The organism is Fodinicola feengrottensis (assembly GCF_039530045.1).
GTDB lineage: Bacteria > Actinomycetota > Actinomycetes > Mycobacteriales > HKI-0501 > Fodinicola > Fodinicola feengrottensis.
On sequence record NZ_BAAANY010000015.1, the window covers coordinates 57,275 to 144,904 of the forward strand.

Annotated in this window: 77 protein-coding genes, 1 tRNA gene and 1 pseudogene (1 of these 79 running past the window's edge); 40 read left to right on the forward strand and 39 right to left on the reverse strand. The window is 66.8% G+C overall.

The window, feature by feature from the left end; all coding sequences use genetic code 11:
* A protein-coding gene (locus tag ABD301_RS20790; protein ID WP_344311939.1) for a DUF5753 domain-containing protein crosses the window boundary here: on the reverse strand, positions 1-69 show its 5' end (the start). It extends 768 nt beyond the left edge of the window; only the first 69 of its 837 coding nucleotides appear in the window; the start codon lies at positions 67-69; the stop codon falls past the left edge of the window.
* 193 nt (positions 70-262) lie between these two features.
* Between ABD301_RS20790 and ABD301_RS20795 the strand changes: the two genes are divergently transcribed.
* The 3 genes from ABD301_RS20795 to ABD301_RS20805 all read left to right on the forward strand — a co-directional run bounded on the left by ABD301_RS20795 (position 263) and on the right by ABD301_RS20805 (position 2,593).
* Complete coding sequence (locus ABD301_RS20795) at positions 263-481, forward strand: hypothetical protein (RefSeq protein WP_163569571.1); 219 nt, start codon at positions 263-265, stop codon at positions 479-481.
* 114 nt (positions 482-595) lie between these two features.
* Positions 596-997 (forward strand): hypothetical protein, encoded by a 402-nt coding sequence (locus tag ABD301_RS20800; protein ID WP_344311941.1) that lies wholly within the window; start codon positions 596-598, stop codon positions 995-997.
* 336 nt (positions 998-1,333) lie between these two features.
* The gene (locus ABD301_RS20805; protein WP_344311942.1) at positions 1,334-2,593 is read left to right on the forward strand and encodes a DUF222 domain-containing protein; all 1,260 of its coding nucleotides are present in this window, start codon (positions 1,334-1,336) and stop codon (positions 2,591-2,593) included.
* Positions 2,594-2,875: 282 nt separating this feature from the next.
* On the opposite strand, the gene ABD301_RS20810 is transcribed toward ABD301_RS20805, so the two are convergent.
* The gene (locus ABD301_RS20810; protein WP_344311943.1) at positions 2,876-3,223 is read right to left on the reverse strand and encodes a hypothetical protein; all 348 of its coding nucleotides are present in this window, start codon (positions 3,221-3,223) and stop codon (positions 2,876-2,878) included.
* Positions 3,224-3,255: 32 nt separating this feature from the next.
* Positions 3,256-3,963, reverse strand: a complete 708-nt coding sequence (locus tag ABD301_RS20815) for a DUF4386 family protein (protein WP_163569566.1) — start codon at positions 3,961-3,963, stop codon at positions 3,256-3,258.
* A gap of 78 nt (positions 3,964-4,041) precedes the next feature.
* On the opposite strand from ABD301_RS20815, the gene ABD301_RS20820 reads away from it, so the two are divergent.
* From ABD301_RS20820 to ABD301_RS20835, 4 genes are all read left to right on the forward strand, one after another.
* Complete coding sequence (locus ABD301_RS20820) at positions 4,042-4,548, forward strand: MarR family winged helix-turn-helix transcriptional regulator (RefSeq protein ID WP_344311945.1); 507 nt, start codon at positions 4,042-4,044, stop codon at positions 4,546-4,548.
* Position 4,549: 1 nt separating this feature from the next.
* On the forward strand, positions 4,550-5,812 hold the full coding sequence (cysC, locus tag ABD301_RS20825) for an adenylyl-sulfate kinase (protein ID WP_344311947.1): 1,263 nt from the start codon (positions 4,550-4,552) through the stop codon (positions 5,810-5,812).
* Positions 5,813-6,060: 248 nt separating this feature from the next.
* Positions 6,061-8,307, forward strand: a complete 2,247-nt coding sequence (locus ABD301_RS20830) for a SulP family inorganic anion transporter (RefSeq protein WP_344311949.1) — start codon at positions 6,061-6,063, stop codon at positions 8,305-8,307.
* Between the two features lie 22 nt (positions 8,308-8,329).
* A complete protein-coding gene (locus ABD301_RS20835; protein ID WP_344311950.1) occupies positions 8,330-9,364 on the forward strand; it encodes a protein kinase family protein in 1,035 nt (344 codons plus the stop codon).
* Here the strand turns inward: ABD301_RS20835 and ABD301_RS20840 are convergent.
* Positions 9,339-10,214 carry a LysR substrate-binding domain-containing protein gene (locus ABD301_RS20840; protein WP_344311951.1) on the reverse strand — a complete coding sequence of 292 codons (876 nt, stop codon included), beginning with the start codon at positions 10,212-10,214 and terminating at the stop codon, positions 9,339-9,341. The genes ABD301_RS20835 and ABD301_RS20840 overlap by 26 nt on opposite strands.
* Before the next feature lie 70 nt (positions 10,215-10,284).
* On the opposite strand from ABD301_RS20840, the gene ABD301_RS20845 reads away from it, so the two are divergent.
* Positions 10,285-11,199 carry a serine/threonine dehydratase gene (locus tag ABD301_RS20845; protein WP_163569563.1) on the forward strand — a complete coding sequence of 305 codons (915 nt, stop codon included), beginning with the start codon at positions 10,285-10,287 and terminating at the stop codon, positions 11,197-11,199.
* Positions 11,200-11,341: 142 nt separating this feature from the next.
* Here the strand turns inward: ABD301_RS20845 and ABD301_RS20850 are convergent, their stop codons facing one another.
* The 4 genes from ABD301_RS20850 to ABD301_RS20865 all read right to left on the reverse strand — a co-directional run bounded on the left by ABD301_RS20850 (position 11,342) and on the right by ABD301_RS20865 (position 16,080).
* Positions 11,342-12,721 (reverse strand): sugar porter family MFS transporter, encoded by a 1,380-nt coding sequence (locus ABD301_RS20850; protein ID WP_344311953.1) that lies wholly within the window; start codon positions 12,719-12,721, stop codon positions 11,342-11,344.
* 282 nt (positions 12,722-13,003) lie between these two features.
* The gene (locus ABD301_RS20855) at positions 13,004-13,201 is read right to left on the reverse strand and encodes a GNAT family protein (protein WP_344311955.1); all 198 of its coding nucleotides are present in this window, start codon (positions 13,199-13,201) and stop codon (positions 13,004-13,006) included.
* 69 nt (positions 13,202-13,270) lie between these two features.
* Entirely contained in the window at positions 13,271-14,122 is an 852-nt protein-coding gene (locus ABD301_RS20860; protein WP_344311956.1) for a WecB/TagA/CpsF family glycosyltransferase, read from the reverse strand.
* Positions 14,123-14,133: 11 nt separating this feature from the next.
* Positions 14,134-16,080 carry a hypothetical protein gene (locus ABD301_RS20865; RefSeq protein ID WP_344311959.1) on the reverse strand — a complete coding sequence of 649 codons (1,947 nt, stop codon included), beginning with the start codon at positions 16,078-16,080 and terminating at the stop codon, positions 14,134-14,136.
* Between the two features lie 171 nt (positions 16,081-16,251).
* On the opposite strand from ABD301_RS20865, the gene ABD301_RS20870 reads away from it, so the two are divergent.
* The 9 genes from ABD301_RS20870 to ABD301_RS20910 all read left to right on the forward strand — a co-directional run bounded on the left by ABD301_RS20870 (position 16,252) and on the right by ABD301_RS20910 (position 26,707).
* Positions 16,252-17,718, forward strand: coding sequence for an O-antigen ligase family protein (locus ABD301_RS20870; RefSeq protein ID WP_344311961.1), 1,467 nt, complete (start codon positions 16,252-16,254; stop codon positions 17,716-17,718).
* Positions 17,715-19,019, forward strand: a complete 1,305-nt coding sequence (locus ABD301_RS20875) for a phosphotransferase (RefSeq protein WP_344311962.1) — start codon at positions 17,715-17,717, stop codon at positions 19,017-19,019. Before ABD301_RS20870 ends, ABD301_RS20875 begins: the two co-directional genes overlap by 4 nt.
* Positions 19,016-19,897 (forward strand): sulfotransferase family protein, encoded by an 882-nt coding sequence (locus tag ABD301_RS20880; RefSeq protein ID WP_344311964.1) that lies wholly within the window; start codon positions 19,016-19,018, stop codon positions 19,895-19,897. Before ABD301_RS20875 ends, ABD301_RS20880 begins: the two co-directional genes overlap by 4 nt.
* The gene (locus ABD301_RS20885) at positions 19,894-20,688 is read left to right on the forward strand and encodes a GumC domain-containing protein (RefSeq protein WP_344311965.1); all 795 of its coding nucleotides are present in this window, start codon (positions 19,894-19,896) and stop codon (positions 20,686-20,688) included. The genes ABD301_RS20880 and ABD301_RS20885 overlap by 4 nt, the downstream gene beginning before the upstream one ends.
* Positions 20,689-21,621: a glycosyltransferase family 2 protein gene (locus ABD301_RS20890; RefSeq protein WP_344311967.1), complete on the forward strand. Its 933-nt coding sequence runs from the start codon at positions 20,689-20,691 to the stop codon at positions 21,619-21,621. It abuts the gene before it with no gap.
* A gap of 72 nt (positions 21,622-21,693) precedes the next feature.
* Entirely contained in the window at positions 21,694-23,304 is a 1,611-nt protein-coding gene (locus ABD301_RS20895; RefSeq protein ID WP_344311968.1) for a hypothetical protein, read from the forward strand.
* Positions 23,301-24,890: a lipopolysaccharide biosynthesis protein gene (locus ABD301_RS20900; protein WP_344311969.1), complete on the forward strand. Its 1,590-nt coding sequence runs from the start codon at positions 23,301-23,303 to the stop codon at positions 24,888-24,890. The genes ABD301_RS20895 and ABD301_RS20900 overlap by 4 nt, the downstream gene beginning before the upstream one ends.
* On the forward strand, positions 24,887-26,188 hold the full coding sequence (locus ABD301_RS20905; RefSeq protein ID WP_344311971.1) for a ParB N-terminal domain-containing protein: 1,302 nt from the start codon (positions 24,887-24,889) through the stop codon (positions 26,186-26,188). The genes ABD301_RS20900 and ABD301_RS20905 overlap by 4 nt, the downstream gene beginning before the upstream one ends.
* Positions 26,189-26,335: 147 nt before the next feature.
* Positions 26,336-26,707 (forward strand): VOC family protein, encoded by a 372-nt coding sequence (locus ABD301_RS20910; protein WP_163569546.1) that lies wholly within the window; start codon positions 26,336-26,338, stop codon positions 26,705-26,707.
* 77 nt (positions 26,708-26,784) lie between these two features.
* Here the strand turns inward: ABD301_RS20910 and ABD301_RS20915 are convergent, their stop codons facing one another.
* Positions 26,785-29,076, reverse strand: a complete 2,292-nt coding sequence (locus ABD301_RS20915; RefSeq protein ID WP_344311974.1) for a HelD family protein — start codon at positions 29,074-29,076, stop codon at positions 26,785-26,787.
* A 225-nt stretch (positions 29,077-29,301) separates the two neighbouring features.
* Here ABD301_RS20915 and ABD301_RS20920 point away from each other — a divergent pair, with 225 nt between their 5' ends.
* A complete protein-coding gene (locus ABD301_RS20920) occupies positions 29,302-29,763 on the forward strand; it encodes an SRPBCC family protein (protein ID WP_344311976.1) in 462 nt (153 codons plus the stop codon).
* Here the strand turns inward: ABD301_RS20920 and ABD301_RS20925 are convergent.
* On the reverse strand, positions 29,731-30,738 hold the full coding sequence (locus ABD301_RS20925; RefSeq protein WP_344311977.1) for a glycoside hydrolase family 26 protein: 1,008 nt from the start codon (positions 30,736-30,738) through the stop codon (positions 29,731-29,733). The genes ABD301_RS20920 and ABD301_RS20925 overlap by 33 nt on opposite strands.
* A 100-nt stretch (positions 30,739-30,838) precedes the next feature.
* Between ABD301_RS20925 and ABD301_RS20930 the strand changes: the two genes are divergently transcribed.
* On the forward strand, positions 30,839-31,552 hold the full coding sequence (locus tag ABD301_RS20930; protein WP_279581175.1) for a GntR family transcriptional regulator: 714 nt from the start codon (positions 30,839-30,841) through the stop codon (positions 31,550-31,552).
* Positions 31,553-31,605: 53 nt separating this feature from the next.
* Here the strand turns inward: ABD301_RS20930 and ABD301_RS20935 are convergent, their stop codons facing one another.
* Complete coding sequence (locus ABD301_RS20935) at positions 31,606-32,559, reverse strand: peptidoglycan-binding domain-containing protein (protein WP_344311978.1); 954 nt, start codon at positions 32,557-32,559, stop codon at positions 31,606-31,608.
* Between the two features lie 23 nt (positions 32,560-32,582).
* A complete protein-coding gene (locus ABD301_RS20940) occupies positions 32,583-33,221 on the reverse strand; it encodes a hypothetical protein (protein ID WP_344311979.1) in 639 nt (212 codons plus the stop codon).
* A 501-nt stretch (positions 33,222-33,722) separates the two neighbouring features.
* On the opposite strand from ABD301_RS20940, the gene ABD301_RS20945 reads away from it, so the two are divergent.
* From ABD301_RS20945 to ABD301_RS20970, 6 genes are read left to right on the forward strand one after another with little or no spacing between them, the layout of a single operon-like run.
* Positions 33,723-34,829, forward strand: coding sequence for a TIGR03364 family FAD-dependent oxidoreductase (locus ABD301_RS20945; RefSeq protein WP_344311980.1), 1,107 nt, complete (start codon positions 33,723-33,725; stop codon positions 34,827-34,829).
* Positions 34,826-35,503 carry a phosphonatase-like hydrolase gene (locus ABD301_RS20950; protein WP_344311981.1) on the forward strand — a complete coding sequence of 226 codons (678 nt, stop codon included), beginning with the start codon at positions 34,826-34,828 and terminating at the stop codon, positions 35,501-35,503. Before ABD301_RS20945 ends, ABD301_RS20950 begins: the two co-directional genes overlap by 4 nt.
* Before the next feature lie 22 nt (positions 35,504-35,525).
* Complete coding sequence (locus ABD301_RS20955; protein ID WP_344311982.1) at positions 35,526-36,578, forward strand: 2-aminoethylphosphonate ABC transporter substrate-binding protein; 1,053 nt, start codon at positions 35,526-35,528, stop codon at positions 36,576-36,578.
* A 1-nt stretch (position 36,579) separates the two neighbouring features.
* Positions 36,580-37,665, forward strand: a complete 1,086-nt coding sequence (locus tag ABD301_RS20960) for an ABC transporter ATP-binding protein (RefSeq protein WP_344311983.1) — start codon at positions 36,580-36,582, stop codon at positions 37,663-37,665.
* On the forward strand, positions 37,662-38,558 hold the full coding sequence (locus tag ABD301_RS20965; protein WP_344311984.1) for a 2-aminoethylphosphonate ABC transporter permease subunit: 897 nt from the start codon (positions 37,662-37,664) through the stop codon (positions 38,556-38,558). The genes ABD301_RS20960 and ABD301_RS20965 overlap by 4 nt, the downstream gene beginning before the upstream one ends.
* Positions 38,542-39,330 carry an ABC transporter permease gene (locus ABD301_RS20970; protein WP_344311985.1) on the forward strand — a complete coding sequence of 263 codons (789 nt, stop codon included), beginning with the start codon at positions 38,542-38,544 and terminating at the stop codon, positions 39,328-39,330. The genes ABD301_RS20965 and ABD301_RS20970 overlap by 17 nt, the downstream gene beginning before the upstream one ends.
* A 983-nt stretch (positions 39,331-40,313) precedes the next feature.
* Here ABD301_RS20970 and ABD301_RS20975 read toward each other — a convergent pair.
* A complete protein-coding gene (locus ABD301_RS20975; RefSeq protein WP_163569542.1) occupies positions 40,314-40,826 on the reverse strand; it encodes a DUF3291 domain-containing protein in 513 nt (170 codons plus the stop codon).
* A 106-nt stretch (positions 40,827-40,932) separates the two neighbouring features.
* Between ABD301_RS20975 and ABD301_RS20980 the strand changes: the two genes are divergently transcribed.
* Positions 40,933-42,996 (forward strand): glycoside hydrolase family 183 protein, encoded by a 2,064-nt coding sequence (locus ABD301_RS20980; protein WP_344311987.1) that lies wholly within the window; start codon positions 40,933-40,935, stop codon positions 42,994-42,996.
* A gap of 2 nt (positions 42,997-42,998) precedes the next feature.
* Here ABD301_RS20980 and ABD301_RS20985 read toward each other — a convergent pair whose 3' ends face one another.
* From ABD301_RS20985 to ABD301_RS21015, 7 genes and pseudogenes are all read right to left on the reverse strand, one after another.
* A complete protein-coding gene (locus ABD301_RS20985) occupies positions 42,999-44,702 on the reverse strand; it encodes a CBM96 family carbohydrate-binding protein (RefSeq protein ID WP_344311988.1) in 1,704 nt (567 codons plus the stop codon).
* A 323-nt stretch (positions 44,703-45,025) separates the two neighbouring features.
* Positions 45,026-46,315, reverse strand: a pseudogene (locus ABD301_RS20990) (sulfate adenylyltransferase subunit 1); the annotation flags it as partial.
* 3 nt (positions 46,316-46,318) lie between these two features.
* Positions 46,319-47,224, reverse strand: a complete 906-nt coding sequence (gene cysD / locus ABD301_RS20995) for a sulfate adenylyltransferase subunit CysD (protein WP_163569537.1) — start codon at positions 47,222-47,224, stop codon at positions 46,319-46,321.
* Positions 47,225-47,237: 13 nt separating this feature from the next.
* Positions 47,238-47,981, reverse strand: a complete 744-nt coding sequence (locus ABD301_RS21000) for a 3'(2'),5'-bisphosphate nucleotidase CysQ (RefSeq protein ID WP_344312101.1) — start codon at positions 47,979-47,981, stop codon at positions 47,238-47,240.
* Positions 47,982-48,181: 200 nt separating this feature from the next.
* Positions 48,182-49,864: an ABC transporter substrate-binding protein gene (locus ABD301_RS21005; RefSeq protein ID WP_344311989.1), complete on the reverse strand. Its 1,683-nt coding sequence runs from the start codon at positions 49,862-49,864 to the stop codon at positions 48,182-48,184.
* An 89-nt stretch (positions 49,865-49,953) separates the two neighbouring features.
* Positions 49,954-50,340, reverse strand: coding sequence for a YybH family protein (locus tag ABD301_RS21010; protein ID WP_163569535.1), 387 nt, complete (start codon positions 50,338-50,340; stop codon positions 49,954-49,956).
* Between the two features lie 66 nt (positions 50,341-50,406).
* Positions 50,407-51,954: a sugar transferase gene (locus tag ABD301_RS21015; protein ID WP_344311990.1), complete on the reverse strand. Its 1,548-nt coding sequence runs from the start codon at positions 51,952-51,954 to the stop codon at positions 50,407-50,409.
* 210 nt (positions 51,955-52,164) lie between these two features.
* Between ABD301_RS21015 and ABD301_RS21020 the strand changes: the two genes are divergently transcribed.
* Entirely contained in the window at positions 52,165-52,560 is a 396-nt protein-coding gene (locus tag ABD301_RS21020; RefSeq protein WP_163569534.1) for a YunG family protein, read from the forward strand.
* A 482-nt stretch (positions 52,561-53,042) separates the two neighbouring features.
* Here the strand turns inward: ABD301_RS21020 and pth are convergent, their stop codons facing one another.
* Both pth and ABD301_RS21030 read right to left on the reverse strand, forming a co-directional pair.
* Positions 53,043-53,645: an aminoacyl-tRNA hydrolase gene (pth, locus tag ABD301_RS21025; protein ID WP_344312104.1), complete on the reverse strand. Its 603-nt coding sequence runs from the start codon at positions 53,643-53,645 to the stop codon at positions 53,043-53,045.
* Entirely contained in the window at positions 53,642-54,241 is a 600-nt protein-coding gene (locus ABD301_RS21030) for a 50S ribosomal protein L25/general stress protein Ctc (protein WP_344311991.1), read from the reverse strand. Before ABD301_RS21030 ends, pth begins: the two co-directional genes overlap by 4 nt.
* Positions 54,242-54,565: 324 nt before the next feature.
* On the opposite strand from ABD301_RS21030, the gene ABD301_RS21035 reads away from it, so the two are divergent.
* Complete coding sequence (locus tag ABD301_RS21035) at positions 54,566-55,036, forward strand: hypothetical protein (RefSeq protein ID WP_344311993.1); 471 nt, start codon at positions 54,566-54,568, stop codon at positions 55,034-55,036.
* 29 nt (positions 55,037-55,065) lie between these two features.
* Here ABD301_RS21035 and rfbD read toward each other — a convergent pair whose 3' ends face one another.
* Complete coding sequence (rfbD, locus tag ABD301_RS21040; protein ID WP_344311995.1) at positions 55,066-55,935, reverse strand: dTDP-4-dehydrorhamnose reductase; 870 nt, start codon at positions 55,933-55,935, stop codon at positions 55,066-55,068.
* A gap of 83 nt (positions 55,936-56,018) precedes the next feature.
* Positions 56,019-57,008, reverse strand: coding sequence for a dTDP-glucose 4,6-dehydratase (rfbB, locus tag ABD301_RS21045; RefSeq protein ID WP_344311996.1), 990 nt, complete (start codon positions 57,006-57,008; stop codon positions 56,019-56,021).
* Between the two features lie 124 nt (positions 57,009-57,132).
* Here rfbB and rfbA point away from each other — a divergent pair, with 124 nt between their 5' ends.
* The 4 genes from rfbA to ABD301_RS21065 all read left to right on the forward strand — a co-directional run bounded on the left by rfbA (position 57,133) and on the right by ABD301_RS21065 (position 59,633).
* Positions 57,133-58,038, forward strand: coding sequence for a glucose-1-phosphate thymidylyltransferase RfbA (rfbA, locus tag ABD301_RS21050; protein ID WP_163569531.1), 906 nt, complete (start codon positions 57,133-57,135; stop codon positions 58,036-58,038).
* Positions 58,035-58,622, forward strand: coding sequence for a dTDP-4-dehydrorhamnose 3,5-epimerase family protein (locus ABD301_RS21055; protein ID WP_344312000.1), 588 nt, complete (start codon positions 58,035-58,037; stop codon positions 58,620-58,622). The genes rfbA and ABD301_RS21055 overlap by 4 nt, the downstream gene beginning before the upstream one ends.
* A gap of 217 nt (positions 58,623-58,839) precedes the next feature.
* On the forward strand, positions 58,840-59,232 hold the full coding sequence (locus tag ABD301_RS21060) for a hypothetical protein (protein ID WP_279581130.1): 393 nt from the start codon (positions 58,840-58,842) through the stop codon (positions 59,230-59,232).
* Positions 59,229-59,633, forward strand: coding sequence for a hypothetical protein (locus ABD301_RS21065; RefSeq protein ID WP_344312001.1), 405 nt, complete (start codon positions 59,229-59,231; stop codon positions 59,631-59,633). The genes ABD301_RS21060 and ABD301_RS21065 overlap by 4 nt, the downstream gene beginning before the upstream one ends.
* A 33-nt stretch (positions 59,634-59,666) precedes the next feature.
* On the opposite strand, the gene ABD301_RS21070 is transcribed toward ABD301_RS21065, so the two are convergent.
* Both ABD301_RS21070 and ABD301_RS21075 read right to left on the reverse strand, forming a co-directional pair.
* On the reverse strand, positions 59,667-60,953 hold the full coding sequence (locus ABD301_RS21070) for a lipopolysaccharide biosynthesis protein (protein WP_344312002.1): 1,287 nt from the start codon (positions 60,951-60,953) through the stop codon (positions 59,667-59,669).
* The gene (locus ABD301_RS21075) at positions 60,950-62,467 is read right to left on the reverse strand and encodes a CpsD/CapB family tyrosine-protein kinase (protein WP_344312004.1); all 1,518 of its coding nucleotides are present in this window, start codon (positions 62,465-62,467) and stop codon (positions 60,950-60,952) included. The genes ABD301_RS21070 and ABD301_RS21075 overlap by 4 nt, the downstream gene beginning before the upstream one ends.
* Before the next feature lie 256 nt (positions 62,468-62,723).
* On the opposite strand from ABD301_RS21075, the gene ABD301_RS21080 reads away from it, so the two are divergent.
* Complete coding sequence (locus ABD301_RS21080; protein ID WP_344312006.1) at positions 62,724-64,592, forward strand: right-handed parallel beta-helix repeat-containing protein; 1,869 nt, start codon at positions 62,724-62,726, stop codon at positions 64,590-64,592.
* Here the strand turns inward: ABD301_RS21080 and ABD301_RS21085 are convergent.
* The 4 genes from ABD301_RS21085 to ABD301_RS21100 form a co-directional block, all read right to left on the reverse strand.
* Positions 64,589-65,548 carry an FkbM family methyltransferase gene (locus ABD301_RS21085; protein ID WP_163569522.1) on the reverse strand — a complete coding sequence of 320 codons (960 nt, stop codon included), beginning with the start codon at positions 65,546-65,548 and terminating at the stop codon, positions 64,589-64,591. The genes ABD301_RS21080 and ABD301_RS21085 overlap by 4 nt on opposite strands.
* 14 nt (positions 65,549-65,562) lie before the next feature.
* Positions 65,563-67,221, reverse strand: coding sequence for a PQQ-binding-like beta-propeller repeat protein (locus tag ABD301_RS21090; protein ID WP_344312008.1), 1,659 nt, complete (start codon positions 67,219-67,221; stop codon positions 65,563-65,565).
* 42 nt (positions 67,222-67,263) lie between these two features.
* The gene (locus ABD301_RS21095; protein ID WP_344312009.1) at positions 67,264-68,979 is read right to left on the reverse strand and encodes a PQQ-binding-like beta-propeller repeat protein; all 1,716 of its coding nucleotides are present in this window, start codon (positions 68,977-68,979) and stop codon (positions 67,264-67,266) included.
* 291 nt (positions 68,980-69,270) lie between these two features.
* Positions 69,271-70,929, reverse strand: a complete 1,659-nt coding sequence (locus ABD301_RS21100) for a hypothetical protein (protein ID WP_344312011.1) — start codon at positions 70,927-70,929, stop codon at positions 69,271-69,273.
* Between the two features lie 508 nt (positions 70,930-71,437).
* Here ABD301_RS21100 and dhaL point away from each other — a divergent pair.
* Positions 71,438-72,064, forward strand: a complete 627-nt coding sequence (dhaL, locus tag ABD301_RS21105; protein WP_163569515.1) for a dihydroxyacetone kinase subunit DhaL — start codon at positions 71,438-71,440, stop codon at positions 72,062-72,064.
* A 44-nt stretch (positions 72,065-72,108) separates the two neighbouring features.
* Here the strand turns inward: dhaL and ABD301_RS21110 are convergent, their stop codons facing one another.
* Genes ABD301_RS21110 through ABD301_RS21120 form a run of 3 tightly spaced genes read right to left on the reverse strand, consistent with a single transcriptional unit; the run spans position 72,109 to position 76,999 of the window.
* Positions 72,109-74,439: a LamG-like jellyroll fold domain-containing protein gene (locus ABD301_RS21110; protein WP_344312013.1), complete on the reverse strand. Its 2,331-nt coding sequence runs from the start codon at positions 74,437-74,439 to the stop codon at positions 72,109-72,111.
* 32 nt (positions 74,440-74,471) lie between these two features.
* The gene (locus ABD301_RS21115; RefSeq protein ID WP_344312015.1) at positions 74,472-75,614 is read right to left on the reverse strand and encodes a glycosyltransferase family 4 protein; all 1,143 of its coding nucleotides are present in this window, start codon (positions 75,612-75,614) and stop codon (positions 74,472-74,474) included.
* Positions 75,614-76,999: an O-antigen ligase family protein gene (locus ABD301_RS21120; protein ID WP_344312016.1), complete on the reverse strand. Its 1,386-nt coding sequence runs from the start codon at positions 76,997-76,999 to the stop codon at positions 75,614-75,616. Before ABD301_RS21120 ends, ABD301_RS21115 begins: the two co-directional genes overlap by 1 nt.
* Positions 77,000-77,176: 177 nt before the next feature.
* Between ABD301_RS21120 and ABD301_RS21125 the strand changes: the two genes are divergently transcribed.
* From ABD301_RS21125 to ABD301_RS21140, 4 genes are read left to right on the forward strand one after another with little or no spacing between them, the layout of a single operon-like run.
* A complete protein-coding gene (locus ABD301_RS21125) occupies positions 77,177-78,367 on the forward strand; it encodes a DUF1972 domain-containing protein (protein WP_344312017.1) in 1,191 nt (396 codons plus the stop codon).
* A 2-nt stretch (positions 78,368-78,369) separates the two neighbouring features.
* Positions 78,370-78,789: an adenylyltransferase/cytidyltransferase family protein gene (locus ABD301_RS21130; protein WP_163569508.1), complete on the forward strand. Its 420-nt coding sequence runs from the start codon at positions 78,370-78,372 to the stop codon at positions 78,787-78,789.
* Positions 78,786-79,652 (forward strand): CDP-alcohol phosphatidyltransferase family protein, encoded by an 867-nt coding sequence (locus ABD301_RS21135; RefSeq protein ID WP_344312019.1) that lies wholly within the window; start codon positions 78,786-78,788, stop codon positions 79,650-79,652. The genes ABD301_RS21130 and ABD301_RS21135 overlap by 4 nt, the downstream gene beginning before the upstream one ends.
* Positions 79,649-80,059, forward strand: a complete 411-nt coding sequence (locus ABD301_RS21140; RefSeq protein ID WP_344312020.1) for an FAD synthase family protein — start codon at positions 79,649-79,651, stop codon at positions 80,057-80,059. Before ABD301_RS21135 ends, ABD301_RS21140 begins: the two co-directional genes overlap by 4 nt.
* Positions 80,060-80,064: 5 nt before the next feature.
* On the opposite strand, the gene ABD301_RS21145 is transcribed toward ABD301_RS21140, so the two are convergent.
* From ABD301_RS21145 to ABD301_RS21170, 6 genes are all read right to left on the reverse strand, one after another.
* Positions 80,065-80,883 (reverse strand): polysaccharide deacetylase family protein, encoded by an 819-nt coding sequence (locus ABD301_RS21145; protein WP_163569507.1) that lies wholly within the window; start codon positions 80,881-80,883, stop codon positions 80,065-80,067.
* Between the two features lie 53 nt (positions 80,884-80,936).
* Positions 80,937-82,544: a sugar transferase gene (locus tag ABD301_RS21150; RefSeq protein ID WP_344312021.1), complete on the reverse strand. Its 1,608-nt coding sequence runs from the start codon at positions 82,542-82,544 to the stop codon at positions 80,937-80,939.
* Positions 82,545-82,877: 333 nt separating this feature from the next.
* Positions 82,878-83,858, reverse strand: coding sequence for a ribose-phosphate diphosphokinase (locus tag ABD301_RS21155; protein ID WP_344312023.1), 981 nt, complete (start codon positions 83,856-83,858; stop codon positions 82,878-82,880).
* A 5-nt stretch (positions 83,859-83,863) separates the two neighbouring features.
* Positions 83,864-85,303 (reverse strand): bifunctional UDP-N-acetylglucosamine diphosphorylase/glucosamine-1-phosphate N-acetyltransferase GlmU, encoded by a 1,440-nt coding sequence (glmU, locus tag ABD301_RS21160; protein WP_344312025.1) that lies wholly within the window; start codon positions 85,301-85,303, stop codon positions 83,864-83,866.
* Positions 85,304-85,460: 157 nt separating this feature from the next.
* The gene (locus ABD301_RS21165; RefSeq protein ID WP_344312027.1) at positions 85,461-85,880 is read right to left on the reverse strand and encodes a hypothetical protein; all 420 of its coding nucleotides are present in this window, start codon (positions 85,878-85,880) and stop codon (positions 85,461-85,463) included.
* An 8-nt stretch (positions 85,881-85,888) separates the two neighbouring features.
* Positions 85,889-85,967 (reverse strand) — tRNA-Gln (locus ABD301_RS21170).
* Positions 85,968-86,096: 129 nt separating this feature from the next.
* Here ABD301_RS21170 and ABD301_RS21175 point away from each other — a divergent pair.
* Together ABD301_RS21175 and ABD301_RS21180 are read left to right on the forward strand one after the other, a co-directional pair.
* On the forward strand, positions 86,097-86,693 hold the full coding sequence (locus ABD301_RS21175) for a TetR family transcriptional regulator (protein WP_344312106.1): 597 nt from the start codon (positions 86,097-86,099) through the stop codon (positions 86,691-86,693).
* A gap of 94 nt (positions 86,694-86,787) precedes the next feature.
* The gene (locus ABD301_RS21180) at positions 86,788-87,591 is read left to right on the forward strand and encodes a mechanosensitive ion channel family protein (protein WP_163569585.1); all 804 of its coding nucleotides are present in this window, start codon (positions 86,788-86,790) and stop codon (positions 87,589-87,591) included.
* Positions 87,592-87,630: the final 39 nt, after the last annotated feature.

Below are 87,630 nucleotides of genomic sequence, written 5' to 3' on the forward strand. Positions count from 1 at the left end.
CAGCGCGGAGCCGACATCGCCGGTGGTGAGCCCTCGCGCCCGGCGCAACCGGCGCAACTCCGACGACACTTGCCTGGATCGTACGGTCGGCTTGGCCTGTCCCGCCACTGCCCCTGTTCCTCCCCTCGTGATTGTCCGAAGAAAATTCCGGGGTGGCATAAACGTGCGCTCCCGGCCTTTCGCATGCCAAAGTAGCGGTCATCGCCGGAAATGCAAAGCGCAGCAGCGGCAACGATAAACGCTAGGAAACTGGAGGAAAGAAATGGATCCCGTATCAGTGGAACAACAGGCAGCGTTGCGAAAATGGACCGTCGAAGGTGAGGTCCCACTGGTCATCACCATTCACCGGCCGGCGGTGACCCTGCGGTGTGGCGACGGGCCCGAGGTGCGGCTCACGCCAAAGCAGGTGAACGCGCTTTGTTGCCAACTCGACGACGCCGAGGCGTACTTTCTCGAAGAGGCGCCACTGACGATCAGCTGACACCCGGTTGGGCCATTCGGGCAGAGCCGCACAACGGCATGCAACCAGTTCGCATGGGGTTCCCGTCTTGGAGGTGTCCACCCAACGCGGTGTGGACGCGATCAGGAGGATCACATGCGAAAGACCATTGCTCGTACGCTCACGATCAGCGCGTTGCTGGCACTTCCGTTCGCCGGCGCGACCGCGGCAAGTGCCGCGCCGGCGCACGCGCAGCCCAGCGCCGCGGGCATTAATGCGATCAGCGGAAACTGGGCCCGCGACCTGCAGGCGGACGACGGCCCGAACTTCGATCAGCTGACCGTGAAGAAGAATGGCTCGATTCGGCTCGGCGGCCAACCCGACAACCTCTACGACTGCACCGGCTCGGTCCGCGCGACTGGCAACAACCACTATCTCTTCAGTCTCCGTTGCCTGTCCGCGGGCGAGGTCTACTACCAGAAGGCCAAGGCGGAATACAGCCCCAAACACCGTGCCCTGACCATCCACATGGGACGGACCGAGACATTCCACCGCTGAATCGGCGCGGCGGACGTATATACCTGACCAGAACGACGATGCCGCAGTCCCGGACGGAAATGCGGCATCGTCGTAGTTGGCGCTTGGCTGCTCTCTCCCACTCACCAGAGTTCAATCCTGACAAATGGGACCGAAAAACGTCAAGCACGACCAACTCGGCAAGCCGGCGTACTCAACGTCGACTAGTTGTTCACCGTAGCCACCAACGCCTCACTCGGCTTTGGTTAGCAGAGCGCGCGCTTCGCAATAAGTAGCCCTTTTCCACAGGCGGCTTTCTTATCCACAGAAACGAAATCAGCGTCCCCGACTGTCGGTGGCAGCCAGTAAAATCGGGTTATGAGCAGAAAACGACGGCGACCGGAATTCACCGACCCCAACAAACAACCATGGCGCACCATGCCACCCAGCGGAGTTCCCTTGTCCATGTTGGAAGAACTCGACAGGTACGGCCGAGCCGACGCTGACACCGCGCTGGCCGCGGTCGAGACACTGGACAAGGTGATTTCGTATACCCAGGCGATGCAGATGCGGTTCATGGACCGCTTCACCAACGCCCGCCCAGCCGTCGGCGCACCATTCTCCAAATACGCGGCCGGTGAAATCGCCGCAATGCTGACCTGGAGCGTGCCCGCGGCCCAGAAGCGGCTGAATTTGGCGTACCAACTCGTCCACGAACTCCCCGGCACCATGACGGGGATGTCTCACGGTCACCTTGACCTGCGCAAGGCATTCACGTTCGCGGACCAAGTCGGCCACCTCACACCCGAAGACGCACAGAAAGTCGAAGAAAAGGTCCTGCCCGGTGCCGACTCCAAGACGCCTCGATCGATCCGAGACCGGGCACGGCGAGAGGTCATCAAAATCGACCCAGCCGCTGCCGAAGCCCGCCGCAAGAAACTGGTCGCCGAGAGGCGAGTAGAAAAACAACCCTGCGAAGACGGCATGGCTCTGCTGGGCGCTTTCCTGCCCGCCGAATCAGCGGAGGCGATCTACCGTCTTATCGACGCGATCGCTCGCAAGCTTAAAGCCAAAGACGAGTCCCGCACCATGGACGCGCTCCGCGCCGACGCTCTTACCGACCTTTGTCTGGGTGTGCCGAGCAACGTACGCACCAAAATCGAACTCCGCGTCGACGCCACCACCTTGATGGGCCTGGACGACAACCCCGCGATCCTCAGTGGATACGGGCCGATGACCGCGCAACGCGCCCGCGAACTCGCCGGCGACCAGAACAGCGAATGGTACCGAATCCTCACCGACCCCGTCAGCGGAGTGGTCATCGACCACGGCCGTACACGCTACCGCCCCACCAAAGCGCTACGCGACCTGGTCAACGCCCGAGACCAACGATGCTGCGGACCCGCCTGCAACCGGCCGGCGGCGACCTGCGAATTCGACCACACCACCCCCTTCCGCGACCCGGAAGGCAAAACCGCGTACGACAGCACCGGACCAGCATGCAAATTCCACAACGACATCAAAGAACACGGCTGGACCGTCACCCAGCCAACGCCGGGCCATTTCCTTTGGACCAGCCCCACCGGACGCACGTACGACGTCACACCCAACGACGAATACCCACCACCACCGTTCTAACCCAAGTCCGGTGAGTGAAGGAGCTGAAGTCGCGCAGGCAGGAATGCTTGAGGAATTGGACCGACTTGTGGATGCCAGTCGGCGGAGCGACCCGGAATCAGCGTGGATGTGGACGACCAAGTCAACGCGAAACTTGTTCGTGGAGTTGACCTCGCCGGGATTCAAAGTTCAGGGAATGGCACCGGACTGGAGAGCTCGACAAAGTCAACACCTACGACTTCCCCTCACTTGCCGACAGGAAAGCCATCCCCCATGGGTGTATGACACTACAAGGCCTTGGTGTTAAAGCGAGTTCAGATAAGTCAGGGTGACCACGGCCGATGTCACCGCGGCGGCGAAAACCGCCAGGCTGACGAACAACCAGGTGCGGCCGCCGCCGGCCCGCCGCACCCGCTGCCCCCACACACCGAGCGCGAGAGCCGCGAACCACCCCAGCACCGGGCCGAAAACAGCGGTGTTCAGCATCGAGCCGGACCGGCAGAGGAACGGACCCGGATTGTCGGCACAAACGTCAGTGAAGGTCAAGGACATCAGGGTCAGCAGCGGGATCAGGAACAATCCACCGACCAGCACGACCAGCAGTTCTCCCCGCATCGCAGTCCGCGCGAAAGTCACCGAAGTTCCGGCCATTTCCACCACCCCCGTGTCGACGAAATGTCAGTCTAGCGTCCGCGCCGGACGGTGAACTGGCGCGGCAGCAGCGCCCCGACCGCGATCAGCCAGACGAAACCGGGGAAACGGGCCAGCGGCAGCAGGATGGCCAGTGCTGGTACGACCAGGCTGAGCGTGGAGAACTCGGCGATGACGGCCAGCACCACTCCGAGAATGGCCACCCAGCGCGGCAGCATCCGAGTGAACAGCGCGACCACCGAAACTCCGGCCATGAAGAGGCCGAAGAAGACCACGTGCGCGGGACCGCCGGTGAGGAACGACAGGTCCTGCACCGCTCGTACGACAGCGGGGTCACCGAGCACCTCCGGCCGGGCCAGCGGCCAGGTCAGGATGCCGGACAGCATCAGAAAGACCGAGGCGGCCAAGCCGCCGGTCAGCGCGATCACCGATCCCGCGACGGCGACCCCGAAATGCCTTAGCCGCGCGTAGACCGTCGCGGTGAACAACATCAGCGGCACCGCGGCGGCGAACTGGAAGAAGCCGACGAGCAGGGTCGCGCTCTGGTGCTGCGTGAAATATCCCAGGATGCGGCTCGGGGCGTCGAACGGCGACGGGAACGTCGTACCGGCAACCACGGTCGACCCGATCAGACCAGCCAGGAAGAGCACCACGAACACGATGCCGACGGTCAGAAGCGGCGGGCCAGGCAGCGCTCGGGGTTGGTCGGTGGCCTGTTGAGGGGACGTTTCGGTGGACATTTGATCACCTCTCGAAAAAACGATTTTCTTGATGAACCATTCATAGCACGAACGATTGCGGGTTGCTACTGTTAGAGCATGGCGACTTCGGACTCCCCCGGCGGCCCCCCTGCGATGGGCGCCGCATTCTTGCTCACGCAGCTGGGAACGCACTGCGCGTCCAAGTTCGCCGAGCGGGTGCAGGCCATCGGCCTCACTCCGCCGCAGGTCGGCATCCTCGGTTTGATCGCGCGGGCCCCTGGACAGAGCCAGCAGTCCGTGGCCACCACGCTGGGCCTGCTGCCCAGCCGACTGGTCGCGTTCGTCGACGATCTCGAAGACCAGGGACTGGTGGAGCGGGTGCGCAGCAGTAAGGACCGACGGAACTACGCGCTGGAGCTGACGACCGCGGGCAAGCGCAAGCTGGCCGAGATCGGGAGGGTTGGCGCCGAACACGAAAAGGATATTTGTGGCGTTCTTAGCGAATCCGAACGTGCCGAGCTGATCGCTACCCTGCGGCGGCTCGCCAACGATCAGGGGCTCATCGCCGGTGTCCATCCCGGTTTTCGCAGCCTGAACCGCGCCCGCGGCGCCGAGGCGAGCTGACGTGCGGCTCGCTCTGCAAGGGGCCGCGCTCGGCCATGCCGAGTCGCTGATGTCCGGTGCGTACGCGCCGCTGACCGGCTTCATGTCGCGAGCCGACGCTTTCGCCGTGGCCGCCAACGGCACGCTCGCCGACGGCACGCCGTGGCCGGCGCCGGTCACTCTCGCCGGTGACACCGGTGACACCGCCGACGCTGGGGATCAGGTCGAGCTCAGCGACCCGGAGGGCGCGCCGGTCGCACTGCTGACGGTCACCGAGCACTGGGACGGCTTCCTCGCCGGCCCGCTGACGCCGTTGCGGCCTGTCTCTTATGGCGCCTTTCTATCGCTGCGCCGTACGCCCGCCGAGGTCGCGCTTCCAGCCGGCTCGATCGCCGTACTCGCCGACCGCCCCCTCCTCACCGATGACCTTCTCTCTCTCGACACCTCCGAGGCTTCTCGGTTGTTAGTGATGGTGCCGGCGATAGACGGGCAGGAAGCGCTGGTCAGGGCCGTAAGAGCCGGAGTCGCCGAGCTGACGGGGCCGGCCGAGTTGGTGGTCATACCGCTGCCCGACCCGACGCTGGCCGAGGTGGTGGCGCGGAACTACGGCGCTGCGCGGCTGATCCGGCTGCGGCGTACGGAAACGGTTGTCACCGCGGAAAAACTCCTGGCCGCGGGTGCGCGAATCCCGGCCGAGATCGCATCGGCGGCGGTCGCCGAGCAGCTCCGGCAGGTCCACCCACCGAAGGACCGGCGCGGGCTGGTCATCTTCTTCACCGGCCTGTCCGGCTCCGGCAAGTCGACAGTCGCCCGCGGCGTGGTCGACCGGTTACACGAGCGCGGCGGACGTACGGTCACGATGCTCGACGGCGACGTCGTACGCCGGATGTTGTCGCAGGGCCTGACCTTCAGCCGCGCCGACCGCGACCTGAACATCCGCCGGATCGGCTTCGTCGCCGCCGAGGTGGCCCGCCATGGCGGGATCGCGGTCTGCGCGCCGATCGCGCCCTATGCGGCTACCCGCGCCGAGGTCCGCGCGATGGTGACCGGGGCCGGCGGCGAGCTGCTGCTCATCCACGTCTCGACGCCGCTGGAAGTCTGCGAAGCGCGTGACCGCAAGGGTCTGTACGCCAAGGCGCGAGCCGGCCTGATCCCGGAATTCACCGGCATCAGCGACCCGTACGAGGCCCCCACCGACGCCAACCTCACCCTTGACACGTCCACCATGTCCGAACAGGCCGCCATCACCGCCGTCCTGACCCTCCTGGACTCCCACTCCCAGTAGCCGCTTTTGTCCGCATCGACGAAGTGGCGGAGCGACAGGCGTTTGGATACCGGATACAGTAATGGATAATTACGTGAGACTGTTCGTCCCATATATCCCACCTTCTCACTATGTGGACCGTTTCACGTGTTGCGTACGTCAATTTTGAGTAAAGGGAACTTTTGGATCGACTGTCCCGTATGACCTGTCGTGCGGCGTGATCATCACGTCTGTCTTCGGCCGGAAACGACGGGAAGGCGACCTACCCCATGACTTCGAGCGCGACCGTGGCGGGATGGCAGGACCAGGTCAGGAGCGCTCTGCGCTACGACGTACCGGCCTCACTGGTCGTCTTCCTGATTGCCCTGCCACTGTCGTTGGGCATCGCGGTCGCCTCCGGCGCACCGGTGGTGGCCGGGTTGATCGCGGCCGCGGTCGGCGGCATCGTGGCCGGTGCGATGGGCGGCTCGGTGGTTCAGGTCAGCGGGCCGGCGGCCGGGCTGACGGTGATCGTGGCGGAGATCAACCTGCAGTACGGCTGGGCCGTGACCTGCCTGATCACGCTCGCGGCCGGGCTCATCCAGATCGGGTTGGGCGCTGTCCGGGTGGCCCGTACGGCGTTGGCCGTCTCCCCCGCCATCGTGCACGGCATGCTCGCCGGCGTCGGCCTGACCATCGCGCTCGCGCAGCTGCACGTCCTGCTCGGCGCCCGGCCGCAGAGCTCGGCAATCGAGAATATCCTTGAAATGCCCGCTGAAATCCTGCGCCCGAATCCGCTGACCGCGGCGATCGGGCTGGCCGCGATCGCGCTGATGCTGCTATGGCCGCGACTTCCCTCGATGGTCCAGAAAATCCCGGCGGCGCTGATCGCGGTGGCGGTGCCGACCGCGACCGCGGCCGTCCTTGGTTGGGACGTGCCCCGGATCAGCCTGCCGGATCATCCGTTGCAGTCGTTCGCGCTCCCACAGCTGCCAGCCGCCGGACAGATCCAGGGTGTCATCCTCGCGGTGTTCACGGTGGCCCTGGTCGCCAGCGTCGAATCGTTGCTTTCGGCGGTGGCGGTGGACAAACTGCACGACGGGCCGCGGGTGAAACTTGACCGCGAGCTGATCGGGCAGGGCACCGCGAACGTGGTTTCCGGTGCACTGGGCGGATATCCGGTGACCGGAGTCATCGTACGCAGCTCCACCAACGTAAAAGCGGGCGCACGCTCGCGGGTGTCAGCTGTCCTGCACGGCGTCTGGATCGTCGCGGCCGTCGCCCTCCTGGCCGCCCACATCGAGCGCATTCCGGTCGCCGCACTCGCCGGGCTGCTGGTGGTGATCGGCCTGCAGTTGGTCAACATCAAACACATCCGGCACCTGCGGCATCATCGCGAACTGCCGGTCTACGTGGTGACGGTGGTCGGTGTCCTCGCGCTCAACCTGATCGAAGGCGTGCTGCTCGGTGTCGGCCTCACCGTGCTGATCGCGCTGCGCCGGCTCGGGCGTACGAGCATCCACACCGAGCGGTCCGGCGAACGCTGGCACGTCCGAGTGGCCGGCTCACTGACCTTCCTGTCGGTGCCGAGACTTTCCCGCGAACTGGCCGAAATCCCGGAGGGCGCGGCCGTCGACATCGATCTTTACGTGGATTTCATGGACCACGCGGCCTTCGACGCGTTGCATTCGTGGCGGCTCGACCACCAGCGGCGCGGCGGAATCGTGGACATCGACGAGATTCACGAGCGTTGGTATCACCCGTCCGCGGGCGGCACGCCTCCCCATCCCGCTGCCGAAAAAGCGCCGTCGCCCCGCTGGTTCGCGCCCTGGTCGACCTGGCAGAGCCAGCGGCCGGACGCCCGTACGAACGGTCAGCCCGCCGAGCTGGAGCCGCTGATGGTCGGCGCCCGCGACTACCATCGGCGGGCCCGCCGACTGGTGCACCCGTATTTGCGCAAACTCGCCCGCGAAGGCCAGCGACCCGCGCAGCTTTTCCTGACCTGCGCCGATTCGCGGATCGTGCCGAACCTGATCACCGCGAGCGGTCCCGGCGATCTTTTCACGTTGCGGAACATCGGAAACCTGGTGCCGGCTTGCGGGTCAGCGGACCGGTCGGTGGGCGCCGCCATCGAGTACGCGGTGGAAGTGCTGGGCATACGGCTGATCACCGTCTGCGGGCATTCCGGTTGTGGCGCTATGAAAGCGCTCGCGAGCCCATCCGATCCGGCCGACCTCGGGCCGGCCAGCGCACTGTCGGACTGGCTCGGCTACGCGGCGAGCAGCCGGGAGCGCTGGCTCGCCGGTGATCCCGACTCGGATTCGGTGGAGCGGCTCTGTCACGTGAACATCCGTGAGCAGCTGGACAACTTGCTGACTTATCCCACCGTACGGACGAAAGTCGCGGCCGGTCAGCTGCGGCTAGCCGGTCTCTATTTCGATATCGACGGCGCCGAGGTGTTTTTGCTCGACCAGACCGGCGACAGCTTCCACTCGATCAACCGTCCCATCGAGACGTCGATGACTGCCCTTCGGTGACCGCGGAAGCTATCGTGAGGCGATGCGACTTTCCTCGTACAGAGCCGTTTCCAACCATCTGGCACTGCTCAGTGATCGGCAGGTCGCCGAGCTGGTGGCTGGGGCCACGCCGGCCGGCAGTGGCATCGGAGGCGCCCGGGCGACGCTGGAAGTCGAAGGAGTCCAGGTTTTCGTCAAGAAGGTGCCACTGACGGATCTGGACAGGCAGCCGGAGAATCTTCGTTCCACCGCTAACTTCTACCGGCTGCCGACCTTCTACCAATACGGCATCGGGTCGACGGGTTTCGGCGTCTGGCGCGAGCTGGCCGTCCATGTGATGACCACCAACTGGGTGCTTTCCGGCGCGTACGAGGGATTCCCACTGATGTACCACTGGCGAGTGCTGCCCGACGATCCGCAGCCGCTACGCGATGATCTGGCCGACACCGAGAAGGCGGTTGGCTATTGGGGCGGATCGGCGGCCATTGGCGAACGACTGGAAGGGCTTCGCGGCGCATCTGCGTGTGTCGCGATTTTCCTGGAATATCTGCCACAGCAGCTGGACGAATGGCTTGCCATCCAAGTGGCCAGCGGCCAGGTGGACGCGGCTTGCGAGATGGTGGAACGCGAACTGGCCGCGGGCATCTCCTTCATGGAGTCGCGGGGTCTGTTGCATTTCGACGCGCATTTCAGCAATATTCTCACCGACGGTGAGCGGATCTTTTTCACTGACTTCGGGTTGGCGATCAGCACTGGATTCGACCTTTCCGCGGCTGAACGGGAGTTCTTCGACGACCACCGGACATATGACTGGTGTTACGCGATGACCCATCTCGTACGCTGGCTGATCGCCACCTTCCACGGCGTGGAGTGGGGCGCCCACCAAGCCTTTCTACGCGACTGCGTCGAGGGCCGAAACCTGGACGACGTACCGAAATCGGTGGCTGTGCTGATCCAGCGGTACGCGCCCATCGCCGACGTGATGATGACGTTTTTCAAGAAGTTGCAGTCAGGAAGCAGGGCAACGCCCTACCCGGTGCAGGAGATCGCGTTCACTTTGGCTGCAGGAGGTCGATAAAGTCGGCCACCAGCGGAGTCGGGCGCTTACGGTGCACCAGGTGGACCTCTCGCGCGGCCCGAGTGCCGACCAGGTCGCCGACCGCGATCCGGTTGTCCCGGCGGCTGGCCAGAATGCTGGCCGGCACCAGCGCGATGCCCAACCCGGCCGCCACCAGCTCCAGAATCACCTCGTAGTCGGTTGTCTCGTACGCCACGTGCAAGGCCAGATCGCCGGCGAGCGTCTGCAGGCAGGTCCGGTTCGCCACTCCGCGGGCACTGGAGATCCACTGGTCGCCGGCCAGGTCGGCGAGGCGGTTCCGACTGCCCGCGCGCGGATGGCCGGCCGGCATCGTCAGCCGCAGCCGGTCCAGCAGCAACCGCTGCCGGTGCAAGCCGGCCGCGTCCGGCAGCGCCACGCCCGGATAGCGATGGGTGATGAGAACATCCAGGTCACGGGAGGTCACCAGGCCATAGCCGGCCGGCGGTTCGAGGTCGAGCAGGGACAGGTCCGCGGCCGGATGGCGACGGCGTAGGGCCGCGAGCGCGCGCGGCACGAGCGTCTTGCCGGCGGTCGCGAACGTACCGATGGCGAGCCGTTGCGGCGCCCTGCCGGCCGCCGCCGCGACCGCCACCTCCGCATCGCGCAGCTCGCCGATCACCCGCTCGCCGTGCTGGACCAGCACCTCACCGGCAGATGTCAGCCTGACGCCGGTAGGCCCACGGTCGAGCAGCGCCGAGCCCACCTCACGCTCCAGCTTCGCCAGCTGCTGCGACAACGCCGACGGTGTGAAGGACATCCGCTGCGCGGCCGCCGCGATCGACCCCGCGTGCGCCACCTCTACCAACACCCGCAGGCGGGCCACGTCCATTAAGCGCTCCTAATGTCTGACCAGGAAACGTCACTAGCGATTATGGCTGGTTTTCCTCCATGGTGGGTCCATGACAACTTGCGTGAATGTCCCCACCGCGGCCGACGTGGCAGCGGCGGCCGAGCGGATCCGGCCGTACGCGCGACGGACTCCAGCAATGCGCGTGGAAATCGACGGGCGGCCAGTGATCCTGAAGCTGGAACACCTGCAGCGCAGCGGATCCTTCAAACTGCGGGGCGCCTTGAACGCGTTGCTGACTGCGCGTCCTGCCCGAGTTATCACTGCTTCCGGCGGAAACCATGGCCTCGCGGTAGCCACCGCGTCGGCGCTGCTCGCACTGCCTGTGACCGTCTACGTACCGGAAACAGTGCCGACCGCGAAGGCCCGGCGCATCGAAGCCGCCGGCGCCCGGCTCGTACGACACGGCTCGACCTATGCCGAAGCAGCGGCGGCCGCCGTTATTGAGGCGCGTACGCAGGGAAGTCATTATGTGCACGCCTACGACGATCCTTCGGTCATCGCCGGCCAAGGCACCGCGGCCGCCGAGGTCATCGAGGACTTCCCGGGCGTCGACGCCTTTTATGTGGCGGTTGGCGGCGGCGGACTCGCCGCCGGAACCGCGGTGGCGATTGGCGATCGTACGACCGTAGCCGTGGAACCGGAAGGCTGTTGCGCGCTGCACCGCGCATTGAAGGCCGGCGAACCCATCGATTCTCCAGTCGACTCGGTGGCTTCCTCCGCGCTGGGCGCCACTCGTACGGGCGCATTGCCATTCGCGGTGCTTAATAACAAGAAGACGACGTCTCTTCTGGTAAGCGATAAGGAGCTGATCGAAGCCCGCGATTATCTGTGGGAGGAATATCGGCTCGCGGTCGAACCAGCCGCCGCGGCACCTCTCGCAGCATGGTTGAACGCGCGCTTATACAACGCGTTGCCATGCATCATCCTTTGTGGCGCGAACACCGACTGGCTACCGCAAGATTGACATTCGCACAGGTTCCCTTTTCTCGCTTGAAAAATGTCGGTGGTGTGCTCTAACGTCTGCCGCGATCACAAGAACGTACGCATAAAGAAAGTGGTGAGCACCGGAGGGGGATCACGGTGCCCACCACTTGTCTTTGGGATGGTTAACGACCGCCAGTACGAGCACGGAGGTCGAGTTCGATTTCCTCCAGGCTGCGGCCCTTGGTTTCCGGGACGATGCGCTGGACGAGGAAGAACAGGACCACGCTGATCGCGGCGAAGATGAACACCGAGTTGGACAGGCCGAGGCCCTTGTTCATCGCTGGGAAAATGAACGTGATGGCGAAGGTGGCCGCCCACAGTGCGACGCTGCTCGTGCCCATGCCGATGCCACGAACCTTGAGCGGGAAGACCTCGGCCATCATGACCCAGACCACCGCGCCCCAGCCGAGTTCGTAGCCGGCCAGGTAGATGATCAGCAGAATGAGTGTGGTCAGGCCGACGGCGGTGTGGTTGTGGATGACCAGAATGGCCACTCCGAGCAGCCCGAGGGTCAGTGCCATGCACGCACTTCCCAGCAACAGCAACGGTTTGCGGCCCCAGCGGTCGACCATGAAGATGACCCACGCGGTGAACGCGACCTTGACCGCGCCGAGCACGATCGCGGCGAGCAGGGAGGTGCCGTTGGTGAAGCCGAGGTTGGTGAACATCTGCGGTGCGTAGATGTTGATCGCGTTGACACCGGACAGTTGCTGACCGACGGCCAGCAGCAAGGCGACGATCAGTGCCGGCTTGGCCCATTTCGTGACCAGGTCACGCAACCGGCCCTGCCGCTCGGAGTCGAGCTGGATCACCTCGCGGATGTTGGCCAGCTCGGCCTCCACGTCGCCGGCCCTGTTCGTACTCGCGAGCACCGAACGGGCCTCATCGTCGCGGCCGGCCTTGAGCAACCAGCGGGGCGTCTCGGGCATACCCAGCATGCCAAGGAAAAGAACAACCGCGGGAATCAGCGCGGCGGCGAACATCGCGCGCCAGTTGGCCGACGGGGTCAGAGCCCAGTCGACGATGTAAGCCAGCAGGATGCCGGAGACGATCATCAGCTGGTTCAGGGTCGAGAGAGCGCCACGGATCCGGGCCGGGGCGAGCTCGGACAGGTACGTCGGCACGGTGGCCGACGAGCAGCCGACGGCGATGCCGACGATGAACCGGGAGATCACCAGGACCGTCACGTTCGGCGCGAACGTACAGCCCAGAGTGCCCAGCGCGAAGATCACCGCGGCCAGCATGATCGTCTGGCGGCGGCCGAGGCGGTCGGTCAGACGGCCGGCGAAAATCGCGCCGACCACCGCGCCGGCGGCCAGGCAGCCGCCGACCACGCCCTGTTCGAACGTACCCAACTTCCAGATCTTGTTGACGAACAACAAGACACCAGAGATAACGCCAAGGTCATAGCCGAAAAGGATGCCGCCCAGGGCTCCGAAGAAATAGAACAGCCAGGTGCTGGTGAATAAGCGCCTCGCTGGCGCAGCCGTCGCTTGTTGCACGTCGAATCCGCCCTCGTCTCGTTCCGCTGCCCGGTGGACGTACGGCCGCCCCGGGTGCCAGATAGTGCCGATGCCATCACGAACGGTGAGTCGTACACGCCGTCCACGCTTGGGCTGTGCCAACGGTCACATGACACAGACCTGAAGACAAGATGCCAGGGCGAAGTAATTCTTGAATATGAACACAATTCAGATACATGAATACACATTCCGTGCCCGATGCGGGTCAATAACGCATCCCATGTTTACCAACGAGACCCACGACCCGTGGCACCCATCACACTAGCGCCAGCCGCCTCGCCACTCGTATTCCAGCACGCTGTAGAGGTCCGAGTCCCGCCAGCCCTCGCGAGCGAGGACGTTCTCCCGCAGTTGGCCCTCGTACGACATGCCGAGTTTGGCCAGCGGTGCGGCTGGGTTTTCGTCGAGTGCGGGATTTTGTGCCGCACTCGACGTCGAGTGCGGGATAAAGTCCCGCACTCGGCGTCGGGCCGGTGGGATCGGGGCGCATCAGCGTTGCGGACAAAACGGCGGGAGGGTGACTGTGAGTTAGGAGGAGGAAAACCGGGAGCGGAGGCAGGCGGCAGCGAGGGCGGCGGTGGAGAGGGCGCCGCGGGCGTACCGGGGGGCGAGGCGGGCGGGGGCCTGGGCGATCCGGGCCACCCATTCCATCCCGGCGGCGCGCATGAAGGCGGGTGCGCGGCGCTCGTTGCCGGCGAGGAAGCCGAACCAGCCGCCGCAGGTGAGCACGAGCGTGGGCGGCAGGCGGTCGAGCCACTGCATCACCCAGCGCATCTCGGCGGGCGCGCCGAGGCCGACGATGAGCGCGTCCGGGCGGGCGGCGCGGAGCCGGTTGACCACCGGGGCCCAGTCCGGCTGGTAGCCGTGTTCGGCAACCACGATCTGTGCCCGCAGTTTCTCGGCGAGCACCGCCCCGGCCTCGCCGGCGAGGCCGATCGGGCCGCCGATCAGAGCCAGCCGCAGCGGCCGGCCCTGCCGGGTTTCCAAGCGGCGCAACACGTCCCAGCCGAGGTCGGTGGTCACCGACCGGCCGATGACGCGGGCGCCGGCCAGTCGGGCCAGTCCGACCACCGAAGCGCCGTCGGCGTAGATCACGTCGGCCTTTCGCATGGACGCCACGAAATCGGCGTCAGTGCGGTGGTTAAGGCCGCCAACATGCAAGGCGAAGGCCAAATACGGCCGGGATGGCACCGCGGCGACCGCGGACCGGGCGATGTAGTCGGCCAGCGGCAGTCGGGGCAGGTCGACCACCGAGAACGGGCCGACCGGTACGCGGGCCGGCTCGGCCTCGTCCGGCAGTCGCGGCACCGGGGAAATCTGGCCGGTCCGGGCCGAAGGCACAGCCGACGGTCCGATCGGAGGCAGCGTCGAAGAAGCCATCACAACACCTGTTACGTCTGGAAGGCGAACATCGCGGACGACTGCCAGTTGCGGCCGTCCACGCCGGGCCCGGACACCACGGCCGGTCCGGAGGTGACCGTGCCGTACGACACGGACATGCAGCGCAGGTTGGCGTCCGAACTCACCGAATAGCAGTAACGTCCGCCCGCGTAGAAACCGGATTTCACCTGCCCGAAAGCCGAACTCGTGCCGGCGGTGAACCGGAGCGCGCCGACCACGTCACTCTGGGCGGTGAAATACCGGTAATAGAGCTGATTCTGGCCAGCCAGCGTGTAATAAAGCCGGCCCTGATGGAAATACATCGAGGTGATCGACTGTACGTCCTGGTGCCAGTCCTGGTCGGCGACCACCCGGTCCGCGCCGGTCACGCCCACCTGGCCACCGAATGCGCCACCGCCAAACGCCCGGCGGACCAGCTGCCCATTCGACTGTCCGATGTAGACTTGGCCGTTCAGCATGAACGAGCCGCGTACGTCGGACCAGTTGATCCCGCCACCGGCGCCACCCATCGTCTGGGTGATTTTGCTGCCGTTAAACGTGAAGCTGCCGCTCGCGTACGGATTCGAGCCACCCTGCTTGTAAACCTTGGCAGGCAGGCCCGGAGCAGCCGTTCCCCGTACCGAAAAGCCACCACTGAGCGGCATGAAAGCGATCCGGGCGTGATATTGGTTGGCGATGTGGTCGGTGTCGCTGGCCACCCACAGCCCAGCAGAAGTCGCGAGCAGGTCCAACACGCCGACACCGAGCGGATTCCTGGTCGGATTCCACGTGAAGGGCAGGCCGTTGGACGGGTCGAGTGCGGAGATGCCCGGCCGGGACACCGCGCCGGCGGCCTCCGCGTTGTTGCCGTTCGGGTTGTTCTCCCAGCGAAAATGCCCACCAAGATAGATCGCGGTGCCGGTCACCACCACCGAATAGGCCGTGTCGCCGCCGGTGAAGTCCACCCAGCTGGGCCGCAGGCCACCGCCGGTCGAGGACGTTTCCCAGCGAGCCGACTCGTCACAAGGTGAGTCGGGGCCACGCGGGCCGCCGGTGGTGACGACCACGAAATAGCCGCCGTCCGGCGAAAAGCTGACGTTGCGCATGATCGACGGGAACTCGTCGTCACAGGCCTGGTCGTAGAAATCGGTGGCCCACCAGGCCAATCCGGCCTGCGAGCCGGTGGTCGTCAACTGCGCGATCTGGGCCCGGGCGTAGCCGTTGATCGTGTTGAAACTGCCCACCGCGACCAGCCGGGTGCCGGCCGGATTGACGTCCATTTTGGTCACCTGCAGCGGCGCGCCGTCCTGCGGCTCGGCGAATTTCAGGCTCATGTACGGCAAATAAGCGCCGGTGGTCGGGTTGACGGTGGCCAGCGCCGGCTGCGCCACCCCACCGACCTTGGTGAATCGGCCGGCTACCCAGAGCCGACCGCCGACCAGTTTCAAGTCGGTGACGCCGCCATCGAGGCTGGGCGTGAAACCGCCCATCACCGCGCCGTCGCTCAGCCGTACGCGGGCCAGGCCCGGCCGGGCGACGCCACGGACGGTCTTGAAATAGCCGCCGACGTAAACCGTCTGGCCGTCGCCGGCCGACTGCACCTTGGTGACCTCGCCGTCGGTGCCGGGGTTGAACGCGCTGAGCGCGCCGGTGGTGGCATTGAAGGCGAGCAGGTGCTGGCGGGTCACTTTGGCGCCACCGCCGGCGTTCTGCGCCTGGGTGAACGTGCCGCCGAGGATGACCGTGCCGCCCACCTGCGCGATCGAGTCGACCTGACCGTCCAACACGTTCGGGGTGTACGACGCCGGGCCGGCGCTGACGACCTTGCCCTGCGCCGCCTGCGAGGCGTGTGCGGCGGTCGCGAGGCCGCCGACCGAGGCCGCGCAGGTGAGCGCCACCAGGGCGGTGAACACCCGGCGAGCCCAGCTGCCGAACACGCTGCGCGATCGATCGTCCACAGTGACTCCTCCGCACGTTGCCCAACTCGCCCGGCTTGACGGCAAATATTATCCACTCACCGTCGCGGCCAGAGTACGTAGTGTCGTGCACACTACTCGGAGCGACCCGGCGGGTCGCGTAGGCTCTCCCGCCGGCGGACCTATGGCCAACGGCGACCTGTGGGGGCGGATGTGCGTACGACACGACGGCGGTCACTGCCGGCGGGCTGGCCACTGTCGGTGGCCTTCCTCGGCTACCCGCTCTGGTGGGCGCTCGGGGTCGGCGAGTTCGTGTTCCTGCTGGCGGCGGTGCCGCTGGCGGTGAGCCTGCTCAAACGCACCGGCTGGCGGCGGCTGCTGGCGCCGCGCGGTTTCGGTTGGTGGCTGCTGTTCCTCGCCGTGGTGGTGGCCAGCGCCGCCGTCCTGACGACGTACGCGCCCGGGGCCGTGCCCGAGCCGGGTTCGCCGCTGACCTTCGGCTACCGGGTGCTCTGGTACGCGGCGGTGACCGTCGCACTGCTGTACATCGGGAACACCGAAGAGAAAACCGTCAGCGACCTGCGGATTTCTCGGCTGCTGGGCTACATGTTCGTGGTCACCACCATCGGCGGACTGCTCGGTGTGGTGGCACCACACCTGGAATTCCGTTCCCCGCTGGAAATGTTGCTGCCACATTCGGTGTCCAGCAAGGAATTCATGCACGTGATCGTGCACCCGGCCAGCGCTGAGGTGCAGAACGTGCTCGGATATGTCGAGCCTCGACCAAAAGCGCCGTTCACGTACGTCAACTCCTGGGGCGCCAACCTGTCGTTTTTCCTGCCATTCTTCCTTTATTCGTGGTGCCGCAAAAACTCCGGTTGGCGCCGGTACGTGGCACCGCTCGTCCTCGCGACAGCGGCCGTTCCCGTCGTCTACTCGCTGAACCGCGGGCTCTGGATCGCGCTGGCGGTCGGCGTCGCGTACGCGATCTTCCAGCTCGCCCGGGCCGGCCGGACCTGGGTGGTGGGAGCGGCCGTCAGCGCCGTGTTGGTGGTGGCCCTGCTCGTCGTCGTCTCGCCGCTCGGCGAGCTGATCAACGAACGGCTGCAGCACCCGCACAGCAACAACCGGCGATCCGCGCTCGCGGTCGCCACCGTCGATTCGATGATGCGGGGCTCGCCGCTGCTGGGCTTCGGCAACACCCGGGACGTGCAGGGCAACTTCTTCTCGATCGCCGGCTCCGGCACGCCCGACTGCCCCGCCTGCGCGGTGCCGCCGCTGGGCACCCAGGGCCACCTGTGGCTGCTGCTGTTCTCGCAGGGCCTGATCGGCACCCTGCTCTTCCTGGCGTTCCTGCTGATCCGCGGCCGGTACGCGTACCGGAGCCGAGATCCGATGGCGGTCATCGCGCTCGCGCTGCTGATTTTCTTCGGGATCGAGATGTTCGTGTACGACGTTCTCGGCCCGCCGGTCTTCACCCTGATGCTCGCTCTGGGGCTGGCCTGGCGGGCCGAGCGAAGAGCTGGAATCGGACAGGGCAAAATACTCGAAAACACTGCAATACCGCTTCAAGTACATCGAGGCACCACAGTTCCGGCGAATGGGGATGCCGCAATGCCCTCGAACACTGGGACCTCCACCCGTACGAAGCCTCGCCGGCTGACCGGAGTGAGGGGGTGAGCGACATCGACGCGGACATCGGGCTCGCCGCACTGCCGGACAGTCCAGCGATCGCGATCCTCGACGAGCGGCTGTCGAACCGAGCCGCCGTGGACCTGGCCCGGGTGGCTCGCCGGCTGTGGCCGGAGCCGTCGCGGGTCGAGGTGGCATCGCGTCGTACGCCACTGCCGTCGGACCGGCGGCCGGTTCGCGAGCTGGCCTTCGTGCCCAATGTCCGGGAACCGCGGATGCTGGTGCCGGCCGACCTGCCGCGAGCCGCGTCCGGCGCGGTCCGCCGGTTCAGCGCGGGCCTGAGCCGTACCGAACACCTGACCCGGCTGGCCGCTGGCCTCGCGCTCCGGCTACCCGGCGCCGGCCGGCTGCTCGCGGACCGGCTGCGGATCAGCTCGGCCGGGCACTGCGCGGAGAACATCGAGACCCACCTGTCCGAGCTGCTGGGCATGCCGGTGCTGGTCAGCATCGGGGTCGGCGCGCTGCGGGCGAACCAGAAGCCGGTTCTGCAGGTCTTCGACCGGACCGGCCGGACAGTGGCCTTCGTGAAGGTCGGCGACGGCCCGATCTCACGGCAGTTGGTAGAGCGCGAAGCGCGCGCGCTGCGCGAGGTGACCAGCCGTTGCTGGCAGCGGCTACGGACGCCGACGGTCGTGCACGACGGCGGCTGGCGCGACCTGCGATTGCTGGTGGTCTCCCCGGTGCCGGCGGCCAGCCGGCCCCGGCTCGGCCGGCCCAGCGGACCACCGGTCGCGGCGATGGCGGAGCTGGCCGCCGGCTTCGACAGCGGCGTGTGCCCGGTCGCCGACAGCCCACTTTTCGTACGACTGCGGGAAACCGTCGACACGCTGACCGACGGGCACCACGCCGAGGAGCTGCGGCTCGCGCTGGAGAAGATCGCCAATCGCTGCGCGGACGTGCGGCTGCCATTGGGCGGCTGGCACGGCGACTGGACGCCGTGGAACATGTCGGTACGCGGCCAGCAGGTCGGGCTGTGGGACTGGGAACGGTTCGACACCGGCGTACCGGTCGGCTTCGACCTGATGCATTTCCTGGTGCAGGCGGCCGCCCAGCGGCACGGCATCAGCGCGCCGGTGATCGAGCGCGCGGTGACGCTCGCCGGGCAGCGGCTCGGGCCGGACGGCGACCTGATTGGCACGCTCTACACGGCCACTATCGCGGCCCGCTATCTCTATGCGGCGCAGGCCGCCACCGGGGCGCCGCTGCGCGAGCAGGCCCGGCTGATGCTGCGGATCGCCGGCCGGCGCGCCGGCTCGGTGGAACCAGATGTCCAAGGACGGTGCCGATGACCGCTCTGCTCCCCCGCCTGCGGCGCTCCGCGCCAGCTCCGATGCGGGCCGCCGGCCAGAAAATGGTCCGCTCGGTCGGCCGGCTCACTCCGGCCGTACGGCTGCTGCCGACTTTCCTGGTGGTGGGCGCGCAACGTGCTGGCACCACCACCCTGCACCGGCTGCTGAGCGGACATCCGGCGATCAGCCCGCCACTTTTCCACAAGGGCACCAACTTCTTCGACCTCTGGTACGACCGCGGCTGGTCCTGGTATCGGGGTCACTTCCCGGTCCGGTCGCTGGCCCGGGCGCGGACGCACTCCGCCGAGCCGGTCACCTTCGAGTCCTCCGGCTACTACATGTTCCACCCGCTCGCAGCCGGCCGGATTGCCCGTGACCTGCCCGAAACCCGGCTGGTCGCGCTGGTACGCGACCCGGTCGAGCGGGCCTATTCGGCGTACCGGCACGAATTCGCCCGTGGCTTTGAGACCGAGGCGGACTTCGGTCGCGCGCTTGAGCTCGAGGACGAGCGGCTTTTGGGGGAAGAGCACCGCATCCGGGAGGATCCGGCTTACCAGAGCTTCGGCCACCGGCACCACGCCTACGCCCGGCGCAGCCTTTACACCCCGCAGCTGCGCCGGCTGCGGGACGCGGTGAGCCCCGACCGGCTGTTCACGCTGGACGCGGACGCTTTCTTCGCGGAACCGGAGAAACAGTTCGTACGCCTGCAGGAATGGCTCGGCCTGCCGGTGTGGATCCCCGAGGTTTTCCCGAAACTCAACGCCCGGCCGGGCCGGCCGCTGCCGACCGATCTTCGGCAGCGTCTGATGAACGGATTCGAGGCGGCCGATCAGGAGCTGGTCGAGTTTCTCGGCGATGTTCCGAGCTGGCGACGATGAATCCGAGCGTCCCGGTCGCCGACTACCTGCGGATCTCGCGTCGCGGCGGGGCCGTCGTCCTGGGCGGCGCACTGGCCGGGCTCCTCGTCGGCGCCGCTGTCCTGCTGGCCCAGCCGGCCACCTTTCGGGCCACCGTCACGGTTTTCGTCGCCGACGCGCCGGTCACGGTGGCGCCGCCCGGCGACGGCACGCCGAAGTGGATCACCGTCGACACCGAGGCTCGCCGGGTGACGCAGACCGGCGTACTGGCCGGCATCATCCGGGCCACCGGCGATCCCGATCCGGCCGACCGGCTGGAGGTGGGCGCGGTGCCGGGCACGAAGGTTCTCACCATCGGCTACCGGTCCGGTTCGGCCAGCGGGGCCAGCGCTGGCGTACGAGCCGCGGCCACCGGATATTTGGCCGCTCGGCAGGCATTTCTCAGTCAACGGCAAACCACCGCGATCGCCGGACTGGGTGGCAATGTCGACCGGCTCACCGTCGAACTCGCCGCGACTCCCAAGACGCCGGCCGGAAAAGCGGCCCGGCAGCAGCTTTACAACCGTATTGGCCAACTGCAGACCGCGATGGTCAACAGCGCGAACCTCAGCGCCTATCCGGGCGAGGAACTGCGCGGGCCGCAGGTGAGCGCGGACGGCGACGCCAACCGGCCGACCGCGCCAGCTTCGGGGGCCGTGCTCGGCGCACTGGTCGGCCTTGGGCTGGCCCGCCGGCGTACCGACTCTGGCGCCCGTCGCCCCAGAAAATCCCTTTGGGGAAACAAAACCCGCACCACGAAAGGCAAGAAATAGATGACCGCACTGACAACGAGCGTCGTCGTGGCCACGCACCGGCGGCCCGAGCTCCTACGCGCGGCCGTACGATCGATCCTCTCGCAGGACTGCTGTGGCCCGGTCGAATGCGTCGTCGTTTATGACCGCTGCGAACCGGAAATCGGGCTGGCGCAGGAGTTCGCGCCGCTGGGGCCGGACCGGTCGCTGGTGGTCATCGCGAACGACCGTACGCCCGGCCTCGCCGGCGCCCGCAACGCTGGCGTGGCGGCGAGTTCGGGGCAGCTGCTGGCTTTCTGCGACGACGACGACAGCTGGCGGCCGGACAAGCTCAGCCGGCAGATCGCGCTGCTGCAGCAGGGCAACCACGACCTTGTCGTGTGTGGCATCGAGATCCGTTACGGGACGGGAAAACAGGAGCGTACGCACGTTCGGATCCCGCGCCAGGAGGACCTCACGCTGGCCGAGCTGGCCCGTCGCCGGGTGATGGAGGCGCACCCCTCGACAGTGCTGGTGACCCGCGAGGCCTTCGCCCGTATTGGTGAGGTGGACGAAAAACTGCCCGGCAGTTATGCCGAGGACTACGACTGGATGCTGCGGGCGGTGGCGCATTCTTCGGTGGGTACGGTCCCGGAGCCGCTGGTCCACGTGCTGTGGCATCGCGGTTCGTACTTCGCCGATCGATGGCAGACGATCATCGACGCGTTGGACTACTGCGTCGACAAGCATCCGGCGCTACGGAACAGCTCGCGCGGACTTTCCCGGATCTACGGCCAAAAAGCGTTCGCCTACGCGGCACTCGGGCAGCGCGCGGACGCCCGCCGGTGGGCGATCCGATCGCTGCGGCTGCACCCGACCGAGCAGCGCTCGTACCTGGCGATTCTGGTCAGCGCGCGAGTCGTGTCGGCGGCCACCGTGCTGCACCTCGCGCACACCGCGGGTCGGGGGATTTGAACGGGTTGGGGCCGATAGGGGGTCGGTCGAATTGTCCTTATCCATACCGGAACAATGCGGTAGGTGACTGCGGTGAGTGAGCCTGGATACGTGTCCCCCCACCGACGCGGCCTCGGCTGGATCTGGCCCCGGCTGCGCGGCCGGTGGCCGGTGCTTCTGGTCGTCCTGGTCGCGGTGGCCGGTTGCGCGGTAGCCGCTGGGCTGGTCCGTCCCGGCAGCACGGTGGCGACCGCGGCCGTACTGATCAACCCGCTGGACGGCAACCCGTACTCGACCGGCGCGCGCGGGCAGAACCTCACCAACCTGCAGACCGAGGCCGCGCTGATCAGCGGCGACGCGGTCGTCAACGCGGCGAAGAAGGACCTCGGGTCCACCGACGACAACGCGACGCTGGCGAGCCGGGTGACGGTCGACAACCCGAGCAACACGCAGGTGCTTGAGATCAGTTATGCGGCGCGTACGAACGACAGCGCACTTCACGGGGCGAACGCCTTCGCTACCGCGTATTTGGCCGTACGGGCCCAGCGGGCGGCCGTGAACGATGCCGCCGAGCTGCGCCTTTACACCACCGAAGCGGCCAAAGTGCAGGCGTCCATGTCGTCGACCGCCGGCGAGCTCGCGAAGACTCCGGCCACCTCGCCGCGCGGGCAGGTGCTGACGCAGCAGCTGACCGTCTACTCGGCGCAGCTGGCGAAGCTGCAGGCCACCCTCAGCGACCTGCGAACCAACCCGCCGGACCCGGGCGAGGTCATCACGCCGGCGGCGACCGCGTCGACCGGCCTGGGCCTCGCGGTCTACGCGCTGGCTGGGCTGGTGCTCGGGCTGCTCGCGGCGGCCGCGCTGGCCGGTTGGCTGGCGCTCGCCGACGACCGCGTGCACGCGCCCGCCGACCTGGAACGGGCCGGTTTCGCAGGCCTTGGTCCGATCGTACGCACCGGCGCTGACCTGCCCAAACTGTTCTCCGACCCGGCCGCGCCCATCACCGAGGACGATCGGTCCCGGCGGATCACGGTCGCCGTCGGCGTCCCGTCCGTACCGGCGACGCTGCTGGTCGCTGGCGTGTGCGACGACTCGGCGTTGCCGGCCGCGGTCCGGTTGGCGGTCTCACTCGTACGCGCCGACAGCTCGGTGATCCTGGTCGACTCGGCCCGCGGCGGGCTGACCGACCTGGTCGAGGAAATGCCGTCGCCAGGCCTGTCCGAGGTGCTGCTGCGCCGCCGGGAGGCGTTGAAGGTGCTGCGCCGGCCGCAGCCGCGGCTGTCTTTCCTGGCCAGCGGCACCGAACCGGAAGAGGCCGCCGATCGGCTGCTCTCCGAGCGGTGGGGCGGGCAGCTGGGGGTCCTTACGCAGCACGCCGACTATGTCGTGTTGTGCGCACGAGAAGCGGCCGGTGCCGACGGTTTGGCGCTGGCGAACTCAGCGACCGCCGTCATCCTGTCCGCGACTTCCGGCCGTACCCGGCTGCGCGACCTGCGGGCCGCGAGCGACGAGCTGACCCGTTGCGGCGGCGAGGTGCTCGGGGTGTTCCTGACCGCTCCGGACGCTGGCCCGTCGGTGTCCGATGGTGGGCCAGTCGCGCGTACGCACGCGCCAGACGCCGCGGCAGCCGTCGCGCCGAAACGGCCGTCACCACGGTCCAAGGCGCCGGCCGAACCCGAGCCGGCGGGGGCCGACCGGTCGTGACGACGGCCCGGATCACCCCGGTCACCGGCTCCCCGGCCGGCAGCCTCGGGGCGATCGCCCGCGGCGGCACCGCGAACCTGATCGGTGCCGGCATCTCCGCGGTCGCCACCTTCGCGGTGGTCGCGATCGTCACCAACCGGGTGCCGGCCGAGGTGGCCGGCAGTTTTTTCGCCTCCACCTCGGTTTTCCTGGTCGCCATCGCGATCGCCGAACTCGGGTCGGACGTGTCGCTGGCCCGCTGGCTGCCGCACTACCTGGTGGAGCGACGTACGTCCGCGGCCCGCGTCTGCCTGCGGGTGTGCCTGCGGTCCGTGCTCATCGCCGGCCTGGTGTGTGGGGCCGCGATGCTGGTCGCCGGCCCGCCGCTGGCACCGCTGGTGGGCGGCGCGACCGACCAGCACGAAGTCGTCGTGGGACTGCTCGCGTTGGCGGTTTTCGTTCCTGTCGCCGGGGTTTACGACACGGTCATCGCGGCAACCCGCGGCTACGGGTCGATGCGACCGTCCGCGCTGGTGGAACGGGTCGGGCGGAGCCTGCTGCAGGTCGCCGCGGTGGCGCTGGCCGCGCTTGCCGGGGCCTCGCTCGCCTGGCTGTCGATCGCCTGGGCCATCCCGTACGGCGTCGGGCTGGTGGTCGGCTGGTGGTGGCTGCTCCGGCTGGTACGGGAGGCCGAGACCCAACGCCGGCCAAGCCCGATCGGGGCAGCCGCGGTGACCCGCGAATACTGGGCGTACACGATGCCGCGGGCGATCGCCCGGATCTGCCAGATCCTGTTGCAGCGCGCCGATATCATCCTGGTGGCGGTGCTGCGCTCGCCCACCGAAGCCGCCGTTTACACCGCGGCCACCCGATTTCTGGTGCTCGGCCAGTTGGTCGCGTTGGCAGTACAGAACGTTTTGGCTCCACAGCTCTCAAAACTACTGGCCCGCGGCGACCGAGTGGCCGCCGAGCGGGTCTTCCAGGTGACCACCGCCTGGACCATGGCGGTGACCTGGCCGCTCTATCTGATCAGCATTGGCCTCGCGCCGCTGCTGCTGTCGATTTTCGGCGGCACGTACGCGACCGGTGACCTCGTCGTCGTACTTTTGGCTGTCTCAACGGTGGTTTCCGCGGTCTGCGGGCCGGTGGACACCGTATTGTTGATGGCCGGCGGCAGCGGGCGCAGCCTGATCAACAACGCTCTCGCGCTGCTGGTCGACCTGGCGCTGGACATCCTGTTGATCCCGTCCATGGGCATGCTCGGCGCGGCCATCGGATGGGCGGCCGCGATCGTTGTTCGCAACGTCCTGCCGCTGCTTCAGGTCCGCGGCCAACTACAGATGACCCCCTTCACCAACGCGGTGTGGTGGGTTGCCGGCCTGACTGTGGTCTGCTTCGGCTTGCCGCCACTGGCCCTGCGGTTTTTCTTCGGCCTGCACTGGTGGTCCGCCGCCCTCGTCGTCGGCGTGAGCTGCGTCGTCTACGCGGTGGCCCTGCTGAGCCGGCCGGACCTGCTCGCCCTCGACTCTTTCGCCAGCATGGTGCCGCGCAGGCTGCGGCCACTGATCACCCATCGACCCGCTTCGCTAAAGGAAAACTACTCATGAAGTCTCTCCCCCGCCGAGCCCTGAACGCGGCCCGGTTCCGTGGCCGCCGGGCCGCCGCCCGCGGCCGGGTAACCGCTGTCGCACTGGCCGACCGGGCGACTGGGGCCGCTCGCCGATCGGTGCCCGCGCCGGTACGCCTGCGGCTGTCGCGGACTTTCCTGCGACCGTCGCAATCTTCGATGGTCGCTATCGATCAGCTGTTGCTGGGCGCGCAGGGCGGGCTCAGTCCCAAGGAATTTTCCCAGGCCACCGGCGATTTGCTGTGGCCGTCGACGCCCCTCGCCGCCGGTCCACACGTACAGTTGCTCGCCGCGGATGGCGCCCTCACCGACGAGCAGATCCTGGCCAGCCCGTACGGACAGCTCGGGTTGCGTTGCCTGAAAACCAGCGGCAGCTATTTCTGGGCCGACGCGCCGGCCGGGGTTGTCGAGGTCGCCCGCGATTTCCTTGCTCGCAAGGAAAGTTCATCGTACGAGCCAAGAGCGAACCAAAGCGGCCCGGCCGACCCGATCCTGGTGGAACGCATCCGAGGCTCGGAGTATTTCGGCGTACTCGACGGCCACCACCGGATCGCTTTGGCTTATGCCGCTGGGGAAACCACTGTCCCGGTGACGGTGAAGCGGACCACCGCGAGCACTCCACTGCAGGATCTGTTGCTGCGGATGAGCTGGCTGGACGGAACGAAGGAGCTTTATCAGCCTCTGCCAGCGCCGGAGCTGGAGCGCGGCTGGACGTTGGTCCGCCAGTGCACGGACCGGCTGGAAAAGATGCAGGCTTTCCTTTCCGCGCGCGGAATTTCGCCTGGATCCTATCTGGACGTGGCGAGTTGCTACGGATGGTTCGTCGCCCAGATGAGCGCCGCCGGATTCCTCGCCGAAGGCGTCGAACGTGACCCGCTCGCCCAACCGCTCGGCTCGGCCGTCTACGGCCTGCCAGCCAGCGTCGTCCACATTAGACAGTGCGAGGACTTCCTGGCCGCCGCCGGCCGCCGCTGGGACGTGGTCTCCTGCTTCAGCCTCCTGCACCACTTCGCCCTCGGCCGCGGCACCATCGGTCCAGCCGAACTCGTCCGGCTGCTGGACGAGGTGACCGGCAAGGTGCTCTTTTTGGACACCGGCCAGGACCACGAAGCCTGGTTCGGCACCAGCCTCGCCGGCTGGGACACCCCCCGCATCGCCGGCTTCCTCGCCGAACACGGCACCTTCGACGAAATCATCAACCTCGGCCCGGACAGCGACGGCGTCGGCCCGTACGCCGGCAACTACGGCCGCCACCTCTTCGCCTGCATCCGCCACTAACCCCTATCCCTTCCACGAGGGTGACGTTTGGGGCCGAAATGCCCCGTTTTTCCACCACCCTCACTAAGGTCAGCACTGTCGAAATCTTGGATCCGGTTCCGACTATCTGGTGAAGCGCCCAACCGATGGCGTCACAAGAGGAGAGTCATGGCAGACGCAGTGGTGCATTTCGAGATCATCGGCCAGGACCCGGCCATGCTTCGCGGTTACTACGGCGAGCTGTTCGGCTGGACGTACGACGTCGGGGACGCCTCCACCGAAGCGGTGTCGGCGCCGGGGCAGTACGGGTTCGTCACCGGCGGCGCGGACGGGATCAACGGTGGGGTTGCCGGTGGGCAGGGATACGAGAGCCGGGTCCTGTTCTACGTGGGCGTCCCGGATGTGGAGGCGGCGCTGCGTAAGGCCGAGAGCCTCGGCGGGAAACGCCGGATGGGACCGGAGGGGGCGCCCGGCAAGCTGGTCGTCGGCCAGTTCACCGACCCCGAGGGCCACCTGATCGGGGTCGCAGGACCAGCCTGACGCAACACAACCAGATCAGTCTGACGCAGACCAGCAGGGCAGCGGGGCCGCCGGTCAGGCGGCCCCAGCGGGAAAACCTAGGCCGGCTCCAGCGACCGATCGGACAGACCGGCCAGTGCCGCTGGCAACGGCGTGCTGTGCAGGACACCGAGCCGCTGGGTGGGTCGCGTCATGCCGACGTAGAGGTCGTTCCAGCCATATTCCGACTCGTCCACAATGGACTGTGGTTCGACCAGCACGACGGCATCGAATTCCAGGCCCTTGGACTGGGTCGCGGACATCACCGCGGCTCGGGCGAGAGATCCCTTGGGTGCCAGGAAAGCCGCCGGCAGAGCCTGCGCGAGCGCCAGGGCCAGCGCGCCCACCTGGGCCTCCGGGACGATGACGGCGAGGGTGCCCTCGCCGATCGCGGCCAGCTCGGTCTGCACCGCGCGGGCCACCTCGTCGGCCAGCGTGGCGGCTGACACGGCCAGACGCCACGGCGGCACGCCGGTGCTGCGTACCGACCGGGGCGCGGTCGCATCAGTGCTGACCTCGGCCAACACGTCGGCGGCCACGGACATGATCTCGTCCGGCGTCCGGTAGTTCACCGTCAGCTCGGCCATCCGCCAGCGATCCCTGACGTACGGCCGCAAAACCTCGGCCCACGAGCCGGCGCCGGCCGCCACCGACCGCTGCGAGATGTCACCGACAATGGTCATCGACCGGCTCGGGCAGCGCCGCATCAGCGACCGCCACGCCATCGAGGACAGCTCCTGCGCCTCATCGACGATGACGTGTCCGAAGGTCCACTGCCGATCCGCGGCGGCCTTTTCCGCGGTCGTCTCATATTCCTTGCTGCTATAGCGATTTGCCAGCTGCTGCGCGGAAATCGCGTCCATCGCCTGCAGGACTTCCTCGTCGGCGTGGTCCGCCGGGGTCATCACTTCCAGCACACCCTGCGCGTATTCGACCTCGCGGGCGGCGGCCAGCGCGGCCTGCCGCTCGGCCTCCCGGTTGTCCTGCCCGAGCAGCTCGGCGGCCTCGTCCAGCAGCGGTACGTCCGCCGGCGTCCACGGCGATCCGGGCCGGCGCCGCAGCAATGCCCTGTCCTGGGCGGAAAAACGGCCGGCGGCGATCTGCAACCGGCGGTCGCTGGCGAAAAGATCGGTGAGCAGCCGCTCCGGCGTGAGCAGCGGCCACAGGTTGTTGATCGCGGCTTGGACGGCCGGGTCCTCCCGAAGCTCGGAACGCACGTCCTCCATGTCCCCACGCTGCAGGAACTTGTCACCGAGCTTGCGTGCGTACTGGTCGCTCAACGCCCGGACGATGGCACGGGCGAAATTCGCCCTGGCGAGGTTGTGGGGCTGCCGGGACGACCGGGCGCGGTCGCGCGCTTTCACGCAGGTCTGCCTGTTCAGCCGCAACGGGTAGCTGTCGACGGTCACCTCCAGCATCGACTCGGGCAGCTCCTGCCGGTCTCGTACGGCCGCGGCCAGCACCCCGACCATCGCCGCGCGGCCCTTCACCGCGGCCACCTTGGGCGACTCGGTGCCGGTCGCGGTCAGCCCGGGCAGCAGGTCGCCGAGGTCGGAGAGCAAGACGTCGGTTTCGCCCAGCGATGGCAGCACATCGGCGATGTAGCGAACGAAGGTGGCATTGGGCCCGAGCACCAGAACGCCCTGCTTGCGCAGCCGTTTGCGGTGGGTGTAAAGCAAAAACGCGGCGCGGTGCAGAGCGACCGCGGTCTTTCCGGTGCCAGGACCACCTTGTACGACCAGAACACCGTCGGAATGGGCGCGGATCACCGCGTCCTGCTCGGCCTGAATGGTCGCCACGATGTCACCCATCGTGCCCGTACGGTTGGCGTTGAGGGCAGCGAGCAGCGCGCCTTCGCCGTTCAGTGTGCTGATATCGGCGTCATTCAAAGACGCCAAATCGAAGATCTCGTCGTCGATGCCGGTGACCTGCCGGCCGCGCATCTTCACGTGCCGGCGCCGCCGTACTCCGCTGGAAGTCGCGGCGGTCGCCGTGTAGAACGGTTGCGCGGCCGGCGCCCGCCAGTCCACCAGCAGCGGCTCATAGTCGTTGGCAGGGTCGAAAAGACCGAGCCGGCCGACGTAGAACCGGTCGTCGTTGGTCAGGTCGAGCCGGCCGAAACACAGCCCGTAGTCGACCGACCGGAGCTGCGCCAGCCGATCGGCATACATCGAGTACGAGGCATCCCGCTCGACCTGCGCACCGGGCGTCCCGCCAATGCCCTGGCCCAGCACCTCACGGAGCCGCTGCTCGGTGGTTTCCCGCTGCCCGTCGAGATGGCGGTACAGAACGGCCAGATACTTACGCTCGCTTTCCAGCTCACTCTCGCGAAATTCGGTACCGTTACTCAAAGGATCCGGCTTAGTGCCGGACACTGGGCTTGACAACGAAGCAGCTCCTTGGTATCTTTGATGCCAATGGATTTATGTGTCGTTTTTGTAGTTTTCTCAGCAACATAATTTACCACAACGAGCCTCCCTTGTCGGATGCTCGTTCTTTTTTTTGCCCTCTCACGGTTTGACCATCTCTCGTCCTCACTATATTCTCAGTAGGTCATATACCTGAGGAGGCATTTTATGACTCGCTGCGTACCGGATTTGTCCGACCGGCCATACGCCCTGACCGTCCAGCGGCGAATGCCGCTCACTCCCGACGCGCTTTTCACCGCCTGGACCGAACAGTTCGGTGTCTGGTTCGCGGTCCCGGAGTCGGTGCTGATGAAGCCGGCGATCGACGTGCCGTTCTTCTTCGCCACCGCGTTCCAAGGCACCCTGCACCCGCATTACGGCCGGTTTCTGCGTTTGGAGCCCGGCCGGCTGGTCGAGCTCACCTGGGTGACCGGAGCCGGCGGCACCGAGGGTGCCGAGACGGTCGTCACGGTCGAGTTCTCCCCGGCCGCCGAGGGCACGTTGGTACGCCTCACCCACGCCGGTTTCCCGCGGGCGGAGCTGCGCGACCGTGCCGAAGCCGCTTGGCCGCTCGTACTGGAGCAGATGGAGCAGCAACTAGTGTCGTACGTTCACGACGGTGTTTCCTGACAGCGAACGAAAAGCGGTCAACGACCGGCCGGACGAGTCGATCCGGGTGGCGCCGACCGGGTTGGTTGCGGCCGCGTTCCAGTAGACAAGCGCTTTGACAGCAGGAAAATGTCGCAACCCGGCCGGCACCGCGGCGAAATAGCCGGACTTGGCGGCCGGCTGGCCGGGCTGCTCGTCCACTCCCCACTCGGCCAGAATGATCGGCTTGCCGGGATGTTTTCGCATTGCCCAGTCATAGAAGCCCGGCCAGGACGGGTCCGCGAAGTCTCGCCGATTCACGGTGCCGGCGAAGCCCGTACGCCACAGCGGGTTGGAGCCGAAGACGTACGGATCCTCAGCGACCCAGTCCACCACATCATCGCCGGGATAGAGCTGGTCGAACCATGGCTGGCCGCCCCATTTCGGGGTGCCGAGGTAGTTCATCACCGTCACGGCGTTGCGTACGCCGTCGGATCGCAGGCGCACCACGACATGCCGGAACATCGCCGCGTAGTCCTTCGCGGTGAAGCCAGAACTCGCCTGGTCGACCTCGTTCTCCGGCTCGTGGTGGACGACGAGAAAGAACGGCTTGGTGAAGTTTGCCTTCAGGTACGCCGCTTCCCGATCGATCTCGCCGTCGACCGCACCAGCGGCCACCTGCGCCCAGCTGTGACCGGCTTCGGGTTTCCAGTTCTCCAGAAGAAAACGCTGGTCGGCGCGGCGGATTTCGTCAGCGGTCGGGAACAGTTCGCGGTCGCGGTGGTAGAAATGCGCGATGTCCACCCGCCGGCCCATCCGCGACTCGTACGCCAGCAGCGCCTGATCCCACGACTCTCCCGCCAGCGGATTCGCTGCCACGCCCCACCAAACGCCGCACGACGGCACCAACGTCTGGGAAACTCGGCAGGCCGGCTCTGGACGCGGCGCAGCGGCGCAACCCGCGAGCACCAGCACCATCGCCAGGCAACAACAACTTATCCGGACAAACCGCCGCACCGGCCGAGCCTACGGCCTCGCTTGTGGTGCGTAGGCTGCGGTCGTGCCTTCTGATATTCCGTGGCGTGGCCGGACCGGGCTGCCGCCGGTCAACAACGGCGTGCCGGAGCATGGCCGGGTGCCCAAGTACTTCGCGGTGGCCCGGCAGGTGTCGGCCATGCTGGCGGACCTGCGGCCGGGCGATCCAGTGCCGACCGAACGCGAGCTGGTCGAGCAGCTGGGATGTGCCCGCGAGACGCTCAGACGCGCACTGGACGAGCTGGTGCTGGCCGGCCGGCTGCACCGTACGCGCGGTCGCGGAACCACCGTCGCGGAGCCGAAACTGATCCTGCCGTTGGTGTTGCGCAGCTACACCGAGTCGCTCGCCGACGCCGGGATGAGCCCGCAGCGGCGGCCGGTGCGCGGTGAGGTGATCGCCGCCGGCCCGGTGCTGGCCGGCAAGCTCGGCATCGCCAACGGTGACAAGGTCGTGCACCTGGAGCGGTTACTGATCGCTGAGAACGAGCCGATCGGGCTGGAGAGCACCTACGTCTCGCTGGCCAGGTTTCCCACCATCCTTGAAGATTTCGACCCGACCACCTCGCTTTACCGTACGTACGTGACGGCGTACGGGATTCGGCTCACGACCGGCCAGGAAATCATCGAGACCGTGCTCGCGTCGCCCCGGGAGGCGCAACTGCTCGGCACCAACCCGGCGTTGCCGATGTTGCTGATGCACCGCGACACCTGGGACGAGGCTGGTGAGCCGGTCGAGCACGTACGCGCGTTGTGGCGCGGCGACCGGTACGCCGTCACCACGGCCCTGCGGGGATAGGAAAAGCCGGCTCCCGGTGGCGCCGGGAGCCGGCTTTGTTATTTGTTACCCCGTCACGTACCCGTGGCGGCGAGGGTGCGCCAGGTGGCGGCGTCCACGACGCCGGTCACCGCAAGGTCGAAGTGGGTCTGGAATCGCTTCACGACCGCCTCGGTGCCCGCGTCGTAAACCCCGGTGCCGGCGTCAATGCCTGGCGATTCGAACACCTCGTATCCGTTGTTGAGCAACTCTTCCTGCACGGCCTTGACGGCGTCGCCGGTGTCATTGCTGCGGACCGTGACCAGCAGCGCGTCCCAGGTGTGCGCATTCAGCGTGCCGTCGGCCGGCAATCCGTGCGCGGCCTGGAAAGTTTTGAGCGCGGCAGTGGTTTCCGGGCCGAATTTGCCGTCGCCCGCGGCGGGAATCGACGCACCGGCAGCGGTGAGCAGAAACTGCGCGGCCGAAACACTCGCGTCGGAGGCTCCTTCCTTGCGAATGGGCCAGGAACATACCGAATCGGTGCCGCGCTCGACGAGTTCGCGCCACGTCCGGCCCTCAACGACACCGTCGGCGGGCAGGTCGATCGCTGGATCCGCTTGGAAAGTCTTGATCGCCTGCTCGGTGGCACTGTCGTACGTGCCGGTGACCGCCAGCCCCAGCTCCACCTGCACGGCCTTCACCGCGGGTCCATCGCTGGTCTTGCCAACAGTCACCGCGAGGGCGTCCCAGGTGGACGGTCCGAGCACGCCGTCGATTTTGATTTGGTGGTGGAACTGGAGAAACTTCACGGCTCGTACGGTCGCCGCGTCGTACGAACCGGTCGGCTGGGCGGTCGCCGGCAGCTCACCGGCGGCGGCCAGCAGGAACTGCGCCGAGGTCACATTGCGGCCAGTGGCCCCCGCGGTCAGTGGCAGCCAACCGCACAGGGTGTTGCTGAGCGTGGGCGCGGCGGCCGCTGGCGTACTCGCCGCTGGTACGAGCGCCGCCGCGAGCAGTCCCGCGGCGATGAGTCTTTTCCTGAAACGCATCGTGTTCTCCTCGTTCTCGCGGCTCAGATGAGGCCGGCGAGGTGCTGTTTCATCGCCGTGATCGAGGTGGTGAAAGGCATCAGCGGATGCGGCGCCTGGGTGACGGTGTCCTGCACCGCCAGGAAGTCGAGCACGTTGTCGTCCTGGACCAACGCGAACTGCCGGTAGCCGGTGACGGTCCTGCCGGGGAGTGTCTGCTCGTACGCCCAGACTGGAATGTTCTGGATCGTGGTGACCTTGTGAACATTGATCCGGGCCGGCGGCGCCGAACATCCGGCGAGGTCGGTGTTCCACTGGGCGGCCACGGCCGAAGCGGCGGCCGCGTTCGGGTAGCGCAGGACGATGTTCGACTCGACCAGGTAAGGCAGGTCGGGCAGCAGCGGATCCTCGATGATCCCGGAACCGTAGACACCGTCGAGGTCGCCCAGTGGCCTGCTGGGGTGCCAGCACGCTGGCACCGTCCCGGCCGGGGCCTGGTCGAAAGGCACCACCGGGTTCAACGTGTAGCTGGCGCTGTAGGGAAGCTCCGGGTTGACCAGCGCGACCTGCTGCAACGGCAGCGGGACGGTGGCCAGCGGCGGCGGGTCGGCGGCGGCCGGCGCAGTGGAGGCGAGGACGAGCGCGGACACGGCAGCGGTCGCGGCGACTGCGAACGTTGTCATCTTTCGCCGAACAGACAAGGGATCACCAATCTTTGTGAGGACAGGGATGCAAACGAGCCACGCCGATGGTCGTCAGCGCAATACACGAGTGGCCGGTCGGAACGGTTCAATGTTTCGCGAAGTTATTCTCGATTTTCTCGAGGGATGTCGCTGACCTCAACAAACACCGGTCCTTTCGTGCTGCGGACAGGAATGTTTCCGGCTTCGCTGAAAGAGTGAACGCGTGACATGGTGACGATTGTCAAGAGCGGCGTGGCTCGCCCGCCAAATGGGCCGCATATACGTATCAGCGAGAAATGTCCGTTGTCAAGGCAGGATTCGCCGTACCAGCGAATTTCGTTTCCCGGAAACTTTCCTGACCGCAGGGCAGATGCCAGGAATAGGTCAGTTGACTGACTATAACGAGATAATAACAGGTCTAGACAACTGTTCACCTCTAGGTCATCCCGATGGCGACCAGGTGTCCAGTTGGGGTCAGCCGCGCCGGGCACCCTCTTGGACATGCGAATACTCATCGTGGGCGGCGGAGTGCTCGGCACCATGCATGCGTGGCATGCGGTCCGCCGCGGCCACCAGGTCGTCCAACTCGAACGTGACGCGGGTCCGCGGGCGGCAACCGTCCGCAACTTCGGACTGGTATGGGTGTCCGGCCGCGCCCCTGGTGCCGAGACCACGGTGGCACTGCGGGCGCGAGAGCTCTGGGAGGAGATCGGGAAAGCCGCCCGAGGGCTGAAATTCCGCGCCGCCGGATCTCTGACAATTGTCAACACAGACGCCGAAGTAGCCGTGCTGGAACAGGTGATGGCGTTGCCGGACGCCGCCGATCGAGAGCTGAAGCTGCTCGACGCGGGCGAGGCGCGAGCCCTGGAGCCGGCGTTGGGCGCGGACCTTCGGGCCGCGCTCTGGTGCGGACGGGACGCCATCGTGGAACCACGACTGGTGCCTGGCGCCCTCCGCCAGGCGCTAGCGGCTTCCGGGCGCTATCAGTTCCTGCCGGGGCGTACGGTCGTGGATGCCGACACCGGGATCGTTCGTGATCACCTCGGCGACACCCACCACGGCGACGCGGTGGTGATCTGCCCGGGCGCCGAACATTCGATCCTGGGCGGAAAAGCACTGTCGGGGCTGCACCGCTGCCGGCTGCAGATGATGCAGACCGCGCCGTTGGACATCCCACTGCGAACAGCGCTCGCAGATGGCGACTCGCTCCGCTACTACCCCGTTTTCGACGTACCAGCACGGAAAAACCTGCCAGCTCCGAGTCCAGCCACGGACCGCTGGCGGATGCAGTTGCTGTGTGTCCAGCGGGCCGATGGCGGGCTGACGATCGGCGACACGCACGCGTACGACGAACCGTTCGACGTTGGTGTCGCCGAGGAGGCGTACGACGAGCTGCGCGGCCGGGCCGAACGGATTCTCGGCCGTACGATCCCGAAAACCGTGACCCGCTGGGCCGGTGTCTACTCCCAGCAACCCGAACCGGTGGCAGCGGTGGAATCCCGGCACGTCCTCACCGCCGGGGTCCACCTGATCACCGGGCTGGGCGGCCGCGGCATGACCGCGTCGCCAGCGGTCGCCGAAACAACCGCGAAGGAGCTGAACTGGTGACCGGATTTTCGTTGGTATGCCTGGACATGGCTGGCACCACCGTACGCGACGACGGGGTGGTGGAAACGGCGTTCGCGGGCGCCGCGCAAGCTCTCGGCCTAGCCCAGGGCACCTCGGCGTTCGATGAGGCTCTGTCGTACGTACGCGAGACGATGGGGCAAAGCAAGATCGACGTGTTCACCCATCTGTTCGGCGCCGACCGAGCCGAGAACGCCGTTCAGATCTTCGAAAAGGACATGACCGCGGCGATCGCGTCCGGTCAGGTGACTGCTCTGCCGGGCGCGGTCGAAACCTTTGCCGAACTGCGCGAAGGTGGGTTGAAGATCTGTCTCACCACCGGATTTTCGCCCGCCACGAGGGAAGCTATCCTCGAAGTCCTGCAGTGGACCTCGCTGGTCGACCTGGCACTGTCGCCGGCCGACGCCGGTCGCGGCCGGCCCTTTCCCGACATGATCCTCACGGCCGTCCTGCGGCTCGCCATTGACGACGTACGCACGGTCGCCGTCGCCGGCGACACGGTTTCCGACCTCTTGGCCGGCACCCGGGCCGGCGCCGCTCTGGTGGCCGGCGTGACCACCGGCGCGCACACCGCCGACCAGTTGACCCACGCACCGCACACCCACATTCTGCCCAGCGTTCACGACCTCGTTCCGTTGCTCACCGAGAATGCCTAAAAGAATCTGGAAGGGTTTCGCCATGAGTCGCTTCTCCCGTGCTCGTACGCTGGCCGTCGCGGCTGGCTGCGTGCTGCTCGGACTGACCGCCGGCTGCGGTGGCACCGCCGGTGCCACCACGAATGCCACCACTGTGACCGTTTACACAGCCGATGGTCTCGCCGACTGGTACACCCCGACTTTCGCTGCCTTCACCAAGAAGACCGGCATCAAGGTGCAGATCGTCGAAGACGGTTCCGGAGTGGTGGAATCCCGGGTGGAAAAGGAGGCCCACAACCCGCAGGCCGACCTGCTGATCACCCTCCCACCCTTCATTCAGAAGGCCGCGAAGGCCGGTGTGGTGACCGACCTGTCCACAGTGGACGGGGTGAGCGCGGTGCCGGCCGCCGACCGCGACCCGAAAGGTCTGTGGACTTCGGTGGTCAACAACTATCTGTGTTTCGTCTACAACCCCAAATACCTGGCCAAGCCGACCGGCTGGAACGACCTGCTGAGCCCGAAACTGGCCGGCAAGCTGCAGTATTCGACGCCCGGCCAGGCCGGGGACGGCACCGCGGTCCTGGTGTTGGCGAGCCATCAGCTGGGTGGCACCCCGGCCGCCCTGCAGTATCTGAAGAAGCTGCAGACCAACAACAAGGGGCCGTCCGCCTCCACCGGCAAGTTGCAGCCGCTGGTCACCAAGGGTGAGCTTTACGTGGCCAACGGGGACGTGCAGATGGATCTGGCCTTGATCGCCAACGAAAAAGCGGGCTTGGACCTCTGGTTCCCGCGGAACAGCACCGGAAAACCGGAGACCTTGGCACTGCCGTACGCGGCCGGGCTGGTCACCAAGGCACCGCACGGCGACGCTGGAAAACAGCTTCTGTCCTACCTGCTCTCAAAAGACGCACAGTCCACTGTGGCCAAGACCGCGTTCGGCGTACCGGTGCTGACCGGGCTGCCGGCCGATCCAGCGCTGGGCAAGCTGCAAACGACGATGGACGGTGTGCAGATCTACCACCCGGACTGGAACGCGGTGCTCGCGTCGCTGGACCAGGACGTCGCCGCGTACAACACCGCCACCGGCCAGGCCTGAGATGACTCCCGGCATCGAGCTCGATCAGGCAACCGTTACGTACCAACGAAACACCGTTCTGGATGGCTTCAGCCTGACCGTCGACGCGGGCGAGCTGGTGGCGGTCCTGGGGCCTAGCGGCTCGGGGAAGACGACCGCGCTGCGAGCGGTGGCCGGCTTCGTCCCGCTGGCGTCCGGCACCGTACGGTTGTCCGGCCGAGACGTCACCGGGATGCCACCGCACCGCCGCGACCTCGGCCTCGTGGTGCAGTCGTACGCACTGTTCCCGCACATGAGCGTCGCGGAAAACGTCGCGTTCGGGCCAAAATCCCGAGGCGTACGGAAAGTCGACATCGCCGAGAGAGTCCGCGAGTCGCTGGCCATGGTCGGCATGGCCAGCTTCGCTGACCGGGCTCCCCGGCAGCTGTCGGGCGGCCAGCAGCAGCGAGTGGCGATCGCCAGGGCACTAGCGGTGAAGCCAAAAGTCCTGCTGCTGGACGAACCACTGTCCGCATTGGACGCGGCCCTGCGGTCGGAAATGACCGCCGAGATCGACCGGCTGCACCGGGCCCTGCCGGCGGTGTCGATCCTTTACGTCACCCACGACCAGACCGAGGCGTTGACGCTGGCCGACCGCATCGCCGTGTTGGCCGCCGGAAAACTGGTCGACGTGGGCACCGCGCAGGATCTCTACCTCCGGCCGCCGTCCGCGTTCACCGCGAGTTTCCTGGGCGCCGCGAACGTGCTGCCGGTGCAGGTTTTGGGCGCTGAGCGTACGAATGTGCTGCGCATCCAGCTCGGTGAGCACATCCTGACCGCGGCCGGGCCAGCCGACCATCGGCCGGGCGCCGCACAGCTGGCGATCCGGCCGCACCGGCTGCGGATCGAGACGGACCACAGCGACGGCACCAATCGGCTGCCCGGCCGGATCAGCGCCGTACAGTGGCGCGGCTCGAGTTTCCGTACGACAGTGGCCCTGGACGGCGGCGGCGAGGTGGTCGTCGAGTCGCCGGCGACCGGATCCGCACCGACCGCCGGCGAGCGAGCCGTCCTTGTCTTCGACCCCACCGACGGTGTCGTCGTACCGGCCGAGCTGGTCGCGTCATGACCGCGGTTGCGACCTCGATGGCTCGGCCCGCGACGCGGCCGAGCCCGCGCAGGACCGCGGCTCCCGGGCCGCTGCTGTGGGTGCTCCCACCACTGCTGATCCTGCTCGGCGTCGTCGGATATCCGCTGGTCATGGTCGTACGGGAGTCGTTCCTGCACCGCGACGGGCCGCTCGCGGCCGGCACCGTGACGGCCGCCGGCTACACCGGTCTGCTGTCGTCCAGCACCTTCGTGGACGCGCTTTTCACCACTGTGAAAGTCGCGGTGACAGCCACCATCGGCTGCCTGGTGCTCGGCGCCGCGATCGCGATCGTGGTGTCGCTCGTACCTTTTCCCGGCGCCAGCGCGGTGGCCCGGATTATCGACACCGTGGTCGCTTTCCCGTCCTTCCTGATCACCCTCTCGCTGGCTTTTCTCTACGGTGGCGCGGGATTGCTGACCGGGCCGCTCGGACTGCCCGACCTGACCGGCAGTTGGTGGGCTTTGGTCGTCGCCGAAATCACTTTCTATACGCCTTTTGTCGTACGTCCACTGCTTGCCGCTTTCAGCCAGCTCGACCCGGCTTTGTTAGAAGTAGCAGCGAGTTTGGGCGCACGGCCGGGCCGGGTGTTGCGCCGGGTGGTGCTGCCGGAGGCGCTGCCAGCGCTGCTGGCCGGCGGGAGTCTTTGTCTGCTGCTCACGCTGAACGAATTTGGGATCGTGCTTTTCCTTGGCGTCAAAGGCGTACAGACACTGCCGGTGCTGGTCTACTCGTACGCTGTGCTCGGCTCGTCCGCGCAGGCCGGCACAGCAGCCGCGGTCGCGGTGATCAACACCCTCCTGTCGCTGGCGCTTTATCTGGTCTACCGAGCGGCTTTGGCGCGGATCGGAGGTCGTCGTGCTGGTGTGGTCTAGGCGGGGCCGCTGGTTGGTCTGGGGCAGCACCGTCCTCATCGCCGCGGTGGTTTTCGGGCTGCCGCTGGCCACCATCGCGGTGGCCGGATTTTCCCGTCAGTGGAGCGGCGCGTTGCCCACCGGGCTCACCCTCGGGCGCCTCGTGGACGCGTTATCGGGCAACGATCTCGCGTCGCTTTCGGTCAGCGTGCAGACCGCGGCGGCGGCGAGCGCGGTGTCGATCGTGGTGGGCAGCTGGGCGGCGATGTCCGTACGAGCGTTGCCGCGCGGTGCCCGCGGCGTCCTCGACGCGGCCTTCCTGCTGCCGATCGCGGTGCCGTCGGTGGTGATGGGACTCGGCGTGCTGGCGGCCTTCAACACCGTCCTGTCCGGCACCGCCGTCATCGTGATCGTCGCCCACGTCGCGCTGGTGCTGCCCTTCACGTACGCGTCGGTCAGCGCTGGCCTGGACCGCCTCGACCCGCTGCTGGCGCACGTCGCGGCCAGCCTCGGCGCCGGCCCGGCGACGATCCTGCGCCGCATCACGCTGCCGCTGCTCGCGCCGTCCCTGCTCGCCTCCGGTGGGCTGGCTTTCGCGCTCAGCATGGGCGAACTCGGCGCCACCTCGTTCGTCTACCCGCCGACCTGGCAGACCCTGCCAGTCACCATCGGGGCCCTGACCGGCCGCGGCAGCGTCCTGCAAGCAAGCGCCGTCGCCGTCGTCCTGCTGGTGACCACCCTGCTGGTATTGGTCGGATTGTCCGCTGTGCGCACCCGCGCCAGCTACCGCTGAGACTTTCGACCCTGCCCGGGCTGCCCAAATGACCAGTTGAACGAACCCGGCGCGACGTGTCAGGCTTGACCCAGTCCCCACCGACTCCCCCCGTGGTCGGTGGGGACTACCACGTCCAGGCCTCGGTCGTCACCACGCCCTTGCACCGCTTCGCGAACGCTCGACTTTGTCCCTTTTTGTTACGTTTACGATTGGTCGAGTGTGCAGGAATCACTTGAGCCGCAGAGGTAACCGACGGGTCCGGAGTGCAGGACACTAATCCCAAGATGTGGGCCAGAATCCGGTCAGGCACATTCCGCTGTTCTTATTGGGACTGATGGGATCAACTTTCACCGCCAGTAACCGGGTTCCGCGAATAGCGGCCCCAGAATCGGCAACAACGTCACAATCGGACATACCCCCACCCAGTACCCACTCGCTCACAGTCAAAACCGCACGGCCACCGGTCTTCCCACCCGCAAACGTAACGCTGGTTCGTTCTCCCCGCACCCAAACCCCATCCCACCCGTCGACCCCGTTCTTCCTTGAGGCTCCGTCCGAAGGGCACCCCACCCACTGCACAATCGGAATCCGATTGTGCAGCCCTCTCCACTGGGTGCGGCGCGAAACTGTCGTACCCACCCCGAAAAATCACCCCCACCCAAGAACGGGTGGGGGGCGGGTTCGAGGGCCAATGTTCAACTAAAAATTAAGGTCCACCTCTCAACCCACCCCCCGCCCGTTCAAAGGGAGGGGGAAAGAAAAACAGACACCTACGACAATTTCGCGCCGCTACGGCTTGTCGCGGCTAAACCAGCCCCACGGGTTTCCATCCCGACCCCGCCCGCGCGGCGACCGGAGGCCGCCCAGGTTCGCGCGGCGACCGGAGGTCGCCCAGGTTCGTGGCGGTGGGGTGCCCGGTTTTTGGGCGCCTCGGCGACGCGAACCGGATGCGCCGCCGCAGGAACTGCGGCCAACAACTCAGCACTGCGGCCATCAACTCGTCAGGCGGGGCAGAGCCACCCCGGGTCGCCTTCCCGTACGACCGCGGGCGCGGCTTCAGGGGTCGGGAAGTGCTGTTTGAGGGTGAAGGTGTACGCGGTGGGGCCGTGCAGGCGCAGGTGCCGGACGCGGTCCTCGGCATCGTCGGTGGTGGGGCGGTGGCCGGTGGGGACCCACCAGAGGGCGGTCGCGGGGACCGGAATCTTCGCGAACCATTCGCGGCGGCGACGCAGCGCGGCGAGGTGGTCGCCGGAGTAGACGAAGTCGGCCAGCGCCTCGACCGAGGTCCACACGGACATGTTGACGATGATGCCGGCGCTGTCGCCCACGTCCCATTGGAAGGCGCGGATCGCGGTCGCGTCGCCGTCCTCGGTCTGCATCCGCCAGAGGAAGCCGGGCGCCGCGTCCGCCAGCGCGTTGACCGGCTCCAGCCCTGCGACGAAGTCCGCGAGCTGCGGGCTTTCCAGTGGGGCGAGCAGCCGGGAGAAGTTCACCTGTGCGAGTTCGTACGCCATGAAGCCAGTCTGCCATCCGCGCCCGCCTCTTGACGCACAAATCCACCCCGGTTAGCGTGCGACGCACTGCGGGAAACCGATTTCCTGCCGCCGGAAAGAGGCCCGGATGCGGATCGGTACGTGCCTGGTCACGCTCGTGACAGTCGCCGGCGGCCTGGTCGCCGCCAGCCCGCCGGCCAGTGCGACCGCGCCGCCGGAGAGCACCTTCTTCGCGACCGCCGGCGTCGAGGAACACGGCACCGCCAACACGGCGAGCGACGGCGACCTCTGGCCGTCGTGTTGGTCCGACGACGACAACCTCTACGCGGCCAATGGCGACGGGAAGGGGTTCAGCGGCAGCACCGGCTATGACACCGCGGTCAGCCGGATCAGTGGCACGCCCGGCAACCTGACCGGCGCCACCATCGCCGGCGGTGACGCGGTCGGCTCGGTCTGGAATTCGGCTTACAACCGCAAACCGACCGGCATGGTCTGCGTCGACGGCACGATCTACCTCGCGGTGCAGGATCTCAAGAAGGACACGAACGCCTTCGACGAGGCCGACGCCGCTTCGATTTCCAAATCCACCGACCACGGACATACGTGGACCTGGGATCATTCGGCGCCCATGTTCGGCAACTTCGCGTTCACCACGATCATGTTCCTGGATTACGGGAAAAGCGGCGCCAACAACACCGACGGATATGTGTACGCGTACGGGCTGGACAACAACTGGCGCGACTCCTACAGCGGTGTTGTCGCCGACCCGCAGGACATGTATCTGGGTCGGGTTCCCAAGGACAGTGTGCAAAACCGCGCGGCCTGGCAGTTCTACGCGGGCACCTCCGCCAGCGCGCCGACCTGGTCCTCGGACATCAATGCCCGGGTGCCGGTGCTGACGGACACCAGCCGGCGCTATTCGGCGATGTACACCGGGACGCCCCCGCCCGGCGGCTACAGCGTGATCGGCCAGGGCGGAGTCGTCTACGACAAGCCGCTCAACCGTTACATCTACACTTCCTGGACCGAATTCACCTTCGAGTTCTACGATTCCCCGACGCCGTACGGGCCGTGGCAGCATTTCCTCACCAAGGACTTCGGCGGATATCCCTGGACCACGGCGAAACACGGCGGCTACGGCGTCACGATCCCGTCCAAGTTCATCAGCGCGGACGGCACGAACATGTGGCTGCAGTCCAATGTCTGCCCTTGCGCGAGCGCCGGAGTCACCAGCGTCTACAACTACTCGTTGCGTCGAATGACGGTCAGTCCGTACGCACCGACCACCCCGACCAACGCGCCGGACGACGGCCGCAACCTGGCTCAGGAACCCGGCACCGTACCCATCGAGAAATCCCTGCATTACGGCAATGTGGCCTATTACAACGACGGTGTTCTGGCGCAGACCGACGATGACTGGAACGACGAGAACAAGTCCACCAGTTGGTGGGGTTACACCTGGCCGCGGTCTTACACCGTCAACAAAGTCGCCTACACCACTGGAAACATGTTCAGCGACGGCGGCTGGTTCGGCACCGCGCCGACAGTCCAGGTCCGGGTGAACGGGGTGTGGACCACCGTCACCGGCCAACAGTCGACACCGGCCTACCCGACGAACAACACCGCCGGCCCCAACAAGACCTATGTGTTTTCCTTCGATCCGACGACCGCCGATGGCGTACGAATCATCGGCGGCGCCGGCGGTACGCGGACATTTACCTCAATCGCTGAATTGCAGGTCTATTACGGCGGCGCGGTCACCGATCCCGGCTTCGAGAAGCAGCCGACCAGCACGGTTTCCGCGCCCTGGACCGTCGAAGGGCCGGACCAGCACGGCATCGACCGCGGTGGCCAGCAGCACAGCGGGACGAACAACGCATGGATCCGTACGAGCAGCAAGAATTGGAATGCGGTGACCCAGGTGGTGCCGGTGAAACCGAACACCAGCTACCGGCTGACCGGTTGGATCCGCGACACCGCCAACGTCAGCGGCGGCTATTTCGGCGTACGGGCTGGCACGACCTCCAGTGTCCTCGCCGAAACTCACTACGGCAGCCAGCCCTCGTACGGGCAGCTGACCGTCCCGTTCACCTCCGGATCCAACACGACGATGACGATCTATGCCGGATATTGGTCGCCCGGCGCGGATTCCTGGATCCAGGTCGACGATGTGGCCCTCACGCCGACATAGAACTAGTCGACGGGCTGATTGACCAGCGGGACATCGGAAAGCTGGCGGTACGCTTGCAACGCGGCCTGCGACGAGTCGATGCGGGTAATCCCGACCGGGTGCATCGGCACCGAATTCCAGTAGACCAACGCCTTGACGTTCGGGTATTCCTGCATGCCGCTCATGTCCGCGAGGAAAAGGGCGGCTTTCCCGTTCGGCAGATTCGGCTCCTCGTCGACGCCCCACTCGCCCAGCATGATCGGCTTGTCCGGGTGGAACTGCTTGGCCCAGCTGTAAAATCCCGGCCAGTTCGGGTAATTACTGAGCTTGCGGTCCACGGTGGCACCGAAAGTGGTGGCCCACCAAGCGCCGGATCCGCTGATGACATACGGATCTTCGGCGACCCAGTCGACCACGTCATCGCCTGGGTAGAGATCGTTGAACCACGGCTGACTGCCCCACGGCGGAGTGCCCAGGTAGTTGACCACGAAAACCGCGTTCTGCACGCCGTCGGCCCGCAACCGCAGGACCACGTGCCGGAACATGGCGGCATAGTCCTTGGCAGTGAATCCGGAACCGGCGGCGGGTTTGACATTCAGCTCAGGCTCGTGGTGAATCGCCAAGTAGAACTTGTCAGTGAACTTCTGCTTGAGATAGGCCGCTTCTTTGTCGATATACGCGTCGACCTGGGGATCGCCGGCCGCTACCTGCGCCCAGCTGCGGCCCATTTCCGGTTTCCAGTTCAGGTAAAGGATCCGCTCGTGGTCCTTCTGGTGCGCCCGGGCGATTTCGCCCGCTGGCGGGAAAAGTTCCGGCGCCTTGTGATAATAGTGCGCGATGTCGACCGAGCGGCCGATCTGGTTCTCGAAGTTGGACAGCGCCTGGTCCCAGCTCTCGTCGTCGAGCGGGTTGGCGGCCACTCCCCACCAGGCACCGCAGGACGGCACCAGGGTGGCCGAGACCGGGCAGGGCGACTGGCTCGGTGGCGGTGACCCACCTGGCGCCGGAGACCCGCTGGGTGGTGCCGGAGATCCGCTCGGCGACGGAGAACCGCTGGGTGCCGGAGAACCGCTGGGAGTAGGGGAACCGCTCGGCGAGGGCGTACCAGAGGGCGACGGTGCGCCAGCAGGGCTGGCGGAGCCGGTGGGGCCGGGAGACACCGAAGTCCCGACGAACGGGCTGGCGGTGGTGTCAACGGTGCCGACCTGGCCGTTCGACCACAGTTGCAGCACCGGCGCGGAGCCACTTTCCCGGGAGTCGAACGCGCTGGCCGGGCCACTGCCCCAGACTGCGAGCGTGACCGCGCCGCCGCCGTGGATCGCGTGGCTTACGTCAATACTCACCGTGGACGAATGGGCCGCGCCAGATGCCCGCCCGACCGCGAAACCGGGAGTCGGTCCGTTGGCGGCGTCGACACCATTCTCGGACCACCAGGATCCGGCCAGCCCGGCGGAAAAGTCGCTGGCCGACGAACGGTCGGCGTATGTCAGCACCAGGTGGGCGGTCAAAGCGAGGCCGGCGGGTTCGGCCGGGAGCTGAAAACGAATGTACGACATCGACCAGGACCCGCCGCCGACCATCAGCTGACGCGACTGTCCAAAGTTGACAGTCGGGTGGTCATGGTCCACATAGGAATCGGCGACCGCGTTAATCACCGCGTCGGGCGCCGGATCGGTGGTGGCCACATTCGCGAGCACCACGCCGGAGGCACCGAGCGGCACCAACACCGCGGAACAGATCGCTACTAGGCGTAATGAACGCCTTCGCGGAACCCAAGACCACCGCGCGCGCATTCCATCGGCGCGTCGGTGCGTCTTTCCGATCCCGCTGGAATGCATTCCCACATCCATCGCCCGTTATCTGTTCCGGCCCTGGTCAGCACGGAAGAACAAATGCCATGGTGTGAGTAAAGGAGCAATACGTCAACTCGAAAGAGCTGACCGGAAGATGACATGCCAGCAGGTGAGACGGCGAATAGCGGCCATTACCCTGTGTTATAACATTCCGCAACCGGAAAATTACCGGCACGTCCATAGGGGCAATATTACGGACGCAGCAGAGTGCCGGCACCGACCGTGACGTTGCTGGCCTCGTCGATCAGAATGAAAGAACCCGTGGTGCGGTTCCGGCCGTAGTCGTCACACAGCAGCGGCAGGGTAGTACGCAGCCGCAGCCGGCCGATGTCGTTCAACCTCAATTCCGTCGCCGACTCGTCGCGATGGAGTGTATTCACGTCCAACCGATAGCGCATCTCGCGAACCACGGCTCGCACGGATCGGGTGGTGTGCGCGACGACGTACTTGCGGCCGACCTCCAGCGGATGCCGGTCATCCATCCAGCAGACCATCGCGTCCAGGTCCTGGGTGACGCTCGGCGCGTTGTTGGGCCGGCAAATCAGGTCGCCGCGGGACACGTCCAGGTCATCGGCCAGCCGGAGCACCACGGACATCGGCGCGAAAGCCTCGCTGACCGGCCCGTCGGCGGTGTCGATCCCGGCGACGGTGGTGGAGAATCCGCTGGGCAGTACGAGCACCTCGTCGCCGGGTTTGATGACGCCGCCGGCGACCGTACCGGCATAACCACGGTAGTCCGGATATGCGCTGGACTGCGGGCGGATCACATACTGGACGGGGAAACGTACGTCCACCAGGTTGCGGTCACTGGCGACGTGGACGTGCTCAAGGTGATGCAGCAGCGAACTTCCCTCGTACCACGGGGTGTTCTCCGACCGGCTGACGATATTGTCGCCGCGCAGCGCCGAAATCGGGATCGCGGTGAGGTCGGTGACCTCCAGTTTCGCCGCGAACGAGGTGAACTCGTCCTTGATCCGGTTGAAAATCTGCTCGTCGTAGTCGACGAGGTCCATTTTGTTGACCGCCAACACCAAATGTGGCACCCGAAGCAGGCTGGCCAGGAAAGCATGCCGACGGCTCTGCTCCAGCAGGCCTTTGCGGGCGTCGACCAGAATGATCGCGAGGTCCGCGGTGGAGGCGCCGGTGACCATGTTCCGGGTGTACTGGATGTGTCCGGGGGTGTCCGCGATAATGAAAGTCCGCCGCGGGGTGGCGAAATAGCGATAGGCCACGTCGATCGTGATGCCCTGCTCGCGCTCGGCTCGCAGGCCGTCGGTGAGCAGCGCCAGGTTGGTGTATTCGTCGCCGCGGTCGCGGCTGGTGCGCTCGACCGCTTCCAGCTGGTCGGAGAAGATCGCCTTCGAGTCGTACAACAGCCGGCCGATCAGGGTCGACTTGCCGTCGTCGACCGACCCGGCGGTGGCGAACCGGAGCAGCTCCTTGCCGGGCAGCTGCGTACGCGAAGATTCCTCGACTGTGGAAGTCATGGCTTAGAAATACCCCTCGCGCTTGCGGTCTTCCATGGCTGATTCGGAGAACTTGTCGTCGCCGCGGGTGGCGCCCCGCTCGGTGATCCGGGTGATCGCGATCTCGTCGATGATCGCCGTGACGGTGGTGGCGTCCGACCGTACGGCGGCGGTCAGAGTCGCGTCGCCGACCGTGCGGTAGCGGACGGTCTCGGTGCGTACGACCTCACCGTCGCGCGGCTGGCAGAACTCGTTCACCTGGAAAAGCATGCCGTCCCGGTCGAAAACCTGCCGCGGCGCCGCGTAGTAGATCTCCGGCAACGGAATGTTCTCGCGCGCGATGTACTGCCAGATGTCGAGCTCGGTCCAGTTGGAGAGCGGGAAAACCCGGATGCTCTCGCCCTGATGCACCCGGCCGTTGTAGAGACTCCAGACCTCCGGCCGCTGGTTTTTCGGGTCCCACTGACCGAAATCGTCGCGGAACGAGAAAACCCGTTCTTTCGCGCGGGCCTTTTCCTCGTCCCGGCGGGCGCCGCCGAAAAGTGCGTCGAACTTGTGTTTTTCCACCGCATCCAACAGAACTGGCGTCTGCGCCCGGTTACGCGAGCCGTTGGGCTCCTCGACCGCGAGGCCGCGGTCGATGCCGTCCTGCACGCTGGCCACGATCAGCTGGATGCCCAGTTCGGCGACCCGGCGGTCGCGGTAGTCGATGACCTCGCTGAAGTTGTGGCCGGTGTCGATGTGCATCACCGGGAACGGCACCGGCGCCGGCCAGAACGCCTTCTGCGCGAGCCGGAGCATGGTGATCGAGTCCTTGCCGCCGGAGAACAGCAGGCAGGGCCGCTGCATCACCGCCGCCACCTCGCGGATGATGTGGATCGACTCCGCTTCCAGGACGTCGAGCTGGCTCAGCCGGTAGTCCGCACGCACTCTCTCGTCTCCCTCACTCGCCCGCTTCGGCGATCGCCGCCAGCACCGCCGTGGCCAGGTCGGCACGGCACACCACCAGGTCCGGCAGCCACGGGTCAGCGTGGTTGTAGGTCAATGGTGAGCCATCGATCCGCGAGGTGAAGACGGATGCGGCATTCGCCACAACGACCGGCGCCGCGGAGTCCCACTCGTACTGACCGCCGGCGTGGACGTACGCATCAGCCTCACCGCGGATGACCGCGGCCGCCTTCGCGCCGGCCGAGCCCATCGGCACCAGCTCGGCGGCGAGGCGCTGGCCCACCGCCGTCACCATCGCGGTGGCCCGGCTGCGGCTGACCGCCAGCCGGATCGGGCCGTCGTGCGGCTTCGGCGGCGGCGGCGGGTCGTCGGTGGCCAACGTGACGCCCTGAGCCGGCAGCGCGACCGCGCCGGCGACCAGCTGTCCCCGCTGCCAGAGCGCGACATGCACGGCCCAGTCAGTGCGGCCGGCCTCGCCGTACTCCCGCGTGCCGTCCAGCGGGTCCACGATCCACACCCGGTCAGACGCCAGCCGGGTCTGGTCGTCGTGGCCCTCCTCCGACAGCACGGCGTCCGCTGGGCGAGTCTCCGCCAGCCGCTTCATCAGGAGGCGGTGCGACATCGCGTCCGCTTCGTCCCGCAACGCCTTCGGGTCCCCGAAGCCGCGCCGCTCCCGCAGCGCCACCAGCTCCGCACCCGCTTCGTCGGCCAACCGCCGCGCCAGCTCATCGTCGTTCATCGGTTGTCTATCTTCCCCTTCACCGGCCACCCCGGTCGCCGGGGTCACGTACGTCACAACGCGCCCACCCCGAATACCTTCCCCACCCGGCCCGGATGGGCCTTGGTACGGATACCTCTACGCCACCCGCGAAGGTAACGAAACGGGACAAAGCCTCGCCTTATCGTTACATTCGAGCGCAGTTGGTCCTCGTACGGGCGCTACTCGACACCCACGTTTTGCAGGCTCACGTCGAGATACTGGGAGCTGATTCGCGCGCCGGTGACCCTCGGGCCGACAATCAGGACCTGCTTGTTGTAGCGGATGGGGATCGCCGCGGCGTCTTCCTGGATCAGCTGGTCGACGGTTGCCCAGCTTGCCTGCGCGCTGTCGGTGTCGGGGACGGCTTCGGCGGCCTTGATCGCCTGGTTGATTTTCGGGTCGTTCAGTTGGGAGAAGTTGACGTTGCCGTCGGGCCGGATGCGGTCGCCGCTGAACTGCGGCGGGAAGATCGCCTCGCCGGACGGCCAGTCCGCGATCCAACTGGTCAGCAGGAGTTCGTTTTGCGCGGCGGGGCGCCCAACGATGGTGTGAAACGACTTGCGCGGCAACGGATTGGGATGCACGGCGAGGCCCACGCGAGCGAACGCGTCCGCGATGGCGGCGGCGATCCGGTCGCCGGTGGCAGACTGCGAATAGTCGAGCTTGATGTCCTGCGGGCAGTTGCGTGACTGCGCGAGGAGTTCTCGCGCTTTCGCCGGATCGCCTTCCGGTTTTCCAGCCAACCCGTACGGGTCGATTTTGCGGTACGCCTTGACTGTCGGCGCCGCGATTGTGGTGGCGTAGTCGCCAAAAGTCGGCCCGCCCTGGACCGTGAGGTAGGTTTTCTTGTTCATCGCATAGACGTACGCTCGCCGGCAGGCGAGGTCCGGGACTTTCTTCGTGTTGATAGCGATAAACGTCGTCGACCCGCCAAACCCGGTGATCGTACGCTGTTTGAGCGCGGGACTCGCGAGGATCTGTGCGGCTTGTTCGGGTGCGATCGCGCTGCTGCCGAACGAGACCGCCTGCTGGTCGGTGCCCTGGCCACGGACCAGCCGGTCGGTGATCACGGATCCTTCCACGCTGAGCTCGAAATCCAGCTCGTCAGGAAGGTTGAGACGAATGTGATCGGCGCTCTGGTCCCAGTGCGGGTTACGTACCATCCGGATACTCTTGTCTCGAACATGACTGGCGAATTCGTACGGCCCGTAAGAAAAAGGCATCGCGTCATAGCCGGTCCTGGCGTCGCGGTCCTGGCGTACGGCGGCGAAACTGCTCATCGTCACCGCGTACGGGAAATCGGCAAGCGGCTGGGCCAGCTCGTAGGTGATCGTGTCACCGACGCAGGTGACGGACGGGATTCCGTGCGGATCAAGGTAAATCCCGCGGTACGTCTGACCGCCTTTCAGGAGTGCCTTCTGATAGCTGGGTCCGTCGGTCAACAGGTCGGAGAACGATCTGTTGACGCCGTACCGGAAGTCCTCGCAGGTGACCGGTTTGCCGTCCTGCCACCGCAGGTTCGGCCGGACGGTGAAACTCCACTTGGTCCTGTCGGCGTTCGACCGGCCGGTGCCGGTCGCCGCATCCGGCCCGATCGCCGTGCCCGCGGTCCCGGCGGCGTTGACGTACGAAGTGAGCGTGGGGCTGTAAAGCGTCTGCAGCTGCAGCTGGGTTTCGGTGTTGGCTCGGGCCGGGTCGAGGTGTTCCAAGTCGCTCGCCATCAACAAATGCAGAATGCCGCCGCGGTGCCCCGTCGCGGCGGCAGATCCGCTGGCGGATCCGCCAGCGGTGGTGCAGCCACTCCCGAGCAGCACCAGCCCGACCACGGCGGCCAACCAACTGACGATGGCTTTTCTTGTCATGACTGGGAGATTGTCCGACCCTGCCCAGGATCTCTGCGTCCGAAGAGGCAGTCGAGCAGGCAAGCCGGTACGGCCCCATCGGCCGGCGGCTACCGGCCGACGCCGAAGGGGTTGTCGATCACATAGCGCCACATCCCGTCGGCGCCACGCCGGGCCACATCGGTCGCGGTGGCTTTCAGGTGGATCTCGATGCCCGCCGTGGTGGTGCCGTCGATGGACCAGTCCACCAGCAGCAACGCGAGATCGCCGACGACATAGACATGCTGCACGGCGACCTCCATGGGAAGGCCGAAGTCCAGCAGGTGCCGATTGGCGGCCGATCGGGCCGGGCCGGACATCGGCTGACCAGGTGCTGGCACGAGGACGGCCGCGTCCTCGTACAACTCGTCCACGGCCTCCGCTGAACCGCTGTTGAAAGCGGTCACGAACGCGGCGACGAGGTCTGTTGGCTCGGGCAACACCTGGTTGTCAGTCATACCTATCTAGTGAAACACATGATCAACAGGCATTTTCCGCTATTCGGACGTTCGCTCATGAGCCCGTCAGTACGCGCCGGCGTGCCGGATGACCGCGGTGACCGTACGCAGCAGGATCACCAGGTCGAGGCTGAGGGACCAGTTCTCCACGTACCGCAGGTCGAGCCGTACGGCGTCCTCCCACGACAGGTCGGACCGGCCGCCGACCTGCCACAAGCCGGTGATGCCGGGTTTAACGACCATCCGGCGGCGGAACTCCTCGTAGCGGTGGCCCATCTCGCGAGCCGGCAGCGGCCGCGGGCCGACCAGCGACATCTCGCCGCGCAGAACGTTCACCAGCTGCGGCAACTCGTCGATGGAGAACCGGCGAAGGAACCGGCCGACCGGGGTCACCCGGGGGTCCAGCCGCATCTTGAACATCGCGCCGTCGGTGTCCGTACGATCCCGCAGGTCCGCCAACTGCTGCTCCGCGTCGGCGACCATGGTCCGCAGCTTCAGCACCACGAACTCGGTGCCGTTGTGGCCGACCCGGACCTGCCGAAACAGCATCGGCCCCGGGCTGGTGAGCCGGATGGCGGCCCCGATCAGCAACAGCGCCGGCGCCAGCACGACCAGCCCGGCGGCCGCCAGTACCCGGTCGAAGATGCCCTTGACCAGCCTTCGCACCCCGGAGAGCTCGGCGTGCTCGAGGTGCATCATCGGCAGCCCGTCGACCGGCCGGATGGTCGTACGGGGGCCGGCCACGTCGAGCAGCGCGCCGGCCACCATCAGGTCGGTGCCGGTGCGTTCCAGTCGCCAGGACAGCCGCCGCATCGCCGGCGCGTCCATCTCCGGGCACGCCAGCACCGCGACGATGTCGGCACCGGTCCGGCGTACCGCGGTCTCGACATCGTCGAAGCTGCCCAGCACCGCGACCCGGCCCTGGTCGAGCAGCCGGGTGGTGTCGGCCGGCCCGGTGACCGGCGCGAACGGCACGCACGCGCCGACCACCGACAAGCCGTGGTGGAAGTTGCGGCGCAGTTCCCGACACAGGTCCAGCACCGCGCGCTCGTACCCGACGACCACGACCTTGCGCATGCTCTGGCCGCGGGCCCGGCTGCGGACCAGCCACAGCCGCATCGCGTAGCGGGCGGTGATGTCAGCGGCGGTGAGCAATGGCAGCGCTATCAAAACGTACCCGCGAGCCACCTCCGTCCCAGTGGCGTACGAGAACAACGCGAGCGTCGCGGTGAGGCCGGTGACGGCGTTGAGCACCCTGCGGTACTCGTCGTTGCCGTCGAAGAGGAACCGCTGTTCGTACGCCCGACCGAGGGCGAGCGCGGCCAGCCACAGCAGCGGCAGGGCGGCCGAGAAGATCAAATACGGCACCGTGAAGTCGCGGAATTTTCCGAACCGTACGGCGAAAGCGACCCCACCGGCCAGCAGCCCGACGCTGGCGTCGAGCACGACCAACCGGTGCACGTACCGGCGCGCCCAGTTCCCCGGCGCGGGCCAGGTGGCCTTCTTCTCCGGCTGGTCGGGAAAGATGATCCGCAGATCGTCCTTGGGTGGCGCGGCCATCGGCCGACCGTCGACGTCCTCCGACGCTGAGTCGGCGTAGTCAACGATCGACACCTGACCGCCCTCCAATGTCCGAAATATCAGCCAATACCGTGATAGAGCGGCATAGTACAGCTGTCGAACGCTGGTATCGCTTGTAGGCAGGTGTTTCGCGGCTCGAGTGTCCATGTAGGACAGACCTGGGACGTCCAGACCTGTGCGCACTGCACAATCCGCGGTTGGTGACCACGCAAATCGTCAGACCTCGCTGGCAGACTGCGGGCGATGACCCTCGCCCAGTTCGAAAGTCTGGTCCGGGCGAGTTGGGGCGCCGACACCTGCGATCCCGCCGATCTCGCCGACTGGCATCCGGAGAACCCGTCCAGGGGTCAATGCGGCGTGACGGCCCTGGTGCTGCACGATTTCTTCGGCGGCGACCTGATGCTCGGCGAGGTGCTGGTCGAGAGCGCGAAGGTCGGCTACCACTACTGGAACCGGTTCGGCGGCAGAATGGAAGTCGACCTCACCCGCGAGCAGTTCCGACCGGACGAACACGTGAGCGCCGGCCATGCCGTCGTACGCCCCGACGGACCGCCCCGACGCTGCCGAGAGCAGTACGAGACATTGCGCGACCGAGTGCTGACCAAGCTGACCGAGGCCGCCTTGACTGACCCCGCCTAGCCCCCGCGCTTGAGTGCGCAGGAATCACTTGAGTCGCAAGGGTAACCGGCGGTCCAGGGTACGGGACGCCAATCCCAAGATGTGGACCAGAATCCAGTCAGGCACATTCCGCTGTTCTTATTGGGACTGGTGGGATCAACTTTCACCGCCAGTAACCGGATTCCGCAAATAACGCCGCCACCTATGTCCCCCACCCAGTACCCGCTCACCCACAGCCAAAAGCCGCACCCACACGGGTCCTGAACCACCCCACTGCACAATCGGAATCCGATTGTGCAGCTCTACACAGGGTGCGGCCCAAAACTGTCGTACCCACCCCCAAAAATCACCCCCACCCAGTGACGGGTGGGGGGCGGGTTCGAGGACCAATATTCAACTAAAAATTAAGGTCCACCTCTCGACCCACCCCCCGCCCGTTCAAAGGGAGGGGGAAAGAAAAACAGACACCTACGACAGTTTCGAGCCGCACCGGGTGAAAAGTGTCAGGAGGCGTGGAAGGAATTCTGGGCGGCGAGCAGTCCCTCGGTGATGATCGCCTCGGTGGCGTCGGCGGCGAGGTCGGTGAGGAGGTCGAGTTCCTTGCGCTCGGTCGACGAGAAGTCGCGGAGTACGAAGTCGGCCGGGTCCTGGCGGCCGGGTGGGCGGCCGATGCCGACGCGGACGCGGACGTAGTCCTTCGTCCCGATCGACTGGCTGATGGAGCGCAGGCCGTTGTGGCCACCTTCGCCGCCGCCCTGTTTGAGGCGTACGACGCCAAAGGGCAGGTCGAGTTCGTCGTGGACGACCACGATCGCGGCCGGCTCCACGCGATAGAACTGGCGGAGCGCGGCGACCGGACCGCCGGAGACGTTCATGTACGACAGCGGCTTGGCCAACACCACTCGCCGGCCGGGCAACGGGCCCAGCCGGCCTTCTACTACGTGAGCACGACCCTTGCGGGCCACCTTGAACTTGCCGCCCACTCGGGCGGACAGCACGTCCAGCACCATGGCGCCGACGTTGTGCCGGTTGCCGGCGTACTCGGGCCCGGGGTTCCCGAGCCCGACGATCAGTGCGGCGCCGTCAGGCGAGCCGGCGCCGGTCAGGCGTCGTCCCCGGAACCGGCGTCAGCGGTCGCCTCCGCGGTGGGCTCGGTGGAGGTCTCCTGCGCGGCGACGATGCCGACGACGTACGCCTCCGGGTCGATCGACAGCGTGGTGCCGGTGGGCAGCGTGATCTGCCCGGCGGTGATGGTGCTGCCGACCTCGAAGCCCTCGACCGACACCTCGACGCCGTCGGGCAGGTGGGTCGCCTCGGCCTCCACGGTCAGCCGGTCGAGCTCCTGGTTGATCATGCCGCCGGGGAACGGGTCGCCGACGATGCTGATCGGGATGTCGACGGTGACCTTCTCGCCGCTGCGGACCAGCAGCAGGTCGACGTGCTCGAAGGTGCCCTTGATCGGGTCACGCTGGATGGCCTTGGGCAGCGCCAGCTCCTTCGTGCCGTCGATCTCGACGGTCAGCAGGGTGTTCACCCCGCCGCGCATGACCATGGTGAACTCGCGGGCCGGCAGCGCCACGTGCCGGGGAGCGGTGCCGTGGCCGTACAGCACGGCCGGGATCTTGCCCGCGCGGCGGGTGCGGCGGGCGCCGCCCTTCCCGAACTCGGTGCGCGGCTCGGCGGTGATGAGGACCTCGGACACGACTGATGCTCCTTACAAGCTGCGGTATGCGGCGCTCGGGCGCGCCTGCACTGCTGGTCTGGTAGTGGACTGGGAGGCACCGACGGGGTCAGCCACGTCCGTCACCCACCCGGTCAGCTGTCGTCCATCCTCGGTACGCCAACGCCGACCGCCGCATCAGTGACAACGCAGCAGCTCACCTGCGCGTCGATAACGGAGCCGTCATTGGGCGTCCCTCGCCGGGCAACCTCGCAAGTCTAGACGACCCTCTGGGAGATGTCCCCATCAGGTACGCGCGGGGCCGACTGACAGAAGATGTCAGGCGTACGCGGCTACCTTTCGGCCATGTCGTTCATCGAGAAGAACCTGACCAGCCCGGGCGTTGTCGTGGTCGCCGGGCGGTCCATCAAGCGGTACCACGTACGGGCCGAGGGTGTCGCCCTCGAGCCGGCCGTCGAAGAGGCCGCCTACGCTTGCCTACCCCAGCTGCTGGCCGACGTGGACGAGACCCCGCCGGCCGCGTTCACCGTGCTGCACCGCAGCTCGAACGCTGCCTACCTCAATGTCTACTCGTGGGTCTGGGACAACGTCATCGAATACCACAACGTGGCCGCCGGCATCCCGTTCCTGGGCTGCCCGGACGAGGACCCGACGAACTTCGTACCCGTCCGGAAGCCCTGGATCGGCTGCGTGTGGGAGCTGCCGCCGTTGGAGCACGAGCGCTCCTCGTGGGTCCGCCACCTGCTCAAACCCGAGATCCCGGACCTCGCCGGTTACCTCGCCGACCTCTTCCCCGCCGGCCCGATCGGCTCCTGATCTCCCTCCGCGCGAGGAAGCGGAGGAGGTCAGTCGAAGGTGCCGGTGCGGATGGCGGTGTCGAGCATGGTCCGCCACTGGGGCCAGCGCGGCAGACCGGCGCGGATCCAGCGGGTGTGGGCCAGCGCGGTGTACGACGGGCGGGCGGCGGGCCGCAGTGACGGGGTGACGGTGGGGGTCAGCAGCGAGGTGTCGAGTCCGGCGGCTTCGAAGGCGGCGAAGGCCTGCTCGTAGCGGCTGGCCGCCCCGGACGCTGAGCCGTGGTAAAGCCCGGGCATCGCGTCCGACTCGACCAGCGCCAGGATCTGCTCGGCCACCGGCCGGGTCCAGGTCGGCTGGCCGACCTGGGTCGTCGGCAGCGTCAGCTGCTTGCCGGCCCGGCCGGCGGCCAGCACGGTCGACACGAAGTTCGCCCCATAACGGCCGTAGAGCCAGCACGTACGCACCACATAACCGCCGTTGGGCAACGCCATAAGTACGGCCCGTTCGCCGGCCAGCTTGCTCGCCCCGTACGCGTTGACCGGCCCGGTGTTGGCGTCCTCTTCGTACGGCCGAGTGGCCTTGCCGTCGAAGACGTAGTCGGTGGAGATGTGTACGAGCCGGGCGCCCACCTGGCCGCACGCGCCGGCCAGCGCCGCCGGCCCCTCGGCGTTCACCGCGTACGCGGTGGCCTGGTCGGCCTCGGCGGCGTCGACGTTCGTGTACGCGGCGGAGTTGACCACCACGTCCCCGGGTCCGACGTTCTGCCGTACGGCCGCGCCGACCTCCGACGGGTCGGTGATGTCCAGGTCGGCGTGTGGTAGCGCGACCACGATGTCATCCAGCCGCGACTGGGCCAGCAACTGCTCCAACTCGCGGCCGAGCATCCCGCCGCCGCCGGCGATCAGCCATCGGGTCACGGTGCGACTCCTTCTTTCCCTGCTTCGCTCAACTCCGGAGGATGCCAGCAGGGCCGGTCCGGCCGCACCTGAGGTCCAAGTGATCAAGACGCGGTGGCGCGCAGCGGCTCCCACCAGGCGCGGTGGGTGCGATACCAGTCGACAGTCGCGGCCAGCCCGGCGTCGATATCGACGGACGGCTGGTAGCCCAGCTCAGCGCGGCTGGCCGCGATGTCCAGCGAGTAGCGCAGGTCGTGTCCCTTGCGGTCCTCGACGTGCCGGACGCTGTCCCAGCCGGCGCCGCACAGCTCCAGCAGCCGCCCGGTCAGCTCCCGGTTGCTGAGCTCGGTGCCGCCGCCGAGGTGATAGACGCCACCAGCCCGACCGTGTCGCAGCGCCGCGGCCACACCCTGACAGTGGTCGGTGACATGCAGCCAGTCACGGACATTCGCACCATCGCCATAAAGCGGCACTGTGCCACCGTCCATGAGATTCGTCACGAACAGCGGAATGATCTTCTCCGGGAACTGGAAAGGGCCGTAGGTGTTGGAGCCACGGGTCACCACGACATCCATGCCGTACGTCCGGAAATACGCCAAGGCCATCAGGTCGCCGGCCGCTTTCGAAGCGGCATAAGGGGAATTCGGCGCGAGCGGCTGGTCCGGTGTCCAGGATCCGGTGCCGATCGAGCCGTACACCTCGTCGGTGGAGACATGGACGAAACGGCCGACGCCGGCCCGGCGGGCCGATTCCAACAGGGTCTGGGTACCGACCGCGTTCGTACGCACGAATGCCGCCGGATCGGCGATGGAGCGGTCAACGTGCGATTCGGCGGCGAAATGCACGACCGCGTCCGCGCCGTACATGACTTGCGCAACCACCACTGGATCGCAGATGTCACCGGTCACGAAATGCAGCCGCGGATCGTCCGCGACATTCGCCAGATTGGCGCGGTTGCCGGAATATGTGAGCGCGTCCAGGACGACCAGGTCGAGGTCGCCGGCCGTCGACCCGAACTCCAACTGACCCGTCAGAGCTGCCCGGACGAACTCCGAACCAATGAATCCGGCGCCGCCGGTGACAACTAGTCGCACCTGTCGAGAGTAGCCACGCCGATGACCGCGCTCGCGCCGACACCGGGGGTGCTGGCCGTACGAGCGGGTAACCGTGCCCGTTCGGCGGATCACCGATCCCGATTCGACAACTAATGTCGCGAAGATGCGTGGAATAGTGCTGGCCGGCGGAACCGGGAGCCGACTGTGGCCGGTGACACGTGCGGTCTCCAAACAACTGCTGCCGGTGTTCGACAAGCCGATGATTTATTATCCGCTCTCGGTTCTGGTCGCCGCCGGAATTTCGGAGATCCTGATCATCACCACCCCCGACGACCGTCCGCTGTTCAGCCGGTTGCTGGGTGACGGCAGCCAGTTCGGGCTACGGCTGGAGTATGCGGAGCAGAGTCGTCCGGAGGGCATCGCGCAGGCGTTCGTGCTGGGCGCCAATTTCCTCGCCGGCGAGCCGGTCGCGCTGATTCTGGGCGACAACATTTTCCACGGCGTCGGTCTCGGATCCCAGTTAGCTGCCTATTCCGAGGTCGACGGCGGCCAGATTTTCGCGTATCCGGTGGCGAATCCGCAGGACTACGGCGTGGTCGAATTCGACCAGGACGGCCAGGTCGTCTCCATCGAGGAGAAGCCGGCCCGGCCACGGTCCCGCTATGTCGTGCCAGGCCTGTATTTCTACGACCGTGACGTGGTCGACATCGCCCGCGAGCTGCGGCCCAGTGCCCGCGGCGAGCTGGAAATCACCGCGGTGAACGAGATTTATCGGCGCGCGGGCCGGTTGCGGGTCTCGGTGTTGGACCGCGGCACGGCCTGGCTGGACACCGGTACGTTCGAGGCGATGGTGCAGGCTTCGGAATATGTCCGGGTGGTCTCCGAGCGGCAGGGCCTGAAGATCGGCTGCCTGGAAGAGGTCGCGTGGCGGGCCGGCCTGATCGACGACGACCAGTTGCGGGCACTGGCCGAGCCGCTGCGCAAGAGCGGTTATGGCGACTATCTTTATGAACTGCTGGCCGCGGACGACCGCGAGACCCGGCCGTCGGCGGAGGTGCTGTCCCGGTGAAGATCGTCGAGCTCGGCATTCCCGGGGCTTATCAGATCCTTCCCGACCAGCACACCGACAACCGCGGCAGTTTCGCCGAGTGGTATCGCTTCGACCAACTGTCCGATGTGGTCGGTCACCCGCTGGAACTGGCCCAGGCCAACCTTTCCACGTCCGCGCTCGGGGTGGTCCGCGGCATTCATTTCGCCGATGTTCCTCCAGGACAGGCAAAATACGTCTCCTGCGTGTCCGGCGCGGTGCTTGATGTCGTCGTCGACGTGCGGGTTGGCTCACCGACGTACGGGAAATGGGAAGCCGTAAGGCTGGACGACACCGAGCGCCGAGCGGTCTACCTTTCCGAGGGACTGGGCCATTCTTTCTGCTCCCTGACCGACAACGCGACCGTCGTCTACCTTTGCTCGCAGACGTACGCACCGCAGTTCGAGCACGCCGTCAACCCGCTCGACTCCGAACTCGCCATCGACTGGCCCACCGACCGGCCGATCCTGTCCCCCAAGGACGCGGACGCGCCGAGTCTGGCGGAGGCACTCGCCGCCGGCACCCTCCCCGACTACCTGGCGCCACCCACCATCGACCTGCGCTAACCCCGGTGGGGCTGGGTTTTCGTCGAGTGTGGGACTTTGTGCCTCTCTCGGCGTCGAGTGTGGGTTAAAGTCCCGCACTCGAGGTCGGGCCTGTCACTGGCGGGGAAGGTGGTAATGACATCTGATAACCACTACTTATGACATTTATCGATTGTTTTCCGGACATTTGAACAGCAAGATCGGGCGTACCCCAAATCACCTCAACAGGGAGTTACGCGTGATCAGCGAGTGGGTCCGAAGAGCTGGAATGGTCACCGCCGGCCTGGCGATGGTCGCGGCGGCGCCAGCAGCGGCGTCGGCCGCGACGTTGCAACCGGCAGCGAGTGTCTTCTGCGCGAGTGTGCGGGACTGTCAGGGGCTGCCGCAGCACGTCGATGCCGGGAACTACTACCTGGACTACGACATCACCAACGACACCAAGACGCCCGCGGAAGCGACCGCCAGACTTGCCGTCGGGTTCTCGATCTGCCTCACGGTGGCGCCGATCGAAATACCCGCGCGTGGACATGCGAGCGGCACGATTGGGTGCGAGCTGCCAGCCGGCGATGCGCAGCTCAGCGCCACTTCGAACCAGGCCAGCGACATCTCCCTCGATTGGCGGCACCAGTGAGGAAAATAGCAGCGGTCGCCGGCGCGCTGGTACTCCTGGCCGTGCCGTCCGCGGCCTCAGCCACCACAGCCCAACCCGCGTTCAGCGCGGTCTGCCACACCACCGCGCAGTCCGACCACTGCCAGTCCCTGTCCAGTCCGGTCTCGGCTGGGAACTACTACCTGGACTACGACGTCAGTGGCCCGGCCGGAGCCCTGGTCTACGCCGAGCTCTCGGTCAACGGCGCGACCATCTGCCACACCGCCACTTCCCCCAACGTTCTGCAGCTCGATGGCAACGGCCGGGCCAGCGGCACGGTCGGTTGCGCTTACACCAATGGCGGCACCGGAGTGCTTTACGGGCAGACCGAGACCGGGTCCGGCAACGTGCTGACCTTCAGCATGGACGCCCGCCGGGCCTGAGCGATTCCCGCCTGGCCCGGCGCGAACGCTGGGTCAGGCGGCGACGCCGGTACGCCGGCGGCTCATCCGGTGGCGGCCGCCGATGCGGGCGTCGGGTCGCGTACGCACCGCGATCTGACGCAGCCACACCGCCGCCACCAGGCCGCCGACCGACATCCCCCACGGCACCCACGGATATCCGAGCCCCGCGGCCAGCACAACGAGCGTGGCGACCACGCCCAGGACCGAGTCCACCAGCCTTACGACGAAAACATCGCGCGAACGCTGCCGGGCGACGATCTCCGTGACATACGGCAGGGTCGCCGCCCAGGTGGCCAGGTAGACGGCCCAGCCGACGACCGCGATCGCGGACAGCTCGTACTTCCCGCCGGTGACCAGCCACCCGAGTGGGCCGCGCAGCGCAGCCGCCACCACGCCGACCATGATCACCACCGCCACCAGCGCCCAGACCGCACGGTTCGCCAGCTTCTTCTGGGTACGGCCGCGCTCGCCGGACTTTTCGGCGGACACGAACGTGGACAGCAGGAAGCTGCCGGCGCCGCTGATGACCGTCTGCGCGGGCGCCAACAGCAGCCGCGCGGCTTCCATCGCGCCGACCGCGGCCAGCGAGCCGAAAATCTGCACCATCAGCCGCGCCACCAGCAACGTCGCCGGTCGCATGGTGGCCTGCCCGGATCGCCAGGCGGCGAAGGCGGCCACCGTACGCAGGCCGGCGAAACCCGGTCGGAGCGCGGACAGTTCCGCACGGGGCAACTGAATGACAGCCAACAAGATGGCGGCGACCGCGCCGACGGTCATCGCGCCGAGCAGCTCGGTCAGCGACCAGGGCACGCCGAGCAGCCAGCCGACGGCCAACGCCAGCAGCGTGACGGCGAAGTACGTGCCGTCGTTCGCGACCAGCTTGCCGAATTCCTGCCGCGCCATCAGCGTCCGCCGGCCGGTCTCCTCCAGCAGCCAACAAGTGATGAGGACACCCAGCAGGAAAGCGGCCGACAACGTGCCGCCGCCAAAGAACAGCAGATATGCCAGCCCGGCCAGGAATCCGCCGGCGGCGCCGATGATCACGCTGACCGAAATCGCCGCCCGGATCTGGGGTTCGAAGCGGTCCAACACGGTCACGCTGTCGCCGACCCAGCCGGTGTAGAGCGCGGTCGCGGTGATCAACACCGAGACGCACAGCGCGTACAAACCGAGGCCGGCGGCGCCGAGCGTACGTGCCGCGACCAGCTGCAACACCAGGCTCGCGAACGCGGTGATCCCCTGCGAGACCAGCGCCGAGCTGGCCCGCCGGGCCAGCAGCCCGCGGCCCGGTGGGCTCACGCCTGCGGCGCGGCGGCGCGGCGAGCCGGCCGGGACGTGCCGCTGAAGGTGAAGACGTGACCGACGACCGTCACCGAGTAGAGGTCAAGCTGCTGCACCAGCCGGCGGAGCGGGCCGAGCGTCGTACCCCGCCGGGTGACCACCAGGGCGGCCCCGCAGTGCCGGGCCATCGCGGCCGCGTCCGGGGAGCTGACCAGCGGCGACGAGTCGACGATGACCATGTCGTACTTGGTCCGCATCTCCACCAGCGCCTTGGCCATCGCGGCCGACCCGAAGACGCCCGGCACGTTGCCGACAGCGGCACCGGCCGGCATCAGCCACAGCGCGTTGTCGCCGCCGAGGTCCACCGAATACGTGCATTCGTCGACGGTCGCGTGCTGGGCGGCCAGTGCGGTCAGCCCGCGGGCCTCCCGGGCCAGCCCGAACAACTCGGACAGCCGCTGCACCCGGATGTCGCCGTCGACGATCAGTACGCGCGCGCCATCGCGAGCCGCCGCGGCCGCGAGGTGCAGGGCGGTGGTCGTACGCCCCTCGCCGCGGGTCGCGCCGGTGACCAGCAGAACCCCGCCGCCCATGGTGGCCTGCAGGCCGGACGCGACCAGCTGGTAGCTCTCGGACGGCATGTTCGCCACGTGGTCGAGGGTGACCGCCTCCGCGCGGGTGACCTCGGGAACCTCGCCGAGCAGCGGCGCGCCGATGATCTCGCCGGCGTCCTCGGCGGCCCGGGCCCGCCGGTCCCGGTCGGCCCGCAGCCAGGCGAGTGCGCCGGCCAGCAGCAGGCCAAGCAGCAAGCCGATGCCCGCCTCCTTGTACGGCAGGCCGCCGCCGGCCGCACTGTCCGCGCTCGCCGGGTTCACCAGCGAGACGCCGTTGTTGAACAGCGTGGACCAGAGCCGGATGTGGCTGGCCTGCACGTCGAGCGCGGACAGCGTCTGGGTGGCCGAGCTCTGGTCGGCCTTGTCGATGCTGCTGGTCGCCGTCTTGGGGGTGCCGGCGTCGCCGCCAGACAGCTGCGACACCACTTTGGACCGAGCGGCCGAGATCGCGGCCAGCGCGGACGTGGTCGCGTCCGTGACGTCTGCCTGGGTCTCGTCCTGATACGCCTTCACCACGGCGTTCGCGTTCCGCGCCGCGGTCGTCGCGCTCAGCGCGGTGGCGGTCACCGCGATGTCCTCGCCGGTGTCGCTGGCGGTCGCGGTCACGCTCGTACGAAGGTCCGCCACGCTGGTGTCGCCGAGCGACTTCGCGGCCTGCTGCAGCACCTTGTCCGAGGTCACGTAGATCGCGCGCTGCTTCACATACCGGACGAAAGCGGCCTCGCTGTTGATGTTCACGCCAATGACGTTGTCCGGGCCGGGGGTCGACAGCGTCATCACCGCCTTAGCGGTGGCCTGCCCTTTCAGCACGAAAGTCACGCCGACGCTCAGCGCCACCGCCAGCAGCACGATCGCGGCCGAGGTCGCCCGGTAGCGCCAGAACGCCTCCAGGATGCCCGGCGCGGAGCGCTCATCCATCGCGCTCACTCCGGCTCACAGCCACCGCCCATTCCCGACCCCAGGTACTTAGCCCTTTAAGGCTACGTCCACCACTGGCCGTCACGGCCGAAACGGACGAAACCGGTGCCCAGACCAGGGTATTCGATGCGGCCGTACGAGTGCGCCGCTCCGAACGGCGACAAACGTCGGCCGAACATCCACCGGGCGACGGGCGGATGGCGAGCCGGCGTCGGCCAAGCGGTGATACGGGTGGTTTGGGCGTAGCATCCCACCGATGCCCTCCAGACCGGTCCAAAGAGACGCGCCACCGGACGCCCACTGGCGTCGGCGGTTGGCGGTATGGGCCGTGGTGGTGCTGGTCGGCGCGGTCACCATTGTGGTCGGCGGCCGGCTCCTGCTGGTCGACCTGCCCCGGGCGATGAGTTCGGAGAGCTCGGAGCCGCCGGGAGTGGACACCTCCCGGGCGGACCGTGCGAACACTGTTCCGGTAGCGATTCCGACCACCGACTACCCGATCCCACCGGGCAGCCTCTACGTCTCCCCCGCCGGGAATGACAGCGCGGACGGCGGCAAGGACACCCCCCTGCGTACGGTCGGCGCCGCCCTGGACCGGGTGCCCTCCGGCGGCACCGTGGTGCTCCGCGCCGGCGTCTACCGGGAATCCGTGGACGGGCTGGGAAAACCGTTCATCCTGCAGCCGTATCCGGGCGAGCAGGCGTGGATATCCGGCGCCGACGTGGTCACCGGCTGGGTCGCCGACGGGTCGACCTGGCGGCACGACAACTGGGATGTCCAGCTGTGCCACAGCTGTTTCCTGCCGAACATCATCGATCCGGCCTACCCGCAGGCCGGTTTCCCTGACATGGTGCTGATAAACGGCCAGCCATTGCGCCAGGTCGGCAGCCGCGACAAGGTGCAGGCCGGCACGTTCTTCGTCGACCAAAGCCGCCATGTCCTGTACGTCGGCACCTCGCCAGCCGGCAAGACGGTGGAATCGGCCGTACGCACCCAGTTCGCGGTGCTGGACTCCGGCGCCGCCGGCGCGGTCATCCGGGGCGTCGGATTCCGTTCTTTCGCGTCCAACCAGGACTACAAAGACCATCCGGCGATGGTCTCGGTCAATGCTCGGAAGGTCACTTTCGAAAAGGATGTTTTCCTCGGCTCCGCCGCCACCGGGCTGCTGATCGCGCAGCCGGACGCGACCATCAGTAGCAGCCTCTTCGACCGCAACGGCCTCGCCGGCATCGTCGCCAACAAAGCCGACAACATCAGGATCGTCGGCAACACCATGGTCGGCAACAACGCCGAGCATTTCGCCATCTCCGGTGATTCGGTGGGGGCCGCCGGCACCAAGATCACCCGTACCAAACGGCCGTACATCGCCAGGAACATCTTTCGGGACAACCACTCCAACGGCTGGTGGTGCGACCTGGGCTGCAGCGACGCGGTGGTGATCGGGAACCTCGCGAGCGGCAACCAGGTCAACGGCCTGTTCTACGAGATTTCCGCACGGGCCTTGGTCGCGTCCAACGTGATGGCGGGCAATGCCAAGCTGGGCCTGAAAATCTCCAGCTCGGACAACGTTCGGGTGGTCAACAACACGATGGTCGGCAACCAGAGCAACCTCGGCGTCTACAACGATCCGCGCGGACCGGACAGCGACCCGTACTCCAACGGCATGGGCCAGGTCTGGGACAGCCGCAACACCCGGCTGCTGAACAACTTGATGGTCGGTGACGTGGATTCCGACCAGCCGTTCGTGATCACCGCGGACTACAAGAACCCACCGCGGACCAGTGCCGCCCAGATGATCGTGGCCAGTGACGGCGGTTGTTACGTACGCGCCAACGCCCACCTTCCCAGCGTGCTGGTTTCCTGGTGGAATTCACCGTCCGATGTGGACGCGTACGGATCGCTGGCGCAATGGCGACAGGCCACCGGCTTGGAGGCACACGGCCAGGAACTGACCGGTGGGCCGGGCGATGTCTTCGTCAATCCGGGCGCGCTGAATTTCCGCCCACAACCCAGTTCCCCGGCCGCGCACGGCGGTCAGCCACTGCCGTCCGAGGTGGCATCCGCGCTTGGCCTGACGACGACGGCCAGCCCAGCTCGCGGTGCTCTGGTCGGGCCGGGCGTCGACTAAAGTTCTTTCGCGCGTTCGGCTGGTACGAGCACCACATCGCGGCTGCCATAGCGCGGAAGGGGCGCCGGGTTGGCCAGCTCGTCGGCGGTCAGCAGGTGCAGCGAGTCGTCGCCAATAGCGAAAACCAGATATCCGGTGGCGTGCAGGTCGCTGATCACTGCTCGCAGCCGCGGCACCTTTTTCAGCACCTCCACCACGATCGTGGGGCGGGTCTCGGCGATCCTCGACCGTACCGACTCCAGCACCTGGGCCTCATAGCCCTCGATGTCCAGCTTCAGCAGGTCCACACCGTCCACAAGGGACGACATGCGGACGGTCGGGACCGTGACCGCACGAGTGGACGGCCGGTTGCCGACGCCCTCGTTTCCGGCCGACAGATAAGCCCCAGTAGGCGCCGAATACTGTTCCTGGTCCGGCAGCGAAAGCTCCATCGTTTCCGGAGCGTCGTCACCCACCACGGCGGCCTGCACGATGTCCACATTCCGTAGTGCATTCAGCCGTACGTTCGCCCGTACGATGTCCGCCGACTCCGGATTCGCCTCCACCGCCACATATTTCGCGTCCGGCGCGGCCGCCGCGCCCTGCACGGTGTAGTAACCGATATTGGCGCCGAGCTCCAGGATCCCGGTGGCCCGCTCACACAATCGCCGCCACCACAACGTTTCGCAGCCCTCATAGCCGGATTCCCCGTACCAGTAAAGCAATCGGGCCAGCCGCGACTCGACCGCGGTGAGCCGCAGCCCCGGGTTGTCGGGAAGCGCGAAGTCGCGCATCGGCGCCAACGGCCGGTGCCGCAGCAGCGAAACCGCCGGCGCCCACAACCGCTGCTGGACGCCGGAGGATCCAGCGAACCGCCGGTGCACCTGTGCGACCACTCCCGGTGGCACCGCACGAAGGCCCCGCGACAGGCCCTGTCGAGCCCGTACCCGGAGCCGCGTACTTAATGGCAGTGTCATGCCACCATGCTAATTCAACTGGCGACCACTGCTGTGGAGTTCGGTGAGGAGCGGGCGTTCCCGTACGGATCGGAGACCCTGATCCGGTAGTAATGCGAACTGCCGCTGGCGAGGCCGGTGTCGGTGAACGACAGCGATGGCAGCGTCCAGAAATTCGTCGACGCGGTGGTGGTGTAAACCGGCGTCGACCCGTTGTCGCGGATCACCTCGTACGTGAGTTTCGCGTTGTCGCGGTCCCACGTGGTCTTCCAGGTCACCTTCAGCGTCTTGCTGCCAGCGGTGGCCACCGTGGGGGCCGCGAACGGCACCTCCGGCGCGTTGATGTCCGGCTTCACCGCGGTCGTCGCGAAATGCGTCAGGCCCTGCTGCGCGACCCCGCCGACCTGAGTGAACTCGCCGCCCACCCAGAGATATTTGTCGTCGTTCGCCATCGACCACGGGCCCTGCTTGTAATACGAGCTGGTCGGGCCGTAGTTGATCTGCGGGAACCAGTGCAGCAGCTGGTTTTTCGAGGCGCCGCCGGAATCCGCGGTCTCGGCCAGCAACCGCTGGTACGTCGCCGGGTTGGTCTGTCCCCAACCGCCCATCGAACTGCAGTCATGCGCGTGCGATCCACTGTAGACAACGCCGTTCTGCACCGCGATCGTCGTCGTGGCGCCGAGGCAGGTGTCCTTCCATAACAGCTTTCCGGTGGCCGTGTCGACCGCCAGCCGACCGTCGAAAACTCCGCCGCCTTCACCATGCGCGCCGGCGAAAACCGTCGGACCGACCACGACCACATCGGTGACACCGGAATACTGGGTGCCGTTGCGCGGCGGGATCGGCCGCGGGGTGCTCCATGGGGTGAGCGCGCCGGTGCCAGTGGAGCTGACCGCGCCGATGCTGTTTTCGTTGCTGCCGTTGAGATGGTCGAAGTCGCCGCCGACGATGACCCGACTGCCGTCGGTGCTGAGCGCCATCGTACGAACGGTGTTGTCCGTCGACGGGTTCCACGGCAGCAAAGCGCCGGTGGCCCGGTCGAAGGCGGCCAGCCGAGTCCGCGGCTGGCCGTTGACGGTGGTGAAGTTGCCGCCGATGTAGACCGTCGTCGCCGAGACGGCGACTGCTCGTACGCGACTGTTGATGGTCGCCGAAATCGGCTCCAGCGCGCCGGTGCTCAGGTTGATGCCGGCGAACCGGCTGCGGGCATGCCCGTCCACCGCGGTGAAATCGCCACCGAAGTAGACGGCTTTGCCGTCCGGCGCCGCCGCGACGCCGAAAATCGCGTCGCAGAGCCACTTGTTCGTACCCACCGAGTCGCATTCCGGGCCGGGGTTGGTCGTCGACGTGTACGCCGTTCCGGTCACCGGGTGATTGAAGGTGGTCGGCGCGCCGGAAGCGATGTCAAACGCGGCCAGGTTCGACCGGGACTGCTGGCTGGACGCGCCGGCCGCCGCGCCCGGCGGCCGGATATCGTTGAAGTTCCCGCCGGCGAAAACGGTCGACCCGGACCGTGCCAGCGCCCAGACGATGCCGTCCGTCTGCCACGTCGACAGCGGATCGGCGGTCACGGTGGCCGGGGTGCCGGCCGGTGGCGCGGTGTCGGCATTGGCCGGCACCGCAGCCGGCACCGCCAGCGCGAGACCGGCCGACAGCGCGACCGCGGCTGTCAGGGCACGAAATTTCCAGGACACTGGGAATCACTTCCTATTGTTGACAAGCCGCGGCCTGTGCGCTTACAAGCAGATGAACCACGGGCATTTGACGGTTACCGCGTCGCCGTACGGCGAGGAACGCTTGTTGTTGAACGGATCCGCGACCTTCACCCGGTAGTAGTGCGAGCTGCCGGTGACCAGACCCGTGTCCGTGAAGGAAAGCGTGGGCAGCGTCCAGAAATTCGTGTTCACCGTCGTGGTGTAGATCGGCGTGGTTCCGTCGTCTCGGAAAAGCTGGTACGTGGTGGCCGTGTTGTCCCGGTCCCAGGTCGCGTCCCAGCTGACCTTCAGCGAGGTTTTGCTGGCATTGGTGGCGACCGGCGCGGCGAAGGGCGCTTCGGGCGGGTTGATGTCCGGTGCCACGCTCTTGGGCGCGAACCGGGTCAAGCCCTGCTGGTCGACGCCGCCGACCTTGGTGAATTCGCCGGCGACCCACAAATACGTGTCGTCGTTGGCCATCGCCCACGGGCCCTGTTTGTAGTACGAGTCCGCCGGGCCGGTGTTCACCGAGGGGAACCAGTGCAGCAGCTTGTTTTTCGAGGCACCGCCGGAATCCGCGGTCTCGGCCAGCAGCCGCTGGTAGGTCGCCGGGTTGGTCTGCGACCAGCCACCCATCGAGCTGCAGTCATGCGCATGGGAGCCGCTGTAGACAATGCCGCCTTGCACCGCGATCGTCGTGGTGGCGCCCAGGCAGGTGTCTTTCCATTGGGTCGTACCAGTGTTGGTGTCCACCGCGAACCGGCCGTCGAAAACACCGCCGCCTTCACCGTGTGCGCCACCGAAAACCGTCGGTCCGACGACGACCAGCTCGGTCACGCCAGAGAACTGGCTGCCGTTGGGCGACTGGATCGGCCGGCTGTTCCAGGTGGTCAGTGCGCCAGTGCTGGCGTCCACCGCGCCGATCGCGTTTTCGTTGCTGCCATTGAGATGCGGGAAGTCTCCACCGACGATGACCCGGCTGCCGTCCGAGCTGAGCGCGAGCGTACGCACGGTGTCATCCGCGGCCGGTGCCCACGGCAGCAACGCTCCGGTGGCCCGGTCCAACGCGGCCAGCCGAGTCCTGGTTTGTCCGTCCACCTGGGTGAAATCGCCGCCAATGTAGACGGTCGTCGCCGAGACGGCGATTCCTCGCACCCGCCCGTTGATGTCCGGGGTCATCGCCGGGTCCAGCTGCCCGGTGGAAAGACTGACACCGGCCAGCCGGCTGCGCGGCTCGCCGTCGACGTGGGTGAAATCGCCGCCGAAATACAGCGCGCTGCCGTCCGGCGCCGCCTTGACCCGGAAAATTGCCTGGCAGAGCCATTCGTTGGTGCCCACCGAGTCACATTCGGGGCCCGGGTTGGTGGTCGAGCTATACGCCGTGCCGGTCACCGCGTGGTCGAAACCGGTCGGTTGCCCAGTGGCCACATTGAAGGCCGCGAGGTTGGACCTGGTCAGCTGGCTGGGATCGCCGTCAGCCGTGCCGGGCGGGCGAATGTGGTCGAAATTCCCACCGGCGTAAACCGTTCCGCCGCTCTGGGTGAGGCTCCAGACAATGCCGTTGGTCTGCCAGGTCGGCAGGTTGTCGGCGGTGACCGTCTCGGGCGTACCGGCCGGCGGCGCGGTGTCCGCGTGCGCGAGCGGCGCCAGCGCGAGGCTGGCGATCAAGGTCAGGGCAGCGCCAGCCGCGACGATCAGACCTCGTCGGAACCTGGCCTTTGGTGACGGGGACGCGGGCGACGATAACGCAGCTGGCATCTGTGGTCCTTGCTGGAAAGGGCCCGCGACGGCAGCGAAAGAGCCGCTCACGGAAAGCGATCGGTCCGCGCCACGCTAACTCTTTCCCACCATGGCGCGAATAGTCTGTTCGTCCACTCCAGATAGCCGGACCGCTATTCTTTATGACTCTTTCGACGGCCAATTGTGCGCGTTAATGAAGTGCCGAAAATCCCCGCAACAGCCAGCAAAACGGGCACAAAAACGCTCCGGGAGCCGCCCCTAAGGGCAACTCCCGGAGCGTACGGAAGATTCTTTTTTACTTGCTGATGGCTATGCCGGCACCGTGACGGAATTGGGGTTTGATCGGGTGTTGTGATACGGATCGCTCACTTTTACCCGGTAGTAGTGAGAACTTCCGGCGGCCAGGCCCGAGTCGGTGAAAGTCAGCGTCGGCAGGGTCCAGAAGTTGGACGTTGCCGTCGTCGTGTAGATCGGGGTCGTGCCGTTGTCACGGAAGACCTGATAGGTCAGGTCCGCGTTATCCCGGTCCCAGGTAGCCTTCCAGGTGACCTTCAGCGCGGTGCTGCCGACCGCGCCGACGGTGGCGGCTGCGAACGGCGTTTCCGGCGGGTTGGTGTCCGGCGCCACGCTCTTGGTCGCGAACCGGGTGAGGCCCTGCTGATCGGCGTCGCCGGCCCTGGTGAATTCACCGCCGACCCACAGGTAGTTGCTGTCCGCGACCAGTGCCCACGGACCCTGCTTGTAATACGAGGTTTCCGGGCCGTAGTTGACATACGGGAACCAGTGCAGCAGCGTGCTCTTGCTGCCACTGCCGGCGGTTTCGGCTACCAGCCGCTGATAAGTCGACGGATTCGTCTGCGGCCAGCCACCCATCGAGCTGCAGTCGTGCCCATGCGATCCGCTGTAGACAACACTGCCCTGCACCGCAATCGCTGTGGTGGCGCCAAGACACGTGTCCGTCCACAGGGTGTTGCCGGTATTCGTGTCGACCGCGAACCGGCCGTCGAAAACGCCGCCACCCTCGCCGTGCGCTCCGCCGTAGACGGTCGAGCCGGCCACCACCAGGTCTGTCACCCCGGAGTATTTGCTGCCGGACGGCGCCGGCACCGGCCGACTGTTCCACTGCGTCAGCGCGCCGGTGCCGGTCGCACTCACCGCGCCAACGCTGTTTTCGTTGCTGCCATTGAGTTTTGCGAAATCGCCGCCGACGATGACCCGGCCGCCGTCGGCGGACAGGGCCAGCGCCCGTACGGTGTCGGTCGCGGTCGGCGCCCACGGCAACAACGCGCCGGTGGCCCGGTCGAGCGCGGCCAGCCTCGTACGCGGCTGCCCGTTAACCGTGGTGAAGTCACCACCGATGTAGACCGTGGTGGCCGAAACCGCGATGCCGCGGATCCGGTTGTTCACCAGCGCGCTCATCTTGGCGTCGAGCTTTCCGGTGGTCAGGTCGAAACCGGCGAGCCGGCTGCGGGCCTGGCCATCCACGTGGGTGAAATCGCCACCGATATAGAGCGCCTTGCCGTCTGGCGAGGTCTTGGCCCGAAAGACCGCGTCACAGAGGTATTCGTCGGTGCCGATCGTCTGGCATTCCGAGCCGGGGTTCGTCTTGGAGACGTAAGCCGTGCCGGTCACCGCGTGCGCGAAGGTGGTCGGTTTTCCAGTCGCCACATCGAAAGCGGCGAGATTGCTACGGCTGAGCTGAGCGTAGTCGCCAGGCGTGGTGCCGGGCGGTCGTACGAAGTCGAAATTGCCGCCGGCGAAAACCGTCGAGCCGGCCTGCGCCAAACTCCACACGATGCCATCGGTCTGCCAGGTCGACAGTGGATCGGCGGTGACGGTTTCCGGCGTGCCAGCCTTGGGCGAGGTGTCGCCCCAGGCGGTGGCGAGCACGGACGCGACGGTCACCACGGCGATCGAGCCGGCGGCGACGGCCAGTGGCTTCCAGAGCCGCTTTCGGGCACCTGACATTGCGCAGCACCTTTGCTGTCCAGGACCTGCCAGCAGCGCGCCGTCGGGCTGCTCGAAAGCGATCGGTCGAAGCACAATGTAGCGCCGCTCGACCGGCCGAAATACGGTGGCCGGCGGTACGAACGATGTTCGCGGCAAACAAAACGGCGGCAGCAAAAGAAACCCTGACCGACAACCGGACATTACGCCATCATTCTCGTCAAAAACTAATGGCACCTTACGGCTCGACTCGTCCTTCCGGCCAGACTCGTCCTTCTAGTCAGAAAAGAGTGCCCTGTCAGTCGGCAGCGCGTCGAAGGTGTCCGCGAGCGCCCGGACGGCCTCTCGCGCGTCCAACCCTCTGCGGCGATGGTCAGCGGTGACACCTGGCCGCTGCTAATCGTACGATCGGCATATCCATCGATAGAGCTATCCATGGTTTCGGCGGGGTCGTGCCCGCATTGGTCGGCGACGGGATCGCGATCGCCCGTACGCTGGTCGGAATCGGTGTTATCTGGAGGAGAAAACGATGGACGTAGCCGCCACGCGCGACTGGGTGCACGGCATCGCCGCGGCCATCGACGAGCACACCGACCTGCTGACCCAACTCGACTCGGCGATCGGCGACGCCGACCACGGCGCGAATATGCACCGCGGGTTCGCCGCCGTCGTGGCCGCGCTCGAAGGCCGCGAGGTGGCCACGGTCGGGGACCTCCTCGTGACCACCGGCATGACCTTGATCAGCAGCGTCGGCGGCGCCGCCGGACCGCTGTTCGGCAGCGCTTTCCGGGCCATCGGCAAGGCCCTCCCTGACCCCAACGCCGACCCGAAACAGCTGCTGGTGGGCTTGACCGACGGTCTCGCCGCGATCCAGCGGCTAGGCGCGGCGGCGCCCGGCGACAAGACGATCGTCGATGCGTACGCGCCGGCGCTGGCCGCCTTCGAAGATGAGCTGGCGGCCGGCGGCGACCTCGTTTGCGCCACCTCGCGGGCAGCGGAAGCGGCCGAGAAAGGCATGCGGGCGACCGCGCCGCTGGTCGCCCGCAAAGGCCGCGCGTCCTATCTCGGCCAGCGCAGTGTCGGCCACCAGGACCCGGGCGCCACTTCGACCGCGCTGATCTTCCGGGCCCTCGCCGAGGCGGTGGCCGGCCGGTGAACAGCGCCGCCCCCAAAATGGAGCGGCGCTGCTTTTAGCCTGAACTAGTTGTTACCGGCCGAGTAGTGCGTACCGACCTGAAGTGCGGTCAATGCGGTCGGATAGAAGGCCACATCGTCAATGCCACCGTGGAACCAGTTGCTCGCCGGCACGCCCGGCCAGTACGCGAGATTGTCGCCACCCAGCCGCCAATAACCGGTAATGGCCTGCGCGGTCGTCGTCGGGTTGGTCCCCACCAGCGCACCATCGACGTAGAGCGCCATTCCGGTCGCGCCCTGAGTCGCCACCACGTGATGCCATCCACCACTCTGGTACGAACCCGGCGACGTGATGGTCTGCGGCCCGTTATTCCACACACCGAACACCAGTTTCCCAGCGTTGTTGATATATATCTGCCGGTCGTAGTTGGTGCTGTTACCGGTGGCCGCGTTCCCAAAACCGACCAGTTTCCCACCGGTCGGATAGGCCGTACCAAACCAGAACTCGATGGAGTACGTGGTGGGTGCCGCAGCGGCGGACGGGGTGGTCAGAATGCCGTTCGAGGTCCCGTTCGTACGAATGGCCGCGTTCGGCAGCACTCCCGGCGCACCGGACTGGTTCAGCTGGATCCCGCTGCCGAATCTGCCGGTCTTGGAGCCGGTCGCGTCGGCCGCCGTGGTGCCACTCTTTTCGTTCAGTTGCCAGTAAGGACTGGGCCCGGACGCGGCGACCGCACCGCCGTACCTGCCCAGCGGGCTGACCGACCCGGCCACCGCGGCCGAGGCTGGTGACGTACGCGAATTACCGAACGGATCGGTGACTTTCACGGTGTACGTATGCGAACTGCCGGCGGCGAGGCCATTGTCCACATATCTGAGCACTGGCAGCGTCCAGAAATTCGAGTTCGCCGAGACGGTGTAGATCGGCGTGCTGCCACCATCGCGGTAAAGCGAATAGGTCAGGTTCGCGTTGTCCCGGTCCCAGGTGGCCTGCCAGTTGACGCCCAACGAAGTCGTGCCGCGCGGGGTCACCATCGGCGCCAGCATCGGCTCCGGCGGGTTGACGTCCGGCGCGGTGGCCTTGTAAACGTACCGAGTGAGGCCCTGCTGTGGCTGGCCGTTCGCGGTGGTGAACTCGCCGCCGACCCACAAATCGGTGTCATCGTTGGCCATCGCCCACGGTCCCTGCAGATAGTACGAGTTCGGCGGGCCCGGATTCACGGTGGGGAACCAATGCAGCAGCGTCGGTTTGGCCGCACCGTGGGAATCCGCGGTCTCGGCCAGCAATCGCTGATAGCGGCGCGGGGTCACTTCCCCGAAAGCGCCCAAATCGCTGCAGTCGTGCGCGTGCGAGGCGCTGTAAAGAACGCCCTTCATCAGCGCGATCGCCGAGGTCGCGCCGTAACAGTTGTCTTTCCAGATCAGGTTGCCGGTGTTCACGTCCGCGGCAAAGCGGCCGTCGAAAATGTTCGGACCGTGGCCGTTCGCGCCCGCGTAGACGGTGTTTCCGTCCACCACCAGGTCCCAGACGGTCGAATACGTGTCGGCGGCGGTGTTCCGCGGCGGCACCGGCCGGCTGCTCCAGGGCATCGTCGCACCGGAGGTGGCGTCCACCGTCGCGATGCCGTTGATCGTGGTGCTGTTGATGTGGTCGAAAACGCCGCCGACGATGACGTGCGATCCGTCTGTACTCAACGCCATGGTGTAGACCGTGTGATCGGCGGTCGGGGCCCACGGCAGCAAAGCACCGGTGGCGCGGTCAAAAGCGGCCAGCCGGGTCCGAGGCTGCCCGTTGACGCTGGTGAAATCGCCACCAATGTAGACAGTCGTGTTGGAAACCGCGATGGCGCGTACGCGACTGTTGATACTTGGCGCGAGGTTCGTCACCAAGGCACCGGTCGCGAGGTCGTACGCGGCGAGTTTCTGCCGCACCTGCCCTTCGGCGTGATCGAAGTCGCCACCCAGGTAGATCGTCTTGCCGTCCGGGGATGTCTTGACCCGCAACACTTCCTTGCACACGTACGTGCCGGTACCGGCCGCGTCGCACTCGCCGGGAGACGGATTGCTGGCCGCTGCGAACGGCGTTCCGCCGATGTCCGGCTGGAAGGCGGTCGGGTTGCCGGTCGCGATGTCGAAAGCCGCGACGCCGTGCCGGACCTGCTGATGGGAGTCGCCCACCGAGGTGCCCGGCGGCCGGATCGAACCGAAGTCGCCGCCCGCGATAACCGTGGAGCCGGACCGTGCCAGCGCCCACACGATCCCGTCGGTCTGCCAGGTCGGCTGCGGGTCCGCGGTCGCGGTTTCCAGGGTGCCGGCCGGCGGGGCGGTGTCGGCGGCCACCGGCCCGGCCGCGCCGATGCCGGCGACCAACACCGCGGCCACCGCGAGGACAAGCATTTTCGGTCTGTGTCTGGCGAAATATCCGAGTCTCACCGTTGAGGTCCTTCCGTCAGAAGCTCCGCGATAGCCGCGCGATAGCCGTCCGGCGAGAAGAGTCGGACCGCTCTTTCCTGTCCTTGTTGAGCCATTTCCCGGGCCCGCGGCCAGTCCTTGACCAGGCCGGTCACCGCGTCGGCCAGCGCCGCCGGGTCGCCGGCCGGCACCACCAGCCCGGTTTCGCCGGCCGCCACCGCCTCCACCAGACCTTGCGCGTCGGAACTGACCACCGGGCGTACGGCCAATTGGGCCTCGACCGCGACCAGTCCGAACGGCTCCAGCCGGGACGGCACCACCACGATGTCGGCTCGCTCGTACGCGCCCCACACATCGTCGGTGAAACCAGCGAAAGTCACCGCATCAGACAGGCCACGGTCGCGTACGCGATCGCGTAGGGCGGCCTCGAATGCTTCGTTCCCTGGAAAAACCGAGCCCACCAGCTCCAGGGTGGCCGGAATCCCCCGCTCGACAAGCAAACTCAGCGCGTCGATCGCGACGTCGGTGCCTTTACGCTCGGACAGCCGGCCGACATACAGCAGCCCCAACGGCGTCGAGGGGCTGGCCGGAAGATCCTTCAGCGGCCGGGGCGGGCCTGGAACCCCGTTGTAAATCAACACGGTTCGGCGAGCCAGCCGGCGGCTGCCGGCGGACAGGAAGTCCTTGGTGGCCGCGCTGTTGGCGATCACCTTGCGGGCCGCCCACAACGGACCAGTCAGTCCGAGTCTCACCAACCGGCCAACGCCAGCTTCCAGTTCGTGCACGTGGCCGATCACCGGGCGACCGGCTACCCGGCCAGCCAACACCCAAATCGGAATCGTCACGGTGTTCACGTACACGACACTTGGTTTGACCTTGCGTACCAACCGAACGCAGGCCGGCAGCGCGACCGCACTCTCGCGCAGAATGCGCAAAATGCCGCCGGCGGACAGATATCCGCGGCGCAGCACCGGCACCGGCAGCACCACAACCCGCGCACCAAGCTCTCTCACCCGATCGCTTAACGGCCCATCGGCCGGCACGGTCACCACGACCTCGATGCCTCGCTCACACAGCGCGGCCACGGTTTCGATCGCCATTTTGTCGGCGCCGTAGAGATCGGTGGAGGGATTTGCGACCAGGACTGCCCTTTTGCGCATTAACGCGGCCTCACCGGCATCGGGCGGGGCGTCATCGGCACCGCGGGGGACTGCGGGCCGGCCTGTCCGACAGGCGCGATCCGTTCACTGTCTGCGCGCAGCAATTCGGTCCAGGCCACCATCACGAAAAGCCAGGTGCTCGCGACATTAGCGGCGGCCCCGAGGCTCTCCACGAACATGCCGTCCACCACCAGGAAGGCGACCAGTCCCAACAGAATAGCCCTATCTGGGGCGATCGAGGGCGGAATCCGGCGAATGCGATAAAGCGTGAAGACCATCATCACCAGCAGCCCCACCCAGGCCACCGTGGCCACCAAACCGCCGTCCACCAGCACATTCACCAGCGCGTTGTGACCGCCGCCAAGGCCAATGGTCTGCAGGAAAAGTCCGCGGGTCGCGGTCAGCCCCCAGCCAAAGAGGGGCTTTTGCACAAAAAACTCCCACGCCTGCGCCCACAGGTCGGTACGGGAATTCAGCGTCTCCAGCCGGGCGACCGATTCGCCGCGCTGGAAAAAGGCCAGGATCGCCGGCGCCGCGACGAGCGCGACCAGGCCGGTCACCAACCCGGCCACCAGGGTGATCTCCATTTTGCGGCGGCCCCGCCAGAACGTCCAGCCGAGCACCGCGAGACCGGCCGCCGCACCCACCACCGCGCCGCGGGTCTGGGTCGCGATCAGTCCGCCGCCGACCAGCGCGAGCAAAAGGAGATAAACACTCAGCGGCCAGCGCGGCCCTTCCCGGTCGCCGCGATGGCTCAACAAATAGCCGACCACGATCATGGTGGCGATGCCGAGAAAAATGCCGGCCGTCACCGGGTGGATGGCCAGCCAGCTGAACCGGCCTTCCTCCTGCTGGGCATGTTGAAACGGAATAATGGCACCAAAGACGACAGAACCGGCAACCAGCACGAGGAAGGCGTGCGCGAAATTGTGCAACTCCCGACGGCCGGCGTGTTTGGCAATACAGCGAGTGACGACCAACACAATGACGAATTGCGCGGCGCGTACGAGCGCGAGCTGCGTGTACGGCGAATAAAGCGCTGAGACGGCCATCACAGTTACGTACGCGTACAGCAGGAAAACCATCGGACTGACCCGGCGAGGGCGCGGCGGACGGCCGTAGCGTAAAACGCAAAAAGCCCCAACTGTCAGATATATGACGATTTCCAGTAACACAAACGGATCTGCCTGACCACCCACCGCATCGTCGACCGACCGGGTGCGCACTTTGTAGTCGCTGGCCACGATCATCGCCAGCAAACACACCGGAACCCACTGTTCCCAGCGCTGAATGACCTGGTCACGGACCAGATGCAGGCGAAAACCAGTGCGGATGACCGCGGCCCGGCCGACCACTCGCCGGGCCGGCGTGCCTTCGGTCGCCATCAGAACCTCCCGGGCGCAGCGTAACGATCAGCCGGATGGACGATAAGGAGAAGCCGTAAATTCGATCCATTCGGACCGGCACCTGGATACGGTCGGTGGGGTGCTGTCCAGAGTGGCTGGGCGGCGATCGGGTGAACAAAGAATCGTCTCGCCGGCGGCCGTCCGGACAGGAGTTTTATGCGGATAGCACTGGTCGGCACCCGCGGGGTGCCAGCCCGGTACGGCGGTTTTGAGACCTGCGTGGAAGAAGTTGGCGCCCGGTTGGCTGGTCGCGGGCACGATGTTCTCGTCTACACCCGGCGTGCGGGCGACCCCGCGGACCGGTTGAGCAGCTATCGCGGAATGCGGCTCACGCATCTTCCAGCCGTACGTCACAAAGCGCTGGAAACTCTCAGCCACACCGCGTTGTCGGTCGCCCACCTGCTGACCCAACGCGTCGACGCGGCCATTGTTTTCAATGCAGCGAACGCATTGTTTTTGCCGCTGCTGCGGATGCGCCACATTCCGGTGGCCACCCACGTGGACGGCCTGGAATGGAAACGCGCGAAATGGGGCGGCGCTGGCCGGCGTTACTACCGGGCCGCCGAAGCGATGGCGGTCCGCTGGTCGGATGACCTGATCGCCGACGCGATCGGCATTCAGGAGTACTACCAGGACGAGTTCGGCGCCGGCTCGGACTACATCGCGTACGGCGCACCGATTCTGGACGGCATCGGCTCGGCCAAGCTGGCCGAACTGGAAGTCGAGCCCGGTGGCTATCACCTGGTGGTGGCCCGATTCGAGCCGGAAAACCATGTCGACGTGACCGTGGACGGATATGTACGCTCCGGCGCCAAACGGCCGCTCCTGGTGGTTGGATCCGCGCCATATGGCGCGGAACACACCGCGCGGATCCGGGAGTTGGCCGCTGGCAACGACAGTGTCCGGTTCCTCGGCGCGGTGTGGGACCAGGAACAACTCGACCAGCTTTACGCTGGCGCGTACACATACCTGCATGGCCATTCCGTTGGCGGTACGAATCCGTCGCTGCTGCGCGCGATGGGCGCCGGCGCACCGACGATCGCTTTCGATGTTCGCTTCAACCGCGAGGTGCTGGGTTCGGCCGGCCGCTATTTCGCCGACGCCACCGCGCTGGCCACCGAGATCACCGAGGCCGAAGCGGACCCGGACGGCACCGCGTCGCGCGGCCGGGGATCCCGGGCCGGGGCGGACCGTTACGACTGGGACGCGGTGGCCGAGAAGTACGAGCAACTGTGCGACCGGCTGGCCCGAGGCATCCGCCAACCACGGGTGTCCGGCCGTCGCGGCGCCCCGCATCGCGCACCGCTGCGGGCGGCCGTGGTCGCGTCGACCGGCACGGAGGACTGAGCATGCTGACCGGCTTCACCTTCGGGCTTTTCGATCTTTTCCACGTCGGCGACCTGGACCTGCTCCGGCAGTCCGCCGCGCGCTGCGACCGGCTGGTGGTCGGCGCGTACACGGACGAACTGGCCGAGCACACCTGGCGGTCCACGCCGTACGTGCCGCTGGCCGAAAGGCTGGACATTCTCGCCAACCTGCGCTTCGTCGACGACGTGATCGCGTTGTCATCGCTGGACATTCCGGCCGCCGCCGAGGCGGTCGCGGCCGACCTGGTGATGGTCGGTCCAGGCCGGGACGGCACGCCGACCGCCGACCAGCTGAGCCAGTCACTGACCGGCATCGGGGTTGTCACGATCGAGCCGAAGGCCGAAACTGGCAGCCCGATCCTGCGACAGGCATTGGACGCGGACTGGACGGCGGTGGCATGACAACCAGCGAGGGCACTGGATTCCGGGACGCGCTGCGCAGGCTGCCAGCGGCGCAGAAAAGCGCCAAAGGCGCGCCCGCCTATTCACGTTTTGTGAACCGCAAACTCGGCCGCTATCTGGCCGCTTTCGCCTATCGCGTACGCATGTCGCCCAACCAGGTGACGATCATCAGCGCGCTGTTCAGTTTCGCCGCCATCGCGATGATCGCGCTGGTACGCCCGTCGCTGCCGATGGGCATCGCGGTCTGCCTGCTGCTGGTCATCGGCTACGCGTTGGACTCCGCCGACGGGCAGCTGGCCCGGCTCACCGGCCGCGGTTCGCGGGCCGGCGAGTGGCTGGACCATTTCGTGGACAGCGCGAAAATCGTCACGCTGCACGCGGCCGTCCTGGTGTCGTTCTACCGATTTTTCGCGCTGCCACCGGCACTTCTGTTGATCCCGCTGGTCTTCTGTTGCGTGGCAACGGTGTTGTTCTTCGGGATGATCTTGAAGGACCTGCTCCGGCGGGGCGTCACGGCCAAACCCGTCGGGCGGCCGTCGATCGTGCGATCGGTGCTGGTGATTCCCACCGACTACGGTTTGATGTGCCTGGTCTTCGTGCTCTACGGCACTGGCCTGGTTTTCGTGGGCATCTACGGTTTCCTGCTAGTCACCAACGCACTTTTCCTGGCCGCCGCCGGAATCAAGTGGTTCCGGGAGATCGCCGCCGCCGACGCGGCGCAGGCGCCGGCGCCCAATGCCGACGTGGTCCACAAACCGCTGATCGCCGACACCGTCATCAACATCCCCGCCGGCCGTACGCCCAACGCCGACGCCATCACCAAAAGCATCGGCGGCAGCGCCATTCCCGGGCGGCACCCGTGACGGTCGTCGGCTATGTCCCCGGCGCGTACGACATGTTCCACGTCGGCCACCTGAACATCCTGCGCCGGGCCCGCGAAGGCTGTGACGTTCTGGTCGCCGGTGTGGTCACCGACGAGACTGTCGTACGAGCAAAGGGAAAGCCGCCGGTCGTACCGCTGGCGGAGCGGCTGGAGATCGTGTCCGCCATCGCCTTCGTCGATCGCGCGGTCACCGATCTGTCCACCGACAAGCGGGTCATGTGGGAGCTGCTCAAGTTCGACGTGCTTTTCAAGGGCGACGACTGGAAAGGCACCGAAAAGGGCCGCCGACTGGAGGCCGACATGGCCTCCGTCGGCGTGCGCGTCGTCTACTTTCCGTACACCGCCCACACCTCCAGCACCGCCCTGCGCGCTCTCATCGCCCGCTAGTTGTCTTAGTGGATGTAATCTTCGAGGCGTCCGACGGAAAACCCGGGAGAGGCGGCGACCGCGGCCAGCAGCACGTGCATGTCACGCTCGAAGTCGGGCGTGAAGTGCATCAGCAGGATCATCCCGGGATAGAGCGGATTGTGCGGGCCGAAGGCGTGTTGCGCGATGTAGAGCGTGCCGCCGATGACCGAACCCTCCCAGAGGGTGTTGGCGGCGATGCCACCGCAGCTCTGGATGACTTTCAGCGTGGTCAGGTCATATTCGCCGTACGGCGGACGGAACAGGGTCGGCCGGCGGCCGGCGACGCCCTGGAGTTTGTCGACCGAGCCACAAATCTCGAAGCGTTGTACGTCCTCGGGCAACCCTTTGAGTTTGCGGTGTGACTGGGTGTGCGCCTCGATGGTGGCGCCTTCGGGCTGCAGGCTGCGAAAGAAATCGGCGTGCTGCACGGCCGGTGACGAGATCAGGAAAAGCGAGGTCGGAATGTGTGCCTCTTCGAGCACCCGGGCCGCCTCCGGCGGCTGGTAACCGCCGTCGTCGATGGTAATGAAAACGACGTTCCCGTTGACCGGGACTCGCAGGACGGTCTGCGCGTACTCACCGCCGGCGGCCGCGCTGAACGGCACCGGCCGTGGCGCTGGCGGCAGCTGCGGCATCGGGCCAAGGTTGCCGCTGACCCGCGGCGTTTGCCCGTACGAGTCAGGAAGCTCGGCGCCGAACGGCGGCGGGATGATGGGCGGCGCGGCGGTGGCCGCGCCGGGTGCGGCCAGCGTGAGCAGCAGGCCAGCGAGCGCGAGCCCGGCCCCGGTCCGGAGAGTACGCATGTGAGGAAATGGTCCTTTCGCACCCTAAAAGTAAAATGGATGCTAAAAGGCTATCAATACGCTCCCGCGCTGCGAACGACAGCGGTGACGGTGCGCAACAGGACGACCAGGTCGAGGGTCAGCGACCAGTTCTCCACATAGCGCAGGTCGAGCCGCATCGAGTCTTCCCACGACAGGTCGGCGCGGCCGCTGACCTGCCACAGGCCGGTCACCCCCGGCTTCACCACCAGGCGGCGCATCAGGTCGTCGGGATATTCGGCGACCTCGGACGGCAGCGGCGGGCGCGGTCCGACCAGGCTCATCTGGCCGGCCACCACGTTGAAAAGCTGGGGCAGCTCGTCGATGGAGAAGCGACGGAGCCACCGGCCAAGCGGGGTCACCCGGGGATCGTGCCGGATCTTGAAAAGCAGCCCGTCGTGCTCATTCAACGCGGCCAGCTCGCCGAGCCGGCTTTCCGCGTCCAGATACATGGTGCGCAGTTTGAGAATGGTGAAATTCTCGCCGTCCTTGCCGACCCGGGTCTGCCGGAAAAACGCCGGACCGGACGAGGTGACCCGGATCGCCAGCGCCACCGCGAGCAGCAGTGGGGAAAGCAGGATCAGCAGCAGCGAAGCGGAAAAGACGTCGAAAAGCCGCTTGATCATCCACCGGCTGCCGGCCAGCTCGGCGTGGTCCAGGTGCAGCATCGGCAGCCCGTCGATCGGGCGCAGGGACGTACGCGGGCCGGCCACATCCAGCAGCGCGCCGGCCACGATGATGTCGGTGCCGGTGCTTTCCAGCGACCACACCAATCGGCGCAGCATCGCCGAGCTCAGCTCCGGACAGGGCAGGATCGCGACGGTGTCGGCGGCCACGTCGATGACCGCGCGGGTGATGGTGTCGAAAGTGCCGACCACCTCGATGCCGTCGACGCTGTTCCGGCCGTCTCGTTGTGGTGGCACGCAAACTCCGACCACCTGCATGCCGTGATATTGATGCCGGGCCAACTGACGATGCAGCTCACCGACCGTGGTGTCGTCGCCCACCACAATGACGCGGCGCATGCAGCGGCCGTGGGCGCGCTCTCGTACGAGCCAGCGCCGCAAAAGATAGCGACCAACCAGAGTTGCGACGGTAACCGCGGGCAGAACAACGACGACGTAACCGCGGGCCAGCTCTATGCTCGCCACGTATGAGACAAAGGCGACCGCGGCGGTCAGCACCAGGCCTGCGTTGAGTACGCGCCGGTATTCCTCGTTGCCGACGAAAAGATAACGCGACTCGTACGCCCGGGCGAACATCAGGACCAGCAACCAGATCGCCGGGAAGAACGCGCTGCCAATGACGTAAGCCCAGGCGTGGTGCGGAATCGAACCGAACCGGATCCAGAATCCGAGCCCGGCCGCGACCACCGCGGCGGCCACGTCGACCAGCGTCAGCAGGCTGACATAACGCTGCTCCCAGTCGGTTTTTTCGACTCGTACCGGCAAGGCCGGCAGTTCGTGCACGTCGGCGACCGGGTCCGGCGCCAGCACGGCCTGGCTGAAAGCGAACTGACCTCGGCCTTTGCGCCGGGACGGGGCGAGCGCGTGGGTCAGCGAGAGCCGCCGGCCGGTCGGCTCCGGCGGGCGGACAGCCGCGAGCGTCACGGTCTGGTCAGTGGTCTGGGGATCTGTGGTCACACCCGGCGCCCTTCGTCAGAACGCGCACATCTGGACGAACCAGACCACAAGACAGCACGCCGGTCAATCGCCCTCCCCATCGCGGGACCTGTTTCCTGACCCTATGGGGACAAAGCATGTGCCGGAACATACTTACGCAGCGGGAACAATGACTGATCGGATGAATTCCTGGTAACACCTGGCAATCACCGTCATCACGGACAGCTAATTTGTGGTCTGTCCGCTTACCGAACAGCGACCAGTGTTCTCGCCGGTGACAGAGTTTTCCGCGGGACGTACGAGAAAAGTAATGAACCAGTACGGAATTCGATGGTCCAGATCACAAAAAGAAATTCAGCTGACTCCGCCGAACAGGCTGGTGACCGATCCGTCCGAAAACACCTCGCTGATAGCGCGCGCGATCAGTGGCGCGATCGACAGCAGCGTCAGTTTGTCCAACTTCTTCTCCGGCGGCACCGGCAGCGTGTTGGTCAGCACCACCTCGCTGATCCGGCTGTTCTTCAGCCGCTCGGTGGCCGGGTCGGACAGCACGCCGTGGGTGGCCGCCACGATCACGTCACCAGCGCCCGCGTCGAACAGCGCGTCGGCCGCCTTGCAAATCGTGCCGCCGGTGTCGATCATGTCGTCGACCAGCACGCACGTACGGCCCTCGACCTCGCCGACGACCCGGTTCGCCACCACCTGGTTGGGGATCAGCGGATCGCGGGTCTTGTGGATGAAGGCCAGCGGGCAGCCACCCAGCTCGTCGGTCCACCGCTCGGCCACCCGGACCCGGCCGGAGTCCGGCGCGACCACCGCGAACTGGCGGCCCTCGTACGTCCGCTTCACGTAGTCGGCGAGGATCGACAGCGCGAACAGGTGATCCACCGGGCCGTCGAAGAACCCGGAGATCTGCGCGGTGTGCAGGTCGACGGTGAGGATCCGGTCGGCGCCGGCGGTCTTGAACATGTCGGCGACCAGCCGAGCCGAGATCGGCTCCCGGCCGCGGTGCTTCTTGTCCTGGCGCGCGTACGGGAAGAAGGGCAGCACGACGGTGATCCGCTTGGCCGAACCGCGTTTGAGGGCGTCGACCATGATCAACGCCTCGACCAGCCACTGGTTGATCGGCGTGGTCATGGACTGCACGACAAAGGCGTCCGAGCCGCGTACCGACTCCTCGAACCGGACGAAGATCTCGCCGTTGGCGAAGTCGTACGCGGCGGTCGGGGTGGGCTGCAACCCGAGGTGTGCGCCAATCTCGTCCGCCAGCTCCGGATAGGCCCGGCCGGAGAACAACATCAGGCTCTTGCGGTTTTCGGCTTGCAGGCTGTTCACGATGACTACTCCCCCTGGTTTTGCTCGGCCGCGGCACGCGCGGCGGCCTCGGCCGCCGCGGTCCCCGGCCGCTTGCGCTCGACCCATCCCTCAATCACCCGCGGCTTGGCACCCGGTATGGCCAGCGCCCCCGCTGGCACATCGCCCAGGATCACCGTCCCGGCGCCGGAATACGCCCCGTCGCCGATGGTCACCGGCGCCACGTACATGTTGTCCGACCCCATCCGGCAGTGGCTGCCGACCACCGTCCGATGCTTGTGCACGCCGTCGTAGTTCACGAAAACGCTCGCCGCGCCGATGTTGCTCTGCTCGCCAATGGTCGCGTCACCCACGTACGACAGGTGCGGGACTTTGCTGCCCGCGCCCACCTGCGAGCCCTTGACCTCGACAAACGTGCCGATCTTGGCGGCCGTGTCCAGCACCGTACCGGGCCGAAGGTAGGCGAACGGGCCGACGCTGACCCGCTCGCCGATCCGGGCGCCCATGCAGTGCGCGCGGATGACCTTCGCGCCCGGGCCGACCAGGGTGTCGGTGAGCGTGCTGTCCGGGCCGATCTCGGCGCCGGCGGCCACGCTGGTCTCGCCATGCAGCTGGACGCCGGGCAGCAGCACCGCGTCCGCCGCCAGCTCCACCGTCACGTCCACCCAGGTGGTGGCCGGGTCGATCACCGTCACGCCGGCGGCCATCCAGCGGCGCAGCACGGCGTCGCGCAGCAGCGCGCCGAGCCGCGCGAGCTCGATGCGGTCGTTGCAGCCCAGCGCCTCCTCAGCGGCTCCCGCATAGGTCCCGACGCCACGGCCTTCGCGTACGAGCATTGCCACCGCGTCGGTCAGGTATTCCTCACCCTGCGCGTTGGTGGTCGACAGTCGGGACAGCGCATCGCGCACCGCGGCCGCGTCGAAGACGTAGATGCCGGCGTTGATCTCGTGGATGGTCCGCTGCAGGTCGTCGCAGTCGCTTTCCTCGACGATCTCGGCCAGCTCTCCGGCGCCGTCACGGACGATCCGGCCAAGGCCCGTCGGATCCTCGACGCGCGCGGTCAGCACCGTACCCGCGCGGCCCGAGGACGCGTGCTCGGCGACCAGCCCGGCCAGCGTGTCCTGGCGCAACAACGGCACGTCGGCGTTGAGCACGACGACCGTGCCGGCGTTGGCCTCCAACGCCTCCAGCGCCACCCGCACGGCATGGCCGGTGCCGCGCTGCTCGGCCTGCACCACCGCCTCGGCGGCCGGCGCGATCTCGGCCAGATGCGCTTTCACCTCGTCGCGGCCGTGGCCGACGACCACCACCGTACGGTCAGCACCGAGCGGGGCCGCCGCCGCCAGCACGTGCCCGAGCAGCGAACGTCCGCCGATCTCGTGCAGTGCCTTGGGAATCGTCGACCTCATCCGCTTGCCGTGGCCAGCGGCGAGAACGACGACGGCGGCCGGACGGACACTCCTCACGCGGGTTTCCCCTTCCAGCGTATTCACCAGGTCACATGGTAGTAGCCCGTACGCCGGCCCTTCCGTGGGGCGTACCCGTCGCGAACTCGACGTTTTCGTCCCCGACACGCCGGTTTGACGACGAAAACGTCGAGTTCGGGCGCGGAGGTCGACGGCCTCAGCGGGAGGGGCGGAGGGCGTGTACGACAGGTGTGTCGTACCAGACTGCTCGCAGGATCCCGCGATGGCGATATCGCCGCAGCAGGAGCAGCGGGGGGCTGTCCTGGTGGCTGAGTTCCACCGCGACCGCGTCGATGGTCTCCTCGCGCAGCCGGGTGTCGTAGCAGACCACCACCGCGCGATGGGCCTCCAAAGACACCGACTCGCGGAGAATGGAGAGGGCTTCGTCGACGTCTTTGGTGTCGACCGGGAGCGGCGTGATCTCACCAGAGGCGGACAGTTGGTAGCCGTACGGACGGAAGCGACCCGTCCATCGGATCGACCGGTCCGCCGGGCGAACGGCGTCGGTCAGCAGCCGGTCCAGGTCCTCGCGGACCGGCGCCGGCACGGCGGCCGGCCAGGGCACCTCGATGACCACCAGTTGTGCTCCCGGGGTAGGAATCGAACCTACGTCGCTAGTCCAGATTCAAAGTCTGGCGGCCCCTGCCAACAGAGCAACCCGGGAATGACGCGTTCATACCGTACCGCCCCACAGCCAAGACGCTTTAACGTCGGGGGCACCTGTCACCATGGGGCAGTGACTGAGCAGCGCAGGAGAACCGTGGCAGCGGAGTCTCGGGTGCCCCGGGTCCGGATGACCGGCAAGCAGCGCCGCGAGCAGTTGCTGGATATCGGGCGCAGCCTGTTCGCCGAGCGGGGATACGAGGCGACCTCGATCGAGGAGATAGCGGCCCGAGCCAACGTCAGCAAACCGGTGGTCTACGAGCACTTCGGCGGTAAGGAGGGCCTCTACGCCGTCGTCGTCGACCGGGAGATGCGCCAACTGCTCGACACCGTCACCGGCGCGCTGACCTCCGGCCACCCGCGCATCCTGTTGGAGCAGGCCGCGCTCGCCCTGCTGACGTATATCGAGACCCAGACCGACGGCTTTCGCATTCTGGTGAGAGACTCGCCGGTCACCTCGGCGACCGGCAACTTCTCCAGCCTGATCGGGGACATCGCGAGCCAGGTGGAATACATCCTCGCCGCCAAATTCAAGGCTCAGTCGTACGATCCCAAGCTCGCCACCCTCTATTCGCACGCGCTGGTCGGGATGGTCGCGCTGACCGGGCAGTGGTGGCTGGAGGCGCGCCGGCCCAAGAAAGAGGAAGTGGCCGCGCATCTGGTCAACCTGGCGTGGAACGGCTTGTCGAACCTGGAGAAGAAACCGCGGCTGCGCGGCCGTCGCTGAGGTTTTCCGCGCTGCCAAGTTGCTGCCGGTATGGGCCAGCGGGAGAATCGCCTTATCAATGCATATGTCCCGTATGCGTAGATGAGGGGGAATGATGCTTCAAGCACTAATCGGTGGACTGGGCGCGGCCTGGACGTCGATCGCGACCTTCGTCCCGAAACTGGTCGGATTCCTGGTCATTCTGCTGATCGGTTGGCTGATCGCCAAGGGCGTGTCCAAAGCCGTACAGCTGCTGCTCACCCGGACCGGCTTTCCCAAGCTGATTGACAAGTCCGGGCTGGGCGCGATGATGAGCCGGGCCAGTTTCGACGCCACCGGGCTGATCGTGAAGCTGGTCTACTACTTCATCCTGCTGATGGCCCTGCAGCTCGCGCTGCTGCCGTTCGGCACCGACAACCCGGTGAGCGCGCTGCTCAACCAGGTGATCGCGTTCCTGCCGCGGATCGTGGTGGCGATCGTGCTGGTGGTCGTCGCGGCGGCGATCGGCAAGGTGGTCAGCGACCTGATCAGGTCCGCGTTGGGCAATCGCGCGTACGCGCCGCTGCTGGGCACCCTGACCCAGGTTTTCCTGGTGGCGCTGGGCATCATCGCGGCGCTGAACCAGTTGGACATCGCCACCACCGTCACCACCCCGGTGCTGATCTTCGTGCTCGGCACGATCGGCGGCATCCTGGTCGTCGGTATTGGCGGCGGCCTGGTCCGGCCGATGCAGCAGCGTACGGACGGCTGGCTGCACCGCATGGAGCAGGAGCTCAAGGCGACCACTCCGCCGCCAGCCGCGGCTGCGCCGACCCACCCGGTCAGCAACGGCACCGTCCCAGAGAACGGCACGATGGCCGGTGCGTACGCCGGCACCAATGGAGACCACCCCACCGAGCGCCTGCCGCACACTAACTAACCGTCACCAAGCTTTGTCCGCAACGCCCCGTTGCTTGCG

What these genes read in the sequence shown, in the direction of transcription:
- ABD301_RS21145 (WP_163569507.1), bottom strand. Translation starts at nt 80,883, where the DNA reads ATGCGTACTCTCCGGACCGGGGCCGGGCTCGCGCTCGCTGGCCTGCTG.
- ABD301_RS21020 (WP_163569534.1), top strand. Translation starts at nt 52,165, where the DNA reads ATGACCCTCGCCCAGTTCGAAAGTCTGGTCCGGGCGAGTTGGGGCGCC.
- ABD301_RS21120 (WP_344312016.1), bottom strand. Translation starts at nt 76,999, where the DNA reads ATGGCGACCGAAGGCACGCCGGCCCGGCGAGTGGTCGGCCGGGCCGCG.
- ABD301_RS21095 (WP_344312009.1), bottom strand. Translation starts at nt 68,979, where the DNA reads ATGCCAGCTGCGTTATCGTCGCCCGCGTCCCCGTCACCAAAGGCCAGG.
- ABD301_RS21175 (WP_344312106.1), top strand. Translation starts at nt 86,097, where the DNA reads ATGACCGGCAAGCAGCGCCGCGAGCAGTTGCTGGATATCGGGCGCAGC.
- ABD301_RS20955 (WP_344311982.1), top strand. Translation starts at nt 35,526, where the DNA reads ATGAGTCGCTTCTCCCGTGCTCGTACGCTGGCCGTCGCGGCTGGCTGC.
- ABD301_RS20795 (WP_163569571.1), top strand. Translation starts at nt 263, where the DNA reads ATGGATCCCGTATCAGTGGAACAACAGGCAGCGTTGCGAAAATGGACC.
- ABD301_RS20960 (WP_344311983.1), top strand. Translation starts at nt 36,580, where the DNA reads ATGACTCCCGGCATCGAGCTCGATCAGGCAACCGTTACGTACCAACGA.
- ABD301_RS20800 (WP_344311941.1), top strand. Translation starts at nt 596, where the DNA reads ATGCGAAAGACCATTGCTCGTACGCTCACGATCAGCGCGTTGCTGGCA.
- ABD301_RS20975 (WP_163569542.1), bottom strand. Translation starts at nt 40,826, where the DNA reads ATGGCGTACGAACTCGCACAGGTGAACTTCTCCCGGCTGCTCGCCCCA.
- dhaL (WP_163569515.1), top strand. Translation starts at nt 71,438, where the DNA reads ATGGACGTAGCCGCCACGCGCGACTGGGTGCACGGCATCGCCGCGGCC.
- ABD301_RS20830 (WP_344311949.1), top strand. Translation starts at nt 6,061, where the DNA reads ATGACTTCGAGCGCGACCGTGGCGGGATGGCAGGACCAGGTCAGGAGC.
- ABD301_RS20885 (WP_344311965.1), top strand. Translation starts at nt 19,894, where the DNA reads ATGAATCCGAGCGTCCCGGTCGCCGACTACCTGCGGATCTCGCGTCGC.
- ABD301_RS20845 (WP_163569563.1), top strand. Translation starts at nt 10,285, where the DNA reads ATGACAACTTGCGTGAATGTCCCCACCGCGGCCGACGTGGCAGCGGCG.
- ABD301_RS20820 (WP_344311945.1), top strand. Translation starts at nt 4,042, where the DNA reads ATGGCGACTTCGGACTCCCCCGGCGGCCCCCCTGCGATGGGCGCCGCA.
- ABD301_RS20840 (WP_344311951.1), bottom strand. Translation starts at nt 10,214, where the DNA reads ATGGACGTGGCCCGCCTGCGGGTGTTGGTAGAGGTGGCGCACGCGGGG.
- rfbA (WP_163569531.1), top strand. Translation starts at nt 57,133, where the DNA reads ATGCGTGGAATAGTGCTGGCCGGCGGAACCGGGAGCCGACTGTGGCCG.
- ABD301_RS20880 (WP_344311964.1), top strand. Translation starts at nt 19,016, where the DNA reads ATGACCGCTCTGCTCCCCCGCCTGCGGCGCTCCGCGCCAGCTCCGATG.
- ABD301_RS20940 (WP_344311979.1), bottom strand. Translation starts at nt 33,221, where the DNA reads ATGACAACGTTCGCAGTCGCCGCGACCGCTGCCGTGTCCGCGCTCGTC.
- ABD301_RS21035 (WP_344311993.1), top strand. Translation starts at nt 54,566, where the DNA reads ATGTCGTTCATCGAGAAGAACCTGACCAGCCCGGGCGTTGTCGTGGTC.
- ABD301_RS21080 (WP_344312006.1), top strand. Translation starts at nt 62,724, where the DNA reads ATGCCCTCCAGACCGGTCCAAAGAGACGCGCCACCGGACGCCCACTGG.
- ABD301_RS21125 (WP_344312017.1), top strand. Translation starts at nt 77,177, where the DNA reads ATGCGGATAGCACTGGTCGGCACCCGCGGGGTGCCAGCCCGGTACGGC.
- ABD301_RS20815 (WP_163569566.1), bottom strand. Translation starts at nt 3,963, where the DNA reads ATGTCCACCGAAACGTCCCCTCAACAGGCCACCGACCAACCCCGAGCG.
- ABD301_RS20910 (WP_163569546.1), top strand. Translation starts at nt 26,336, where the DNA reads ATGGCAGACGCAGTGGTGCATTTCGAGATCATCGGCCAGGACCCGGCC.
- ABD301_RS20890 (WP_344311967.1), top strand. Translation starts at nt 20,689, where the DNA reads ATGACCGCACTGACAACGAGCGTCGTCGTGGCCACGCACCGGCGGCCC.
- ABD301_RS21130 (WP_163569508.1), top strand. Translation starts at nt 78,370, where the DNA reads ATGCTGACCGGCTTCACCTTCGGGCTTTTCGATCTTTTCCACGTCGGC.
- ABD301_RS21180 (WP_163569585.1), top strand. Translation starts at nt 86,788, where the DNA reads ATGCTTCAAGCACTAATCGGTGGACTGGGCGCGGCCTGGACGTCGATC.
- ABD301_RS21085 (WP_163569522.1), bottom strand. Translation starts at nt 65,548, where the DNA reads ATGACACTGCCATTAAGTACGCGGCTCCGGGTACGGGCTCGACAGGGC.
- ABD301_RS21100 (WP_344312011.1), bottom strand. Translation starts at nt 70,929, where the DNA reads ATGTCAGGTGCCCGAAAGCGGCTCTGGAAGCCACTGGCCGTCGCCGCC.
- ABD301_RS20965 (WP_344311984.1), top strand. Translation starts at nt 37,662, where the DNA reads ATGACCGCGGTTGCGACCTCGATGGCTCGGCCCGCGACGCGGCCGAGC.
- ABD301_RS21005 (WP_344311989.1), bottom strand. Translation starts at nt 49,864, where the DNA reads ATGACAAGAAAAGCCATCGTCAGTTGGTTGGCCGCCGTGGTCGGGCTG.
- ABD301_RS20905 (WP_344311971.1), top strand. Translation starts at nt 24,887, where the DNA reads ATGAAGTCTCTCCCCCGCCGAGCCCTGAACGCGGCCCGGTTCCGTGGC.
- ABD301_RS21075 (WP_344312004.1), bottom strand. Translation starts at nt 62,467, where the DNA reads ATGGATGAGCGCTCCGCGCCGGGCATCCTGGAGGCGTTCTGGCGCTAC.
- ABD301_RS20980 (WP_344311987.1), top strand. Translation starts at nt 40,933, where the DNA reads ATGCGGATCGGTACGTGCCTGGTCACGCTCGTGACAGTCGCCGGCGGC.
- ABD301_RS20935 (WP_344311978.1), bottom strand. Translation starts at nt 32,559, where the DNA reads ATGCGTTTCAGGAAAAGACTCATCGCCGCGGGACTGCTCGCGGCGGCG.
- ABD301_RS20860 (WP_344311956.1), bottom strand. Translation starts at nt 14,122, where the DNA reads ATGGCTTCTTCGACGCTGCCTCCGATCGGACCGTCGGCTGTGCCTTCG.
- ABD301_RS20835 (WP_344311950.1), top strand. Translation starts at nt 8,330, where the DNA reads ATGCGACTTTCCTCGTACAGAGCCGTTTCCAACCATCTGGCACTGCTC.
- ABD301_RS20945 (WP_344311980.1), top strand. Translation starts at nt 33,723, where the DNA reads ATGCGAATACTCATCGTGGGCGGCGGAGTGCTCGGCACCATGCATGCG.
- ABD301_RS21000 (WP_344312101.1), bottom strand. Translation starts at nt 47,981, where the DNA reads ATGAACGACGATGAGCTGGCGCGGCGGTTGGCCGACGAAGCGGGTGCG.
- ABD301_RS20805 (WP_344311942.1), top strand. Translation starts at nt 1,334, where the DNA reads ATGAGCAGAAAACGACGGCGACCGGAATTCACCGACCCCAACAAACAA.
- ABD301_RS21135 (WP_344312019.1), top strand. Translation starts at nt 78,786, where the DNA reads ATGACAACCAGCGAGGGCACTGGATTCCGGGACGCGCTGCGCAGGCTG.
- ABD301_RS20920 (WP_344311976.1), top strand. Translation starts at nt 29,302, where the DNA reads ATGACTCGCTGCGTACCGGATTTGTCCGACCGGCCATACGCCCTGACC.
- ABD301_RS21010 (WP_163569535.1), bottom strand. Translation starts at nt 50,340, where the DNA reads ATGACTGACAACCAGGTGTTGCCCGAGCCAACAGACCTCGTCGCCGCG.
- ABD301_RS20810 (WP_344311943.1), bottom strand. Translation starts at nt 3,223, where the DNA reads ATGGCCGGAACTTCGGTGACTTTCGCGCGGACTGCGATGCGGGGAGAA.
- ABD301_RS21110 (WP_344312013.1), bottom strand. Translation starts at nt 74,439, where the DNA reads ATGCTTGTCCTCGCGGTGGCCGCGGTGTTGGTCGCCGGCATCGGCGCG.
- ABD301_RS21115 (WP_344312015.1), bottom strand. Translation starts at nt 75,614, where the DNA reads ATGCGCAAAAGGGCAGTCCTGGTCGCAAATCCCTCCACCGATCTCTAC.